We start from the raw sequence: 87,564 nt of genomic DNA on the forward strand, positions 1-87,564 counted from the left end.
TTCGGCCCGCAGCGTAATCATGCCGGTGCCGGTATTGACGCTCAGGCCGCTGAATTTCAGCTTTCCCTGATTCGGATAAACACTGCCGTCTTCCAGTACCAGCTTGACCGGCGCTTCGTCGCGGCCGACCGCTTTGATATTGCCGCTGGCAAGTTCGCGCCGCATGCGCAACACATCGACGCTGGATTGTGTCACGTCGACATAGATCGGATCTATCTTTTGTATGGTCGTCAGCGCTACGCTTTGCTGTGCTACCACTAATGCGCCTGGCGTGACCGTCGAGGTTTCGATACGGCCGGAGATCGGTGCCGCAATGCGGGTAAAGCCGAGGTTGATCGCAGCTGTCTTCAGTGCAGCCCGTGCGACTTCCAGCGCCGCCTGGTTTTCACTCAGCACGCTTTGCGCATCGTCATTATCCTGCTTGCTGACCGCATCTATCTTGTTCAGCTCGATATAACGTTCCGCCTTCAACTTCGAGGCGCGCAACGTCGCTTCCGTTTTCGACACCGACGCCTTGGCGCTATCGTAGGCAGCCTGATAGGTGGCAGGGTCGATCTGGTACAAGGCTTGCCCTTGCTTGACATTCGCGCCTTCTGTAAACAACCGGCGCTGGATGATGCCGCTGATCTGCGGTCGGATATCCGCCGTCAGATAAGCGACAGTACGTCCAGGCAATTCCGTCGATACCGACTGCGGTTCCGGCTTCACGGTCACGGTACCGACCTCAGCAGGCGCTTTTGGTGCGGGTACATCGTCTGATCTTGAGCAAGCGCCCAGAACGAACGTGACCAACAGCGGAATCAGCATCAGTCTTGGCAAGGATTTTCTTTGTAGCATGGCGGGAGTCGCAGCCGCCTCTCAACTTGCGCGAGGGTATGGCTACGATCTTGAAATTTATCGAGCCTGCATGATAAAAACAAAATGTGGAGGAATATTGAGGGAGCGCATAATCCTGAAAATCTTCCCAAGATCCGACTTCCTTGCTACCCTACACCGCAGATCGACTCGCCTCCAAGGACCTTCCCGTGCGCCTCACCTTGCCCGGAACCAGCATCAGATTGAAGCTTTTCTATGCCATGCTAACCACGGCAGTAGCGGTGATTCTCGCCATGAGTGTGGTTGCGCGCGTCAGTTTTACCCATGATTTCCTCGGCTACCTGAATGAGCAGGCGCAAGGACGAATGGAAGAACTTATGCCACGTCTGGAGCAATCCTATCGCGAACACGGCAGCTGGGAATTCATAAAAGAAAATCCCGGCATCTGGTATTCCCTGTTACGCAGCACCCGCCCCGAGCTCGATCCGGACACGCCGTCATCCAAGTCTTCGCCGTCAGGCTCCGACCTGACCGGCGCTCACCTGCGCTTTACCCTGCTTGATGCCGACCGTAAATACGTGATCGGCTTCCGCGACATGCAGGCGGATGCCTTACCGCGCCCGATAATGCGCGACGGCACCATCATCGGCTGGGTGGCGCTGACGCCTTTCGAAAGCGTGATCACAGCGATCGACCAGCGTTTTCAGCACAAGCAGTGGCTGGCCCACTTGCTGATCGGCCTGGTGTCGATTCTGTTTACCGGTTTCATCGCCATCAAGATCGCCAACGTCTTGCTGTCGCCGCTGACCCGCCTGGCCAAGGCTACCCACCGGCTAGCCGGCGGCGACTATACAACCCGGGTCGAGGTGGCGACGCAAGATGAAGTTGGCCGCCTGTCCGCCGATTTCAATCAGCTGGCATTGACACTGGAACGTAACGAACGGATGCGGCGCAATTTCATGGCTGATGTGTCACATGAACTGCGCACTCCTTTGGGAATATTGAACGGCCAGCTGGAGGCGATAGAAGACGGTTTGCTGGAACCCAGCATGGATACCGTCAAATCCTTGCAATCGGAGGTTGCCACGCTGAACAAACTGGTCAACGATTTGTATGACTTGTCGCTGGCCGATGTCGGCGCGCTGACTTACCGCAAGGCTGATATCGATATCGGCTCGTTGCTACGCACCAGCTTGCAATCCTATGAGGAAACCTATCGCGAAAACGGCCTGGCGGTGACCCTCGATCTGCCGCAGCAAGCAATGCTGGTACATGCCGACGCCGGCCGCCTGCAGCAATTGTTCAAGAATATCCTGGAAAACACCTTGCGCTACACCGACAGCGGCGGGCGCCTGCAAGTCGCTTGCCGCCGCGAACAGCATCACTGGCTCCTGCAGTTCGACGACAGCACCCCGGGCACCACCCCGGAAGCGCTGCCACGTCTGTTCGAGCGCTTCTTCCGTGCCGACGCGTCACGCAACAGGGCCAACGGCGGCGCTGGTCTCGGACTGGCGATTTGCCAGCACATCGTCGAAGCGCATGAAGGCAGCATCAGCGCCGACGCTTCCGCTCTTGGCGGCCTGCGCCTGAGCATATGGCTGCCTGCCAGTCTCGCCTGAGTTGAATATTTACTATGCCGACAGATACATTCCACTTCTCCGCCCCCGTCACCGCCGACATACTGATTGTCGAGGACGAGCCGAAAATGGCCGAATTGCTCAAAACATACCTGACCGCCGCGGGATATGCATCGCGCTGGATCAGCGACGGCCGCGAAGCCTTGCCGCAGGTACGTAGCCGGATGCCGGATCTGATTTTGCTCGACATCATGCTGCCAGGCTGCGACGGCTGGCAGATTTGCCGCGAACTCCGGGAATTCAGCGACGTCCCTATCCTGATGCTGAGCGCCAGGATAGGCGAGGAAGACCGTCTGCAAGGTTTGGAGCTGGGCGCGGACGACTACATCTGCAAGACGCCGTTCAGCCCGCGCGAAATCGTGGCACGGGTAAAAGCGATGCTGCGCCGCCAGCGTTCCTTCAGTGCATTGCCGTCAGCGTTGAGTATCGATGAAGACTTGCATTGCGCTAGCGTCGACGGCGTGACGCTTAACCTGACGCCGCAGGAATACCGGTTGCTGAAAGCGCTGGCTGCGACGCCAGGCCGGGTATTCTCGCGCGATCAGCTGCTGGATAAATTGCATGACGATTACCGCCCTGTTACCGATCGCGCGGTCGACAGCCATATCAAGAATCTGCGGCGCAAGCTTGAACCGTTCTTTGACGGTCGCAATGTGATCCACGCCATTTACGGTGTCGGCTACAAGTTTGAAATCGTCGAACTGTAGTTTTCATCTTACCGACCTTACCGGCTGGAACGCGTGCTGACGTCAACCCACACAGCCAGCATCAGGATGCTGCCCTTGACGATCATTTGCCAGTAAGTGTCGACATCCAGCATCGACATGCCGTTGTCCAGGCTGGCCATCACCAATGCCCCGATCAGTGCGCCATAGACCGTGCCAGAACCGCCGCGCATGGAAGTACCGCCGATGAAACACGCTGCAATTGCATCCAGTTCGCCCATGTTGCCGGCAGATGGCGAACCTGCAGCCAGGCGCGCAGTATTGACCAGGCCTGCCAGTGCGCACATCACGCCCATGATGCCGAAGATCCACAGTTTCACTGCTTGCACGTTGACGCCGGATAAACGGGTGGCCTCCATATTGCTGCCAACCGAATAGATCCTGCGGCCGAACACAGTCTGCGTGGTGATGTAGCTGAACAGACCCAGCAAAGCCAGCAGCAACAACACCGGCACCGGAATACCATCGTAAGTATTAAGGGTTGACACGAATGCCAGCAAGATCAAGCCGATCAGTAGCACGCGCAACGCATCGCGCCACAACGGCGGCACCGGTAACGCATGCAACACGCGGTTGCGGCGCTGACGCCAGGTCAGCACCAGCGCCAGCCCGAACAAACCGAACCCTAGCACGATACCGAGTTGCGGCGCCAGATAACCTTGGCCCAGATATACCAGGTCGCTGGAGACCGGGGCAATCGTCAGGCCGCCGGTGACTCCCAGCAGAATCCCGCGAAACGCCAGCATGCCGCCGAGGCCGACGATGAATGACGGAATCCGCATGTAGGCCGTCAGGTAGCCGTTGAACAGGCCCAGCGCCAAACCCAGCAGTAACACCAGAAAAAGGTTCAGCGGCAGCGGCAAGTGATGGGTGACGTTAAGCACCGCGGCGACACCGCCCAGCAAGCCGAGCATGGAGCCGACCGAGAGATCGATTTCGCCGCCGATAATCACCAGCACCATACCGCAGGCCAGGATGCCGGTAATCGACATTTGGCGCAGCAGATTGGAGAGATTGCGCGGCGTGACGAATCCGCCTTCGGTTTTCCAGCTGAAGAATGCCCAGATGATGGCAATCGCAATCAGCAGGGCCATGATCTTGTATTGCCGGAACAGCTGCTTGATATTGATTGAACTCGTATTGATAGAACGCACAGTCGAATTCATATTCGAACTCATATTAATTCCCCGATGGTTTCAGATGCCGCTGTGGCGAGCTGCTGTGAAGCCTGATATTGCGACGACTGGTCGATGGCGGCCGCCAACACGGTTTCCTGGGTCAGGCCGCGATTGATGAAATTGCCGCGCAGCTTGCCTTCGCCGATAACCAGCACGCGGTCGGACACGCCCAGCACTTCTGCCAGCTCTGAAGACACCATGATGATCGCCACGCCCTGCCGCGCCAGGTCCGCCATCAACCTGTAGATTTCAGCCTTGGCGCCGACATCGACGCCACGGGTCGGTTCGTCCAGAATCAGGACCTTGGGTCGCGCCAGCAGCATTTTTGCCAGCACCGCCTTTTGCTGGTTGCCGCCGGACAGAGAGGTGATGGGCAAAAACGGACTGGAAGTCTTGAGCTGGAGCCGGCTAATTTCAGCTTGCACGGTTTTCAGCTCGGCCTCGGCATCGATGCGGGTACGCCGTGAAAAATCCTTCAGTACCGTCAAGGTGATGTTCTGACCGACGTTGAGATCCGGCACGATGCCGTGCTGCTTGCGATCTTCCGGCACCATGCACAATCCTAGCCGGATCGCTTTCAGCGGCGTGCTGGTATCGACCTTGACACCCTCCAGCCAGACTTCAGCCTGGCTGCGTCCGGGATAGGCGCCAAACAAAGCCGACACCAGCTCAGTGCGGCCGGCGCCGACCAAACCGGCGATGCCAAGGATTTCGCCGCGCCGTAATGAAAAGGAAATATCGTCGACGCGCTTGCGTTGCGGGTTATCCGCATCATGGCAAGTGACGTGCCGCGCCTCAAACATCACCTCGCCGATCTCGTGCTCCTGATCCGGATACATGGCGCTGATTTCGCGGCCTACCATCTGCGTGATGATCTGGTCGACGTTCATGTCACGCATAGGTGTTGTGGCTATGTGCTTGCCATCGCGGATCACGGCCACCGTGTCGCACAAGGCCGCCACTTCATCCAGCTTGTGCGAAATGTATACGCAAGCGACACCTTTGGCTTTCAGGTCGCGGATAATATCCAGCAGTACCGCGATCTCAGACGCCGTCAGCGACGACGAAGGCTCATCCAGAATCAGCAGCTTGGCTTGTTTGTTGAGCGCCTTGGCAATTTCCACCAGCTGCTGATGGCCTCCACCGTAATTCATCACCGGCAGCGCGACATTAATATCCGGCATTTTCAGCTCGCGCATAAGTTCAGCCGCGCGCCGGTACATCGCAGGATAATTCATGCGCCCGCCCGGTAGCGTCAGTTCGTGTCCCATGAAGATATTCTCGGCCACCGACAACTCCTGCACCAGCATCAGCTCCTGATGGATGATGATGATGCCGGCGGCTTCGGTGTCGCGCATGGATTGCGATTTCAGCGGCTGTCCTTGCCACAGGATTTCACCCTGCCAGGTGCCGCGCGGATAAACGCCGGACAGCACTTTCATCAGAGTCGATTTGCCCGCGCCGTTTTCGCCGCACAGGCCGAGGAATTCGCCAGTCTTGATCTTGATATCTATGCCGTCGAGTGCACGGACAGCGCCGAATTCCTTGACGATGCCCTGCATTTCCAACAAATAGTCGGACATGTTTGCCCTCGCAATAGTTGAATGGATAACGGCGCACCGGCGGACGGATTTAATTCCGCGCCGCCGGCAGCCGTTTCAGTTCATGCGGCCGGGCTTATTTGGCGCCGATCTGGGCCGACGTATAGAAGCCGTCAGCGACCAGGATGTTGACGTTGGCGCTGGTCAGCGGCGTCGGCTTGAGCAATATGGTGTCGACCTTCTTGACGCCATTTTCATACTGCGCGTTGTAGCTTGGCTTTTCGTTGCGCGCGAGCTGCACTGACAGCTTGGCCGCCTCGGATGCGATCAGCTTGAGCGGCTTGTAGACTGTCATGGACTGGGTGCCGGCGATTACGCGCTTGACCGCAGCCAGGTCCGCGTCCTGCCCGGACACAGGCACCTTGCCCGCCATCTTTTGCGACGCCAGCGCCTGGATCGCACCGCCTGCAGTGCCGTCGTTGGAGGCGACGATGGCGTCGATCTTGTTATTGTTCGCAGTCAGCGCATTTTCCATAATGGACAACGCTTCGGTGGCGCTCCAGTCTTTTACCCATTGCTGACCGACGATCTTGATATCGCCCTTGTCGATCGACGGCTGCAATATTTTCAACTGGCCTTCGCGCAGCATCTTGGCGTTGTTGTCGGTAGGCGACCCGCCCAGCAGATAGTAATTACCTTTAGGTTGCGCCTTGAGCACGCCTTCGGCTTGCATCTCGCCGACCTTTTCATTGTCGAATGAAATATAGGCATCGATATCGGCGTTCAGGATCAGGCGGTCGTAGGAGACTACCTTGATGCCTGCTTTCTTGGCTTCCTTGACGGTGTTGGTCAGCACGGTGGCGTTGAACGGCACGATGACGATGACGTCGACCCCACGCGAAATCAGGTTCTCGATCTGTGCGATCTGCCGCTGCTCGCTGGCGTCGGCTGATTGCACAAATACCTTGGCGCCCAGCTTATCGGCTGCAGCAACAAAAAAATCTCGGTCCCTGGCCCAACGCTCTACCCGCAGATCGTCAATCGAAAAACCGATCTTGGGATTCTTGGAATCGGCCATGGCTGCTGTACTGCTCAATGCAAATACAGCTACCGACATTACCGCCAATATGCTCTTTCTCATGATCTTGTTCATTGCTGCGTCTCCTGTCATTGGTTTTGATTTAACTGCTTGTGGTTTAACCGTATTCGACTACGACAACTCGCTGCATCAACCGCGCATCAGCCATAAACGGCGCGGTTGACCAGGTTCTCCAACATTTCCTGGCGGCCGCTGACAGCCTGAGGATTCAACTGTTTGGCGAAAGCATGTTCGGCGATGTCGCTCAGGCTGAGCTTGCCGGCCAATACTTCCTTTCCAAAAGCGCTATCCCATCCGGCATAGCGCTCAGCCTTGAAATTCGCCAGCAAATCGTTTTCGATCATGCCCGCGGCGCGTTCCAGCGAAAGCGCCAGTACGTCCATGGCGCCAACGTGACCATGAAACAGATCGACTTCATCCAGGCTCTGGCGCCTTACCTTGGAATCGAAGTTATAGCCGCCAGTGGTGAAACCGCCGGCTTTCAGGATTTCGTAGGTAGCCAGCGTCATTTCCTCGACGCTATTGGGAAACTGGTCGGTATCCCAGCCATTTTGCGGATCACCGCGATTGGCGTCGATGCTACCCAGGATGCCGAGTGAGGCGGCGGTAGCAATCTCATGGTGAAAACTATGCCCGGCCAAGGTCGCGTGGTTGGCTTCGATATTCACCTTGATCTCGTGCTCCAGTCCGTATTGCTTGAGAAATCCGTGGACCGTGGCGCTGTCGTAATCGTATTGATGTTTGGTCGGCTCCTGCGGTTTCGGTTCGATCAGCAGCGTGCCCTTGAAGCCGATCTTGTGTTTATGCTCCACCACCAGGCGCATGAAACGGCCCAGTTGTTCACGCTCCCGTTTGAGATCGGTATTGAGCAGGGTTTCGTAACCTTCGCGGCCGCCCCACAATACATAGTTGGCGCCGCCCAGGCGCTGGGTGGCATTCATGGCGGTGCAGACCTGTGCGGCGGCATAGGCGAACAGTTCCGGATTGGGATTGCTGGCGGCGCCGGAGGCAAAACGCGGATTGCTGAAGCAATTGGCGGTGCCCCACAACAAACGTACGCCGGTTTGCTCTTGCTTGCGCTCCAGCACATCCAGCATCTGTGCGAAGTTGTTGCGGTACTCGGCCAGGCTGGCGCCTTCCGGTGCTACGTCGGTATCGTGGAAGGTGTAATAGTCGACACCCAGCTTGCTGAAGAATTCGAAAGCGGCGTCGGCCTTTTTATGCGCCAGCTCCATGGCGTCGCCGCCTTCCTGCCATGGTCGGCGGAAGGTACCTGCACCGAATACATCGGAACCGGGCCAGACGAAGGTGTGCCAGTAGCAGGCCGCCATGCGCAGGTGTTCGCGCATGGGCTTGCCCAACACCAGCTTGTCCGCCTCGTAATGACGGAACGCCAGCGGCGATTGCGCCTGCTTGCCCTCGAAGCGGATCGGTGTAACGGAAGGGAAATAACTCATTGCTGCTCTCCTGTCTGGTGGTGGCGGCCGTAATATGGACGATTGGTGCAGGCCATTGATGTGGGCCATACTAGCAACGGCAGCTGGCGCTTCACAATTACGAAATCCACCAAGCGCACTAGCGATTCTTTCTATTGCAGGTGCACAAAACGGTATTTGGCCTGACGCTGGCGCTTCGGTTCGCTACAATCGTTGCGAACGGACTGGAACCGGTCTGTGGCAGTAGACAAATTGACAAATGATGACCCGGCAAGCTGCGCGGCGCTCAGGAGACTGCAGGATGACAAAGATACCGGCCGTGCACCGCATCGCCCTTCTGTTCAACGGCAACAAGATTTTCGATCGTGACATCATCGCCGGTATAGGCGAATACCTGAGCAGCACACGTGCTTCGTGGGATTTGTTCCTGGAAGAGGATTTCCGCTGCCGCCTGCAAGGTATCGAGCGCTGGCAAGGCCACGGCATCATTGCCGATTTCGACGATCCGGCCGCCTGCGAAGCGCTGTCGCGGGTCAGCCTGCCGGTGGTGGCGGTGGGCGGCTCGTATGCCGATGACAACGACTATCCTCGGGACACGCCCTATGTCGCGACCGATAATTTCAAGCTGGTCAAGCTGGCCTACGATCATCTGATTGAAGCCGGCCTGCAGCGCTTTGCCTGTTTCAGCCTGCCCCAAGCCGCAGTGAATCGCTGGGCCCAGGAGCGCGAAAAGGCGTTTGAAACATTGATGCAGCGCGACGGCATGGAGGGTGAAATCTACCGCGGCGTCGGCACCAGCGCGCCGTCCTGGGACACTACAGTGGAACAACAGATTGCCTGGCTGCATACCCTGCCCAAACCGATCGGCATCATCGCTGTCAGCGATGCGCGGGCGCGTCAGTTACTGCAAGCTTGCCTGTGTGCCGGCATTGCAGTGCCGGAGCAAGTGGCGCTGATCGGCATCGACAACGATCCATTGGCGCGTATCCTGACCCGGGTGCCGCTCAGCTCGGTGATCCAGGGCACGCGTGAAATGGGCCGCACCGCTGCCCATTTGCTGCATCAGATGCTGCATGGCGGGCGCCTCGCCGGCACCCGCATCCTGGTGCCGCCGGCCGGCATCAACGTGCTGGCGTCGAGTCGCCACGAAGCGCCGAGCCATCCGCATGTGATGCAGGCGATGCACTTCATCCGCCAATATGCCTGCCAAGGTATCAAGACTGAACAGGTGGCTGATTATGTCGGCGTGTCGCGCTCTTCGCTGGAATGGTACTTCCGCCGGGAACTGGGGCGCAGCGTGCATGACGAAATCCTGCGCTTCAAGCTGGACGTGGCGAAGGACATGCTGCAAAACAAAGAACATATGCAACGCAGCATCGCCGAGATCGCCGTCAGTTGCGGCTTCACTTCGGTGCAATACATGCACGCGGTGTTCAAGCGCGAGCTCGGTTGCACGCCGCGCGAATATCAAGATCGTCAAGATCGGCCGGTTCAGAACGAACCGGCACAACAAACACTCAACTAACAAAACAGCGTCAGACCACGATGACCCAGATCCCTATCTCCAGCACCTCCGCCGAACACGGCGTCACTCTGTACACGCTGCGCAATGCGCATGACATGCGCGTCCTGATCAGCGACCGCGGCGCCACCTTGATCTCATGGTGGTCCGCTGACCGCTATGGCCGGGTGGCGGATATCCTGCTCGGTTATCCGGACAGCGACGGCTATCAGAAAAACTCGCCATACTTTGGCGGCCTGGTAGGACGTTGGGGTAACCGCATCGCTAAAGGCCGCTTTGCCGTGGACGGCGCCGAGTTTCTGGTCGACCGCAACGATGGCGACAATCACCTGCATGGCGGTGATGCCGGGTTTCATCTGGCGCAATGGCGGGCAGAACCAGGCACCGACGGATTACGGCTGACACTGGAATCGCCGGACGGCGACGGCGGATTTCCCGGCAACGTGCAAGTCTCGGTCTTGTATAGCCTGGACGATGACGGCCGCCTGAGCATAGACTACAGCGCCACCAGCGATGCCCCGACCCCGATCAACCTGACCTCGCACGGTTATTTCAACCTGAACGGCGGCAGCAGCGACATTTACGATCACATCCTCTCGATTGCCGCCGACCAGTATCTGCAAATCGACAGCCAGTTGATCCCGACAGGCGTCGCCAATGTCGCCGGCAGCGCCTTCGATTTCCGCCAGCCCGCCCCCATCGGCCCGCGCCTGGCATGGCCCGATACCCAGCTCAAACTGGCAGGCGGTTTCGATCACTGCTACTGTCTGCAGCCGCAAAGCCAGGAAATCAATGCCCACGGCCAGAGCCGCAAAGCGCAAGCATTGAGAGAAGTGGCGACAGTCTACGATCCCGGCTCCGGCCGCCAGCTATCAGTCTCGACCACCGAGAACGGCCTGCAGTTCTACAGCGGGAATTTCCTGGCCGGCATTCACGGCCGCGCCACCAGACCCTACGAGATCCACGACGGCTTTTGCCTGGAAGCCCAAGCCTATCCGAACCAGGTCAACGGTCCCGACGCCGAAGCCGTAATCCTGCGCCCCGGCCAGGTCTACCGCCAAACCACAACCTACCAACTATCACTACGCTAACAAATCAAAGCAGAAATAGCTAAGCGGGGTCGGAGTCAACTTTCGCAGGCTTTACCGCGAAACTTGACTCCGACCCCGCTTAGCGGACGACGGAGTACATCCGTCCGCATTCAAGACGCTGCCACATCAATGACAACGTTGAATTGATTGCCGCCTCAGGTAGCAGCCATAGCCGGATCACTTACCCCGTGCGCCCCCGTCTCCATGCGCCCCGCAAACCGCCGGCTAAATCCCCCCACCGCCACCGTAGCCGTAAGGTCATACCAGTTACCCTGCGCCCCAACCGGCCAATGCTGATCCCGCTGCATCCCCGCCGGTAAATGGAAAGTCCAAGGCCCCGCCTTACGGTAAGCATTAGCCGTGACAACTACATCGCAAGGCTTTTCCCCACGATTCGCCATCGTCAGGCGAATCTGCTTGCTGATAATATCGTAGCTGACCCGCACTTCCGGCTCGGCAGTATCCGCAACAGCCAGCATCGCCAGATTGCCCTGGAACGCACGATGAAAACCATTCGGCCCCAACACCCACAAATCGTAAGCACCGCGATCCGCATTCAAATCCCAGCTGTCTTGCCATTCCTTGCCTGCTTCCAGCGCATAACGACGTGGCACACGGTCCAGATGCAAGCGATCATAAACATGAAATACCGCTGCAGCGCGGCCAGTATTGCTGAAGCTCAGCTTGATCTGGAAATTCCTGACATCGACACGGGCGCTGGCATGCAGCTCGTACGGCAATGCGCGCGAAGGCCGGATGCCGGCAGCCTGCATTGGAAACACCTGCGTGCCCTCGGCCGGCAAGGCGACCTGCTGCAATTTCTCTTGCTGGGCGCGCACTGCGTCGGCTTCTGCCCGCGTACGTTTCGGCAGCGTCGGCAAGACTTCGTGATTCGGATTGACGAAGTTGAAGGCTGACATCAGGTCGCCGCAGACAGCGCGGCGATATGGCGTGATGTTCTCTTCCTTGACGTGAAAGCGTGCTTCAAGAAAACGCAACACCGAGGTGTGATCGAATACTTGTGAATTGACCCAACCGCCGCGGCTCCAAGGCGACACCACGTACATCGGTACACGCGGACCTGGACCGTAAGGATGTTTTTCATAAGTGGCAGAGGCCGCTTTTGAAAAATACTCACCGTCGGTAGCGATACTGGAATAGCCTGCCAGCTGGCCGCCATCAAAAGCCGGGGCGCAAGGAGGCGGCACGTGATCGAAGAAGCCGTCGTTCTCATCGAAATTAATCAGCAACACCGTCTTGCTCCACACCTCGGGGTTGGCAGTCAAGGCATTCAACACTTCCTGGATATACCAGGCGCCCTGCACCGGACTGGATGGTCCAGGATGTTCGCTGTAGTTTGCCGGCGCCACGATCCACGAGACCTGCGGCAATGTGCCGGCGCCGATATCCTCACGCAGTGCTGTCAGGAAGCCACCATCCGGCATGGTGTTGCCGACACCCTTGAAGAGCGGATTGACGGCGTCGTCGCTAGGCTGGTAGGGCGGGAAAGGAGAGCCGTTGACAGCATTGCCACGCTTTTCGTTAGACTGGCGATAGGCCACGAAGCCCGCCAGTGGATTATCGGTGAAGTTGTCCGGCATGTTCTGATACATCTTCCAGGACACGCCTTCTTTTTGCAGACGTTCCGGATAGGTTTTCCAGTTATAGCCGGTGGCGCTGGTGGATGGCTGCAGATGATCCTGGCTGTTGTCGAGGACCGGTCCGCCAAGTTTGCCGTCAGGGTCATTGCTGCCAGTCCAGTGGAATACCCGGTTAGGATTGGTGCCGCCGTGGAACGAGCAATGGTAGGCATCGCACACCGTGAAGGCATTCGCCAGCGCGAACTGGAAATCCAGCTCAGCGGAGGTGTAATACCCCATGGATTGCGTCTGCTTGTAGGTCGGCCAGTTGTTCATCCGTCCCAGGTCCCAGGCGTCCTGCGCGTTATCGTAAAAATGGCTGGTGCCGTTGACGCGCTGAGCGTTGCCGATCTTGCTGTCGAGATGGTAAGGCAGGATGACGCGCGACAGCTTGGTTTTCTTGTCGGTGTAAGTCTGTTGCATCACGTTGCGCTTGCCTGCCAGCGGAATCGGGAAGCGATCGCCAAAGCCGCGCACGCCGTTGAGCGTACCGAAATAATGATCGAAGGAGCGGTTTTCCTGCATCAGGATCACCACGTGCTCGACATCGCGGATGGTACCTGTCTTGTTATTGGCGGGAATCGCCAGCGCCCTGCGGATTGCCTCCGGCAAAGCTGCATTTGCAGTGGCTGTATAAGCTGTAGCCGCGAGCGCGGTGCCGGCAGTGCGCAAGAAATGGCGTCGGTTTTTCTTGGTCATGATGATCCTGTTTTCCTTATGAGAGTAGGCGTGATTTCGGGAGGGGATTTACGTCAGAGAGCGGAACGAGATTGAATGGCTGAAAACGGCACCGCCGGTGCCTGGATTTCGTTTGATTTCAGCCATGAGATTGCTACCGCGCATCTTTTTAATGTAGCGAAGTATTGCGGTGAAATATTTCAGGGGTATGAAGATTCCGTGACCGTTTTGTAACGATGAAGATGGCAGGACCCTATGGGATTTGGCTGGGCGGTGCATCGACCTGGGCCGGGGATGGTTCTGAATCCCGTGACAAAATTTCAGACTTCTCAGGATTCAATACTTCGGATACCGAATAAAAGGATTTTTTGTCGTCTTATACAAGGACCTCCTTATCTATAGCATGCATATCTCCCGGATCGGCTATGGCGTGCCGATGCCGGAATCCCCCAAGCCGGTTCCTTATTTCCATTAAAACAATTAAAAGACGTTATCCATGACACCTCCAATCATGCCGATCAATATCGGCAATACCGCATTCATGCTGCTGTGCTCCAGCCTGGTGATGCTGATGACCCCCGGACTCGCATTCTTCTATGGCGGCCTGGTCGGACGCAAGAATGTGCTGGCCATCATGATGCAGAGTTTCATTTCTTTGGGATGGACCACCGTGCTGTGGTTCGCCTTCGGTTACTCGATGTGTTTCGGCCCGTCCTGGCACGGCATCATCGGCGATCCGACCTACTATGCTTTCCTGCATGGCATCACGCTGGAGAGCATGTACACCGGCAACGATGCCGGCATTCCACTGATCGTGCACGTGGCGTATCAGATGATGTTCGCCATCATCACGCCGGCGCTGATTACCGGCGCCTTTGCCAACCGGGTGACATTCAAGGCGTATTTCCTGTTTCTGACCGGCTGGCTGGTCTTTGTTTATTTCCCGTTTGTGCACATGGTGTGGAGTCCCGACGGCCTGTTTGCCAAATGGGGCGTGCTCGATTATGCCGGCGGGATTGTGGTGCATAACACTGCCGGCTTTGCCGCGCTGGCTTCGGTGTTATATGTTGGCCGGCGTCAGAAGGTAGAGCTCAAACCGCATAACGTGCCACTGATAGCGCTGGGTTCCGGCTTGCTGTGGTTCGGCTGGTATGGCTTTAATGCCGGCTCTGAATTCCGTGTCGATGCAGTCACCGCTTCTGCATTCCTGAATACCGACGTCGCCGCATCGTTCGGCGCCATTACCTGGCTGTTCATCGAGTGGTTCTATCACAAGAAACCGAAATTCATCGGCTTGTTGACCGGCGGTGTGGCTGGCCTGGCGACTATCACGCCTGCCGCCGGTTATGTCTCCCTCAGCACAGCGGCAATCATCGGCATTTGTGCCGGCTTGATTTGCTTCTACGCCGTAGCGCTTAAAAACCGGCTAGGCTGGGATGATGCGCTTGATGTCTGGGGCGTCCACGGCGTCGGCGGCATGGCCGGTACCATCTTGCTCGGTGTATTTGCCTCGAAAGCATGGAATGCCAATGGCGCTGACGGCCTGTTGCTGGGAAATACCTCTTTCTTTTTCGCCCAATGCGGCGCGGTAATCTTGTCCGGCATCTGGGCGTTCACCTTTACCTACGGCATGCTGTGGCTGATCAATCTGTTCACTCCGGTCAAGGTCGGTGCGGAGACACAAGATCGCATGGACGAAGATTTACATGGTGAAGACGCTTACCTGCACGCGTAATATACCTCCCGCTAACGTCAGTACGGCATCCGGAATTCTCTGGATGCCGGTAGCGTTTAAGAGTGAAACTCCCCCTGCCGTCATCTCTTTCCCCGAATTGCACAGGGCATAATGCCAGGCGACTGCAACTCTACGGCCGTCTGGTTTAGAATGTTCATCAATACATACGCATCGTCATCAGGAATAACCGCTTGATTTGCGTCTTCACCTCATCCTCAATTGTCAAACCGTGAAAATTTCATTGCTCTCAGATTTGCATTTGTCGGTGCACCCGATGGCGCCGCCTCAAACCGATGCCGACGTTGTAGTGCTGGCCGGCGATATCTGGCGGCCGACGGAAGCCATACAGTGGGCGCGGCAATTCGACGTGCCGACGATTTTTGTTCCGGGCAATCATGAGTTTTACGGGAACGATCTGGTCAGCACCATGCGAGAACTCAGAAGCGCAGCGCAGGACAGCCACGTGCATATCCTGCAGAAACAGGTGTTGCTGCTCAATGGCGTGCGCTTTATAGGCTGTACGTTGTGGACCGATTTCCGCTTTTTTGAAAGTGCCGAACAACGCGACCAGGGCTTGAAGCAGGCAACCGAACTGGTCAGGGATTTTTCACGGATACGGGTGTCGCCGGATTTTCCCGAGACGTTTACACCGGCCTTGTCGCAAATGTTGTTCGACGATACGGTGGGCTGGCTGGAGCAACAATTCGCACAGCGCCATGATGGCCCCACCGTGGTGATCAGCCATCACGCCCCCAACTATCGCAGCGTGCATGAACGCTTTGCCGGATCGGCGCTGAACGCGTGTTTCGTGTCCGAGCTGGAACAACGCATCCTGGCATGGCAGCCCGCATTCTGGCTGCATGGCCATATGCATGACAGCTCCGATTACAAGATCGGCGCAACCCGTGTGTTGTGCAATCCCCGTGGCTATGCGCGAGGCGGCAACGCGGAAAATGCCAGCTTCGACCCGCAGCTGACATTCACTGTTTGAGCCACGCTCTTGAGCCACGCTCTTGAGCAGACACCCTACTGCCCCAACACCCCGAACTGCCAGGCAAAAAAAACCGCTAGTCCGACCATGATGGTCAGCAATTGCTTGCGCGTTCCGGCGCACACCAGGACTGCCGCGGTGGCGGCAATCAATTGCGGATTGCGCCAGCTGAATTCCATGCCTTGACCATGTGGCGCCAGTATCATCGGCACGATAATCGCCGTTAACACGGTAACCGGCACAAAGGCCAGCGCTTCTTTCAACCAGATGGGAAAAGTTGCGCGCTCGCCGAGCATGAAAATCGCCGCCTTGATAAATACAGTGATCAGCGCCATGCCGGCAATCATCAGGGTGTACATCATGATTTTTTCCTTGTAGAGCGATGCAGCGCTTGCCAGTGCGACAGCGCCAGGCCGACACCTACACCAGCCATGATCGCTGCCAGCAGCCCCAGCTTGTAGGGCAGGTCCCGCAAGAACCAGGCAAACAATCCGGCGGCTATCGCGGCAGCCAGTTGCGGCAGGCGAAACAGCTGCGGCACCACAATCGCAATGAAAGTCGCCACCATCGCAAAATCCAGTCCCAGCGTTTGCAATTGCGGAAATACCGTACCAAACAGCAAACCGACCAGCGTCCAGAATTGCCAGTTGCCATACATGGATAAACCTGATCCCAGAAAATACCAGTGTCCTTGCGGTTCATGGCCGTGCTTCAGGTAGTAGGCGTTCATCACGGCGAAGGTTTCGTCTGTCAGCAGGAAGCCAAGCAGGAAGCGCCAGCGTGCCGGTAAATGGCTGATATGCGGCAGCAAAGTCGCCGCGTACAACATATGGCGCAGGTTAACGATGAAGGTGGCCATCCAGATCACCAGCAGGCCCACCTGCCCTGCCGCCAGGCCGACCGCGATGAATTGACTGGAGCCGGCAAACACGCCCAGCGACATCAGTTGCCCTTGCCACGGCGCCAACGGGCCAGCCGCCGCCAGGGCGCCGAAAATCACGCCGAACGGTGCGGCGCCAATCAACATCGGCAAGGTATCTCGGGTGCCAGCGGCAAAACTGGACAGGGAGGTGGGATGCGGCATAAGCTATTCCTTTGTGATGCCGGAATAGTAATGTCAAGTACGGCTTTGCGCTAGTATGTTCTTGCTCTGTGCATACTAGAACCTTGACCACCAGGGAGTCTGTTTGAAGATCATCGGCCTTATCGGCGGCATGAGCTGGGAGTCGACCGTTCCCTACTATCGCCAAATCAACGAAACGGTCAAGCAACGGCTAGGCGGCTTGCACTCAGCCAAAATTATTCTTTACAGCGTCGACTTCCACGAAATAGAACGCCTGCAGCACGCTGGCGACTGGGATGCCGCTGGCGCTAAAATGGCTGAAGCGGCGCAGGCATTGGAACGCGCCGGCGCCGACTTCCTGGTCTTGTGCACCAACACCATGCACAAGGTTGCTGCCGCGCTCGAAGGTGCGGTTGACATACCTTTGTTCCATATTGCCGACCCTACCGCTGACGAAATCAAGAAGGCCGGCTTGTCGACCATAGGGTTGCTGGGGACTCGCTTTACCATGGAACAGGCGTTCTACAAAGATCGCTTGCGTGACCGTCATGGCTTGCAGATATTGACGCCGAAACAGGAGGATCGCGAACTGGTTCACCGCATCATCTATGAAGAACTTTGTCTGGGAAAAGTGAACGAAACGTCGCGTGCCGATTACCGCCGTGTGATAGCGGGCCTGATCGCGCAAGGTGCGCAAGCGATCATTCTTGGCTGCACCGAAATTTCACTATTGATAGACGCCGAAGATTCACCGGTACCGTTGTTCGACACCACCGCCATCCATGCGCGCAGCGCCGCCGAGCTGGCGCTTGCAACGGCATGATACCTACCGCTTGATCTGCTGCCGCCAACGTACGGCCGCGCGGCCGACGTTGGGGACATACGCAGGTTGAATTTTATTTATTTAGGTATCGGATCGGTTGCCATCGCCTTGTTGCGGACATCGGTCGATTCCTGTTTCTCTTCTTTCAAATCGGATTTCGCCTCCGCTTTCTCTACCTTCATATTTGCTTTTGCGGTTTTCTTTTTAGCCTTGTAATCCGCCTTGGCATCGCTGTCGGATTGCCGTTTTTGCACCAGCGGATCGGTAGAGACAGTCGCTTTGGCGCCAACGCTGACGCCCGCTGCACCGGCAGCACCAACAGCATCATCGGTAGAAACGGTGGTTTGTGCCTGGGCCAGATTCATACATAGCAGTGCCGAGACAGCCAGCATAAGAGTGCGAATATTTTTCATGATAGATCCTCCGTAAAAGAAATTGAAGTCATCGCGAGCGGCCCGAAATTCAATGCAACCGTAGTTCGCTTACAGGTCGCTCCAGGCGCCACAAGTAACTTTCGTAGCATTACGTGATTAAGGTTAAATGCAATTACGGATCGGTTTTGTGCGCTAACGAACTTAGCGTGTCACCCTGAAAAATTGCCGCCTTTGCTTGCTGCATGCGGCTTTGCGGCCGATAACAAGTTGCCGGACAGGATTTTTCCCAAGCAAAAATACAGATTGAAACTTTACATTCTCGTTTTTTTGCACAAAGATATAAACGTCAGCAACTCTTTTTCAATTTCTTTGATGGTGGCGGTTTGACATGCTGCTGCCGTCTCAATGGAGAGAATATGTTAATTAAACAAACATTTATCGTTGCAGCAATTGCCATGATCGCGCTCAGCGGATGTAAAAAAGCGGATGATCAAAGTGCTTCCCCGATGGCAACTCCTCCCGCAACACAACAAGCTGCGCCGCCGGCTACTCCTCCAGCTCCTCCTGCGTCGTCGGCCCCTGACGCCGCACCGGCTGCGGCATCTCCCAGCGCCTCTACCGGAAGCTAGGATACGAGACGCGGTTGGCGCCAGAGCAGCCACCGCGTTATTTTTCAGTGCCGCGCCATGCCGGCGCCAGCGATGAAATTCTTGCAAAATTATCCAGCTAGTCAATATTTCGACTAGCCAGTCCTCTATGCGTGTCAGTGCATTCCTACAGAAGAAGAGGACATGCGCTGATGTCGAAAACCTTGTACCGATGCAATGATCAATACATGGAAGTACAACCACATCCTCAAAGGAGATGGCGATGACTCAGGTATTGAACAATTGCAGCGGCTTGAAAAAGAGCCCGAAAAATAATGCAGCGATGCTGTCCATCCGGCGCGGGGCAAATGCCGGCAATTTAATTCAGCCGGGAACGCAGAACCTCACCTCGCTTCGCATTGCCGGACTGTATGGCCACAATCCCCTGCAAAATCAGCTGCTGGCTGCGTTGCCGGCAGAAGATTTCAGGCGCTTGCAGCCACATCTGGAATTTGTCGCGATGCCATTCGACATGACGGTATGCGAGGCAGATGGAGAGATGCGTCATATCTATTTTCTAACCAGCAGCATTGTCTCCTTGCTGCACGACATGAAGGATGGCGGCTCGGTCGAAACAGCGGTTATCGGTAATGAGGGCGTGCTGGGCATCAACCTGTTCATGGGCGGTGGCAAGTGCCTGAACCGGGCTACAGTGAAAAGCGCGGGTTACGGCTTTCGCCTGAAGGCTGGTATTCTGACTGAAGAATTTACCCGTGGCGGCGCGTTACAGAGATTGTTGCTGCGCTATACGCAGACACTGCTTGCGCAAATGTCCCAGACCGCTGTGTGCAACCGGCACCACAGCGTTCCGCAGCAATTATGCCGCTCCCTGCTGCTGACACTTGATCGCTTGCCAGGCAATGAAATCAGCGTCACACAAAGTTCAATGGCCGCGATGCTGGGCGTGCGGCGGGAATCGATTGCCGAAGCGGCAGGGAAACTGCAGGACGAAGGCTTGATCCAATACACGCGTGGACATATGACGGTGCTGAATCGGCTGGGTCTGGAAGCAAGGGCTTGCGAATGCTATCAGGATTTGAGGCAGGAAGATCACGTCATGTTCGGCGAGGAAAAAGTATCGTGAAGGTATCGTGATACCCGCTCCGTCTTCAGTCGTCGACATACCTGCATTTTTTTCAAACGCCGCGGCACCGCAGCGATGATTTTTTTTGTTACTCTAACGTTTTTTAAAAGCAACTATGCTATCTTGCACTTCTAGCATGTAACTTACTGTATCACATGTCTGCATAGCCGTATTACCAGTTGTACCAACAGACTGTCGTACTCCAACTTTAGAGACAAAGAAAATACGCCATGAAAACATTCTTCATCTGTGCCCTGCTTCTGCCGTTTCTGTCCGCTTGCGCAACGACTGCGGCGGACCAGAGCATCTCGTCCAACGTACAACAGGAATCCGTCTATACCACGGGCAGTAACATGCCATCCAAGAAAACTACATCTCGCACTGACACGCTCTCGCCTGACCAGGCTAGCGGGTTGTTTGGCTCTGGCACCACACACGCGCCTAAAAACTAAGTACACGCTGTTTACCGCTTAGCCGGCGACAGTTAACGAAAAACGTCTCATCGAAAGATGAGACGTTTTCTATTCGACTTCGCAATGCGTGAGCTCAACTACGTACGCCCAACTACATCCGCTCAGTTGACAGGATGATTTACCTGCATCGTCCAGAGGTGCGCCAGATCGGCGACGCCATCGGTACCCTGCACCGATTTGAAAGCCTGGATCGCCTTGTCTTTCTGCCCCGCCAACTGATATGCAATGCCCAGATGCAGTTTGGCATCTTCGCTGCGTTTGACACTCTTCTTCAAGCCCTCTTCCATCAATCCCAGGCCTTTGTCAAACTGCCCTGCGGTGACCAATGCATAACCAAGATTGATCTGGCCGGTGCCCTCTTTCGCGCTGGATACCGACGCTTCGCTTTGCGCCATGGTTTTCAGGTCGTCGGTTGCAGCCTTGTTGGCCTGGTCCCGCAAACGCTTTTGCTTGGCCGCGTCCGCACCGCTTCCCAGCAACCCCGCCTGGTAGCCCTGATCCAGGACTTGCTTGGCTTCCGCAGGGAATCCCGCCAACAACGCCAGCTGCGCCATGTCTGTATATTCGACACTGGTTTGCAGCTTGATAGTGGCTGCTTTCAAGCGGTAGACATCCAGTATCAGGCGGTCGGAAAATCCTGGCTTGCCCTGGACGCGGTTGATTAAATCAGCCCAGTATTCTTTCTTCGGATAGTAAGTGGTGAGTTTTTCCAACGCAGTCAGGTACGCCGCTTTGTCATTGGTCTTGAGCGCGCAGCTGATCAGCAACTTCAGGTTCATCTCGCTCGGCGCCCGACCGGCGCTTTCATCTGCGGCGATGTCTTTCTGCAGCTCGCTGGTGGTGCGTGGAATGTCGTTACTCAGATAGTAAGACTGAATCAGCAAGGTCCGTGTTTGCGGATCGTTGCCGTTTTCTTTCAACGAACGCGATAACCATTCGATGGCTTTAGGATAGTTTTGAGCTTCGTAATACAGGCTACCCAAAGCCTTGACAATCTTGGCCTGCTCAGCTGGCTCCAGACGCCCGGAAGCAACCACGGCTTCAAACGAAGTTCCCGCCAGCTTGGTATCGCCAGCGCGCGCTGCGGTAGCGCCGCGCAGACGATCGATGGAATAAATTTCGTAGGGTGTCTTGTTTGCGACAGCGTCGGTTTCTGCGATCTTGGCCAGCGCCTCTTTATATTTTTCTTCTTTGATGAGCGCCTGCGCTGCTTGCAACGGTACCCCTATTTCCGGACGCACTGTCTCGGCTTTAGCGCTGTCATCCGCGGCGTAGGCCAGCGGAGCAATACCAGCCATAGGAAGTGCAGTGGTCAGGCCCACTGCGGCCAGCAACATGAAAATTGGTGCGAATCGTAATTTGGACATAACTATTCTTTCAATCGAAAACGAAAATAGGCAGGTGTGACCTGCCTATTTTCTGACGCGGAAAACAAATGCTAATACTAATACTAATACTAATACTAATATTATTTACTATCCATGAACTGCTCGTTACCGACGATACCGATCTTGGTGACGCCCAGCCGTTGCGCCGATGCCATCACGGCAGCGACTGACTTGTACTCCACCAGCTTGTTCGGACGCAGATGCACTTCATCGATATTGCCGCCTGCTACCACCGTCTTCAACCGATCTTCCAGTTCAGTACGACTGGCCATCGGCGTACCGTTCCACATCACTGTGCCAGTCGGATCGATATCCACTGTATCCACTACCGGCAAGGCCAGTGGCGGTGGTGGATTACCGGTTGGCATGTTCAGCTTGATGGCGTGATTCTGGATCGGAATCGTGATGATCAGCATGATGATCAATACCAGCATGACGTCGATCAACGGCGTCATGTTCATTTCCATCATCGGTTCCGGATCATTGGCGCTGCCGCCGGAAGAACCTACATTCATACCCATTTGATGCTCCTAATGTTTCAAACCGCCTGCTTGCTCAACTGTCCGGTGCACGCGTGGGCAAAACTGCTTGCCTACCCTACGTCCATTTTGCGCAGTTGTAGGGTGGGCACGCGTGCCCACGCGTTATCTGGTTAGTTGCGCGCAGGCGGTTCAGTAATGAACCCGATCTTGGCGATCCCGGCCCGCTGTGCAGTCAGGATCACCTTGCCGATGTATTCATACTTGGTTTGCTGATCGCCACGGATATGCAGTTCCGGTTGTGGCACGATAACCGCCACTTCCTTCAACTTCGACAGCAACGTCGCCGTGTTCGGCACCAGCTGCTCGTTCCAGAACATGTCGCCTTGCTTATTCACCGCCAGGTTGATGTTTTCTGGCTTGGTTTTATAAGGTTCGTCGATTTCATGTGGCAACTTCACCGGAATCGTATGCGTCACCACCGGAATCGTGATCAGGAAGATGATCAGCAACACCAACATGACGTCGACCAGCGGCGTCGTGTTGATCGTGCCGATCACTTCGTCTTCATCCCCATCGGATGAACCGAGTGACATTCCCATGATTAGCCAACCTTTTTATTGATATGGGCAACCTGGACCGCCGAGCTCGAGGACATTACGCCGCTCAACAGAACCGAGTGCAGGTCAGCACTGAACGAACGGATTTCTTCCATGGCGCTCTTGTTGCGGCGAACCAGCCAGTTGTAACCCAACACAGCAGGCACAGCCACTGCCAGACCGATTGCAGTCATGATCAGCGCTTCACCGACCGGACCGGCAACTTTGTCGATCGAAGCCTGACCGGCGATACCGATCGCTGTCAGCGCGTGGTAAATACCCCAGACGGTACCGAACAGACCGACGAACGGTGCAGTCGAACCAACCGTTGCCAGGAAGGCCAGGCCATCTTGCAGGCGGCTTTGGACTTTTTCTACCGAACGCTGGATCGACATCGTCACCCAGGTGTTCAGGTCGATTTGTTCCAACAAGGCGCCATCGTGGTGATGCGTCGAGTTCACGCCGTTTTCAGCGATGAAGCGGTAAGCGCTGTTTGGCTTCAGGCCGGTAACGCCGGCTTCAACCGTAGCGGCTTTCCAGAAAGTCTTTTGTGCGTTTTTAGCCTGGCCCATCAATTTCACTTGCTCGATGAGCTTGGTGATGATGATGTACCAGCTACCCATCGACATCAGCACCAGGATGATCAGGGTGCCGCGGGCAACGAAGTCGCCGCCTTTCCACAGGGCGTCGAGGCCGTATGGGTTATCGACGGTTTCCTTGGCTGCAGGCAGCGGTGGTGGAGTCGGGGTATCGGCCAGCGATGCTGCTGCGGTTTCGGCAGCTTTAGGAGCATCGGCGGCAGCCGGTGCGGAAGCAGCAGTAGCAGATGCTGCAGCAGGAGTTTGGGCGATAGCGGCCAGCGGCGAGATCGTCATGGCAGAGATCATCAGGGCGGCAGCCAGGGCGGATAAGCGATTACGAGTGGTAGACATACTAATACTCCAAATTTTATAAATTAGATTGCTAGGATAACGGACAAGGTAGTGGTTCTACACTTTGATTATTCCAGCTTCCAGACATACTGCATTTTTGTCGTAGATTGAACAGCTTTACCGTCAGCCATTGCAGGAGTGAAATGGCACAAGCTCCACGCTTTGGTTGTGGCTCTGTCCAGATCTTTGAAACCGCTGCTCTTTTCAACAGTGGAATCGACCACATTACCGTCGGCGCCAATAGTCAGCTTGACAGTAACGGTACCCTCTTCTTCATTACGCAAAGAAGTTCTTGGATACTCCGGCTTGTCGCAATTGCCAGCAATTTTTGCACTGGTATGCGAAGGTCCTGCTTCGCCGGTAGCCGATGGCTGCGCTACAGAAGTAGGCAAGTCATTGGTCGGTGGTTTGACGTTGGTTACAGCTGCAATCACGTTCTCTTGTGGCGGCGGCGTTACTTTTACCTCTGGTGGAGGTACGAACGGTGGCGGTGGCGCAACCGATTTTGGCGGTGGCGGAACCGGCTTGTCCGGTGGTGGTGGCGGTGGCGGCGGCTTGATCTCCTCGATGATCTTGGTTTCGACCGGTTGCTGAATCACTTCGACAACTTTACGGGCTAGCCCTGTAATCAACGCATAAACTAGAGCTACATGCAGAAGAACAACCACGCTGATGCCAACTATATTCTTGGAAGGGTTTCTCCCATCCTGCGTGAAATCCATGCCTCTTTCCTCCGATACTACATTATTCAATTGCTAAAACCACATGCAATCTGATGAGTGAACAACTAACCAATCTACGGTAACGCAAAAATTGTACCAATCGACCCGCGCCCGCTATGCAAAACGATTCGATACAAGGTTAAATTATCAAACACCATTTTGTTATCAAGCCAACAAAAAAGTATCAGATCACTCTCCCCTAATTAGTGCGCGTCCGCAAATACTACATCAATGCCTAATAAAACAGCAGAATGATCGCTCTAAGTTTACGCATTCTGAAAAGCCAAAACCACCTGGAAAACTTCCCAGGTGGTCTGCTTACAAAAAGAACTTAAGTCAATCGCTTCTCGCTATCAGAAGAATTGATAGTTGGCACGAACGAAGAACGCACGGCCAACGATGTCGCCGTATCGTGGATCGTAGCCGATCTGGAAGTTATCGATCTGGTTACTGGCAGGCGGTTTCTTATTAAGAATATTCTTAATACCACCTGTCAGCGTCAGATTCTTGATACCAGTGTAGGTCAACGAAGTGTTGTAACGGGTATATGAACCAACGTTATGCGTATCGTAAGGAGCCGACACAGAGTTGTTTGCATCTACGTAACCAGTGCTGAAGGTTTGCTGGAACGTTGCGCTCCATGGACCATTCTTCCAGTTAACCGCTGCAGTATGGCGCCACCGGAAAACCACACCTGGTGTGGAGCCGACACCACCAGCATAAACAGCCAGATTGTTCAGGTAAGCTCCACCCTTTTCGCTCTGGTAGTCGTACTGCGTAACGTAAGTGCCGTCAATGGAGAATGCAAAGTCGCCAAAGCCGGTCTTAGGCAAACGCCATCCGAGACCCAAGTCGAAACCTTGGGTATGAACGTTACCCATGTTTTGGTTGGTTTGGACGATGTAGTCCAGCGAGCCATCTGGCTTGCGAACGTACAGATTTGCATACTTCGCAGGATCAGCAAAAATATCTGCTTCGGAAATCACGCCGATCTGGTTTTTGATCTTGATATTCCAGTAGTCGATCGAAACAGTTACGTCCTTGACAGGTTCGAAAACCGTACCCAGGGTGAACGAAGTCGATTTCTCTGGTTGCAGAGACTTGTTACCACCGGTTTGTGTGAAGAATTGCGTATTGCAATCGCGCACGTCAACGCCGCCTGGAGCTACATTACCGCCTGGGCACAGTTTCGGATCGTTATAGGAGCCGGAAGTGTAGGTGGTCGAGGCAGGCTGGTTCAGTTCGTACAAGCTTGGTGCCCGGAAGCCAGTGCTGTATGAACTGCGGATCATCAAGTTCTGGGCTGGCTGCCAACGCAGGCCGATCTTTGGATTGATGGTGCTGCCAACGTCGCTGTAGTCATCGTAACGCACGGCTAATTGCGCTTCCAGATCCTTGACGATCGGGATGCTCAACTCAGAAAATACGGCGCCAACATTACGCTTGCCCGATTGCGACTTGGAAGTCGACGAGCCTGTACTTTCGGACAGGTCGGCAACCGAGTGGATGATGTCGTATTCCGCTGTTTCATGACGGTATTCGCCGCCGATAGCAAAACCGAGAGGACCAGCCGGCAATTGCGCGATCTCACGGCTTGCAGTGAAATCGATCGACGAGATGGTGGTTTTAGCATCCAGGTATTTACCGGAGTTTTTAACCGCGTCGTACACGCCTGGATCAGATGCGCCGAATGGATTCAGAGTGCCGTTCAACAGCGCTGCTCTTACGGAATCATTGTTCAGATAGCCGCTTACCAGTGTTTCCTGCGCCTTGCTGACTGCATAGCTCAGGCCAGTCTTGTAATCCCAGCCCCACATCGTGCCGTCAAGAGCCAACAGCAAACGGTCTGCGGTGTTTTTAGCTTCGCTTACGCGGCCGCCAAATCCTGCAGAACGGAAGTTGACCGACAAAGGATCGCCGCTCAAACCAGCGACAGCAGGAGTAATGCCGTTGCCTGGGTAATACTTGCTGGAGCTAGGCAGCAGATAGTCGCTACCGTTACCGGCAAACACGTCGCCTGCGACGGTTTGCGTCACTTTACTTTCGGAATGCAGGTATTCAATCGATGCCTTGTTGTCGGCATTCAATTTCAACGTGCCCTTGCCGATCACGGCAAGTTCAGAAGTCTCAGGCACTACATCGATGGTTGAGGAATAGTCGTAGCGGCAAGAAGTGCCCTTGGCGTTTGGCTTCAGATGCGCTGCGTTACAGCCGGTTGCCAGCAAAGGATTGCCAGAGACGCCGTTACCAGTGTCGACAAAGTTGGCTGGGAAGGTATTACCGCTGGTTTGGCTCAAGCCCAGGCTTGGAACATAGCCGGTAATGCCGCGCTGTGAGGCAGTTATCTTGCTTTGTTTATGGTAGTCGACTACGCCAAAAACGTTGTAGCCGTCTTTATCCAGATCGCCGAAGCCGCCGGATACATTGATACGTCCTTCCTGACCGCCGCTTTGCGAAGGAATGATGCCTTCGCCGGAAACGTTCAGGCCGGTATACGATCTTTTGGTGATGAAGTTGATCACGCCGCCGATCGCGTCGGTACCGTAAATCGCAGAAGCACCGTCGCGCAGGATTTCAACGCGGTCCAGGGCTGCGATAGGGATGACGTTCAAATCGACAGTGGAGCCGTCAAATGCGCTATTGGCAAGACGGCGGCCATTCAGCAACACCAGGGTTTTGTTCGAGCCCAGACTACGCAAGTCGGCCGATGCACCAACGGTGCCGCCCTTACCAACGTTAGTTGAAGTCGTAAATTGCGATTGATTCGCAGAGATGGTACCTAACGCTTCCGAGGCAGTGGTGATACCTGCTTTGGCAAAATCGTCAGCCTTGATAATCGTGATAGGCGAAACACCTTCGTTCGCTACCCGTTTAATCGACGAACCAGTAACTTCGATCCGTTGCATTTGCGGAGCATCGTCCGTCTTCGTCTCCTGCGCCTGCACTGAATGGGCCAACAGTCCTAGCCCAACAGCTACGCCGCCTGAAAACATCAGTCGCAGCGAACGTGGCAATCCCCGTTCCTTCATCATAACCAAACTCCCTATGGGTAAAAGTTAGAGTTGAAATTTAAATTTTTGTAATAAAGCAAACACGATTTGTTAATCGCCTTCTGAGCGATGCGTCAAAAATCTTTGTACAACAACGACCAAAAAGCAGATTTTATTTCGCGTGTAAAACAGTACTGCACGGTTACTTTTCGGGTCCCAATTTGTGATTGTTTGCCAGAAACTTTCCCGTCGACACCTACAAGCAAAAAACATGCCACACAATGTAATGCAGCTAAAATAGTGTATCCTAAAAAAAATAAAAACAGCATTAAATTTGGGAACGCCTGCGATACTGTTGCTTATATACGCCAAATAACAAATACGCATACGGGTATAAGCAAAAACGAATAGGGCAGTTTAACGGCGTAAATAAGCCATTTCCGCTTGGCAAATAGAATATTTCGATACTTAAAAGACAAGGAAAAAGAATTTAGACCATGTGGAACTTAAGGCAACTCAAGCAATCGTGCATTGCACCAATAATGCTATTTGGCTGCATCGCAGGTGCAACATTTACGGTGCAAGCGGGCAATAATCCAGCAGATCCGTCCAAAGTGGTGCACGCAGCCTTCGAGGCAGCGGACGATGGCATTGATCCCGTTCGTACCGTCAACGCCTATACCAGCTGGCTATCTGAAGCGATTTTTGAGCGCCTCTTAACTTATGACTATCTGGCACGCCCTGCCAAGCTGATACCCGGGACGGCAGAGGCCATGCCAGAGGTGAGCGACGGCGGCAAAACCTATGTCTTCCATATCAAGAAGGGAATTTACTTTGCGCCAGACCCCGCCTTCAAAGGGACTCGCCGCGAACTGACTGCCCAAGACTACGCCTATACTTTCAAGCGTTTTCTCGACCCCAAGAACCGTTCGCCATCTGCCAACGTCTTGCAAGGAAAAATCGCCGGCATGGATGAGTTGATCGCCAAAGCGCAAAAAACCGGCCGTTTCGACTACGACGCGCCAGTAAGCGGCCTGCAAACCCCTGATCGCTACACGCTTCAGATCACACTTACTGCACCCGACTACAATTTCCTGTACATCATGGGATTCGTCGCCTTTGGCGCGCAAGCACGCGAAGTAGTCGACGCCTACGGCGACCAGACCGGGGCTCACCCGGTTGGCACCGGCCCTTATATGCTGCAGGAATACGTCCCCCGCAGCAAAATCGTGTTGGTCGCCAATCCTGATTACCGCGGCTACACCTGGGATTTCAAATCGACCGGCACCGCCTGGGACGACCAGCTGGTGAACGACATGAAGGGCAAGAAAATGCCGCAGGTTGGCCGTGTCGAGGTCAGCATCATCGAGGAAGAGCAATCACGCTGGCTGGCTTTTCAAGGCAAGCAAATCGATCTTGACTACCTGCCCCAGGCAGCAGCGCCAACGGTACTGGATGGGAAAAAGCTGAAACCATCCTTCGTTGATCAGGGCATCCGCCTGGACACCGTAGTCGAGCCAGGTGTGGTCTACACGTTTTTGAACTACAAGGACCCTGTCATCGGCGGCAGCAGCCTGGAGAAAAACGCCCTGCGACGTGCGATCGCAATGTCTTACAGCATCCAGGATGAAATATCCCAGGTCCGCCTCGGGCTGGCAGTAAAAGCAGAAATGGCGATCCCAGCCGGAGTCGTCGGCCACGATCCCAATTACCGTAACAGCATTGCCTACGATCCGGTGCTGGCAAACAAATTGCTTGATCACTTCGGCTACAAGCGTGGCGCCGACGGTTACCGCACCCTCCCCGACGGCAAGCCGCTGATTTTGAAAATAGCCACTGAAGCACAGGCAATCAATGTGGTTCTCTCGGAAATATGGAAGCGCGGACTCGACAAAATCGGTATTCGCGCCGATTTTCGGGTAAGCAATTTTGCCGACAATCTGAAGGCAGCGACGGAATGTAAATTAATGATGTGGAATGGTTCCTGGATTGCAGACTACCCGGAAGGCGATAATTTCATGCAGCTGCTATATGGCCCGAACGTAGGTCAAGGCAACAACGGCTGCTATAGCTCGCCGGCCTTCGATGCGCTCTACGTCAAGGCCAAGGCGTTGCCGCCGGGCCCGGAACGAAATCAGCTGTATATCGAGATGAGCCGCCAGATGGAAGCCGATACTGCCTGGGTGCTTAGTGTGTCGCGCCTGCGCAACTGGCTGATCCGACCATGGATCAAGGGCTTCAAGCGCAACCCTATCCTGCAGGCAGACTGGATGTATCTCGATGTTGAAAAACACTAAACGCTAATTTATCTGCTCATCTATCTTTTTGCGCGGGATTCTGTAGTATGCCGCCTTAACCTGGAATAAACGGCTGTCATCAGCCGCAAAATTACACTCAACAGGAGACAAACCACATGCTAGGTTTCACTTAGACAGAATAAGCGTATAGATTCGTATATTATTTATTTACCAAGTAAAAAAGGTTTTGATTGCGCGTTCACCTACCGGTGAATTAGCGCGATGTCATCGGAGATGACGCTATTTTGTGCCAAAGATAAGCAATCTTAAGTACATATAGAAAATAACCACTTGCTCAAAAGGCAAAAAGAAAATGCTTCGAAAAATGTCGAAATCAGTCAGATTCAAAAAGATCTTGCTAGCGCAAATGCTGGCCTTTACAGCCTTCGCGGGCAGCGCCGTCGGCGCCCATGCCGGGACCAATCCGGCCGACCCGTCGAAAGTTATACGGATGGGGTTCGAAGCTGCCGACGATGGCTTCGATATGATCCGCACCGCCAATTTTTACTCCGGCTGGGTAAGCGAGGTCATCTACGAAACCTTGCTTACCTATGACTATCTGGCGCGACCAGCCAAGTTGGTACCGGCTACAGCAGAATCGATGCCGGAAATCAGCGAGGATGGCAAGACCTACACCTTCCATATCAAAAAAGGCATTTATTTTTCTCCCGACCCCGCCTTCAAGGGCGTACGAAGAGAACTGACCGCCCAAGACTATATATACACAATCAAGCGCGTTCTCGATCCGCAAAGCCGCTCGGTACATGCGAGTTTCATTGCGGGCAAGATCGTAGGCCTTGACGACCTGGCTGCCCAGGCGCAAAAGAGCGGCCACTTCAACTACGATGCGCCAGTAGCAGGCTTACAGGCGCCAGACCGCTACACTTTGCGCGTCACACTGAATGCCAAGGACTACAACTTCCTTAACGTCATGGCGTATGCCGCCTTCGGCGCGGTAGCACAAGAAGTCATCAGCGCCTACGGTCAGCAAAGTGGACAGCATCCGGTCGGAACCGGTCCGTACATGCTGCAAACCTATGTCCCCCGCAGCAAAATCGTATTGGTCGCCAATCCCGAATATCGCGGCTTTACCTGGGACTTCAAACCCTCTTCCGACCCCATCGACAAACAAATCGTCAAAGACATGCAGGGCAAGAGAATGCCTCAGGTCGGCCGGGTTGAAATCAACATCATCGAAGAAGAACAATCACGCTGGCTGGCATTCCAGGGCAAGCAGATCGACTTCGACAAAATGCCGCAACTGGCTGCCCCTACAGTATTGGATGGCGAAAAGCTGAAGCCCGAGTACTCTGAACAAGGCATCCAGCTGCAACGTGTGCTTGATGCCGGCATCACCTACACCGTCATGAACTACAAGGATCCGACGATAGGCGGCAACAGCCTGGACAGGATTGCTCTGCGGCGCGCAATCGCCATGGCTTACGACAATAAGCAGGAAGTATCCATATTACGTAACGGCCAGGCCGCCAAACTGGAAATGTTCATCCCGCCAGGCGTCACCGGCTACGATCCAGCCTACCGCAATAGTATTGCCTACGATCCGGCGCTGGCAAACAAGTTGCTGGATCATTTCGGCTACAAACGTGGCGCCGATGGCTACCGCGCCATGCCGGACGGCAAACCGCTGCTATTGAAATTCACCCGTGAACAGGCCGTGTTCTACCAGGAAATGTCAGAACTGTGGAAGCGCGGTCTGGACAAGATTGGCATCCGCTCAGAATTCATCATCAATAATTTTGCCGACAACCTGAAAGCCGCAACCCAATGCAAACTCATGCTGTGGGGCGCCGCCTGGATGGCCGATTATCCGGAAGGGCAGAATTTCATGCAATTGCTGTACGGGTCCAACGTCGGTCAAGGTAATCACGGCTGCTATCAATCTCCAGCCTACGATGCCCTCTATGTCAAAGCCATGGCATTACCGCCCGGTCCCGAGCGCAATCAGCTTTACCTGGACATGAATCGACAGATCGAAGCAGACACAGCCGTGGTTGTGAATACCACCAGAATCCGCAGCTGGCTGGTACGACCATGGGTCAAGGGTTTCAAAAAACACCCGATCCTGCACGCTGAATGGCAGTACATCGATGTCGACAAACACTGATTCGCCCCCTATACGGAAATAGAACCCTGCTCCGGCAAGCGTGATCCGCCTGCCGCAGTTCCAATTTAGCTAGAGATATTTGAAGGAGACAAATGGTATGAACTCGCTTTGGTTACGCGGGATATTGGTTGCCTGTTTAGCGTGCGCGCTGCCGATGAAAGCATCGGTTGCAGCCGCAGCGCCAATTTCCCCGGCAGATCCCGACAAAGTACTGCGCTTTGTATTCGTGGCGCCTGAAACCGGTTTCGATCCGGCCGTTACGCGCGATTTGTATTCGCAGCTGGTCAATCAGTCGGTATTTGAAACACTGTTCGCCTATGAATACCTGGCGCGGCCGGCCAAGCTGATGCCATCCGCGGCCGCGGCGCTGCCGGAAGTCAGCGCCGATGGCATGACCTATACCATCCGCCTGAAAAAAGGCATTTATTTTGCCGATGATGCGGCGTTCAACGGCAAGAAGCGCGAGCTGACCATGGCCGATTTCGTCTATTCATGGAAACGCCTGTTCGATCCGCAACTGGCCTCGCCGCAAACCTGGCTGCTGGAAGGCAAAGTGGTCGGCCTCGACGAAGTGGCGGCGCAAGCCAAGAAAACCGGTCATTTCGATTACGACACCAACGTTCCCGGCTTCGAGCTGCTGGACCGCTATACCTTGCGGATCCACCTGAAACAACCTGACTTCAACCTCGGCATGATCCTGGCGCATCAACCAACCAGCGCCGTCGCCCGCGAAGTGATCGAAAAATATCGCGATGCGCAAGGCACCGTGATGGGACATCCGGTCGGCACCGGCCCCTACATATTGACCCAATGGATACGCGGCTCGCGCATGGTGCTGACTGCCAATCCGGATTACCGCGGCTATACATGGGATTTCCAACCCAGCACCGACCCGGGCGATGCCGCTATCGTCGCCAAGATGAAGGGCAAGCGCATGCCGCAAATCGGCCGCGTGGAAATCAGCGTCATGGTGGAAGATCAGTCGCGTTTGCTGGCGTTCGAAGGTGACGAAGTCGATATCACCGAATTGCAGGGTCCGCTGGCGCCGCAAGTCATGGCAGGCGGCAAACTGAAGCCGGAATTCGTTAAAAAAGGCGTGCAATTGTCGCGCATCGTCGACCCTGAAATCAGCTACTTCTACTGGAATATGCAAGATCCGGTACTAGGCGGCATGAGCAAGGAAAAAATCGCCCTGCGCCGTGCTATCGCCATGGCGCATAACGTGCGCGAAGAAATCAAGGTGGTCTGGAACGACGAAGCGATCCCGCTTGAATATCCGATTCCGCCAGGTGTCGTCGGCTACGATCCGGATTACAAAAGCAGCATCCAGTACGAACCGGAAGTCGCCAACGCCCTGCTCGACAAGTTCGGCTACAAGATCGGCAAGGATGGCTATCGTACCCTGCCGGACGGCAAGCCGCTGACAGTGCGCTATTCCGCCCGCGCCGACTCCAACGGCCAGCAGCAATCGGAAATGTGGAAGAAAACCTACGACACTATCCATATCCGCATGGTTGGGGATCTGAAAACTTTCCCCGATCTGCTCAAGGCAGAAAAAGAGTGCCAGCTGCAGACCCGTACTGCACCTTGGATTGCCGACTATCCGGACGGCGACAACTTCATGCAATTGTTCTACGGCCCGAACGTCGGCCAGAACAATAACGGCTGCTCCAAGATCCCCGAATACGATGTGCTCTACGCTGCCTCGCAGAAATTGCCAGCCGGGCCGGAACGCGACCTGCTGTATCACAAGATGGCGCGCATCCTGGAAGTGGATGCGCCGGCGCGTATCGGTTATGCCCGCTATCGCAACATGATCGCGCAACCGCGTGTGATCGGTTACAAGAAGCATCCGGTCATGCCTACCGAATGGATGTATTTCGATATCGAAAAACGTAAATAAAAACACTACGGAGCGGAATCGCCCAGCGCCTTCCGCTCCCCGGGTTTCCCGGTCCCTACTAACCATCAACTATTACTAAGCCCTATTTGAGGAAATGCATGAAACCATCATCATTTTTCTTGCCGGTCACAACAGCGTTATTCACGCTGATGCTGAACCAGGCAGCCGCCCAAGATACGCAACGCCCGCTGATTCCCTTGTTGAAAGCTGACGACGTTCCAACTCTTTGCAAGGACACTCTGACCAGCCTGCGCAAGCGCGTATCCATGTTAGAGAAATTACCGGCGGCCCATGCCAGAGACAGCAAGAAAGTGCTGACCGAATGGAACGATCTGCAGATCGCCCTGGAAGACCTGCAAGGTCCGGTCGATATCCTCAACAATGTTTCACCGGACGCAAAAGTACGCAGCACCACCGAAGCCTGCCTGATTGAAACCAACAAATTCGCTACCGATCTGCTGCAAAGCGAAAAACTGTACGCCCGCTTCAAAGCCATCCAGCCTAGCGACCCGATAGAGAAGAAATTGCGTCAGGACGTCCTGTACAGCTTCGATGACACCGGTGTCTCGCTGCCCCCGGAAAAGCGGGCCAGGATGAAAGAGATCCTCGACAAGCTGGGTGAGCTGAGCCAGGAATTCGCGCGTAATATTCGCGACAATAATCAGAAGCTGACATTCACTCCGGCAGAACTGCAAGGCATGCCGGCAGCCTATCTGGCCCGCGCCAAGCGCGATGACAAAGGCAATTACCTGCTCGGCTTCGAATACCCGGACTACAAACCGTTCATGGAGTCGGCGGATAACAGCGATGCACGCCGCCGCTATCAGATCGCGTTCACCAATCACGGTACGCCAAAGAATCTGGAGATCCTGAAAGAAGCCATGGACCTGCGCCATGAAATGGCGGCATTGTTCGGCCTGCCAAGCTATGCCGACCTGGTAACCCGTCGCCGCATGGTGAAAAATCCGCAAACCGTCGACAAATTCCTAACTGAAGTGAAAACCGCAGTTACCCAGCTGGAAATCAAGGAAATCGAAGAACTGCGCGTATTCAAATCGGAAACCCTGAAAACGCCACTGGCCGATACCAAGCTGGAACGCTGGGATGCCGAGTACTGGCAGCAGAAGATCAAACAGGCGCGTTACAACGTCGACCAGGAAGCCCTGCGCAAGTACTTCCCTACCGATGCCGCAGTGCCATGGATCCTGCATGTTTCCAGCACGCTGTATGGCGTCGAATTCAAACGGGTGGAAGTACCGGTCTGGGATCCTGAAGTCCAGTACTACGACGTTATCGACAGCACAAGCAAAAAACGTATCGCCGGCATCTATCTGGATCTGTTCCCGCGCGAAGGCAAGTACGGCCATGCCGCCGCCTGGGGTACCCGAGGCGTCAGCACACTGGCCCGCCGCACGCCGATTTCAACGCTGGTGACCAACTTCGATCGCAACGGTTTGAACAGTGACGAACTGGAAACCCTGGTGCATGAATTCGGCCACGTCTTGCATGGCGTGCTGTCGAACACCAAGTATGTCGCCCAGGCCGGCACCAACGTCGAGCTCGATTTTGTCGAAGCACCATCGCAGATGTATGAAGAGTGGGCGCGCCGTAAAGAGTCGCTGACGCTGCTGGCCGGTTTCTGCAAGACTGCTTGCCCAACCATCGACGACGCTTTGCTGCAACGCCTGACAGCGGCCCATAACTATGGCCGCGGCATACGCTATGCACGCCAGTTGCTGTACGCGAGCTATGACATGACCATCCATAACGACAAGGCCGGTCAGGAACAACCGCTGGCAGTCTGGCAACAAATGGAAGGCGCCACACCACTGGGTTACGTGCCCGGCACCGAATTCCCGGGCCAGTTCGGCCATTTGATGGGCGGCTATGCAGCCGGTTATTATGGTTACATGTGGTCGGAAGTTCTGGCGCTGGACATGCTGTCGCGTTATAACGGCAAATTGATGAACCCGGAGGTCGGCCATCTGTATCGCCAGGACATCCTGTCGCGCGGCGCTGAAAAGCCAGCCGGCGAGATGGTCAGTGCCTTCCTCGGCCGCGAGCCTGACAGCAAGGCATTCTTTGCCGAAATTTCGGGCCAACGCCTGCATTGAGCCAGATTAAGGAACCATCATGACCGCTTATATCCTGCGACGCCTCTGGCAAATGCTGCCGACCATGCTCGGCGTCATCGTACTTGTATTTTTCCTGTTCAACTGGGTCGGTGGCGACCCGGCCTATATCCTGGCCGGGAAGATGTCGAATCCGCAACAGATCGCCAACATCCGTACCCAGCTCGGCATCGACCAGCCGTACTACATCCAGCTCTGGATCTTCATCAAGCAAATCGTTACCTTCAACTTCGGCACCAGCTGGAGTACCGGTGAATCGGTGGCCAACGTCATCCTGACCCGCCTCGGGCCATCCATGACCGTGCTGATTCCACTGACCATACTGGAAACCCTGATCGCCGTAGCGCTGGCGCTGGCCGTGGCTTTTGTGCGTGGCTCCAAGACCGACCGCGCGGTGATGGTGGCTTGTACCGTCGGCATGTCGATCAGTATCCTGGTCTACATCATCCTGTTCCAATACTGGTTCGCCTACAAACTGAGCCTGTTCCCGGTGCAAGGCTGGGGTAACAATATTTGGGAAAACCTGTTCCACTACTCGGCCCTGCCGATCCTGATCATGCTGGCGGTGAGTATCGCCCCCAGCCTGCGCCTGTACCGCACCTTCGTGCTGGATGAAGTCAACCAGGACTATGTCCGCACCGCGCGCGCCAAGGGTGTCAAGGAACGCCGCATCCTGTGGGTGCACGTGTTGCGCAACGCCGCGATTCCTATCATCACCAACGTCATGTCGAACCTGCCGGCGCTGTTGATCGGCGCATTCCTGATCGAGCGCTTCTTCTCGATTCCAGGCATCGGCCGTGAAGTCATCCTGGCGGTTGAGCGTAGCGATTTCCCGGTGATCAAGGCGATCACGATTTATGTCGCCGCCGCCACCATGATATTCAACCTGTTGACTGACTTGCTGTACCAAGCCGTCGACCCACGCGTTCAACTGAAGTAGGAGCCGCCATGACTCAAAGTATCCACCAGGCCCCTACCCAAGCGGCGCCTGCAGCAACCACCGTAACCCTGGCTACCGGTCCCGGCGCCACGCATTCTCCTGGCCTTTGGGCCCTGGCCTGGCGCCGCCTGCGCGCCGATCACGTCGCCATGCTCGCACTTGCCGTGGTCGGCCTGTACCTGGTCATGCTGGCGCTCTCGGCCAGCGGCATGATCGCCAGCGACTGGTCGAAGGAAGTCGGCGTCAACTACGCGCCGCCTACCTTCATGGGCGCGCAAACCGAAGCCGAACGCGGCTTCAGCGACAACGATGCCGTAGTTGAAGCGCCACCGCCGGAAAATCCGGTCGATCCGCTGCGCGACATCCTGCGCGATTTGCGCAAGAGCGGCACGGCGGCAGCTACGCCGCCGGTAGTTGCCAACGACTATGGCATAGTCGATCCTCTAGCGGCAGAGATGGCTGAAATCCGCGCCGACCTGGCTAAAAAGGGTGGCAGCGAGACGCTGATCCGCAAACCGACGCTGCCGTTCGGCGCCGACAAATGGGGTCACGACATCATCAAGAAAACCATCAAGGGTGCTGAAACCTCGATCATCGTCGGTCTGGTTGCTGCGCTGCTGGCGGTTGCCCTGGGCACCATCTTCGGTGCGGTCTCCGGCTACTTCGGCGGCTGGGTCGATGATGCCTTCAACTGGTTCTACAGCATCTTCACTTCCATCCCTTACCTGTTGCTGATCCTGGCGGTCGCCGCGGTACTCCAGCAAAAGGGCGTAACGGCGATCGTGCTGATTCTCGGCCTTACCGGCTGGACCGGCACCTACCGCCTGATCCGCGCCGAATACATGAAGCACAAAACCCGTGAATACGTGATGGCGGCAGATGCTATCGGCGCCAGCCACTGGAGCAAGATGTTCGGCCATATCTTCCCTAACGTCAGCCACGTGTCGCTGGTGCAACTGTCGATCTCGGTAGTCGGCTTCATCAAGTCGGAAGTGATCTTGAGCTTCCTCGGTTTCGGCGTGCCGGTCGGCGTCGTATCCTGGGGCAGCATGCTGAACGAAGCACAAAACGAATTAATTCTGGGTAAGTGGTGGCAGCTGGCAGCTGCAAGTATCGCCATGGCGATCCTGGTAACGGCGTTCTCGCTGTTCACCGATGCGCTGCGCGACGCCCTTGATCCGAAGCTGAAATAGGAGACATCATGGATTCGACTAACCACAACCATCCAGCGAACAACGGCGAACAACCGTTGTTGCGCGTACGCGATCTGCGCGTCAGTTTTCGCACCGATAAAAAAACCATGGTGGAAACCGTCAAAGGGATTTCCTTTGATATTCCACGCAACACCACTGTCGCCCTGGTCGGCGAATCAGGCAGCGGCAAATCGGTCAGTTCGCTGGCCGTGATGGGCTTGCTGCCCAAGGAAAATTCCAGTATTGCCGCCACCAGCGTGATCGAGTTTGAAGGCCGTAACCTGCTGACCATGTCGCCTGACGAACGACGCGACATGTGCGGCAAGGAAATCTCCATGATTTTCCAAGAGCCGATGACATCGCTCAACCCGGTATTCACCGTCGGCTTCCAGATCGGCGAAGTACTGCAGCTGCACATGGGCATGAACGCCAAGCAGGCCCGCGCACGCGCAATTGCATTGCTGGAGGAAGTCGGGATTCCATCGCCGGCAACCAAGGTCGATGCCTACCCGAGTCAGATGTCAGGCGGCCAGCAACAGCGCGTGATGATTGCCATGGCGATCGCCTGCGAACCGAAATTGCTGATTGCCGATGAACCGACTACCGCGCTCGACGTCACGATCCAGAAACAGATCATCGACCTGATCGAAGCCTTACGCAAACGTCACAAGATGTCGGTATTGTTCATCACCCATGACCTGGCGCTGGTCGGCGAAATCGCTGACCAGGTGATCGTCATGCGCCACGGTGAAGTACGCGAAAACGGCGACGTCCGGCAAATCTTTGAAGCGCCGCAAGACCCGTACACCAAAGCCTTGCTGATGTGCCGCCCTTCACTCGATACCCGCCCCTGGCGCTTGCCGGTCATTAGCGACTACATGAACGGCCACAACGGCGCAGACCTGGATTTACGGGAACGCACCCGCGGTTGCAGCGGACAGGAAGACATCTTGCTGGACGTACGCAATCTGGGCAAGAGCTTCTATTTCCGCGAAGGCTTGTTTGGCCGCAAGGAATTCAAAGCGGTGCAAGATGTGTCGTTCAAGCTGGCGCGTGGCAAGACCTTGGGTGTGGTGGGTGAATCCGGCTCCGGCAAGACCACCGTCGGCCTGACTCTGATGCGCCTGCATCAGGCCACTGCCGGACAGGCGCTGTTCGAAGGCAAGGACATCATCGGCATGTCCAACCGTGATTTCATGTCTTACAAACGGCGCATCCAGATCATTTTCCAGAACCCCTACGCTTCGCTCAACCCGCGCTTCACCATCGGCCAGATCCTGCTGGAGCCGATGCGCATCCACCAGATCGGCAGCGACGACAACGAGCGCACCGAGATGGCCATGCAACTGCTGCAAAAAGTGGGACTGCCACAGCAGGCCTACCACCGCTATCCGCATGAATTCTCTGGCGGCCAGCGGCAGCGGATTGCGATTGCCCGCTGCCTGACCTTGCGCCCTGAAATCCTGGTGTGCGATGAATCGGTGTCGGCATTGGACGTGTCCGTGCAGGCGCAGGTCTTGAACCTGCTGCAAGACTTGCAGGAAGAGTTCGGCATGAGCTACATCTTCATCTCGCATGATCTGTCGGTAGTCAAATACCTGGCCGATCAGGTGATGGTGATGCATCAGGGTAAAGTGGTGGAACTGGCCAATTCGGACGAGCTGTATCACAACCCGACGCATGCCTACACGCGCCAGTTGCTGAGTGCGATTCCACGCGGTTTGCAGAACTAAAAGCCGGCGAACACTGCGGACAACTGCCTGCAGTGTTCGCAATTTAGCGATGGAGCACACAACGGAGTACAGCGAGCGCCGCAAGCGCGACCTGTACTCCGTTCTCGTTTACGTCATGTAGCGAGTCTTTACCAAAGGCGACGCTCAGACAAACAGCATCAACGCTCTTGCTTGCTATCGACCTTGCGCACCACCGTATCTGCCGGCCCCAGCAGTTGCCCCTCGCGCGAACGCAGCTCGATTTTCTGCACGGGCTTGCCGCTGGCGCTTTCTAGCATCCGGGAAAAGGCCTCGCCTTTACTGAACAGGTATTTTTCACCCCACTGCCGCAAGCCAACCACAACGGTAAACAAACCCTCGCCTTTGGCGCTAAGCAGATATTCCTGGTAAGCGGTGCCGTCAGAGGCTGGGGCAACTTCAAGAATGCCTTCCGCGACCAGAGTCTGCAAACGGTCGGCCAGGATATTGCGCGCCACCCCCAGGCTCTTCTGGAACTCACCGAAACGACGCATGCCGTCGAATGCATCGCGGATGATCAGCAGCGACCAGCGATCGCCGATGACATCCAGCGAACGGGCTACCGGACAGCTATCGCTTTTCAAACTCTTTCTCTTGGCCATGCTCTTCCTTAATCAGGCTATTCCATGCATTCTAGTTGCATTTTAAAACCAGAAAACCTAAAATTCAATTGGTTTTAATTTGAAACCAGTTTTAAAAAGGAACTACTTCATGGCAAATCATCAACATTGCCGAATTTCGTGCCCGCAGGCCGGACCAGAATTCAATATGGCGGAAAGCCAGGTTATCGACCAATCAGCGACTATCTCGCCGTTTCTCAGCAAGGGACTAGTGCTGTTGTTCGCAGTCGCCTGCGCCTTGAGTGTGGCCAACGTCTACTATGCGCAACCGCTGTTGGATGCTTTGGCTGCGGACTTCGGTTTTAGCCAGGCGTCGATCGGCATCGTCATCACAGCTACCCAGATTGGCTGTGCGCTAGCCTTGTTGTTCGTGGTGCCCTTAGGCGACCTGATGAATCGGCGACTCCTGACCATGGCGCAATTGTGCTTGCTGTGCGCTGCATTAATTGCAGTTGGCATGGCATCGTCTCCGGCAGTTCTGCTGCTTGGCATGCTGAGCGTGGGCCTGCTCGGCACAGCCATGACACAGGGCTTGATTGCCTATGCTGCTAGTGCCGCCGCACCCGCCGAACGCGGCCGCGTGGTCGGCGTGGCGCAAGGCGGCGTGGTAATCGGGCTGCTGCTGGCGCGTACCATGGCGGGATGGGTGGCGGATCTGTCCGGCTGGCGCGCTGTCTATTTCGTATCAGCTGCGATGGCGCTGCTGATGCTGGTTGTTTTGTCGCGCATGCTGCCGGCACAAGCGCAGCAGACCGAGCGCATCTCATATTTGAAACTGTCGGGTTCGATGTTCACCATGCTGGCAAACGAACGGATGCTGCAAATCCGAGGAGTGATTGCAATGCTGATGTTTGCCGCTTTCAGCATCTTCTGGACTGCGTTGGTGCTGCCCTTGAGCGCTCCGCCCTACTCCTTCTCGCATACCCTGATCGGCTCGTTCGGACTGGTTGGCGTACTCGGCGCACTAGCCGCAGCCCGCGCCGGCCACTGGGCCGATCATGGCCATGGCCAACGCACCACCGGTGTGGCGCTGATGCTACTGCTGCTGTCGTGGCTGGCGCTGGCGATAATGCCGTACAGTTTGTGGGCGCTGGTGCTTGGCATCGTATTGCTGGATCTGGGCGGGCAAGCGATACACGTCACCAACCAGAGCATGATTTTCAAAACCCAGGCTGCAGCGCACAGCCGATTGGTCGCTTGCTATATGATTTTTTATACGGTTGGCAGTGGCCTGGGTGCAATCGCTTCGACAGCTCTCTATGCCGCCGCCGGATGGAGCGGTGTTTGCCTGCTCGGCGCCGGAGTCAGCTTGCTGGCGTTGGTATTCTGGGGACTAAGTTTACGCCATATGCCGCAGGCGCCTGTCGACGAATCAGAAAGCAGTAGCGCATAGGAATGCCACGGACTAATATTGCAGTCGGAACAAAGATCGGATATAGGATCAGGCATGACATCGCAAGAAAACCAAGCCGTCTATGCCCGGCGCATGCACCGGGTGCTTGAATATATCGACCTGCATCTCGACCAGGTGCTTGAGCTGAATACCCTGGCGGAAGTCGCCCATTTTTCTGCGTTTCATTTTCACCGTCTGTTCTCGGCCTGGATGGGCGAAACTTTTGGCGATTATCTGCGCCGGCGTCGGCTGGAAATCGCGGCGTTGCGGCTGGTCACCCAGCCCGCAATACCAGTGCTGGAGATCGCCCTGTCGGTAGGCTTCGGCTCGGCCGAAGCGTTTGCGCGCGCCTTCAAGACCAGGTTCGGCTGCACCGCCACCGAGTGGCGCCAAGGGCAGGCGGATCGCTGGGCTTCCCGGCTTGAAGCAAGTAATAACAAGCCATCAGGCCAAGACAGCAAGCCTGGTCAGTTGCATGGCAAGCAGGATCAGGAAACCGACCAGCGTCTCGAGCATCATGGAAACTCCCGACCAGCCACCAAGGAGATTCCCATGAAAGTCAAAGTCATCGAGCGGCAGCCAGCCAAAATCGCCTACCTGCGCTACATCGGCCTATACGGCCCGCCCATCTCCGAATTCTGGATCGACACCGTCAGCCCCTGGATGGAAACCAACAATCTGTTCGGCCGTCCGCGCTACGGCATCAGCCACAACGATCCAGCCATCACCAGTTCAGAACAATGCCGCTACGATGCGGGCGTTGAAGTGCCATCGGATTTTGTCGCCAGCGGCCAGTCATTTATCACCACCGTCCCCGGCGGCAGTTATGCGGTGACCCGCTACGTTGGCAACGGTCGCGATATCGGCGACTCCTGGACCCGCCTGCTACGCGACTGGCTGCCAGCCAGCGGCATGCAGCTCGATGCCCGGCCATTCTTCGAGTACTACCCGACAGACGCCGCCTGCGATCCGCAAACCGGCACATTCGAGTGCGATCTTTGTATCCCGGTGGTGCCGCTTTAAAAGATGGCGATTGGGGCGGATTGCGTCATGCAGCAGCAATTCGCCGGATGGTTTCCTGCACCGCCTGTAGCAGCAACTCCTCCAGACGATTCACCGCCGGCCCCGCCGTCGTTTGCGCACGATACAAAGACAAGCCGATCAGCGGCAGCGCCGGCAAGCCGGTCTCTTGCGGATTGATGATACGCAAGCTGGCCGGCAAGCCGATCGGCGTGCGCACAGTCAAGCCGAGTCCCGCTGCCGAGGCCGCCCACAATGCTGACAGGCTAGCGCTGGTGAAGGCGTGACGCCAGGCGATTCCGGCAGAGTCCAGCGCACTTTCAGCGAGATCCCGCAGCAAGCAAGGCGCATCCAGCAAAACCAGTGACAACGGCGAAGCGGCCGGCCCGGCTGCATCCTGCGCCGGGCCGATCCAGCATAGAGGCAGATCGGCGACTCTCTCGCCATTCAATGCCGGTGTGCCGCCTTCCCATATCAACGCCAGATCGATGCGTCCCAACGTCGCGCGCTCGCGCAACTCCGTGCTGCGCGCGACACAAACTTCGACCCGTACTTTCGGATGCGCCCGCATGAAACGGCCAAGCACATCCGACAACAGCGCTTCGCCGAAGTCTTCCTGCAAACCCAGCTTCACCTCCCCTTCCAGCTCGACGCCACGCACCGCGCTGGCGGTTTCATCGTTGAGGTCGAGCAAGCGGCGCGCGTAACCCAGCAACGTCTGGCCAGCCTCGGTCAGCGCCAGGCCGCGCCCGGCTTTACGAAAAATCGGCGCACCGGCCTGCTCTTCGAGTTTTTTTAGCTGTGCGCTCACAGCTGACGTGGATCGGCCCAGGCGATCGGCGGCCTTGGCGTAACTGCCGAGGTCGATGCCGGTGGTAAAGGTGCGCAATACGTCGATGTCAAAGCTGATTTGTCGCATGACAACCATCCTGTTTTTCAAAACAATCAATTCGAAACTATCTGATATTCAAAAGTATCACGCAAAGCGATACTCACTGCAAGGGCTTAAAACAAGGCTTGCGATTGCAGCTCTTGTTGGTTCGCCAGCCATATCGTCATAGGGGAATTTGAATGTCTCAATCTGCTGCTTTTACCGATAACCGTCGCCACCGCTGGAAAGTCCTGGGCGTTGGCGTAGCGGCCAACGCCAGTTTTTCGGCAGCTTTCAGTGGCATTCCGACAACCGCGCTCTTGATACGCTCTGGTTATCATCTGGGCAACGCCGAACTCGGCCTGGTGCTGGGCCTGATGGGTCTCGGCATCGCGATAAGCGAATTGCCATGGGGCCTGCTGACCGATCGCTGGGGCGACCGTCCAGTATTGTTGTCCGGCCTCGCCACCACTGCCGTCGCACTGGCGCTGATGGCCATGTTCGTGGCACCGACTCCCGGCTACGTGCCTGGCCTGCCGCTGCTCGGCGCCGGTTTGTTGCTGGTCGGCCTGCTTGGCGGCAGCGTCAACGGCTCCAGCGGCCGCGCGGTGATGACCTGGTTCGGTGAAGGTGAACGCGGAATGGCGATGAGCATACGTCAAACAGCAGTGCCTCTGGGCGGCGCTACCGGCGCGCTGATCTTGCCATCGCTGGCGACCCATTTCGGCTTTGCCTCAGAGTACGGCGTACTCGCCTTGTTCTGCGGCGTGACGCTGTTTTTCACCTGGCTCTGGCTATATGAACCCGCCGCAACCGCTTCAGATAAAGCGCAGGTCAGCCACACCACATTGTCACCATCGCCTTCACCACTAAAGGATCGCCAGTTGTGGCGCATCGTCGCCGCGATCGGCATCCTGTGCGCGCCGCAGTTTGCAATACTGTCCTTCGGCACGGTGTTCCTGCACGATTTCAGCCATGCCGGCATCGCTGCCATCACGGCCTCCATGGCCGCACTGCAATGTGGCGCCATGGTCATGCGCGTATGGAGCGGCCGCTGGACCGACCGCAATCGCAACCGACGCGAATTCCTGCGTTTCTGCACCATCGCCAGCGCGATTGCCTTTGCCGTACTGGCCGCACTGGTGACGCTGGCCGGTCAGTTGCCGGCAATCAGCCCGGCCATGGCAGCACTGCTGATCGTCATGCTGGTGCTGACCGGTATCAGCGTCTCGGCCTGGCACGGAGTCGCCTATACCGAACTGGCGACGATCGCCGGTGCGCACAACGCCGGTACCGCCCTCGGCATGGCGAATACCAGTGTGTTCGTGATGTGCTTCCTGACACCGCTGGCGATTCCGCACATCCTCACACGCGGCAACTGGGCGGCCGTGTGGCTGGTGGGAAGTGTTTGTGCGGTGATTGCGTTGCAGTTTTTTCCCAAGCCTGTGCGAGTGGCGATTGTGTGCACGCGAGAAGCCTTTTAGCCGCCTCGTAGGGTGGGCACTTATGCCCACGCGTTACCGCGTTATCCGGAGCGCTGGCTCACGCGACACAAAAGTAGACATCTACGCGAAGTGAGTTCACGCGTGGGCACGATGTGCCCACCCTACGACACTGGTTCAAGTACCGGAGCAATGCAATGCGCACTCAACGCAGCGAACATCGAACGCGCCGTTATTTCACATATTCGTATAAGGGTTTGTCTTTATCAACGACATGAACGGTAAAGAGTTTGAGCGACTTGTTTCCGACAACCTTGAAACCGCCATGAGGGACATCCCGAAGATTCATAATAGGTGTTCCGGTTTCCAGCATCACAGGTTCCTTTCCGGGGGATTGAATCATTGCCCCCTGAAGAACGTAACCCGATTCGACGCCATGATGCGAATGTCTCGCAGATTCGGCACCAGGCTTGATTTCGATAATGGAGCTGATTACCTCCATGCCAGGCGCGCCGGTCAGATCCGTTCGCTTCAGTTCTGTTCGCGTTGTTGAGTCTTGGGCATACACATCCGCGCCAAACTGTACCGCGAGCAGGCTAGCCGCAAGTACCAATGCCTGTCGAATTGCACTCATCATATATCTCCTCTGTGGATGGGTCATCGATTATCTCGAGCATCGGGCTTCTGTGTCGCACCTGCCCCTACTCTGCTGCACCGGCTTGCTTTACTTTCGCGCAATCGTCGAAAAGACGGCTCGCCTGGAGCGCTTGCTTTGCTAGTTATGACAAGGTAGGTGATTGCGTCCGCAAGTCAAGGATCAGGATCATTTTGTCACCATGAGCTCGGCCAGCAACGCTTGCATGCTCCGCCAGTGCGTCCCTTCCCAAAACACACGTTGGCAGAGATCGCAGGTACTGAATCGCTCGAAATGCGCGCGTACCTTCGGCGGCAAGCGTTCTTCCACCAATGTTTTATCGATGCTCCGTAAAGGCGCATTGCACTGCAAGCATAACGTGAAGGGCCGTGCGCTGCGTGCCAGGTCCAGGCGGTCGAAGATTTCCTTCAACTGCTGTGTCGACTTGAGTGCATGCACATAGCAGCCATGCGTGATGATGCGGCGCTTGAGGAGCTCACGGTCGCGGGTGAGCACGATCCGCGCCTCCTTTTCCGCGATGGAGGCGATCGCGCTGTCGACGAAATTATTGTCGTAGAGCGTGTCGAAGCCAGCCATCCGCAGCAGATGAGCCAGGCCACCCAGATGCGCGTCGGCGATGAAGCGGTTCGTGCGCAGCGGATGGTCGCGCACGCGCAATAATGGGATGATATCGAGTGTCTCGAACTTGGGGTAAACGGAAACGCGGTCGCCGTCCCGCAGCAGCCGGTCGAAACCGACAGTCTCGCCATTGACCAGCACCAGTTCGACCTCGGTGTGCGGCACCCCAAGCACCTCGATCATGTGCTTGGTAGTAGCCGTACGCGCGCACACTGCATCGAACGCACGCTTGCGCCGTTCGCCGGGCAGGAACGTATTTAATTCCTCGTAGAAACGAAATGTTGCGGTAACCATGTTGCGCTGCCATTCATACCCACGATCATAAATGAATTCGCAGACAAGTCACGGCGGCGTACATATTACCAACGGCGTTCAGGAGGTGTAGCATAGGTGTTACACGATCAAATTCGCTTTGTGGCTGTATCAAATTCAACGAATCCTTTTTACCACGAGGCGCTCCATATGAGGAGCGCGAATTGAGAAAGGAGAAGTGCGATGAAACATGCCATCACTTTCGCTGCTATCAGTATCCTGTCGCTCGTCGTAACAACTGGAGCCGCCGCGGCAAGCGGCCCTGGCAGAGCCGTCCCGCACGCTGGTACGACATCTGCAGCGACGACGAGCGCTGCAAAGCCGGTTTCCACAGGGACCAGGCAGACGGGACAACCTAATCAATCATGCGGCAGCGCTGCAGCCCCCAATACCCCAGGCAACGCAGCGACGGCGCCGGGGTCTGCTTTCAACCCTGACGGGCAGGCTGGAACGGTTTACGCCGGGCAACAACCGCAGAATTCGCGTAATACCACAAGTGTCTCGCAGTACGACGTCGCGTGCTCTAAACAACCCTCGAGATAAGTTTAATGCCGAGACGGGAAGAGCCTGCGCCTGGCGCGGGCTCTTTGATTATCAGGCTTCGCTTGGAAAATCGAGGTGAGTGCTTGAATTTATTCAATATTTCAATAATAATTGAAATATTGAATAATAAGGGCCACCCATGGAAACCAAAAACATGATCACCGCGCTTGCCGCACTAGCGCAAGAATCCCGCCTGGCGGTTTTCCGTCTGCTGGTCCAGGTCGGCCCCGACGGTATGGCGGCCAGCAAAATCGCCGAGCAGCTATCCATCTCCCCCTCGTCCCTGTCCTTCCATCTGAAAGAGCTTTCGCATGCGCAATTGGTGAGCTCTCGCCATGAAGGACGCTTCGTCATTTACTCGGCCAATTTCGACACCATGAATGGCCTGATCGGCTTCCTGACTGAAAACTGCTGCGGCGGCAATGCCGTCTGTGCACCAGCCGCGGTTTGCTGCCCTCAGACAGCTTGAAATCAACACAGAGAATTTACCCATGTCAGCCCAAACCAAAGTCATCGGCCAGCGCGCCGAAACTGTCTCACTAAGCATCTTTGAACGCTACCTGACGATCTGGGTAGCCTTGTGCATCGTGGTCGGCGTATTGCTGGGGCAAGCATTTCCACATGCCGTAAAAGCAATCGGCAGCCTGGAGATCGCCAAGGTGAATCTGCCGGTTGGCTTGCTGATCTGGGTCATGATCATTCCGATGCTGCTCAAGATCGACTTCGCGGCGTGGCGCCAGGTGAAGGGGCATGCGCGCGGCATCGGCGTTACCTTGTTCATCAACTGGGCGGTCAAGCCATTCTCGATGGCCCTGCTCGGCTGGCTATTCATACGCCACTGGTTCGCGCCTTATCTGCCGGCCGCGCAACTCGATTCCTACGTGGCCGGACTGATCCTGCTGGCCGCTGCGCCGTGCACCGCAATGGTTTTCGTGTGGAGCCGGCTGACCGGCGGCGATCCTTATTTCACCCTGTCGCAAGTGGCCATCAACGACCTGATCATGATCTTCGCTTTCGCGCCGCTGGTGGCGCTGCTGCTGGGCGTATCGAGCATCGTGGTGCCGTGGGCGACGCTGCTGACTTCGGTGGTGTTGTATATCGTGGTTCCCGTCATTATCGCCCAGCTATGGCGTAAAGCATTGCTGCGCCGGGGCCAGGCGGCATTTGACGCCGCGATGCACAGCATCCAGCCGTGGTCCATCGCGGCGCTGCTGCTGACTTTGATTTTGTTGTTTGCGTTCCAGGGCGACGCCATCGTCGAGCAGCCATTGATCATCGCCCTGCTGGCGGTTCCGATCCTGATACAAGTGTTCTTCAACTCGGCGCTGGCTTACTGGCTCAACAGAGTGGCTGGTGAAAAACATTCGATCGCCGGTCCATCGGCATTGATAGGCGCATCCAATTTTTTCGAGTTGGCGGTGGCAGCAGCGATCAGTTTGTTCGGCTTCAAATCCGGCGCCGCACTGGCCACTGTGGTTGGCGTGCTGATCGAAGTTCCGGCCATGTTGCTGGTGGTCGGCATCGTGAACCGCAGCCGCGGTTGGTACGAAGCCAAGCACTGACAACCACTTCCCTGATTACAAGGAATACCATCATGACCATCACGATTTATCACAACCCGGCCTGCGGCACATCACGCAATACCCTGGCCCTGATCCGGAACTCCGGCGACGAGCCGGAAGTTATCGAATATCTGCAGCATCCGCCTTCGCGCAACACGCTGCAACAACTGATTCTCGATGCTGGTCTTACTGTGCGCGCAGCGATACGCGAGAAAGGGACTCCTTATGCCGAACTGGGCCTGGACGATCAGGGCTTGAGCGACGAACAGTTATTGGATGCGATGCTGGCGCATCCAATCCTGCTCAATCGTCCCTTTGTCGTGACAGCCATAGGCACGCGCCTTTGCCGGCCATCTGAACTGGTGCTGGAGATTCTGCCGCATGCGCAACGCGGTGCGTTCACCAAAGAAGACGGTGAAGTCGTGATCAATGCGGAGGGACAACGTGTCACACCATCTGCTTGATTTACCGAACCTCGACGCCGAATTATTTCATCCGCCACTGGCGACCGATTTTTCCAGCGTCGCAAGTGCCACGCATGCCCCGCGCTTCCTGCTGCTGTATGGCTCGCTACGTGAAAAATCCTATAGCCGCTTTTTGACAATGGAAGCTGCCCGCCTGCTGCAAGCGATGGGTGGCGAAGTCAGGATTTTCGATCCGCGAGGATTGCCGTTGCCGGATAGTGAACCCGATACCCATCCCAAAGTGCAGGAGCTGCGCGAGCTGGCCGCATGGGCTGAAGGTATGGTTTGGACTTCGCCCGAACGGCATGGCGCCATGACCGGCATCATGAAAGCGCAAATCGACTGGATCCCGTTATCGGTAGGCGCGGTACGGCCAACCCAAGGCAAAACGCTGGCCGTCATGGAAGTCTCCGGCGGCTCGCAATCCTTCAATGCCATTAACCAGATGCGCATACTGGGACGCTGGATGCGGATGATCACGATCCCGAATCAATCTTCTGTCGCCAAGGCATTCCTGGAATTTGACGACAGCGGCCGCATGAAGCCTTCGTCTTACTACGAACGAGTGGTAGACGTGATGGAAGAGCTGTATAAATTTACCTTGCTGACGCGTGATGTATCCGGATTCCTGACGGACCGTTACAGCGAACGCAAGGAAAGTGCGGAGCAGTTAAGCAAGCGGGTAAATCAAAAGTCGATCTAGAGACCAGGCGCCGAATTTCGCAGCGGCGCCTGCTTCGATGCAACGTTACGATGCAACGGCTGCAGCGACATATTTCTCGATATTCTTCATCTGCGCTTCCCAGCCGCTGCTGTTCATGCGAAACGCTTCCTGGCGCCGCTCTGCCGGGATATTGTCAAAGCCGGATTCAACCACACGCAGCAAGGTGCCTTCCTCGACAGCCGTCAGTTCGAAGGCGACTAGCGTGGCCGGCTCTTGCGAATAATCGACGGCGGTGTCAATTGCATAGGGATGCCAGCGGAAGGATAGCAACTCCTCCGGAACCATGCGTTCTATCACGACTTCCCAGACCAGATGCTCGTAACCGGCATGGGAGATTTGTCCTCGTACTGTTTGTCCGGCGGTGAAGGTTTTTCCCTTCAGCGTCACGCCGAACCAGTCGCCGAATTCTTCCGCATGCGATATCGCGCACCAGACCCGCGAACGTGCGGCTTTAAGCACAACCTCTGTTTCAATCCGATCAGTAGATTTATTCTTATCCATGTGTCGCCTCCTGGCTGCATATTAGCGCAAGGAAAATGTAGCCGGGCAAAAAAAAACCCGCCTGACCTTGCGGTAGCGGGTTGAATCCAAACCTTAGGAGGTGTTGGAGGAGACAGGTGTAACTATATGGCAGTGCAACATGCGTGTCTGCTTTATTATTCGCATAACAGTTATAGATAAAACACATATCTTCCAGGAAAATCAGATCGGCCCGCGATCGATACGCTTGCTGAGAATGATCGAAGTCGAGGTATGCCTTACCCCTTCCATCGCGCCGATCTGGTCCAGCAAACGGTCTAGCTCATCGGTGGACTGGCAACGCAAGGTCAGCATATAGTCGATCACGCCGCTCACCGCACACAGGGTTTCCACCTGCGACATCGTTTGCAGCTGCTGCACCAACAGCGGTGCATTGCGGGAATCTATGGAGATACCGACGTAAGCGCGCACTGCCGGCTGGTACAACTCCAGGTCGAGGCGCACGCCGTAACCGGCGATCACGCCCTTCTTTTCCATTGCCGCCAGACGTGCTATCGCCGTGGTCCTGGCGATGCCTACCCGCTTGGCAATAGTCGCCATGGAAAGCCTGGCATCATCCATCAGCAAGGCTAGTATTTTGTGGTCGACTTCGTCGAGCTTATCTCTCATTTTTCTCTCACCTTGCTTAAATCACGACATTTAATATCCAATATTCGTCAAAACGTATCGTTATTATACATATTGACGACTATTTACACTCTATTATCTGACTTCGCTTGAATTTACAATTGTTTCAGCAGAACTGCAGCATTGACTAAAACAACAACGTGAGCGACGACATGACTACCAAACTGATACTTTTAGGCGCCGGCAAAATCGGCGATGCCATACTTAACCTGTTGTCCCACACCGGCGATTACATCCTGACCGTGGCTGACCGCGATCCGCAACGGCTGGAATATGTAAAGCAAGCCGGCTTTCCTAACGTCACCACGATTCTGGCGGATATTTCGCACGCGCCGACGGTGACCAAGCTGATCAGCGGTCATGATGTGACGCTATCGGCCTGCCCATATTTCCTGACGCCGGTTATCGCCGCCGCGGCAAAAGCAGCGAAGTCGCATTATTTCGATTTGACTGAGGATGTCGAAAGCACCCGCTTCGTCAAATCGCTGGCGCTCGATTCGAGCACCGCCTTTGTGCCGCAATGCGGCCTCGCGCCTGGCTTCATTTCGATTGTGGCAAACGATGTGGCAAGCCGCTTCGAGCAATTGCACGATGTGAAGATGCGCGTCGGCGCGTTGCCGACCTATCCTAGCAATGCGCTCAAATACAATCTGACCTGGAGCACCGACGGTCTGATCAACGAGTACTGCAATCCTTGCGAAGCGATTGTCGATGGCGTCCTGCGTGAAACTTCGCCGCTGGAAGAGCTGGAACATTTCTCGCTCGACGGCGTCGATTACGAGGCATTCAACACTTCGGGTGGTCTGGGTACTTTGTGCGAAAGCCTGCGTGACCGGGTGCAGAACCTGGATTACAAAACCGTGCGTTATCCCGGCCATCGCGACATCATCAAGATCCTGGTGCGCGACCTGCAACTGGGCAAACTGGAACGCCGTCCGATCCTGAAGGAAGTGCTGGAAACCTCGATCCCGATCACCAAGCAGGATGTGGTGCTGACCTTCGTCAGCGTCAGCGGCATGCGCGATGGTCGTCTTGAGCAAGAAACCTACGCCAAGAAAATCTATAGCCAGCACGTCAACGGCCAGTTGCTGTCGGCGATCCAGCTGACTACCGCAGCCGGCATCTGCGCCATGGTTGATCTGGTGGTGACCGGCGTCTTGCCGCAAAGCGGTTTTGTGCGGCAAGAGCAAGCCACGCTGACAAATTTCCTGGCCAACCGCTTCGGCCAGTTCTACGCCAGCCACGCACCTGCCCATGGCGGTTTCGCACCGGCCAGCAATACCGATTTCAATCAACTGAAAGCGGTTGCCTAAGCTGTAATCTGTAGAAAACTCCGTTTCATTGCAAAACGGCCTGTATAACTCTTGCGAGCTATACAGGCCGAGACCGTTTGTTTAAACGCATCGCGATCATCGCTGATCACCATCGAGGCAGACTCATCAAAACGCTTTGCGCATGCCTGCCGAGAATACGTTGTTGACCAGCCCACCCTTGCCAAACTGGGCGTCGTAATTGGCGTACCAGCTCCAATTCTTCGCCAGCGCACTCGAGATACCAATGCCAGCCCAGCCGCTATTGCGCGGCAGGCCGATACCTTGCACCGTAAAGCCGGCTGCCGGCGCTCCCACGAAAGCGGCATTGAAATCCAGCTTGCCGTCATTGAAGCCATGCTGCCAGGCAGCGTAGGCTTGCAAGTTGCTGACGCCACCCAGCCAGTCAAGTTTGGCGTCGCCACGCAAACCCAGCACGCTCGCAGTCTGCTGATATGCGCTGCTGCCGGCGGTCAGACCGAACGGGCTGCCGGCTTCGGTAAAACCGCCGCGCCTGAGGCGGTCGTAGCTGATGCCGGCAAACGGCGTCAACGTCGATGTTACCGACAGATTGCGCACGTATCCGGTTTCGGCATAGGCCGATATCATGCTGTCGGTATGGTTGCCGGACAGGCTGTCCACTTCCGTGCCGAGGATTGCAGTGCGATTGATTTTGCTGGTAATGCTGGCAACGCCGGCGCGACCGGAAATATAGATACCGTCATTGCTGAGCGCGTAGCGGCCATACATGGACAAGCCGGTATTCTGGCTGTTTGCGGAGCCGACGTTTCGATCGAAGCTGGCCTTGCTTTCCGAATAGGACAGCGCCACGCCGACAATCGCCTTGTCATTCAAATGAGTGTCAAAACCGAATTGTCCGCCCCAGGTAGAAGTGTCGGCAGACGCATATCCCGATTCACCCAGCTTGCCGGTAGCGCCGATCACGCTGGCCCACAAGCCGGCTTTGGTATTACCGGACACCGGGCTGGCCAACAGCGACAAGCGGTTCGACAAGTCGCGGTTGATGGCTTGCGACTGCTGAAAAGTCAGCGCCTGCGACGAGGCATAAATCTGCCCCGACAAACTGTCCAGCACTTGTGCCGCGGCAGCGATATCCGGAGTGCGTTGCAGCGCCGCGGCGCTGGTAAGGAAAGCATTGTTGTTGCTGCCAGTGTTGCCGCTGGCGACCATGGCATCGGCTGCCTTCAGTCCTTGCTCGACATTGGCGGCACTATTGGTACGGGTAGGATCGGCTGCAAACGATTGCGCGGCAACCGCGTTGACATCATTACGCGCGATAGTCAGGTCGACCTCGTTGGCAGTGTAAGCAAGCGACGCGCTCAAGAAGGTACCCGGATTAAAAGCCGTGCCGTCATGCTCGAACGAGACATTCTGGAACTGGCCGGATACGCCGTTGGCGGCAGTCAGCACCTTGCCTTTGACGCCCACTTGCTGCGCCACATAGCCCGACGGATCGCTGCTGCCAACCGGCGTGGTAGCGACCAGATGCGAATTACCCAGGGTAGCATTACCGCCTACAGTCAAGGTTGAATTGAATTGATTAGCCAGCACCGAGCTGGCCGACGCCGTGTAGTTGCCGGCAATCGTCATGCCATTGCCGGTATTGCTGAGACGGCCGTAGTTGGACACGCTGCCACCGATGCGGCCGCCGTCGCCGGACAAGATACCGGCACTGTCGATGGTGACCGAAGTGGCAACCGATCCGGTCACATTGAGCGTACCTTTCAGTACTTCACTTGCGCCGCTGTAAGTGTTATTGCCAGCCAGGGTCAAAGTGCCGCTGCCATCTTTCAGCAAGCCGGAATTGCCGCCGATATCGTTGCCAAAGGTAGAACTGACAGAGTCGAACTTGGCGACGAAGTTGCCGCCCAGCGTCAGCCGCGTATCAAACAAGGCCGGGCCGTTGGCCGCCTTGCTGGCATTCAGCAAACCCCAGCCATAAGTGGCGGTATCGCCCATGCTGGTCGCTGTCGACAAGATGGTTTGCCGGATCTGGTCGGCGCTCATCCACGGAAAGACTTGCTGCACCAGCGCAGCCGCACCGGTGACCGCGGGCGTGGCGAACGAGGTGCCGTAGACGCGGCCACCGGCCACGTTCGAGACAAAATCGCCCGGAGCTGCCAGGCACCAGTTGGCAGCCTCGCCGCAGCGGTTCGAATAGCTGGAAAGCACGCCCGGCGTAGTGTCGCTGCTGGAGTATCCTTGCGCGCCGCCGGCGGCGTTCACCGCCACCACTGTGATCCAGCCTTTTTGCAGATCCGGATACAAGGCCGGCAAACCCGCAGTCAGGCTGGGATGGGCGCTGGCATCGTTGCCGGCGGCCCAGATGAACAAACTGCCTTGCGCCACGAACGGTTGATAAATGTTGTAGAAAGTCGGGCCGCTGTTACCTGGCGTCGCAATCGAACCGAAGGCGTTCGACTGGTTAAAGATGCGTGCACCCTTGTTGAACAGATCCTGATAGGTCGAGCTGTTGAAAGAAACGTTGTCACCGCCGGTGCCGACCGCGGCGCCCAGCATGCTGACCTGCGGCGCCACACCGTAGCTGGTTCCGCCAAGCGCTTCCGCCACTTCGCTGCCGTGCAGATTGCCGGCGCCGCCGCTGTTGTACACGGTTTTGCTCAGGCGTCCGGCAAATTCCGGATCGGCAACGTTAAAGTCCGTATCGACCAGTGCCACCAACACGCCGGCGCCGACGATGCCGCGCGCGTGGGCGCCGGCGGCGTTGCTGGGGTCGGCAGGATTAAGGACCGGCGTGGCGCTTTGCGGTGAGGTGACGGTAGGATTGGGGGTAGTGGTCGGCACCGGCTGCTGGGTATTGTCGCCGGGGCTGGAAGCACCACCGCCTCCGCCGCCGCACGCCGCTAGCATGCTCAATACCGCTATGGAAACAACTGATAAGGGAAAACGACCCGCATGTTTGCGATTCATACTTTTACTCGGTATTAACTTGCAGCAAACACTTATCCAGGACAATTCCGCCCCCGGTGTTTTACGTCAAATTACTTAGTTGAAAATTGCTTGCAACCTTACCGTTGGCACTTGGCCGATACAATACAAACCTGTCATTAAATACTAAAAAAAGGCGTAGATGTTGCTAAACAGCATCACGAAAATCGATTATCTTAGCGTTATATAACGACTAGTTAGCATTAAATAACTACAAACTAACAACAAATTGATTTTCCACAAATATTTCCACAAGGATTGTTTTTACGACTTTCCGCAGCAGATTCCAGAATAAAGAAAGCCCGCCATATAGCGGGCTTTCCGATGAAACAAATCCCCTAAACTACGGACCTGAGTCAGATCCCCAAGACCGCTTTCCAAGCCTCCGCCTGACCAAAGAAACGGCCAGTATCCAGCATCTCGATTTGCGTTCCGCGCTGCAACGCAAAGGTAGGAAAGCCCTGTCCACCGACACGCGCCAGCAATGCGCGGCTGGCGGCAATGTGGGCCTGGGTAGCTGTGCCGGCAAGCTCGGCAAACTTGCTATCGAAAAGCGCCGGCTCCAGACCGATTTCTGCCGCCAGGACGCGCAATACCGCAGCCTCGGCAACCCGCAATCCCTGCACGTAGTGCGCAGTCTGTATCCGCGCCAGCATTGCCAGGCCGTGCCCCGCGATGGCTTCGGCAGCCAGGATGGCAGTAGTCGGCGGCTCGGAGTCCAGTATCGCCGTGGTATCCAGCAACAGGCCGTTAAAATAATCCTCGCCGAATGGCTGGCCGGTCATCGCCGCAATCCTATGATCATGCTGCATCACGTAGTTGCGCAATTGCGTGCTGACCTGTCTGCGATTGCTGCCGGTCATCATGCCACCGCCGTGCAACTCAATCCGCAGGCCTTCGACCTCGCGGGCGGCCTGCAACAAAGGCGCCGCGCCGTAACACCAGCCGCACATCGGATCGTAAATGTAATGCAGCACTGTACCCTTCGCGGCAACTGTGGTCGAATCCGCTGCATCCTTTACGGCCACGCCGGGAAGCGGACAATTGCTGTCGCCGCAATCATTGTTCTTTACCATTTCATTTCACCTTTACTCACTTTGGCGCCGAGTTCCAGCGAAGACAGACCATCCAGATTTGGATACTGCTTTTTCATCGCTTCGATCAAGGCGGCGGAATCCTTGGCTTTGACGGTTTCTGCTTCATAGGTCTTCAGGTAGTTTTTGGTAAAACGCACCGATTCGATGTTTTGCGGTGCGCCCGCGCTGAAATGTCCTGGCACCACTACCTTCGGATGTAAAGCAGCAATCTTGTCCAGCATTTTGATCCATTGCTGGCGCGAAGCCAGGGTCTGGGTATCGGCAGTCCACACATGTTCGTTGCCCACTACCAGCACGCCGCCAACTACCGCTTTCAACGATGGAATCCAGACGAAAGTGCGGTCAGGGCTGGCGCCGTCGAGGCCGATCACTTCCAGCTTGCGACCTTCCAGCGTCAGCGTATTGCCTTGCAACGGCTCCGGCACAATCAACTGCTTTGGCGCATTGGCGCCCAGCTTAGGTCCCCAGAATGCCAGTTTGTCCTGCATGGTGGCCTTGATGTGCGCGATCACAGGCGCCGGCGCCAGGATCCTGGCGTCCGGATAGGCTTCCTTCAACACTTCCAACCCGAAGTAATAGTCGGGATCGCCGTGGCTGATGTAGATAGTGGTCAGTTTCTTGCCGCTGTCCTGGATCTTTTTCAGCAATTGGCCGGCATTGGCGCGATCGAACTGCGCATCGATCACGATGGCGTCGGTACTGCCGGTAATCAGCTCGGAAGACACCGGGAAAATGCCGTTTGCGCCAGGATTATAGACTTCCAGTTTCAACTGTTGCGGCGCTGCTGCTACCGAGCCGGCGATCATCAAGCCCGCGGTGCTCGCCAGCAGCGAGCGGAATAATTTACGTGTAAACATCGATATCTCCAGAGGAGGTGAAAGAACCACCATCATAGTTGCCAAAAATGATGCAAAAAACCCCATAATGGCGATTAGTTTGTTGCATAAATCGAGCAAATTCGTCGAGCAAATGCGTCGATCAAATAAGTGGGCAAATCATGGATAGACTGATCGCAATGCAAGTATTTGTCGAGGTAGCGGATCGGGGCAGCCTGACCGCCGCCGCCGACAAACTCGACATGTCGCGCGCCATGGTGTCGCGTTATCTGGCGGAACTGGAAGCGTGGGTAGGCGCCCGCCTGCTCCATCGCACCACCCGCAAATTGAGCCTGACATCGGCCGGCAGCGATACCCTGCCGCGCTGCCGTCAGATGCTTGGCATGGCCAGCGATATCCAGGCATCCGCAACGACACCCGAAAATACCCCGCGCGGCACGCTCAGGCTGACTTGCAGCACGTCCCTCGGACAAGCCTACCTGGCGCCGGTGTTGACGCGTTTCCTGAAACGCTACCCCGGCACTGCAGTAGATATGCTGATGGTCGACCGGACTGTGAATCTGATTGAAGAACGGGTAGATCTGGCGATCCGTATCACCAATGCACTCGATCCCAATCTGATCGCGCGCAAACTGGCGGCATGCCGCTCGGTGGTATGCGCATCGTCGGCCTACCTGAAAGAGCATGGCACACCGAAAACGGCAGAAGACCTGACCTTGCATAACTGCCTGACTTATTCCTACTTCGGCAAAAGCCTGTGGGAATTCGAGAAAGACGGCGTGCCGGTCGCGGTACCGGTGGGCGGCAACATGAGCGCCAACGAATCGTCGGTGCTGCTGGAAGCTGCGGTCCATGGCGCCGGAATCACTCTGCAACCGGTGTATGCGGCCACGGAATTGCTGCGTAGTGGTAAACTACGCGCGCTGCTCGGAGAATACCAACCGCGCGAAATGAGTATTTACGGCGTCTACGCTTCGCGCCGCCAAATGCCTGCCATCCTGCGCGCCATGCTCGATTTTCTGGTCGAGGAATTCAGCGCAGATACCGACTGGGCGACACCGGTCGTTTGAATTACGTAAGTTATTCACGCAACTTATTCGCGCAACTTATTTGCGCAAATTTATCAAGCAAATTAATTAAGCAAGTTCGTCCGTGACACCCGCAGGGTATCCAATGCCCCCGCGTTAGCCAATGCCGCAATTGTCACCGCTTCATCCAGTAAAAACAAAAAAATGCAAAAAATCTCCACGCTTACCCGTAATACCCTGATGTTCCCGCTAGCTCTGGTTTTGTTTGAGTTTTCGGTGTACATCGCCAACGACATGATTCAGCCCGGCATGCTGACAGTCACCCGGGAATTCGGCGCCAGCGCCGCCTGGATGGCGTCGGCCATGACCGCATTCCTGGTGGGTGGCGCCATCTTCCAATGGCTCTTCGGGCCGCTCTCGGACCGCATTGGACGCCGCCCCGTGATGTTGGGCGGCACCATCTTCTTCATCCTGGCCTGCCTGGCGACGCTCTTCTCCCAAAGCATCGAGAGTTTCATCGTCTTGCGTGTATTGCAGGGCATGGGCTTGTGCTTTATTTCTTCTGTCGGCTACGCTGTGGTACAAGAAGCGTTTGAAGAAAAGGCCGCGATCCGGGTCACTGCGCTGATGGCCAATGTGGCGTTGATTGCGCCGCTGATCGGGCCGGTGGCGGGGGCTTTCATGATTGAAGTCCTGCCGTGGCGCATGGTGTTTGTGTTCATCGCCGCGATTGCCTTTATCGCCTTGATCGGCCTGGCGCGGCATATGCCGGAAACCGTCAAGCAGCGTAAAGAGAAATTGCCGCTGATGCAGATCTGGCACGACTACCGCGCAGTGGTCGGCAACCGCCATTTCCTGAAAGCCGCCATGTGCATGCCGTTACTGGCGATTCCACTGATCGGCTGGATCGCCATGTCGCCCGAAATCCTGGTAGCCGACGGCCATCTGAGCGTGATCGAATACGGTTACTGGCAAATCCCGGTGTTCGCCTGTTTGATTGCCGGTAACCTGGTGCTGGCGCGGCAAGTCGACCGCTGGCGCCTGGGTAGCTCGATCAAGCTGGCCATGTATCCGATCGCCGTGGGTATCCTGATCATGCTGTTGGGCGCGACGTTCCTCGACAAACCCTACTTCCTTGTGGCGGCGATCAGCGTGATCGCCTTTGGCGAAGGTTTGTCGGCAGCCGTCATGATCCGTTTCACTCTGACCGAAAGCGCGGTCTCGAAAGCCACCGTCGCTGCCACCATGGGCATGATCAACATGACTTTGTACGGCGTCGGCATCGAGCTGTACCAGGTGTTTTACCTATACTCTGGCATGCTGGGTTTTGCGTTGTTTTCGCTTGCGGTGATTGCGCTGTACTGGTATCTGTCGCGCAGCGTGGTGGAGCGCGCCATGCTGGCCCGGGTTACCGGACGTGAAGAGAAAGACGATTCCGGACCGCTGATCTGAATACTGCAAGAATGTGCCCCGACGTCAGCCGGAGCACCGTAACTAAAGAACCAACAAGCGCGATTTACCCGTTGCGCTTTTGGCTGATGATGCTCATGAACTCGCGCCGCGTCGACGGATCGTCGCGGAACGCGCCCAGCATGCGGCTGGTCACCAGGCTCGTGCCCGGCTTGTGAATACCACGCGTCGTCATGCAGCCGTGCGATGCCTCGATCACTACTGCCACACCTTTCGGCAACAATACTTGCTGCAAGGTATCAGCAATCTGCACCGTCATTTTTTCCTGGATCTGCAAACGCTTGGCGAAAATATCGACCAGCCGCGCCAGTTTGGAAATGCCGACCACACGACGATCCGGCAGATAAGCAACGTGCGCCTTGCCGATGATGGGCGCCATGTGATGTTCGCAATGGCTCTCGAAACGGATATCGGTCAATACCACCATCTCGTCGTAACCTTCAACTTCTGAAAACGTGGTCGACAGAATTTCCACCGGGTCCTTGCTGTAACCGGCAAAAAATTCTTCATAAGCCCGCGCCACGCGCGCCGGCGTATCCAGCAAACCTTCGCGGTCCGGATCATCCCCGGCCCAGCGCAACAAGGTACGAATCGCCGATTCCGCCTCGGCACGGCTTGGACGTTCTGACAAGGCGTTAACCGCCACCGCCGGCACTGGATCTTTTGAGGCCATCTGTTTACCTTTTTCTAAAAAAATTTTCGCTAGCCATTGTGCAGTTGCACACGGCGGCTGATGCCGACAGTGTAATTCAGCTACCGCATTACTGCATTGCATTCATTAAAGCCGGGGAAATTGCGCAGCGCAGCATCGAAACCTGCGCTGGTAATAACTGGCTATTACCAGACAAATATTTACAGTCCCATACTCGACTTCTCCGCCCCACCAACCTCACCGAAAGATCCATCATGAGCGCAAAGAAAATCCTGATTCTCGCTGGCGATTACGTTGAAGATTATGAATTGATGGTACCGTTCCAGGCCCTGCAGATGGTCGGCCACCAGGTCGACGTGGTGTGCCCCGACAAAGCCGCCGGCGCGCAGATCCGCACCGCCATCCATGACTTCGAGGGCGACCAGACCTATAGTGAAAAACCCGGCCACAACTTTACCCTGAATGCCGCATTCAGCGATGTCGATGTCAGCCGCTACGACGCCTTGCTGATCCCGGGCGGGCGCGCGCCGGAATACCTGCGCCTGAATCCGCGCGTGATCGAAATCGTCCAGCAATTCCATGCGGCCGACAAGCCGATTGCCGCCGTCTGCCACGGCCCGCAATTACTGGCGGCTGCTGGCGTGCTGGAAGGAAAAACCTGCTCCGCCTATCCGGCCTGTGCGCCGGAAGTAAAACTGGCGGGCGGCAAATACGCAGAAATCGATGTGACAGCTGCCCATCGCGACGGCAATCTGGTCACTGCACCGGCGTGGCCGGCACACCCGGCCTGGCTGGCGCTGTTCCTGGCTGCATTGGGGACACGCATAGAGTTATGATGGACGTTGTGCGGCCGGCCGCAAGACCGGTCGTACAATGTGCTTATGTGCGTGCTTATGTGCGTGCTTATGTGCGTGCTTATGTACGTGTTTATGCGCATGTTGTTCAAGGAATATTCAAGAAGCGAGGTGTTCGATGTGTCAGATTTATGCCCAGGCCGATCCCATACTGTATGAATCGCGCGCCCGTTCGGTGCGCATCATGGGCGTCATCACGACCATCAAGCTGGAAAACCTGTTTTGGCAAACCCTGGCTGAACTGGCCGCAGATAACGATTTGACCACCAACCAGCTGATCGCAAAACTACACGAAGAAGTCACCACACATTTCGGCGAGGCCAGTAATTTCGCTTCGTTCCTGCGCGTCACCTGCCTGCGTTACCAGGCCCTGAAAACCCATGCAGGATTCGAAACAAAAATAGTCAGTTCACCGAATAAAATCAACGCTGCCGCCTAAGCAGGTTTCAGCTTGCTGTTGACAACTTCAAACCGATCAAACCCAGCACGATCAGGCTGACGCTGGCGATGCGCGCCACGCTGACCGTCTCGCCCAGCAGCAAGATACCGGCAATAAACGAACCGACGGCGCCGATGCCAGTCCATACCGCATAGGCAGTGCCGAGTGGTAAGGTACGCATCGCCAGCGCCAGTAGCCAGATGCTGATGGCCATGCCGACGCACGTAATTACCGACGGCCATGTACGTGTAAAACCTTCGGAATATTTCAGGCCGACAGCCCAGACGATTTCGGCTAAGCCGGCAAGAAAGAGAATGATCCAGGCCATACGAGCTCCAGAAAAGATGGGGTCGTCCCCGGATAGGATGCAGCGCCGGGTCGTCCCGGTGCTGGGGTAACGCTAGAGTAATGACAACATTATATTGGTTCTTGCTGCTACCCTACTCTTCCCTGTTTCTTTTACACCATGTCATGACAAAAACCCTTGGCCTGTTCCTGCTGACCGCCATCGCCGAGCTGCTCGGCTGCTACCTGCCGATGTTATGGTTGAACAACAAGGGCTCGGCATGGCTATTGCTTCCGGCGGCAGTCAGCTTGATGGTCTTCGTGTGGCTGTTGACGCTGCATCCAGCTGCCAGCGGCCGCGTGTATGCCGCTTATGGCGCGGTGTACATCGCCACCGCGATTTTCTGGCTATGGGGCGTCGACGGTGTCAGCCCGAGGTGGACCGATCTGCTGGGCGCGGGGCTGGCGTTGACAGGCGCGGCTGTAATCGCCTTGGGTGCGCGCACCTGACAACGGCTTCGTCAAAGGCAATCAATGCACGCCGATGAATCCCAGCCCGACAGCAAATAGCAAATACAACAAGCCGAAGATAGCCAGACGGCCAGCGGTCAACATGCCCTTGCGCAGCAGGAAATACAAACCGAACATCGACATCATCGTCACGGCCGCGGCCCAGATCAATGGCGGGCCAAGCATCCACGGCGTAAAGATCAATACCAATGCGGTCGGGATAGTCGCCTGGATCATCATGGCGCCGCTGATATTGCTCAGAGCCAGGTTTTGCTTGCCCTGCCTCACCCAGATCACCGCGTTCAGGATCTCCGGCAACTCGGTGGCGATCGGGCTGAGCAAGAGTGCAGCCAGTTGCGGTGAAATACCCAGCCAAGGCGCGATGTCGCCCAGCTGATGCACGAACAACTGGGAACTCAGGAAAATCACCACCAGCGCCACCAAGGTTTGCAGCAAGGCCCAGCCGATTCCCGGTTGCGGATCGTGCGGCCGGAATTTCAAAGGTTCCAGGTCATGCACTTCGGCATCGGCATCTTCTTCCTTGCGCATTTCGCCCCAGATATACACGCCATAGGCCAGCAGGAAAAACACACCCAGCCAAGGCTTGATGGCAAACGCCACCAGGCCGAGGCCGACCTTGACCACAAAAATTCCGATGAACCAGGCCTGGTCCCGGCTCAACCGCTGTGCGGCACTGGCCGACAGCAGGATGGTGCCGAGTTTTTTTCGATTCAGGATGAACATCAGGCCGACCACCGCATAGGCGATTGTCGCCAACACCAGCGGCCCGCCCAGCGCAGCACCGACGCCGATTTCCCGGTGCGCCGCATCGCGCCCGAACACCACGGCGACAAAAGTCACCACGCTTTCCGGCAACGCCGTACCAAACGCCGCCAGCACCGTGCCCACGGCACTTTGCGCAATGCCCAGCCGGCGTCCGACCCATTCGATGCTATTGACGAAATACTCGCAAGACAGATAAATCACTACGGCTGAACCGAGCAGCAGAGCAACGCTGAGCATCATGCGCGTACTCCTGCCGGACAGATCAGGGATGCATATGAAGCAAATGAAGCAGGTGAAGAAGATGATGAGACGAGGGGTAGCTTAGCGAAGCTGGCTGTAGCAGAACATTGACGCTGCCATTGGCGGTAAATAAGCATGAGGAAATCCTGAGGGCCGGGCACTGACGAATGGCGCAACACCTTCGCCCGGCCGGGTAAAGGGAAGCACCATAGGTCTTGCCAAACCGTGCGGTCGCGCATGCCATGGCGTAAATTTGGTACAGCGCCAAGTATGTTGACATGCGCTCTTCGAAAGAAACGAAGGCGGCTACTCCCCTAAGGAAGCGCAATATTAACATTGAAATATTACATGAGGCAATGTTGGCAATACGCTTCCGCGGCATTCCCCGCAGCAACCATCCAGATTAACAAACGCCGCAAGATCACGGTTACAAGTCACAAAAAGGATAAAATGGCGGTTGACTTGATTTTAGTTGGCAATATCCCATTCTTTTTCTTCACCATATGACGCGCGCCAGGCACGTGCCTGCAACGCAACGGTGACCAGCCATTTTTTGAAACGGAGCACATTTTTATGAAATGGGCAGTAGTCAGTATTTTTATACTATCGGTGTTGTACGTGCACTTTCGCGGCAAGGCGCGCCTGCCTTTTTTCCGGCAGATATTCGACCATTCGTCGATCATGGCGCCGCTCAACATCTTCATGTACATGTTTTCCAAGGTGCCTACCAATACGCCTTACCTGCCGACCAGCACCTTTGCCGATCTCAAGATCCTGGAAGACAATTGGGAAACCATCCGCGACGAAGCACAGGGCCTGATCGGCCTGGAAAAAATCCGCGCAGCGGAAAAAAATGACGACGCCGGCTTCAACTCATTCTTCAAAGCCGGCTGGAAACGCTTCTACCTGAAATGGTATGACGCCAGCCATCCCTCGGCCGAACAGTTCTGCCCCAAGACCGTAGCCCTGCTGCGCCGCACGCCCAGCGTCAAGGCGGCGATGTTCGCCGAACTGGCTCCCGGCGGCACGCTGAATCCGCACCGCGATCCTTTTGCCGGTTCGCTGCGCTATCACCTCGGCCTGGTCACACCTAACGACGATCGCTGTTTCATCGAGGTCAACCAGGAACGCTACAGCTGGCGCGACGGCCAGGGTGTGGTGTTCGACGAAACCTTTATCCACTGGGCGCAAAACGGTTGCGACAGCAATCGCATCATCATTTTCTGCGACATCGAACGCCCCATGCGTTACCGCTGGGCGCAAGCCATCAACCGCTGGCTCGGCCGCCACATGATGAGCGCGGCGGCATCGCCCAACGAAACCGGCGATGAAACCGGCGGCATCAACAAGCTGTTCCGTTTTGTCTGGGCTGCCGGCCAATATCGGCGCGCCCTGAAGAAATTCAGCAAGCCGCTGTATATGTGCATCAAGTTCGGCCTGATTATCGGCGTTGTGCTGGCCATCATTTATCTTTGAGCTGCCAGTCCTGATGCATGTGATTTAGCCGCCTTCTGGCGGCTTTTTTATGTCTGGTATATAAGGAGCCAATATTGCATTGCAGTAACAATAAACGACTTTCACAGGTAGACTATCGTTTCTACTTTCCATGAGGAAAACCCATGATGACTCGCTCGCTTATTGCCACAGCCGCTCTATCGCTTGCTGCCTGCGCCACCGGTCCGTCGATCGCACAGGACCGCGGCAGCGACGCGCTGGCTGAATCGAATGCGCAGAACCGCCCGGTCAAGGTGATGATCATTACCATGTTCGGCCCCGAAGGCCAGGCGTGGCTGGATCGCCTCGGCCCCTGGAAAGCCGTTTCGGTGCCGGGCCTGTCGCCGGACTATCCCAACGTCAACTGCAACAAACAAGATGTCTGCGTAGTCACGACCGGCATGGGCTATGCCAATGCATCGGCGTCGATCATGGCGCTGACGTTCTCGTCGCGCTTCGATCTGCGTCATACCTACTTCCTGATCTCCGGCATTGCCGGCATCGATCCTGCGCGCGGTACCGTCGGTTCGGCGGCGTGGGCCAGGTATCTGGTCGATTTCGGCATCCAGTGGGAACTGGATGCACGCGAGATTCCGGCCGGCTGGAAAACCGGCTATCTCGGCATCAACACCAAGAGCCCGAGCGAGAAACCACCACTTGATTATCGCAACGAAGTATTCCAGCTGAATCCGAAACTGGCCGACGCCGCATTTGCACTCTCGCGCAACGTTGTGCTGGCCGATAGCGCGCAGGCGCAGATAGCCCGCTCGAAGTTCAGTTACGCGCCGGCGAATCAGTCGCCGTCGGTGGTTCAGTGCGATATCGCTTCCGGCAATACCTGGTGGTCAGGCACGCTGCTGGGTGAACGTGCCCGCGAATGGACCAGGATCCTGACCGACAACAAGGGGGTGTATTGCATGACGGCGCAGGAAGACAATGCGACCTTCGAAGCATTGAAGCGTGCATCGAGCATCAAGCGGGTTGACCTGAACCGCGTGGCGGCGTTGCGCACCGGGTCGGATTTCGATCGACCATATCAAGGGCAGACCAGCACCGACAATCTGCTCAACTACGCAGACCAGGGCGGCTTCGTACCGGCGACGGAGAATCTGTATCGTGCTGGGAATCCGCTAGTGCAGGATATCGTGACGCATTGGGGCGAATGGCGCGATGGCGTGCCACGTCGATAAGTCTCTGAGAGGATGATGCCGCGCCACGGTTTGCTGCCGAACCGGCGGCGCAGGTTTGCACTTACTTAGTTCTAAGCCGCCCGGGGCGGCTTTTTTACATCCTGTTGTCCCGCGCATGCACGGAAATATGTAGTGCGACGTGCAACTCACCATGGACAAAACCACACACAACCACACAATATATTAGAAAAATTGTGTAGTTGTGTGTAAAATACCATGAACAGCACAGACATTATCAAGCGGCTAAAAGCTGCCGGCTGGAAGCATATCTCCACCCGCGGCAGTCATCACAAATATCGCCACCCTGTTACCGGTAAATCTGTGATTGTTCCACACCCGAAGAAAGACCTGCCAGTCGGAACAGCCGAGAGCATCTTGAAACAGGCGGAATTGAAACGAGGACGAAAATGTTATATCCACTTTATGTTTGGAAGGACAGCAATAGCGCTTACGGCGCCAGCTTTCCGGATCTTCCTGGCGTCTTTACAGCTGCAGACGAACTGAATGATCTCCCGGCAAAGGCCCAGGAAGCAGCAGAAACCATGTACGAGGGTGAGGCGCATATCCCTGAAGCATCATCCATCGAAAAATGGAAAGACACGGCAGACTATGCTGATGGCTACTGGATGCTGGTCAATATTGATCGGTCAAAAATCAATACCAAGCCTGTACGCCTCAATATCTCATTGCCGGAAAGTCTGTTGCGTGACATCGATGCCTTCGCCAAGTCGCATCAGATGACGCGCTCCGGCTTTCTGGCTCAGGCTGCGTTGAAAGCAATGGCTCAATAGGCAGTAAGGATAGCTCGGCGATCTTGTCGAATCGGTTCCACCATGAGTAATCCGCCTGGAATTGCTCATAGTGTATTACCCTATTTTCTATCAACCCCGCGCCGGCAATACCTTACCGCTGACCACACCAAACCCGACGCGATAACCATCGCCCTGGCACCAGCCCGTCATCCCCACCTCATCGCCGTCCTGGATAAAACTACGCTGACTGCCATCTGCCAGCGTCAGCGGATTCTTGCCGTTCCAGGTTAGCTCCAGCAAGCTGCCGAATGCATCCGGCGTGCTGCCGCTGATGGTCCCCGAGCCCATCAGGTCGCCGATGCGGGTGTTGCAGCCGGATATGGTGTGATGCGCCAATTGCTGCACCATGGTCCAGTACATGGCTTTGAAATTAGTGCGGCAGATGGTTTGCGCTGCGGCGTTCTCGCCAGGCGTGAGCGATACTTCCAGTGTGATGTCGTAGCCATTCTTGCCGCTCTGCTGCAGGTACGGCAGCGGCTCCGGTTGCTGCACCGGGCTGGCGACACGGAACGGCTCCAGCGCGTCCATGGTGATCACCCACGGCGAAATCGAAGTGGCGAAGGATTTGCTGTTGAACGGTCCCAGCGGCACATATTCCCACTGCTGCAGATCGCGTGCGCTCCAGTCGTTGAGCAGTACCATGCCGAAAATATGCTGTTCCGCATTGGCGATGTCGATCGGTTCGCCCAGCGCGTTCGGCTGGCCGATGATGAAGCCGGTTTCCAGTTCGAAATCGAGCTTGCGGCAGGCGCCAAAAATGGGCGCCTCGGCGTCCGGTAATTTCAACTGTCCTTTAGGACGCTGCACCGGCGTGCCGCTGACCACGATGGAACTGGCGCGGCCGTTGTAACCGATCGGGATATGCAACCAGTTCGGCAGCAAGGCATTGGCGGGATCGCGGAACATGGAGCCGACATTGGTGGCATGTTCTTTCGACGAATAGAAATCGGTATAACCGGGGATCTCCAGCGGCAGATGCATGCTGGCCTGATCCTGGGCGACGAATACCTTGGCGCGCAAGGCCTGGTTATCGCGCAGTTGCAGGTTGTCATCACGCAGCAATGCGCTGATAGCGGCGCGGGTGCTGCGCCAGGTCGTACGGCCTAGTGCGATGAAGGAATTCAAACTGGCCTGGCGAAATACTCCGGGGCTGACGCTGAGCAAACCAGCTTCTGCCACCGCAGCCAGATCCAGTATTTGATCACCGATGGCGACGCCGACACGCGGCGCCGGATCGGCGGCGTTGCTGAATACGCCGAACGGCAAATTCTGGATCGGAAAATGCGACTCCGCCGGAGTCGGGATGAATGATTTCAGTGTTGGATCGTTAGCTTGCATCATGTCTATTTCTCTCTTGTCTTGTTGCATCATGGTTGACCGTTGAAATTCTTTTTCAAACCGTGCCAGCATTGCAGATAGTCCTTCTGCAAATGCGGTGTCGCCAGTGCATAAGGCGTGGGATGAATCACGTAACGGCTTTCAAACATGAAGGCCATTGTATTGTCGATGCGGTGTGGCGCCAATGTTGCATTGGAAGCTTTGTCGAACGTTGCGGCATCGGGGCCGTGGCCGCTCATGCAATTGTGCAGGCTGCCGCCACCGGGTGTGAAGCCGTCGGCCTTGGCGTCGTAGGCGCCATGGATCAGGCCCATGTATTCGCTCATGACGTTGCGGTGGAACCATGGCGGCCGGAAGGTGTGCTCGGCCACCATCCAGCGCGGTGGGAAAATCACGAAATCGACATTGGCGGTGCCGGCCGTATCCGAGGGCGAAGTCAGCACCGTGAAGATGGATGGATCGGGATGATCGTAGCTGACTGTGTTGATGGTATTGAACAAGCTCAGGTCGTATTTGTATGGTGCGTAATTGCCGTGCCAGGCCACCACGTCCAACGGCGAATGATCGATGCGTGCCGCCCACAGCTGACCGCCGAACTTGGCCAGTAACTGGAACTCGCCTTCGCGATCTTCATAGGCAGCCACCGGCGCCTGGAAATCGCGCGCATTGGCCAGGCCGTTGGCGCCGATCGGGCCGAGTTCCGGCAATTGGAAAGCGGCGCCGTAGTTTTCGCAGATATAACCGCGCGAACTGCCGTCCGGCAGTTCGATGCGAAATCGCATGCCGCGCGGAATCACTACGATTTCGCCAGGTTTGACTTCCAGCACACCCAGCTCGGTCCTGGCCAGCAAACGTCCTTCTTGGGGCACGATCAGCAATTCGCCGTCGGCATCGTAAAAAAAGCGGTCATGCATGGAGCGATTTGCCACGTACAGATGAATCGCAATGCCGACCTGCGCTGCGGCGTCGCCGTTGCCGGCAAAGGTGACGATGCCATCGATAAAATCGGTGGGCTGATCGTCGCCCGGAAGCGGCAGCGGATTCCAGCGCAGCTGGTCGGGTGGCGTATCGATCTGGGTGAACGGGCCGCTGGTCAACAAAGGCAGCGGAGATTTTTCAAATGCGTGGTGCATTGCGCCCGGCCGGATACGGTACAGCCAGGAGCGGCGGTTGTGCGCACGTGGAGCCGTAAATGCGGTGCCGGACAATTGTTCAGCATACAAGCCGTAAGGCGCTTTCTGCGGTGAATTCTGGGCCGCTGGTAAAGCGCCGGGCAAGGCTTCGCTGGCGAAGTCATTGCAAAATCCGGACTGGTAACGGAGCGTGTTGATGTTTTCCATGGGTTTTATCCTTGGTTCAGGTTCTTATCTATCCTAATGCGCAATGACCGCATTCGCTGCCTTACGTTGCGAAGTCTCTTGCATCAACATCAGCATCACGGCCGACACCAGCGCCGGCACGGCCAACAAGATGAAGATGCTGCTGTTCGGCCAGTTCAGGCGGATCAACTCACCGCCCAGCACCGGTCCGACGATGGACCCGATGCGGCCTATGCCCAGGCTCCAGCCGATGCCGGTGGAGCGCAATGTGGTCGGATAATAAGTACCGGCAAGCGCATTCACCGCAGGCTGGCCGCCGACGATGCAGAAGCCGGCAACGAAGATGCTGGCAAACAGGAACAGCAACGAGATTTCCGGACGGCCGATCAATGCCACCGCTACACCGGCGATCAGGAATACGGGAATCAGCACACGGCGGAAACTGGAGCGGTCAATCAGCTGTCCCATGATCAACGTGCCCAGCGTGCCGCCGATCTGCAAGGTGGTGCCGGCCATCACCGCGGTGGCGGTAGACAGGCCAGCATCCTTGGCAATCGTCGGCAACCAGTTCGACAGGAAATACAGATTCACCAGGTTCATGAAATTGATGATCCACAACAGGATCGTGACCTTGGCCCTGCCCTCCTGGAACAACTGCAGCATCGGCGCACCCTTGCCGGCTTTTTCGTTGACGACGTAGCGCGTGTCCTGATTGATCACGACCGCAGGATCGATGCGGCGCAGCCACTTGCCGACTTGGTCCAGCCGCTTGCCGCGCAACACCAGGAACTGCATCGACTCCGGCAGCATGAAGATCATCAGCACGCCGATCACCAGCGGCACGATGCCACCTACATGGAATACCGATTGCCAGCCGAAACGCGGAATCAATGCCGCCGACAACAAACCGCCTAGCACTGCCCCCAGTGTGAAGCCACAGGAAACCAGCATCATCAAGGTGACCCGCTTGCGCACAGGGCTGTATTCGCCGGCCAGCGCCATCGCATTCGGCATGATCGCACCCAGCCCGAGGCCGGTCACGAAGCGCAGTACGATGAGTTGCCCGACGGTACCGGCCATGGGCGTCAACAACATGCAGGCGGCGAAGAACAAAGTGGCGGCAATCAACACCGGGCGGCGGCCGATGCGGTCGGCCAGGATGCTGAAACAGAGCGAGCCCACCAGCATGCCGAATAAGCCGGCGCCGAACACCGGCCCCAGATTGGCCTTGGCGATGCCCCACTCCTGGATGATGGCAGGCGCCACATAACCCATGGCCTGGACATCGAAACCGTCGATGATCAAACAGATGGCGCACAGGGTCAGCATGACGATCTGGAAGCCGCCGATGCGGCTGCGGTCGATCAGGGCGGGAATGTCTATCGGGCTGCTGTTCGTATTTTTCGTCGCAATGGCCATGCGTGTCTCCAGGTGAGTGTTGGCGTCGTATCAATACGATCTGGTTTTGGGCATTATCATCCTTTTTAATATTCAGAAAAATAGGCAATAATTAAAATCATTTTTTAATTAATCTAAATAATATAAAATCGTCATCATGGACAGGCTGGATTCGTTACGAGTATTTTGCCAGGTGGTAGAACTGAACAGCTTCAGCCGCGCGGCTGAACAGCTGGAGATGTCGAACGCCACCATCACCAATCACATTGCCGCCCTGGAGCGGCATTTCGGCGTGCGCCTGCTGAACCGCACCACCCGCAAGATTTCCCTTACCGACGATGGCCATAGCTGCTATCAACGCGCGCAACGCTTGCTGGGCGACATGACCGAACTGGAAGATGCATTGCAGGGCCGGCGCGTGACGCCGCAGGGTATCTTGCGCGTCGACGTGCCCACCGTAATCGCCCGCATTTACCTGGCGCCGGCGCTGGAGCGCTTTACCGCGCTGTATCCCGATCTGTCGATCAGGCTGAATGTCGGCGACCGCATGGTCGATATGGTGGAGGGGCGCGGCGATGTCTGGATACGGATCGGCGAGCTGAAGGATTCCAGCATGGTGGCGCGCCGCATCTATCAAACCCGCAACCTGTGCTGTGCATCGCCGGAGTTCCTGGCGCGCTATGGAACTCCGCAGACGCCGCAGGAACTAAGCAGTTTCCGTTGCCTGGCTTTCGTTCACCCCAACAGTGGCCAGAACGTTCCCTGGACCTTTAGCAAGGGCAAGCAGGAATTTAGTTGGGCGCCACCTGGCAATATCGCCATCAATCACGCTGAAACGCTGATCCATGCTGCCAGCAGCGGCGCCGGCATCGTCCAGCTGCTGACGCTCTCGCTCAATCCACAGATTCGCGATGGCCTCCTGACACCGGTTCTGGCAGACTGGGCGACGCCCGGGCCGCCGGTATCGGTGGTGTATCACCAGAGCCATCAGTTGTCCGCCAAAGTGCGGGTATTCGTCGATTTCGTTACGGAGCTGTTTGCGGCTATCGATTAGCGTCTCAGAGTTGTGTATTTTCAGAATTTGGCTTTATCTACGTTTTATTTATCTATGTTTTATTTTTAGCCGGGAGAAGTCATGCATTGGGTCTATCTATTGATCGCCATCGTTGCCGAAGTGATTGCCACCAGTGCCTTGAAAGCCAGCGCCGAATTCACCCGGCTGGTGCCGTCGATTGCGGTGGTGACGGGCTACCTGACAGCCTTCTACTTCCTGTCGCTCACATTGCGCACGTTGCCGGTGGCGATCGTCTATGCGATGTGGTCGGGCATCGGCATTGCGCTGATCGCCCTGGTCGGCTGGCTGTTCCTGAAGCAAAGCCTGGATGCAGCGGCACTGATCGGCATCGGCTTGATTGTTTCCGGCGTGCTGGTGTTGAACGTGTTCTCCAAATCGGTAGCGCACTAAATCTTTGCTGCGGCCTTCATGCCTGCCATAACGGCGGCTCATCCATCAGCGCGATCTGTTCGCGCAGTTCCAACACGCGATCCTGCCAATAGCGCTGAGTATTGAACCACGGGAAGGCCACGGCGAAAGCCGGGTCATCCCAGCGCCGCGCTATCCAGGCTGCATAGTGGATCAGACGCAGCGTGCGCAGGGCTTCGATCAGATACAACTCGCGCGTGTCGAAATCGCAGAAGTCTTCATAGCCAGCCAGCAAGCTACCCATCTGCTGCACCATGTCCCTGCGTTCGCCGGACAATAGCATCCACAAATCCTGCACCGCCGGTCCCATGCGGCTATCGTCGAAATCGACAAAATGCGGCCCGGCATCGGTCCACAACACATTACTGCCATGGCAATCGCCGTGCAGGCGCAAGGCGCCAACGCTGCCGGCACGTTCGAAACAGCGGCGCACGCCCAGCAAGGCCTGGGTCACGGTGCTGCGATAGGCCTCCAGCAAATCTTCCGGTACAAAATTGTTGGCTAGTAAAAAAGCACTAGGCTCTTCGCCGAAACTGACGATATCCAATGTCGGCCGATGTTGATAATTGCTGAGTGCGCCGACTGCGTGGATGCGGCCGAGGAAACGGCCCAGCCATTCCAGCGTGGCGCTATCTTCCAGCTCAGGCGCGCGGCCGCCGTGGCGCGGAAACACCGCAAAACGAAAACCGTCGAACTGATGCAAGGTGCGACCATCTTCTGCCGCCCATGCAGCCACTACCGGAATTTCGCGCTCGACCAGTTCTTGCACGAAGCCGTGTTCCTCCAGGATCGCGGCATCGCTCCAGCGTTGCGGCCGATAAAATTTCGCCACCAGCGGCGGCCCTTGTTCCATGCCGATCTGGTATACGCGGTTTTCATAGCTGTTCAGCGCCAGCAGGCGGCCATCGCCGTGCAGGCCGATGCTGTCGAGCGCGTCCAGTACGGTATCGGGGGTCAGGGTCGAAAATGATGCGGGAGGCGATGTATTCATTCCGCATTGTAAACGCCGGCGGCTTACTTTTTTGGAAGGTTAGGTAGTAATGACATTGTTGCTTGCCAATGTCCGATGTAAATTTCAAAAACGACAACAATACATCAGGCAATCGTCATGACAATGTTCTCACCAGGCTCGATCAAAAAAACATTCTGCAGCGTCATCCATGCGCTGGGCCTGGTGGTAGCGATGCTGGTGACATTAGCGCCGCTTGCAGCGGCGAACAACACCCCGCCAGCGTTAATGCTTGCCAACAGCTACCGTCCCGGCATCAATCTTGCGGACTATTGGGTGAGCGAAAAAATGGATGGCGCGCGCGGCTATTGGGATGGCGAAAAATTGCTGACACGCCGCGGCCAGCCAATATTTGCACCGGCCTGGTTCACCGCAAACTGGCCGAAAATCGCTCTGGACGGCGAATTGTGGGCCGGCCGCGAGCAATTCACTCATGCGGTCTCCACCATACGCCGCGAGACGCCGGACGATGCGGCCTGGCGCAAGATGCGTTTCATGGTGTTCGATCTGCCCGCACATGGCGGCACTTTCGACCAGCGTCTCATTGCATTGCAAAGCGTGACCGCCAAGCTTGCCGTGCCATGGGTGGTTGCAGTCGAACAAATCAAGGTCGACGATCATGCGGCCTTGCAAAGCATGCTGGAACGCATCGTCAAACAAGGCGGAGAAGGGTTGATGTTGCACAGAGCTGATTCGCTCTACCGCGGATATCGCAGCAATGACCTGCTCAAAGTTAAAATCCACGATGATGCGGAAGCCAAGGTCATCGCCCATATTCCCGGCAAGGGAAAATACCAGGGCATGCTAGGCGCTTTACAGGTGGAAACACCAGAGGGCCTGCGCTTCAGGCTTGGCAGCGGCTTCACCGATGCACAGCGGCGCCAGCCGCCAGCGTTGGGGAGCCAGGTAACTTACCGCTACCGCGGCGTTACTCCCGGTGGCATACCGCGGTTCGCCAGTTTCATGCGGATGTATGAGCAGTAGGTGCCCTGATTTTCATATAAGATAATTCAATCTGGTTTATTGGTTTACTAAAGAGCCTGTCGAAGGCTATATCGGTATTCCGCCGTAGCTTCATGTAGAATTTCCCAGAACAAATGATTGCCCGTGGACAAGCACCTCGAATATTTTACGGCTCAAGCGCATTTCAATCGTAAAATCCGTATCCTCATTTTTTAAGCGGCTATCTCCATGAATCTCGACGAACCCCTCTCAGACAAAGAATTTGACGAACTGGACGATTTCCTATTGTCCGATCGTTGCGCTGAAGACAGCATGACCATGGATACCCTGCACGGCTATCTGACGGCGCTGGTGATCGGCCCGGAGCAGGTTTTGCTGGGTGAATGGCTGCCACATGTGTGGGGACCGTCGTTGAAAGACGCGCCGAAATTCAAATCCGACAAGGAATACGAAAAGATCGTCGGCCTGATTGCGCGCTATATGAACGAAATCGCTGTCACACTGGAAGTGGCGCCGAAAGAGTACGAACCGCTGTTTTGCGAACATGAGCACGAAGGTAAGAACCTGCTCGACGGCGAAGCCTGGACCTGGGGTTTCTGGGAAGGCATCAACCTGCGCGCCAAAGCGTGGGAACCGATCTGGCACTCCAACCTGGCGACGGTAGTACGCCCTATCTACTTGCTAGGCGCGGAAGAGCTGGAAGAAGAAGAAATGGCGTTGCGCGAAGATCCGGTGCAGCGCCACAAGCTGGCCGTGGAAGTAGAAGCAGCAATTCCGGAAATCTACCGTTACTGGCTGCCGCACCGTAAATCGGCTGTCACCACCATCCAGCGCGACAGACCGAAGGTCGGCCGCAATGATGAGTGCATCTGCGGCAGCGGCAAGAAATACAAGAAATGCTGCGGTATCGATTCCAGCGAAGATTAAGCATGCGGAACGGTGGATAGCGCTAAACGGTATCCACCCTGCCACACTGACGCGGCATTACTCCTTGATGAAATGCTCGCGGTAGTAGCGCAGCTCTTCAATCGATTCGATGATGTCTGCCAGCGCGGTATGCTTTTGATGTTTCTTGAAGCCACTGGCCAGTTCCGGCTTCCAGCGGCGGCACAGTTCTTTCAGAGTGGATACATCCAGGTTGCGGTAGTGGAAAAACGCTTCCAGCTTAGGCATCCCGCGCGCCATGAAACGGCGATCCTGGCAAATCGTGTTGCCGCACATAGGTGATTTGCCGTTCGGCACGTATTTCTTCAGGAACGCGATCAGCGCCAATTCAGCCTCGCTTTCAGTCACGGTCGAAGCTTTCACCTTTTCGATCAAACCTGAACGGCCATGAGTGCCCTTGTTCCAGGCATCCATGCCATCCATGATCTCGTCGGCCTGATGAATCGCAAACACCGGCCCTTCGGCCAGGATATTCAATTGCGGATCGGTCACCACTACCGCCACTTCAATGATGCGGTCGGTATCCGGATTGAGCCCGGTCATTTCCATATCGACCCAGATCAGGTTGAATTCGTTGGGCCGCACCGGCGCCGCGGGAACTGGTGGAGCTTCAGGTGTAGCGGATATATCGTCGGCTTGTGACATAATTGTTCTCTTGGTAGTTTAGCTAAGACATACTCAGCTCCGGCAGCATAGCCGGTGTTTGGGTAGGCCTGGAAAGATCAGCGATTTCATTGCATTTAGCCTGAAACCGGCAATAGCTAGTATTTTCTCACATAGGGACGGCATGTCTTCATTTGCATTTTCAGTTTTGTTTGTAGTTTTCCTGGCGATCACCCTGGTGGTGCGCTTCTGGCTGAGTTCGCGCCAGATTCGCCATGTACTTGCCCACCGTAGCGCAGTACCGGCCGAATTCGCCGAAAAGATACCGTTAACGGCGCACCAGCGCGCTGCCGACTACACCGTCGCCAAGACCAAATTCGGCCTGTTTTCGATGCTGGTGAGCGCCGCCGTCCTGATCGGCTTCACACTGTTGGGCGGTTTACAGTTGCTTTCCAGCATCATATTCAACTGGGCCGGCCCCGGTATGGTCTATCAACTGGGCTTGCTGGTGGCGTTCGGCGCCATTTCCGGCCTGATCGACTTGCCATTGGACTATTACAAACAATTCGTACTGGAGGCCCGTTTCGGCTTTAACAAGATGACGGTCCGGCTGTTCTTTACCGACATGTTGAAAAATACCTTGATCGGCGCCGCCATCGGCTTGCCGCTGATCTGGGTGGTGTTGCAGCTGATGGCAAAATCGGGCGATCTCTGGTGGTTTTACGCCTGGCTGGTATTCAGCGCTTTCCAGCTGTTGATGCTGGTACTCTACCCTACCGTGATTGCGCCGCTGTTCAATAAATTCACGCCACTCAACGACGACAGCTTGCGTGACCGCATCGAAGGTTTGATGAAACGGGTCGGTTTCGCCTCCAAGGGCTTGTTCGTGATGGACGGCTCCAAGCGCAGCGCCCACGGCAACGCCTATTTCTCCGGCTTCGGCGCCGGCAAGCGGATCGTTTTTTTCGACACCCTGCTGGCACGCCTGGCGCCGCATGAAATTGAAGCGGTGCTGGCGCATGAGCTGGGCCACTTCAAGCTCAAGCACATTACCAAGCGCATCGTGGTGATGTTCGCGATTTCGCTGGCTTTCCTGGCATTGCTCGGCTACCTGAAGCAGCAACTCTGGTTCTACACCGGCCTCGGCGTCAATCCGCTGCTGCTGGCCGATCTCAGCAACAACGATGCGATGGCGCTGATCCTGTTCATGCTGGCGCTACCGATCTTTACCTTCCTGCTGTCGCCGCTGTCGTCGATCAGCTCACGCAAACACGAATTCGAAGCCGACGCATTTGCCGCCCAGCACACCGACGCCAACGACCTGGTGGCCGCGCTGGTCAAGCTGTACGAAGACAATGCCTCGACCCTGACCCCGGATCCGCTGCACTCTGCGTTCTACGACTCGCACCCGCCGGCCTCGGTGCGCATCAAAAAATTGACGGATAAATTGTCAGATAAGTTAAGCAACAAATTGGGCGACAAGCCGATGGCAACACATGGTTGATCACAGCAAGCAAAGCCCGCACAAACAACACAGCAACCAGGCCGGCAGCGGCCTGGTGATTGCCGCCCACGGCCGGCACTATCTGGTGCAAGGAAAAATTGGCGAAGAATCGCTTAAATTGCAATGCGTCACGCGCGGCAAGAAAAGCGATGTCGCCGTCGGCGACCGGGTTCAGTTGAAATTGACGTCACCCAACCAGGGCGTGATCGAAGCCATCGATGAGCGCCACAGCCTGCTGTATCGCTCCGACCAGTACAAATCAAAGCTGCTGGCCGCCAACGTCACCCAGCTGTTCATTGTGGTAGCCACCGAACCGGGTTTTGCCGACGATCTGATTTCACGCGCGCTGGTGGCCGCCGAAGCGGCCGGTGTCACCGCGCATATCGTGCTGAACAAGACCGATATCGTCGAATCGCTGGCCAAGACGCGGCAACGGCTGCAACTGTATGCCGGCCTCGGCTATCCGGTGCATGAAGTGTCGGCACGCGCATTTCCGGAACAAACCTGCGCCACGCTTGCGCCATTGCTGGCGGGACAATCGACCATCCTCATCGGCCAGTCCGGCATGGGAAAATCGTCGCTGATCAACCTGATCATGCCGGGCGCCGATATTGCCGTGCGCGAAATTTCCGCCGCCCTCGATACCGGCAAGCACACCACTACCTTCACCCGCTTGTATGAAATGGATGTGGCTGACACGAGCCTGGGAGGCAATCCCGCCAACATCATCGATTCGCCGGGATTCCAGGAATTCGGCTTGTACCAGCTGAGCGAAGGCATGCTGGAGCGTGCCTTCACCGAATTCTCGCCCTACCTTGGCAAATGCAAGTTTTACAACTGCCATCACCTTACCGAACCGAGCTGCGCCGTACTGGAAGCGGTCAAGGAAAACAAAATATCGCCGATGCGGCATCAGTTGTACGTGCAGTTGTTGCATGAATCGTCGCAGAAGCTGTATTGATTGCCAAAACGACCACTCTTCGACGGGTATCTTTTCTACTGAAATCCCTTATAATTGAAGCACTTATTTCATTTCTAAGCCAATCTCAGGTAGTCGGGAAGCGGGCGGTGCAGCAGCTGGTGTAGCAATTGATGCCGCAATTGAGCAGTTGTTTTAAAAATGGAATTCCAACTATCGGCGGCAGTCGCCACAGCGGCCGCCGTTTTCATTTATGGCAATCAAACACTACCTGCAGTTTTCTGATTTTTCGCTGGACGAATACGAGTACGTGATTGAACGTAGCCGTCTCATCAAACGCAAATTCAAGAATTACGAACCGCATTACACGCTGCTCGACCGCACGCTGGTGATGGTATTCGAGAAAAACTCGACCCGCACCCGCCTGTCGTTCGAAGCCGGCATGCATCAGCTCGGCGGCGCCGCCATCTATCTCAACACGCGCGACAGCCAGCTCGGCCGCGGCGAGCCGGTGGAAGATGCGGCGCAGGTAATGTCGCGCATGTGCGACGTCATCATGATCCGTACTTTCGGCCAGGACATCATCGAGCGCTTTGCCGCCCATTCGCGAGTGCCGGTGATCAACGGCCTGACCAATGAGCAGCATCCTTGCCAGGTTCTGGCCGATGTGTTCACCTACATCGAGCATCGCGGCTCCATCGCCGGCAAGACGGTGGCCTGGATCGGCGACGCCAACAACATGTTGTATTCGTGGCTGCAAGCGGCGCAGGTATTCGGTTTCCACGTCAATGTCTCGACCCCGAAGGGCTACGATATCGACCCGGCTCAAGTAGCCGCCGACAATCAGCGCTACACGTTTTTCGCCAACCCGTCCGATGCCTGCGAAGGGGTCGACCTGGTCACCACCGATGTCTGGACCAGCATGGGTTATGAAGACGAAAACGCGGCGCGCCTGAAAGCTTTCGACGGCTGGATCGTCGACCAGGCCAAGATGCAGCGCGCCCAGCCGGATGCCTTGTTCATGCACTGCCTGCCGGCGCATCGCGGCGAAGAAGTTTCGGCCGAAGTGATCGACGGCCCGCAATCGGTAGTCTGGGACGAAGCTGAAAACCGTTTGCATGTGCAAAAAGCTTTGCTCGAATATCTGGTGCTCGGAAAAGTCGAATAGCGTACAACTTCGATACAAAGTCGGTACAACCACAGTTACAACAACCCACATAGAAATATCATGTCCAATATCCTGCAATCCGTTCCGGTTAACGAAAAAGTCGGCATCGCCTTTTCAGGCGGCCTTGATACCAGCGCTGCGCTGCACTGGATGCGCCAAAAGGGCGCCATTCCGTACGCCTATACCGCCAACCTGGGCCAGCCTGATGAGCCGGACTACGACGCCATTCCTAAAAAAGCCAAGGCCTACGGTGCTGAACTGGCGCGCCTGGTCGATTGCCGCGAACAACTGGTGGCCGAAGGTATCGCCGCCCTGCAGAGCGGCGCTTTCCACATCTCCACGGCTGGCGTCACCTACTTCAACACCACACCGCTCGGACGTGCCGTCACCGGCACCATGCTGGTGGCTGCAATGCGCGAAGACAAGGTTGATATCTGGGGCGACGGCAGCACCTTCAAGGGTAACGATATCGAGCGTTTCTATCGCTACGGCTTGCTGGTCAATCCGAACCTGCGCATCTACAAGCCTTGGCTCGACGACAAGTTCATCGAGGAATTGGGCGGCCGCAAGGAAATGTCGGAATTCATGATCAAATCGGGCTTCGATTACAAGATGTCGGTGGAAAAAGCCTATTCGACAGATTCCAACATGCTCGGCGCCACCCATGAAGCGAAAGACCTCGAGTTCCTGAACTCCGGCATGCAGATCGTCGAACCGATCATGGGCGTCGCCTTCTGGCGCGACGACGTCGAAGTCAAGCGCGAGACAGTCACCGTGCGCTTTGAAGAAGGCCGTCCGGTCGCACTCAACGGCGTCGTGTTTGCCAGCCAGGTCGACCTGATGATGGAAGCCAACCGCATCGGCGGACGTCACGGCCTGGGTATGAGCGACCAGATCGAAAACCGCATCATCGAAGCCAAGAGCCGCGGCATCTATGAAGCGCCGGGCCTGGCCCTGCTGTTCATCGCCTACGAACGCCTGGTCACCGGCATCCATAACGAAGATACCATCGAACAATATCGCGAAAGCGGCCGCCGTCTGGGCCGCCTGCTGTACCAAGGCCGCTGGTTCGATTCGCAAGCGATCATGCTGCGCGAGTCTGCACAACGCTGGGTGGCGCGCGCTGTAACCGGTGAGGTCACAATCGAGCTGCGTCGCGGCAACGATTATTCGATCCTCAACACTGAATCGGCCAACCTGACCTATCATCCGGACCGCCTGACCATGGAAAAGGGCGAAGGCGCATTCTCGCCGCAAGACCGTATCGGCCAACTGACCATGCGCAACCTCGACATCAGCGATACCCGCCAGAAACTGGCGATCTATCAAAGCACCGGCCTGCTTGCATCCAGCAACGCCGTGTCGCTGCCGCTGCTCGATAAAGACGCAGAATAAAATCCACGCCTACTGAAAAATTCAAAAAGAAATCAACATGACTACACAATTCGACAACGTCACTGTCCTCAAGCAAGGCAATGTCTATTTCGATGGCAAATGTGTTTCCCATACCGTCGTTTTCGCGGATGGCAGCAAGAAGACGCTTGGCGTCATCTTGCCTTCATCGCTGAACTTCGGTACCGGCGTTGCAGAAATAATGGAAATTACCAGCGGCGTCTGCCGTGTGCGTCAGAAAGACCAGCAAGCCTGGGTCCAGTACGGCGGCGGCGAGCGTTTTGAAATCCCGGCAAATTCGAGTTTCGATATCGAGACGCTGGAAACGGTGAACTACGTTTGCCATTACGCCTGAAGCATAAGAAAAGCGCAAAAAAAAAGCCCGTGATGCAGTTGCATGACGGGCTAAGTCCATTACTTTAGGGAGTGTTGGATATGAGACATAACGGAGTTTAAAGCCGTTATGTGACCTAATAATGACACATTGAGATGCAAGCCGCTTGCGCCCTCAAATAAAGATCGGTTCCGGCTCCAGCGTTACGCCAAATTTGACCATCACATCGGCCTGCACTGCTTGCGCCAGGCGCACCACATCCTGGCCGCTAGCACCACCGCGGTTCACCAACACCAGCGCCTGCTTTTCATAAACGCCCGCTGCACCCAGGTTTTTCCCCTTCCAGCCGCACTGATCGATCAGCCAGCCGGCAGCCAGTTTGTAACTGCCGTTCGGCTGCTGGTAATTCACCAGTTGCGGATGTTGTTCCAGCAGCGCATTCCGTTGCACAGCAGTCACTATCGGATTCTTGAAAAAACTACCGGCATTGCCGATCACCGCAGGGTCCGGCAGCTTGCGGGTGCGGATGGCAATCACCGCATCGCTGATATCGCGCGCGGTTGGCTGCATCAATTTGCGCGCGTCCAGTTCTTGCGCAACATCGGCATAACGCAAAGCAGGCTGCCAGCGCTTCGGCAAGGCGAAGGTGACATCAAGCACCACTGCCCTGTCGCGCAAGCGGTGCTTGAACACGCTGTCGCGATAGTCGAAGGCACAGGCGCTGCGATCGAGGGTCAGGATTTCGCCGCTCTCCATATCGATTGCGGTCAGCGCGTGGAAGCGCTCTTGCAGCTCGACGCCGTAAGCGCCTATGTTCTGGATCGGCGCAGCGCCGACATTGCCGGGTATCAGCGACAGGTTCTCCAGCCCGGCCAACCCTTGCTCCAATGTCCATAACACCAACTCATGCCAGTTTTCGCCGGCTGCTGCCCGTACATAGACGGCATCATCGTCTGCGCCGACAATTTCCCGTCCGCGATTACACATATGCAACACCAGCCCGGGAAAATCCTGGGTCAGGACCAGATTGCTGCCGCCGCCCAGCACCAGCCGCTGTAAACGGGCGGCGTCAGGATCTGACCTGAGAACCAGCAGCATTTCCAGCGAAGTGACCGGCAGATAGGCGTGTGCGCTGGCATCGATACCAAAGGTATTATGCCGACGCAGCGAAAAATCGAATTGATACGGAAGCTTGGAGATAGTCATAGCATCGGGATTATAAGCGTAAGCAGCCAAGGTCAGCCGTTAACCCGGGCGCCTAATGTAAGCTTCCATATAAGAAATAGACCCGCCAGACCGACATCTCGGGTTTCTTGTCCGTTAAAATGCGCATAGCTCTACGGCGGCGCCACTTATTGCGCCTGCCGGCTTTGTTTGAACATACTGAAGGAATATCACCATGCCATCATTCGATACCGTATCGGAAGCCAATCTGGTCGAAGTAAAAAATGCCAACGATCAAGCCAACAAGGAAATCTCGACCCGCTTCGACTTCAAGGGCAGCGACGCCCGCATCGAGCTGAAAGAACGCGATCTGACTGCGTATGCCGACTCTGAATTCCAACTGGCCCAGGTCCGTGACGTCCTGACCTCGAAACTGGTCAAGCGCAACGTCGACGTGCGCTTTCTCGACATCGGCAAGATCGAAAAAATCGGTGGCGACAAGGTCAAGCAAGTGATCAAGATCAAAAATGGCATCGAATCCGAAGCTGCCAAGAAGATCGTCCGCATCGTCAAGGACAGCAAGATGAAAGTCCAGGCCAGCATCCAGGGCGACGCAGTCCGCATCACCGGCGCCAAGCGCGACGATTTGCAGGCAGCCATGGCGATGTTGCGCAAGGAAGTGGCCGATTTGCCACTGGAATTCAATAATTTCCGCGACTAAATTGTAGCTTGGCAACTTATAGGGTTATCATCCACCTGCTGTTGCCAGCTGTTCAAGATATCGGCACTACGGCGCTACCTTAACCTCTTGCCAGGAAAGTCGGACAACAATGCGCCCGCTTGCTCTAGTCAACCGCCTGTTTTTACTTGCTTCGATTTCCTGTATTTCCGGTGTTTCCTGTCTTGCACAAGCTTCCGATATTGGCGTAGTCGGCCTGTTTCCGGGAAAAGCGGTGCTGGTGATTGACGGCTCCGGACCGAAAACGTTCTCGGTTGGCAGCAAAGTCACAGACGATGTGAAGCTGGTGGAAGCCAACGGCTCTACCGCTACGCTGGAAGTGAAAGGTAAGCGCCAGGTCATCGGCATCGGCGAATACGTCAGCCGCAGCGCGCCTGGCGCCACTTCAAGCGTTACCCTGAAAGTCAATCCGCAAGGCCATTTTGTAGCGCAGGGACAGATCAACGGCGCCATGATGACCATGCTGGTCGATACCGGCGCCACGATGATCGCACTGCCTGCATCGGATGCAGTACGGCTCGGCATTGACTACAAGAAGGGTCAGATGGGAATCGTAAATACCGCCAACGGCCCGGCGCCGGTGTACAGAGTGAAACTGAACACCGTCAAGATCGGCGATATTGAAATGAATCAGGTCGACGCCCTGGTGCAAGAAACCGGGCTGCCGTTCGCACTACTCGGCATGTCGTTCCTGAACCGCACCGAGATGCGGCGCGAAGGCGAGATGATGGTGTTGACCAAGCGCTTCTGACGGCGCTTGATCTGCCTGCGGGCGGATAACATATCCGCCCTGTGTTACCTACCGGCTCAGGCCGGGCTGCTATTGAGCAAACGGCGTTGTTTTACCGCTGCCGCCAAACCTTCCAGCACTGCCACGCTTTCTTCCCAGTTGATGCAGCCATCGGTGACCGATTGGCCGTACACCAGTTCTTTACCTGGCACCAGGTCCTGGCGGCCGGCGATCAGGTGCGATTCCACCATGACGCCTACGATACGGTCGTCGCCAGCGGCGATCTGGTTGCCGATATCGGCACATACCGGGATTTGATTTTCCGGTTTCTTCGAGCTGTTGGCGTGCGATGCATCGATCATCAGGCGCGACGCCAGGCCGCTGTTGGCGATATCCTTGCAAGCCGCTTCGACACTGGCAGCATCATAGTTCGGCGCCTTGCCACCGCGCAGAATGATATGGCAATCTTCATTACCATTGGTTGACACAATCGCCGAGTGGCCGCCCTTGGTGACCGACAAGAAATGATGCGGCTGCGAAGCGGCCTTGATGGCATCCACTGCAATCTTGATATTGCCGTCGGTCCCGTTCTTGAAACCGACCGGGCATGACAAGCCGGAAGCCAGTTCGCGATGCACCTGCGATTCGGTAGTACGGGCGCCGATTGCGCCCCAGCTGATCAGGTCGGCAATGTATTGCGGGCTGATCACGTCCAGGAATTCGGTGCCTGCCGGCAGGCCCAGCTGGTTAATGTTCAACAGCAGCTCGCGCGCCATGCGCAGGCCGTCGTTGATACGGAAGCTGTTGTCCATGTACGGATCGTTGATCAAGCCTTTCCAGCCGACCGTGGTGCGCGGCTTTTCGAAGTAGACCCGCATCACGATTTCCAGCTCGCCCTTGAAACGTTCGCGCTCCCCCACCAGACGGCCCGCATACTCCATCGCCGCCTTGGTATCGTGGATCGAGCACGGTCCGATCACCACCATCAGGCGGTCATCCTGGCCATGCAAAATGCGATGCAACGCAATCCGCGAATTGGCGGCAGTGTCCGCCACTTTCTCGGAGCAGCCGAATTCGCGAATCAAATGGGATGGTGGAACTAGTTCTTTCATTTCGCGTATGCGCAGATCGTCGGTGCGTAGCATGTTTTTCTCCTGGCTCAAAAGTGACTGGGTATAAAAAAACCGCCATCGCTGGCGGTTTTTTAGAAATTTCGGTTTGCTCTTTACTTACGAACGCTTACCGCTTTTCACCGCCGTGGGGCTGGAATAGCTAAAGTAAAAAAAGAAATAAGCGCGTGCGAAAGACATGTTTTTCAGTAAAGGATTATTAAAATCAAGACCAATAGTGCAGGATTTCCAGCGGTTTGGCAAGGCCCGTATTACCACGTTATTTATATGCAACAAGAAGGTGCCGCCCCGCCAAAGCCAGAAACCCTGCCATCAATGCATGGCAACCGCATGTCCGGAGCCGACGATGGGTGCAATCCCATCCCGCCGATCCAGGCGCCCTGCCAATGTGGTCAGGCCCAGTGCAACCAGCACAACAATAGCGCCGATCCAAGGCGTCGCCATCAACCCGAAATGGCTGACGATCAGGCCGCCACCCCATGCACCCAACGCGATACCGACATTAAACGCCGCGATGTTCAAGCCGGAAGCCACATCTACTGCTTGCGGAGCATGGCGCTCAGCCTGTTGCACCACATACACCTGCAAACCCGGCACATTACCGAAGGCGAAAGCGCCCCATGCCAACACGGTCAAGACGGCCAGCCAAGGGTTAGCGGCAGTAAACGTCAGCACAAACAAGACTACCGCCAGCAAGGCAAACACAATCTGCAACGCGTGTACCGGACCCTTTTTATCTGCCAGCTTACCGCCCCAGATATTGCCGAAGGCCACCGAAACACCATACACCAGCATCACCAGACTGACGGTGGAAGCAGAAAAACCTGACACCTCCTGCAGAATCGGCGCCAGGTATGTAAAGGCGATAAAAGTACCGCCATAACCCAGCGCGGTGATCGCATACACCAGCAACAGCCGCGGTTTCTTCAAGACTGCTGCCTGAGTCAGCAAGGAAGCCGGTTTGCTGTTGGCAATATTGTTTGGCACCAGGATCCAGCTACCGACAAACGCGATCACCCCAAGCAGCGACACCGCCAGGAAAGTCGACTGCCAGCCGAACGTCTGACCGATGAAAGTACCGAGCGGCACGCCCGTGACCAGCGCGACAGTCAATCCGGTGAACATGAGGGCAATTGCACTAGCGGCCTTTTCTTTCGGCACCAGGCTAGTAGCAATGGTCGATCCGATCGAGAAGAACACGCCGTGCGCCAGCCCGGTCAACACCCGCGCCGCCATCAGCGCTTCATAGCTCGGCGCCATCCATGCAACCAGGTTGCCGATAGTGAACAAAGCCATCAAGCCCAGCAAAAGCTGCTTACGCGGCACGCGGCCGGTCAAGGCGGTCAGTACTGGTGCGCCTACAGCAACCCCCAGTGCATAGAGACTGACCAGCAGGCCGGCCGATGGAACGGAAATGCCGAGGCTGCCGGCAATAGTTGGAATCAGGCCAACGATAACGAATTCCGTCGTACCGATGGCAAAAGCGCTAAGTGTGAGCGCCCAAAGTGCGAGTGGCATGATGTTTTTCCTGTTTGAAGTTTGACACCAGGCAGTTTGATGGCTGGTGAGGCAAAGAAAAACAGCTGTGACCACAATACATATTTGACTGAAAATCAAATATTCTCTGAATTTTATGCAAATTGTGCACGAAACCTATCGCGTGCTCAGGTGCGTACTCCGAGGTCCGTTAATTAGGATCAGAGTCAAATTTTGCGATAAAGCCTGCAAAAATTGACTCTGACCCTAATGCCGTTAAGTTAGCGGCTTTCTTAGCCGACGTTCGGGGTAGCGCTGCGGCTTGGCCTTGGTGACCCGGTCGAATTTTCGGCCGGGTCGGTAGACATTCAGTTCGAGGATCATCCTCTCGCGCATGCGTTTGAGTAAGCCTGGTAGATTTCCTTGAGCGTTGAGGGCTGCGGCGTGCATCATTTCGAACTGGAAGGCGTGCAAGGCCAGGACAAAGCTGATTTCAGTTGGCATGCATTTCACCTGTTCTGCGGTGCGCGCCATTTCAAGCCGGACGAGGTTGTATGCGATCAGCACGCCCCAGATTTCTTG

At 56.1% G+C, this 87,564-nt stretch carries 81 protein-coding genes, 1 pseudogene and 1 riboswitch (1 of these 83 running past the window's edge); of the genes and pseudogenes, 46 read left to right on the plus strand and 36 right to left on the minus strand.

Features of this window, described 5'->3' with window-relative positions:
• Positions 1-819, minus strand: partial view of an efflux RND transporter periplasmic adaptor subunit gene (locus tag BM029_RS09330; RefSeq protein WP_244544978.1) — the 5' portion only. Its footprint begins 348 nt before the window's first position; the window shows 819 of its 1,167 coding nt (coding positions 1-819); its start codon is at positions 817-819; the stop codon falls past the left edge of the window.
• A 239-nt stretch (positions 820-1,058) separates the two neighbouring features.
• Between BM029_RS09330 and BM029_RS09335 the strand changes: the two genes are divergently transcribed.
• Both BM029_RS09335 and BM029_RS09340 read left to right on the plus strand, forming a co-directional pair.
• Positions 1,059-2,435 carry an ATP-binding protein gene (locus BM029_RS09335; protein ID WP_244544979.1) on the plus strand — a complete coding sequence of 459 codons (1,377 nt, stop codon included), beginning with the start codon at positions 1,059-1,061 and terminating at the stop codon, positions 2,433-2,435.
• A gap of 14 nt (positions 2,436-2,449) precedes the next feature.
• Positions 2,450-3,160, plus strand: a complete 711-nt coding sequence (locus BM029_RS09340; protein WP_092435080.1) for a response regulator — start codon at positions 2,450-2,452, stop codon at positions 3,158-3,160.
• Between the two features lie 17 nt (positions 3,161-3,177).
• Here BM029_RS09340 and BM029_RS09345 read toward each other — a convergent pair whose 3' ends face one another.
• From BM029_RS09345 to xylF, 3 genes are all read right to left on the minus strand, one after another.
• Complete coding sequence (locus BM029_RS09345; RefSeq protein ID WP_170851030.1) at positions 3,178-4,356, minus strand: sugar ABC transporter permease; 1,179 nt, start codon at positions 4,354-4,356, stop codon at positions 3,178-3,180.
• A complete protein-coding gene (xylG, locus tag BM029_RS09350) occupies positions 4,353-5,939 on the minus strand; it encodes a D-xylose ABC transporter ATP-binding protein (protein WP_092435086.1) in 1,587 nt (528 codons plus the stop codon). The genes BM029_RS09345 and xylG overlap by 4 nt, the downstream gene beginning before the upstream one ends.
• A 94-nt stretch (positions 5,940-6,033) precedes the next feature.
• Entirely contained in the window at positions 6,034-7,014 is a 981-nt protein-coding gene (gene xylF / locus BM029_RS09355) for a D-xylose ABC transporter substrate-binding protein (RefSeq protein ID WP_371329107.1), read from the minus strand.
• Here xylF and BM029_RS25875 point away from each other — a divergent pair.
• Positions 6,974-7,159 carry a hypothetical protein gene (locus BM029_RS25875; RefSeq protein ID WP_170851026.1) on the plus strand — a complete coding sequence of 62 codons (186 nt, stop codon included), beginning with the start codon at positions 6,974-6,976 and terminating at the stop codon, positions 7,157-7,159. The two genes, xylF and BM029_RS25875, sit on opposite strands and share 41 nt — an antisense overlap.
• Here BM029_RS25875 and xylA read toward each other — a convergent pair.
• Positions 7,137-8,453 carry a xylose isomerase gene (gene xylA, locus BM029_RS09360; protein ID WP_092435092.1) on the minus strand — a complete coding sequence of 439 codons (1,317 nt, stop codon included), beginning with the start codon at positions 8,451-8,453 and terminating at the stop codon, positions 7,137-7,139. The genes BM029_RS25875 and xylA overlap by 23 nt on opposite strands.
• Positions 8,454-8,733: 280 nt before the next feature.
• Between xylA and BM029_RS09365 the strand changes: the two genes are divergently transcribed.
• Positions 8,734-9,957, plus strand: a complete 1,224-nt coding sequence (locus BM029_RS09365) for a XylR family transcriptional regulator (protein ID WP_092435095.1) — start codon at positions 8,734-8,736, stop codon at positions 9,955-9,957.
• Between the two features lie 20 nt (positions 9,958-9,977).
• Positions 9,978-11,045: an aldose epimerase family protein gene (locus tag BM029_RS09370; RefSeq protein WP_092435098.1), complete on the plus strand. Its 1,068-nt coding sequence runs from the start codon at positions 9,978-9,980 to the stop codon at positions 11,043-11,045.
• 155 nt (positions 11,046-11,200) lie between these two features.
• Here BM029_RS09370 and BM029_RS09375 read toward each other — a convergent pair whose 3' ends face one another.
• A complete protein-coding gene (locus tag BM029_RS09375) occupies positions 11,201-13,384 on the minus strand; it encodes a phosphocholine-specific phospholipase C (RefSeq protein ID WP_092435101.1) in 2,184 nt (727 codons plus the stop codon).
• Between the two features lie 75 nt (positions 13,385-13,459).
• On the opposite strand from BM029_RS09375, the gene BM029_RS25880 reads away from it, so the two are divergent.
• From BM029_RS25880 to BM029_RS09385, 3 genes are all read left to right on the plus strand, one after another.
• Positions 13,460-13,597, plus strand: a complete 138-nt coding sequence (locus BM029_RS25880; RefSeq protein ID WP_170851031.1) for a hypothetical protein — start codon at positions 13,460-13,462, stop codon at positions 13,595-13,597.
• 262 nt (positions 13,598-13,859) lie between these two features.
• Entirely contained in the window at positions 13,860-15,098 is a 1,239-nt protein-coding gene (locus tag BM029_RS09380) for an ammonium transporter (protein WP_211482457.1), read from the plus strand.
• Between the two features lie 229 nt (positions 15,099-15,327).
• Positions 15,328-16,089, plus strand: coding sequence for a metallophosphoesterase (locus tag BM029_RS09385; protein ID WP_092435107.1), 762 nt, complete (start codon positions 15,328-15,330; stop codon positions 16,087-16,089).
• Positions 16,090-16,124: 35 nt separating this feature from the next.
• On the opposite strand, the gene BM029_RS09390 is transcribed toward BM029_RS09385, so the two are convergent.
• Together BM029_RS09390 and BM029_RS09395 are read right to left on the minus strand one after the other, a co-directional pair.
• The gene (locus BM029_RS09390) at positions 16,125-16,451 is read right to left on the minus strand and encodes an AzlD domain-containing protein (protein WP_092415674.1); all 327 of its coding nucleotides are present in this window, start codon (positions 16,449-16,451) and stop codon (positions 16,125-16,127) included.
• Entirely contained in the window at positions 16,448-17,173 is a 726-nt protein-coding gene (locus BM029_RS09395; RefSeq protein ID WP_092435110.1) for an AzlC family ABC transporter permease, read from the minus strand. The genes BM029_RS09390 and BM029_RS09395 overlap by 4 nt, the downstream gene beginning before the upstream one ends.
• Before the next feature lie 103 nt (positions 17,174-17,276).
• Here BM029_RS09395 and BM029_RS09400 point away from each other — a divergent pair, with 103 nt between their 5' ends.
• Positions 17,277-17,975 carry an aspartate/glutamate racemase family protein gene (locus BM029_RS09400; protein WP_092435113.1) on the plus strand — a complete coding sequence of 233 codons (699 nt, stop codon included), beginning with the start codon at positions 17,277-17,279 and terminating at the stop codon, positions 17,973-17,975.
• A 77-nt stretch (positions 17,976-18,052) separates the two neighbouring features.
• Here the strand turns inward: BM029_RS09400 and BM029_RS09405 are convergent, their stop codons facing one another.
• Positions 18,053-18,388, minus strand: coding sequence for a hypothetical protein (locus BM029_RS09405; RefSeq protein WP_244544980.1), 336 nt, complete (start codon positions 18,386-18,388; stop codon positions 18,053-18,055).
• A gap of 377 nt (positions 18,389-18,765) precedes the next feature.
• On the opposite strand from BM029_RS09405, the gene BM029_RS25580 reads away from it, so the two are divergent.
• Positions 18,766-18,978 (plus strand): hypothetical protein, encoded by a 213-nt coding sequence (locus BM029_RS25580; RefSeq protein ID WP_139217213.1) that lies wholly within the window; start codon positions 18,766-18,768, stop codon positions 18,976-18,978.
• A gap of 235 nt (positions 18,979-19,213) precedes the next feature.
• Entirely contained in the window at positions 19,214-20,080 is an 867-nt protein-coding gene (locus BM029_RS09410; protein WP_092435115.1) for a Crp/Fnr family transcriptional regulator, read from the plus strand.
• Between the two features lie 574 nt (positions 20,081-20,654).
• On the opposite strand, the gene BM029_RS09415 is transcribed toward BM029_RS09410, so the two are convergent.
• The 6 genes from BM029_RS09415 to BM029_RS09440 form a co-directional block, all read right to left on the minus strand.
• The gene (locus BM029_RS09415) at positions 20,655-21,920 is read right to left on the minus strand and encodes a tetratricopeptide repeat protein (RefSeq protein ID WP_092435118.1); all 1,266 of its coding nucleotides are present in this window, start codon (positions 21,918-21,920) and stop codon (positions 20,655-20,657) included.
• 101 nt (positions 21,921-22,021) lie between these two features.
• The gene (locus BM029_RS09420) at positions 22,022-22,462 is read right to left on the minus strand and encodes an ExbD/TolR family protein (protein ID WP_170851032.1); all 441 of its coding nucleotides are present in this window, start codon (positions 22,460-22,462) and stop codon (positions 22,022-22,024) included.
• Between the two features lie 131 nt (positions 22,463-22,593).
• The gene (locus BM029_RS09425) at positions 22,594-23,022 is read right to left on the minus strand and encodes an ExbD/TolR family protein (protein WP_092416490.1); all 429 of its coding nucleotides are present in this window, start codon (positions 23,020-23,022) and stop codon (positions 22,594-22,596) included.
• 2 nt (positions 23,023-23,024) lie between these two features.
• Positions 23,025-23,951, minus strand: coding sequence for a MotA/TolQ/ExbB proton channel family protein (locus BM029_RS09430; RefSeq protein ID WP_092435120.1), 927 nt, complete (start codon positions 23,949-23,951; stop codon positions 23,025-23,027).
• Between the two features lie 68 nt (positions 23,952-24,019).
• Entirely contained in the window at positions 24,020-24,673 is a 654-nt protein-coding gene (locus BM029_RS09435) for an energy transducer TonB (protein ID WP_092416488.1), read from the minus strand.
• A gap of 353 nt (positions 24,674-25,026) precedes the next feature.
• Complete coding sequence (locus BM029_RS09440) at positions 25,027-27,705, minus strand: TonB-dependent receptor (protein ID WP_092435123.1); 2,679 nt, start codon at positions 27,703-27,705, stop codon at positions 25,027-25,029.
• A 500-nt stretch (positions 27,706-28,205) separates the two neighbouring features.
• Between BM029_RS09440 and BM029_RS09445 the strand changes: the two genes are divergently transcribed.
• The 7 genes from BM029_RS09445 (at position 28,206) to BM029_RS09475 (ending at position 39,986) form a co-directional block, all read left to right on the plus strand.
• The gene (locus BM029_RS09445) at positions 28,206-29,960 is read left to right on the plus strand and encodes an ABC transporter substrate-binding protein (RefSeq protein WP_244544981.1); all 1,755 of its coding nucleotides are present in this window, start codon (positions 28,206-28,208) and stop codon (positions 29,958-29,960) included.
• Positions 29,961-30,285: 325 nt separating this feature from the next.
• A complete protein-coding gene (locus BM029_RS09450) occupies positions 30,286-32,085 on the plus strand; it encodes an ABC transporter substrate-binding protein (RefSeq protein ID WP_244544982.1) in 1,800 nt (599 codons plus the stop codon).
• Between the two features lie 97 nt (positions 32,086-32,182).
• A complete protein-coding gene (locus BM029_RS09455) occupies positions 32,183-33,988 on the plus strand; it encodes an ABC transporter substrate-binding protein (RefSeq protein ID WP_092435132.1) in 1,806 nt (601 codons plus the stop codon).
• A 98-nt stretch (positions 33,989-34,086) separates the two neighbouring features.
• Positions 34,087-36,102 (plus strand): M3 family metallopeptidase, encoded by a 2,016-nt coding sequence (locus BM029_RS09460; RefSeq protein ID WP_170851033.1) that lies wholly within the window; start codon positions 34,087-34,089, stop codon positions 36,100-36,102.
• A gap of 19 nt (positions 36,103-36,121) precedes the next feature.
• Positions 36,122-37,060 carry an ABC transporter permease gene (locus BM029_RS09465; protein WP_092416482.1) on the plus strand — a complete coding sequence of 313 codons (939 nt, stop codon included), beginning with the start codon at positions 36,122-36,124 and terminating at the stop codon, positions 37,058-37,060.
• 8 nt (positions 37,061-37,068) lie between these two features.
• Complete coding sequence (locus tag BM029_RS09470) at positions 37,069-38,253, plus strand: ABC transporter permease (protein WP_092435137.1); 1,185 nt, start codon at positions 37,069-37,071, stop codon at positions 38,251-38,253.
• An 8-nt stretch (positions 38,254-38,261) separates the two neighbouring features.
• Positions 38,262-39,986 (plus strand): ABC transporter ATP-binding protein, encoded by a 1,725-nt coding sequence (locus BM029_RS09475; RefSeq protein ID WP_092435140.1) that lies wholly within the window; start codon positions 38,262-38,264, stop codon positions 39,984-39,986.
• A gap of 158 nt (positions 39,987-40,144) precedes the next feature.
• Here BM029_RS09475 and BM029_RS09480 read toward each other — a convergent pair whose 3' ends face one another.
• On the minus strand, positions 40,145-40,606 hold the full coding sequence (locus BM029_RS09480) for a winged helix-turn-helix transcriptional regulator (RefSeq protein ID WP_092435143.1): 462 nt from the start codon (positions 40,604-40,606) through the stop codon (positions 40,145-40,147).
• Between the two features lie 166 nt (positions 40,607-40,772).
• Between BM029_RS09480 and BM029_RS09485 the strand changes: the two genes are divergently transcribed.
• Together BM029_RS09485 and BM029_RS09490 are read left to right on the plus strand one after the other, a co-directional pair.
• Positions 40,773-42,017, plus strand: a complete 1,245-nt coding sequence (locus BM029_RS09485) for an MFS transporter (protein WP_092435265.1) — start codon at positions 40,773-40,775, stop codon at positions 42,015-42,017.
• A gap of 54 nt (positions 42,018-42,071) precedes the next feature.
• Positions 42,072-43,040, plus strand: a complete 969-nt coding sequence (locus tag BM029_RS09490; RefSeq protein ID WP_092435147.1) for an AraC family transcriptional regulator — start codon at positions 42,072-42,074, stop codon at positions 43,038-43,040.
• A gap of 25 nt (positions 43,041-43,065) precedes the next feature.
• Here the strand turns inward: BM029_RS09490 and BM029_RS09495 are convergent, their stop codons facing one another.
• On the minus strand, positions 43,066-43,956 hold the full coding sequence (locus BM029_RS09495) for a LysR substrate-binding domain-containing protein (protein WP_092435268.1): 891 nt from the start codon (positions 43,954-43,956) through the stop codon (positions 43,066-43,068).
• Between the two features lie 152 nt (positions 43,957-44,108).
• On the opposite strand from BM029_RS09495, the gene BM029_RS09500 reads away from it, so the two are divergent.
• Positions 44,109-45,392, plus strand: coding sequence for an MFS transporter (locus tag BM029_RS09500; RefSeq protein ID WP_092435150.1), 1,284 nt, complete (start codon positions 44,109-44,111; stop codon positions 45,390-45,392).
• A gap of 190 nt (positions 45,393-45,582) precedes the next feature.
• Here BM029_RS09500 and BM029_RS09505 read toward each other — a convergent pair whose 3' ends face one another.
• Positions 45,583-45,987: a cupin domain-containing protein gene (locus tag BM029_RS09505; protein WP_244544983.1), complete on the minus strand. Its 405-nt coding sequence runs from the start codon at positions 45,985-45,987 to the stop codon at positions 45,583-45,585.
• Between the two features lie 186 nt (positions 45,988-46,173).
• The gene (locus BM029_RS09510) at positions 46,174-46,917 is read right to left on the minus strand and encodes a Mut7-C RNAse domain-containing protein (protein ID WP_092435155.1); all 744 of its coding nucleotides are present in this window, start codon (positions 46,915-46,917) and stop codon (positions 46,174-46,176) included.
• Positions 46,918-47,617: 700 nt separating this feature from the next.
• Here BM029_RS09510 and BM029_RS09515 point away from each other — a divergent pair.
• Genes BM029_RS09515 through arsH form a run of 4 tightly spaced genes read left to right on the plus strand, consistent with a single transcriptional unit; the run spans position 47,618 to position 50,207 of the window.
• Positions 47,618-47,947 carry an ArsR/SmtB family transcription factor gene (locus BM029_RS09515; protein ID WP_092435158.1) on the plus strand — a complete coding sequence of 110 codons (330 nt, stop codon included), beginning with the start codon at positions 47,618-47,620 and terminating at the stop codon, positions 47,945-47,947.
• 22 nt (positions 47,948-47,969) lie between these two features.
• Positions 47,970-49,040 (plus strand): ACR3 family arsenite efflux transporter, encoded by a 1,071-nt coding sequence (gene arsB, locus BM029_RS09520; RefSeq protein ID WP_092435160.1) that lies wholly within the window; start codon positions 47,970-47,972, stop codon positions 49,038-49,040.
• A gap of 32 nt (positions 49,041-49,072) precedes the next feature.
• Positions 49,073-49,504, plus strand: a complete 432-nt coding sequence (gene arsC, locus BM029_RS09525) for an arsenate reductase (glutaredoxin) (protein ID WP_092435163.1) — start codon at positions 49,073-49,075, stop codon at positions 49,502-49,504.
• Positions 49,470-50,207 (plus strand): arsenical resistance protein ArsH, encoded by a 738-nt coding sequence (gene arsH, locus BM029_RS09530; protein ID WP_139217214.1) that lies wholly within the window; start codon positions 49,470-49,472, stop codon positions 50,205-50,207. The genes arsC and arsH overlap by 35 nt, the downstream gene beginning before the upstream one ends.
• A 45-nt stretch (positions 50,208-50,252) precedes the next feature.
• Here arsH and BM029_RS09535 read toward each other — a convergent pair whose 3' ends face one another.
• Both BM029_RS09535 and BM029_RS09540 read right to left on the minus strand, forming a co-directional pair.
• Positions 50,253-50,729, minus strand: a complete 477-nt coding sequence (locus BM029_RS09535) for an SRPBCC family protein (RefSeq protein WP_092435168.1) — start codon at positions 50,727-50,729, stop codon at positions 50,253-50,255.
• A gap of 201 nt (positions 50,730-50,930) precedes the next feature.
• The gene (locus BM029_RS09540; RefSeq protein ID WP_092416462.1) at positions 50,931-51,377 is read right to left on the minus strand and encodes an Lrp/AsnC family transcriptional regulator; all 447 of its coding nucleotides are present in this window, start codon (positions 51,375-51,377) and stop codon (positions 50,931-50,933) included.
• 170 nt (positions 51,378-51,547) lie between these two features.
• Between BM029_RS09540 and BM029_RS09545 the strand changes: the two genes are divergently transcribed.
• Positions 51,548-52,708 (plus strand): saccharopine dehydrogenase family protein, encoded by a 1,161-nt coding sequence (locus BM029_RS09545; RefSeq protein ID WP_092435274.1) that lies wholly within the window; start codon positions 51,548-51,550, stop codon positions 52,706-52,708.
• Positions 52,709-52,834: 126 nt separating this feature from the next.
• Here the strand turns inward: BM029_RS09545 and BM029_RS09550 are convergent, their stop codons facing one another.
• From BM029_RS09550 to BM029_RS09560, 3 genes are all read right to left on the minus strand, one after another.
• Complete coding sequence (locus tag BM029_RS09550) at positions 52,835-55,657, minus strand: autotransporter serine protease (protein ID WP_092435170.1); 2,823 nt, start codon at positions 55,655-55,657, stop codon at positions 52,835-52,837.
• A 374-nt stretch (positions 55,658-56,031) separates the two neighbouring features.
• Positions 56,032-56,628, minus strand: coding sequence for a DsbA family protein (locus BM029_RS09555; protein WP_092435276.1), 597 nt, complete (start codon positions 56,626-56,628; stop codon positions 56,032-56,034).
• Between the two features lie 116 nt (positions 56,629-56,744).
• The gene (locus BM029_RS09560) at positions 56,745-57,629 is read right to left on the minus strand and encodes an MBL fold metallo-hydrolase (RefSeq protein ID WP_092435173.1); all 885 of its coding nucleotides are present in this window, start codon (positions 57,627-57,629) and stop codon (positions 56,745-56,747) included.
• 140 nt (positions 57,630-57,769) lie between these two features.
• On the opposite strand from BM029_RS09560, the gene BM029_RS09565 reads away from it, so the two are divergent.
• Positions 57,770-58,678 (plus strand): LysR family transcriptional regulator, encoded by a 909-nt coding sequence (locus tag BM029_RS09565; protein WP_092435176.1) that lies wholly within the window; start codon positions 57,770-57,772, stop codon positions 58,676-58,678.
• Positions 58,679-58,840: 162 nt separating this feature from the next.
• Complete coding sequence (locus BM029_RS09570; protein ID WP_092435179.1) at positions 58,841-60,088, plus strand: MFS transporter; 1,248 nt, start codon at positions 58,841-58,843, stop codon at positions 60,086-60,088.
• 64 nt (positions 60,089-60,152) lie between these two features.
• Here BM029_RS09570 and folE read toward each other — a convergent pair whose 3' ends face one another.
• Positions 60,153-60,779 carry a GTP cyclohydrolase I FolE gene (gene folE, locus BM029_RS09575; protein WP_092416455.1) on the minus strand — a complete coding sequence of 209 codons (627 nt, stop codon included), beginning with the start codon at positions 60,777-60,779 and terminating at the stop codon, positions 60,153-60,155.
• Positions 60,780-61,012: 233 nt separating this feature from the next.
• On the opposite strand from folE, the gene BM029_RS09580 reads away from it, so the two are divergent.
• A complete protein-coding gene (locus tag BM029_RS09580) occupies positions 61,013-61,594 on the plus strand; it encodes a DJ-1/PfpI family protein (RefSeq protein WP_092416454.1) in 582 nt (193 codons plus the stop codon).
• Between the two features lie 136 nt (positions 61,595-61,730).
• Complete coding sequence (locus BM029_RS09585) at positions 61,731-62,051, plus strand: ribbon-helix-helix domain-containing protein (RefSeq protein WP_092416453.1); 321 nt, start codon at positions 61,731-61,733, stop codon at positions 62,049-62,051.
• A gap of 7 nt (positions 62,052-62,058) precedes the next feature.
• Here the strand turns inward: BM029_RS09585 and sugE are convergent, their stop codons facing one another.
• Complete coding sequence (sugE, locus tag BM029_RS09590) at positions 62,059-62,379, minus strand: quaternary ammonium compound efflux SMR transporter SugE (protein ID WP_092435182.1); 321 nt, start codon at positions 62,377-62,379, stop codon at positions 62,059-62,061.
• Between the two features lie 143 nt (positions 62,380-62,522).
• Between sugE and BM029_RS09595 the strand changes: the two genes are divergently transcribed.
• The gene (locus tag BM029_RS09595; protein ID WP_092435184.1) at positions 62,523-62,846 is read left to right on the plus strand and encodes a YnfA family protein; all 324 of its coding nucleotides are present in this window, start codon (positions 62,523-62,525) and stop codon (positions 62,844-62,846) included.
• Positions 62,847-62,867: 21 nt separating this feature from the next.
• Here the strand turns inward: BM029_RS09595 and BM029_RS09600 are convergent, their stop codons facing one another.
• On the minus strand, positions 62,868-63,872 hold the full coding sequence (locus BM029_RS09600; protein WP_092435187.1) for a sodium:calcium antiporter: 1,005 nt from the start codon (positions 63,870-63,872) through the stop codon (positions 62,868-62,870).
• 143 nt (positions 63,873-64,015) lie between these two features.
• A riboswitch (yybP-ykoY riboswitch) is annotated at positions 64,016-64,192 on the minus strand.
• A gap of 253 nt (positions 64,193-64,445) precedes the next feature.
• Here BM029_RS09600 and lpxO point away from each other — a divergent pair.
• The 4 genes from lpxO to BM029_RS09620 all read left to right on the plus strand — a co-directional run bounded on the left by lpxO (position 64,446) and on the right by BM029_RS09620 (position 67,347).
• Entirely contained in the window at positions 64,446-65,348 is a 903-nt protein-coding gene (gene lpxO / locus BM029_RS09605; RefSeq protein WP_092416449.1) for a lipid A hydroxylase LpxO, read from the plus strand.
• A 143-nt stretch (positions 65,349-65,491) separates the two neighbouring features.
• Positions 65,492-66,556, plus strand: coding sequence for a purine-nucleoside phosphorylase (locus BM029_RS09610; RefSeq protein ID WP_092435190.1), 1,065 nt, complete (start codon positions 65,492-65,494; stop codon positions 66,554-66,556).
• Positions 66,557-66,772: 216 nt separating this feature from the next.
• Positions 66,773-67,060: a type II toxin-antitoxin system HicA family toxin gene (locus tag BM029_RS26575; RefSeq protein ID WP_092435193.1), complete on the plus strand. Its 288-nt coding sequence runs from the start codon at positions 66,773-66,775 to the stop codon at positions 67,058-67,060.
• Entirely contained in the window at positions 66,964-67,347 is a 384-nt protein-coding gene (locus BM029_RS09620) for a type II toxin-antitoxin system HicB family antitoxin (RefSeq protein WP_092435198.1), read from the plus strand. Before BM029_RS26575 ends, BM029_RS09620 begins: the two co-directional genes overlap by 97 nt.
• Positions 67,348-67,437: 90 nt before the next feature.
• On the opposite strand, the gene fahA is transcribed toward BM029_RS09620, so the two are convergent.
• From fahA to BM029_RS09635, 3 genes are read right to left on the minus strand one after another with little or no spacing between them, the layout of a single operon-like run.
• The gene (fahA, locus tag BM029_RS09625; RefSeq protein ID WP_371329108.1) at positions 67,438-68,736 is read right to left on the minus strand and encodes a fumarylacetoacetase; all 1,299 of its coding nucleotides are present in this window, start codon (positions 68,734-68,736) and stop codon (positions 67,438-67,440) included.
• A complete protein-coding gene (gene hmgA / locus BM029_RS09630; RefSeq protein ID WP_092435203.1) occupies positions 68,736-70,046 on the minus strand; it encodes a homogentisate 1,2-dioxygenase in 1,311 nt (436 codons plus the stop codon). The genes fahA and hmgA overlap by 1 nt, the downstream gene beginning before the upstream one ends.
• A 33-nt stretch (positions 70,047-70,079) precedes the next feature.
• Positions 70,080-71,444: an MFS transporter gene (locus BM029_RS09635; RefSeq protein WP_092435206.1), complete on the minus strand. Its 1,365-nt coding sequence runs from the start codon at positions 71,442-71,444 to the stop codon at positions 70,080-70,082.
• A 136-nt stretch (positions 71,445-71,580) separates the two neighbouring features.
• Here BM029_RS09635 and BM029_RS09640 point away from each other — a divergent pair, with 136 nt between their 5' ends.
• Both BM029_RS09640 and BM029_RS09645 read left to right on the plus strand, forming a co-directional pair.
• Positions 71,581-72,477, plus strand: a complete 897-nt coding sequence (locus BM029_RS09640; RefSeq protein WP_092435208.1) for a LysR family transcriptional regulator — start codon at positions 71,581-71,583, stop codon at positions 72,475-72,477.
• Between the two features lie 81 nt (positions 72,478-72,558).
• The gene (locus BM029_RS09645) at positions 72,559-72,888 is read left to right on the plus strand and encodes a DMT family transporter (RefSeq protein ID WP_092435211.1); all 330 of its coding nucleotides are present in this window, start codon (positions 72,559-72,561) and stop codon (positions 72,886-72,888) included.
• Between the two features lie 16 nt (positions 72,889-72,904).
• Here BM029_RS09645 and BM029_RS09650 read toward each other — a convergent pair whose 3' ends face one another.
• Positions 72,905-73,897 carry a serine/threonine protein kinase gene (locus BM029_RS09650; protein WP_092435214.1) on the minus strand — a complete coding sequence of 331 codons (993 nt, stop codon included), beginning with the start codon at positions 73,895-73,897 and terminating at the stop codon, positions 72,905-72,907.
• Between the two features lie 123 nt (positions 73,898-74,020).
• On the opposite strand from BM029_RS09650, the gene BM029_RS09655 reads away from it, so the two are divergent.
• Positions 74,021-74,899 carry a DNA ligase gene (locus tag BM029_RS09655; protein WP_092435279.1) on the plus strand — a complete coding sequence of 293 codons (879 nt, stop codon included), beginning with the start codon at positions 74,021-74,023 and terminating at the stop codon, positions 74,897-74,899.
• Between the two features lie 207 nt (positions 74,900-75,106).
• On the plus strand, positions 75,107-75,805 hold the full coding sequence (locus BM029_RS09660) for a UPF0149 family protein (protein ID WP_092435217.1): 699 nt from the start codon (positions 75,107-75,109) through the stop codon (positions 75,803-75,805).
• Positions 75,806-75,862: 57 nt separating this feature from the next.
• Here the strand turns inward: BM029_RS09660 and orn are convergent, their stop codons facing one another.
• The gene (orn, locus tag BM029_RS09665; RefSeq protein WP_092435220.1) at positions 75,863-76,468 is read right to left on the minus strand and encodes an oligoribonuclease; all 606 of its coding nucleotides are present in this window, start codon (positions 76,466-76,468) and stop codon (positions 75,863-75,865) included.
• A gap of 142 nt (positions 76,469-76,610) precedes the next feature.
• On the opposite strand from orn, the gene BM029_RS09670 reads away from it, so the two are divergent.
• From BM029_RS09670 to BM029_RS09690, 5 genes are all read left to right on the plus strand, one after another.
• Entirely contained in the window at positions 76,611-77,930 is a 1,320-nt protein-coding gene (locus BM029_RS09670) for a M48 family metallopeptidase (RefSeq protein WP_092435222.1), read from the plus strand.
• Positions 77,923-78,891 carry a ribosome small subunit-dependent GTPase A gene (gene rsgA, locus BM029_RS09675; protein ID WP_092435225.1) on the plus strand — a complete coding sequence of 323 codons (969 nt, stop codon included), beginning with the start codon at positions 77,923-77,925 and terminating at the stop codon, positions 78,889-78,891. The genes BM029_RS09670 and rsgA overlap by 8 nt, the downstream gene beginning before the upstream one ends.
• 211 nt (positions 78,892-79,102) lie before the next feature.
• Positions 79,103-80,017, plus strand: a complete 915-nt coding sequence (gene argF, locus BM029_RS09680; RefSeq protein ID WP_092416435.1) for an ornithine carbamoyltransferase — start codon at positions 79,103-79,105, stop codon at positions 80,015-80,017.
• 60 nt (positions 80,018-80,077) lie between these two features.
• The gene (gene argG / locus BM029_RS09685) at positions 80,078-81,412 is read left to right on the plus strand and encodes an argininosuccinate synthase (RefSeq protein WP_092435228.1); all 1,335 of its coding nucleotides are present in this window, start codon (positions 80,078-80,080) and stop codon (positions 81,410-81,412) included.
• Positions 81,413-81,449: 37 nt separating this feature from the next.
• On the plus strand, positions 81,450-81,764 hold the full coding sequence (locus tag BM029_RS09690; RefSeq protein ID WP_092435230.1) for a pyrimidine/purine nucleoside phosphorylase: 315 nt from the start codon (positions 81,450-81,452) through the stop codon (positions 81,762-81,764).
• A gap of 153 nt (positions 81,765-81,917) precedes the next feature.
• Here the strand turns inward: BM029_RS09690 and murB are convergent, their stop codons facing one another.
• Complete coding sequence (gene murB, locus BM029_RS09695; RefSeq protein ID WP_170851034.1) at positions 81,918-82,949, minus strand: UDP-N-acetylmuramate dehydrogenase; 1,032 nt, start codon at positions 82,947-82,949, stop codon at positions 81,918-81,920.
• 193 nt (positions 82,950-83,142) lie between these two features.
• On the opposite strand from murB, the gene BM029_RS09700 reads away from it, so the two are divergent.
• Together BM029_RS09700 and BM029_RS09705 are read left to right on the plus strand one after the other, a co-directional pair.
• Positions 83,143-83,628, plus strand: coding sequence for a YajQ family cyclic di-GMP-binding protein (locus BM029_RS09700; RefSeq protein WP_092358925.1), 486 nt, complete (start codon positions 83,143-83,145; stop codon positions 83,626-83,628).
• A 109-nt stretch (positions 83,629-83,737) separates the two neighbouring features.
• Positions 83,738-84,397, plus strand: a complete 660-nt coding sequence (locus BM029_RS09705; RefSeq protein ID WP_092435233.1) for a retropepsin-like aspartic protease family protein — start codon at positions 83,738-83,740, stop codon at positions 84,395-84,397.
• A 56-nt stretch (positions 84,398-84,453) separates the two neighbouring features.
• Here the strand turns inward: BM029_RS09705 and aroG are convergent, their stop codons facing one another.
• From aroG to BM029_RS09720, 3 genes and pseudogenes are all read right to left on the minus strand, one after another.
• Positions 84,454-85,521 carry a 3-deoxy-7-phosphoheptulonate synthase AroG gene (gene aroG, locus BM029_RS09710; protein WP_092416431.1) on the minus strand — a complete coding sequence of 356 codons (1,068 nt, stop codon included), beginning with the start codon at positions 85,519-85,521 and terminating at the stop codon, positions 84,454-84,456.
• A 297-nt stretch (positions 85,522-85,818) separates the two neighbouring features.
• Positions 85,819-87,024 carry an MFS transporter gene (locus BM029_RS09715; protein WP_092435236.1) on the minus strand — a complete coding sequence of 402 codons (1,206 nt, stop codon included), beginning with the start codon at positions 87,022-87,024 and terminating at the stop codon, positions 85,819-85,821.
• Positions 87,025-87,258: 234 nt separating this feature from the next.
• Positions 87,259-87,564 (minus strand): annotated as a pseudogene (locus BM029_RS09720) (DDE transposase); the annotation flags it as partial.

The organism is Collimonas sp. OK607 (assembly GCF_900111995.1).
Taxonomy (GTDB): domain Bacteria; phylum Pseudomonadota; class Gammaproteobacteria; order Burkholderiales; family Burkholderiaceae_D; genus Collimonas.

Excerpts from the sequence above, each read along its gene's own strand:
- arsB (WP_092435160.1), top strand. The coding sequence starts at position 47,970 with ATGTCAGCCCAAACCAAAGTCATCGGCCAGCGCGCCGAAACTGTCTCA.
- BM029_RS26575 (WP_092435193.1), top strand. The coding sequence starts at position 66,773 with ATGAACAGCACAGACATTATCAAGCGGCTAAAAGCTGCCGGCTGGAAG.
- BM029_RS09655 (WP_092435279.1), top strand. The coding sequence starts at position 74,021 with ATGTTCTCACCAGGCTCGATCAAAAAAACATTCTGCAGCGTCATCCAT.
- BM029_RS09565 (WP_092435176.1), top strand. The coding sequence starts at position 57,770 with ATGGATAGACTGATCGCAATGCAAGTATTTGTCGAGGTAGCGGATCGG.
- BM029_RS09610 (WP_092435190.1), top strand. The coding sequence starts at position 65,492 with ATGATGACTCGCTCGCTTATTGCCACAGCCGCTCTATCGCTTGCTGCC.
- BM029_RS09440 (WP_092435123.1), bottom strand. The coding sequence starts at position 27,705 with ATGATGAAGGAACGGGGATTGCCACGTTCGCTGCGACTGATGTTTTCA.
- hmgA (WP_092435203.1), bottom strand. The coding sequence starts at position 70,046 with ATGGAAAACATCAACACGCTCCGTTACCAGTCCGGATTTTGCAATGAC.
- BM029_RS09410 (WP_092435115.1), top strand. The coding sequence starts at position 19,214 with ATGGCGATGACTCAGGTATTGAACAATTGCAGCGGCTTGAAAAAGAGC.
- BM029_RS09670 (WP_092435222.1), top strand. The coding sequence starts at position 76,611 with ATGTCTTCATTTGCATTTTCAGTTTTGTTTGTAGTTTTCCTGGCGATC.
- BM029_RS09690 (WP_092435230.1), top strand. The coding sequence starts at position 81,450 with ATGACTACACAATTCGACAACGTCACTGTCCTCAAGCAAGGCAATGTC.
- BM029_RS09555 (WP_092435276.1), bottom strand. The coding sequence starts at position 56,628 with ATGTGCGGCTGGTGTTACGGCGCGGCGCCTTTGTTGCAGGCCGCCCGC.
- BM029_RS09380 (WP_211482457.1), top strand. The coding sequence starts at position 13,860 with ATGACACCTCCAATCATGCCGATCAATATCGGCAATACCGCATTCATG.
- BM029_RS09570 (WP_092435179.1), top strand. The coding sequence starts at position 58,841 with ATGCAAAAAATCTCCACGCTTACCCGTAATACCCTGATGTTCCCGCTA.
- BM029_RS25880 (WP_170851031.1), top strand. The coding sequence starts at position 13,460 with ATGGCTGAAAACGGCACCGCCGGTGCCTGGATTTCGTTTGATTTCAGC.
- BM029_RS09500 (WP_092435150.1), top strand. The coding sequence starts at position 44,109 with ATGTCTCAATCTGCTGCTTTTACCGATAACCGTCGCCACCGCTGGAAA.
- folE (WP_092416455.1), bottom strand. The coding sequence starts at position 60,779 with ATGGCCTCAAAAGATCCAGTGCCGGCGGTGGCGGTTAACGCCTTGTCA.
- BM029_RS09345 (WP_170851030.1), bottom strand. The coding sequence starts at position 4,356 with ATGAGTTCGAATATGAATTCGACTGTGCGTTCTATCAATACGAGTTCA.
- BM029_RS09705 (WP_092435233.1), top strand. The coding sequence starts at position 83,738 with ATGCGCCCGCTTGCTCTAGTCAACCGCCTGTTTTTACTTGCTTCGATT.
- orn (WP_092435220.1), bottom strand. The coding sequence starts at position 76,468 with ATGTCACAAGCCGACGATATATCCGCTACACCTGAAGCTCCACCAGTT.
- BM029_RS09490 (WP_092435147.1), top strand. The coding sequence starts at position 42,072 with ATGACATCGCAAGAAAACCAAGCCGTCTATGCCCGGCGCATGCACCGG.
- BM029_RS09515 (WP_092435158.1), top strand. The coding sequence starts at position 47,618 with ATGGAAACCAAAAACATGATCACCGCGCTTGCCGCACTAGCGCAAGAA.
- arsH (WP_139217214.1), top strand. The coding sequence starts at position 49,470 with ATGCGGAGGGACAACGTGTCACACCATCTGCTTGATTTACCGAACCTC.
- BM029_RS09445 (WP_244544981.1), top strand. The coding sequence starts at position 28,206 with ATGCTATTTGGCTGCATCGCAGGTGCAACATTTACGGTGCAAGCGGGC.
- BM029_RS09595 (WP_092435184.1), top strand. The coding sequence starts at position 62,523 with ATGACAAAAACCCTTGGCCTGTTCCTGCTGACCGCCATCGCCGAGCTG.
- BM029_RS09395 (WP_092435110.1), bottom strand. The coding sequence starts at position 17,173 with ATGCCGCATCCCACCTCCCTGTCCAGTTTTGCCGCTGGCACCCGAGAT.
- BM029_RS09480 (WP_092435143.1), bottom strand. The coding sequence starts at position 40,606 with ATGGCCAAGAGAAAGAGTTTGAAAAGCGATAGCTGTCCGGTAGCCCGT.
- lpxO (WP_092416449.1), top strand. The coding sequence starts at position 64,446 with ATGAAATGGGCAGTAGTCAGTATTTTTATACTATCGGTGTTGTACGTG.
- BM029_RS09650 (WP_092435214.1), bottom strand. The coding sequence starts at position 73,897 with ATGAATACATCGCCTCCCGCATCATTTTCGACCCTGACCCCCGATACC.
- BM029_RS09640 (WP_092435208.1), top strand. The coding sequence starts at position 71,581 with ATGGACAGGCTGGATTCGTTACGAGTATTTTGCCAGGTGGTAGAACTG.
- BM029_RS25875 (WP_170851026.1), top strand. The coding sequence starts at position 6,974 with ATGGCTGCTGTACTGCTCAATGCAAATACAGCTACCGACATTACCGCC.
- BM029_RS09580 (WP_092416454.1), top strand. The coding sequence starts at position 61,013 with ATGAGCGCAAAGAAAATCCTGATTCTCGCTGGCGATTACGTTGAAGAT.
- sugE (WP_092435182.1), bottom strand. The coding sequence starts at position 62,379 with ATGGCCTGGATCATTCTCTTTCTTGCCGGCTTAGCCGAAATCGTCTGG.
- BM029_RS09510 (WP_092435155.1), bottom strand. The coding sequence starts at position 46,917 with ATGGTTACCGCAACATTTCGTTTCTACGAGGAATTAAATACGTTCCTG.
- fahA (WP_371329108.1), bottom strand. The coding sequence starts at position 68,736 with ATGCAACAAGACAAGAGAGAAATAGACATGATGCAAGCTAACGATCCA.
- BM029_RS09340 (WP_092435080.1), top strand. The coding sequence starts at position 2,450 with ATGCCGACAGATACATTCCACTTCTCCGCCCCCGTCACCGCCGACATA.
- BM029_RS09375 (WP_092435101.1), bottom strand. The coding sequence starts at position 13,384 with ATGACCAAGAAAAACCGACGCCATTTCTTGCGCACTGCCGGCACCGCG.
- BM029_RS09460 (WP_170851033.1), top strand. The coding sequence starts at position 34,087 with ATGAAACCATCATCATTTTTCTTGCCGGTCACAACAGCGTTATTCACG.
- xylA (WP_092435092.1), bottom strand. The coding sequence starts at position 8,453 with ATGAGTTATTTCCCTTCCGTTACACCGATCCGCTTCGAGGGCAAGCAG.
- argG (WP_092435228.1), top strand. The coding sequence starts at position 80,078 with ATGTCCAATATCCTGCAATCCGTTCCGGTTAACGAAAAAGTCGGCATC.
- BM029_RS09545 (WP_092435274.1), top strand. The coding sequence starts at position 51,548 with ATGACTACCAAACTGATACTTTTAGGCGCCGGCAAAATCGGCGATGCC.
- BM029_RS25580 (WP_139217213.1), top strand. The coding sequence starts at position 18,766 with ATGTTAATTAAACAAACATTTATCGTTGCAGCAATTGCCATGATCGCG.
- BM029_RS09550 (WP_092435170.1), bottom strand. The coding sequence starts at position 55,657 with ATGAATCGCAAACATGCGGGTCGTTTTCCCTTATCAGTTGTTTCCATA.
- BM029_RS09600 (WP_092435187.1), bottom strand. The coding sequence starts at position 63,872 with ATGATGCTCAGCGTTGCTCTGCTGCTCGGTTCAGCCGTAGTGATTTAT.
- murB (WP_170851034.1), bottom strand. The coding sequence starts at position 82,949 with ATGACTATCTCCAAGCTTCCGTATCAATTCGATTTTTCGCTGCGTCGG.
- BM029_RS09585 (WP_092416453.1), top strand. The coding sequence starts at position 61,731 with ATGTGTCAGATTTATGCCCAGGCCGATCCCATACTGTATGAATCGCGC.
- BM029_RS09450 (WP_244544982.1), top strand. The coding sequence starts at position 30,286 with ATGTCGAAATCAGTCAGATTCAAAAAGATCTTGCTAGCGCAAATGCTG.
- BM029_RS09485 (WP_092435265.1), top strand. The coding sequence starts at position 40,773 with ATGGCGGAAAGCCAGGTTATCGACCAATCAGCGACTATCTCGCCGTTT.
- BM029_RS09455 (WP_092435132.1), top strand. The coding sequence starts at position 32,183 with ATGAACTCGCTTTGGTTACGCGGGATATTGGTTGCCTGTTTAGCGTGC.
- BM029_RS09620 (WP_092435198.1), top strand. The coding sequence starts at position 66,964 with ATGTTATATCCACTTTATGTTTGGAAGGACAGCAATAGCGCTTACGGC.
- BM029_RS09465 (WP_092416482.1), top strand. The coding sequence starts at position 36,122 with ATGACCGCTTATATCCTGCGACGCCTCTGGCAAATGCTGCCGACCATG.
- BM029_RS09365 (WP_092435095.1), top strand. The coding sequence starts at position 8,734 with ATGACAAAGATACCGGCCGTGCACCGCATCGCCCTTCTGTTCAACGGC.
- BM029_RS09495 (WP_092435268.1), bottom strand. The coding sequence starts at position 43,956 with ATGCGACAAATCAGCTTTGACATCGACGTATTGCGCACCTTTACCACC.
- BM029_RS09635 (WP_092435206.1), bottom strand. The coding sequence starts at position 71,444 with ATGGCCATTGCGACGAAAAATACGAACAGCAGCCCGATAGACATTCCC.
- xylF (WP_371329107.1), bottom strand. The coding sequence starts at position 7,014 with ATGTCGGTAGCTGTATTTGCATTGAGCAGTACAGCAGCCATGGCCGAT.
- BM029_RS09700 (WP_092358925.1), top strand. The coding sequence starts at position 83,143 with ATGCCATCATTCGATACCGTATCGGAAGCCAATCTGGTCGAAGTAAAA.
- BM029_RS09505 (WP_244544983.1), bottom strand. The coding sequence starts at position 45,987 with ATGATGAGTGCAATTCGACAGGCATTGGTACTTGCGGCTAGCCTGCTC.
- BM029_RS09415 (WP_092435118.1), bottom strand. The coding sequence starts at position 21,920 with ATGTCCAAATTACGATTCGCACCAATTTTCATGTTGCTGGCCGCAGTG.
- arsC (WP_092435163.1), top strand. The coding sequence starts at position 49,073 with ATGACCATCACGATTTATCACAACCCGGCCTGCGGCACATCACGCAAT.
- BM029_RS09475 (WP_092435140.1), top strand. The coding sequence starts at position 38,262 with ATGGATTCGACTAACCACAACCATCCAGCGAACAACGGCGAACAACCG.
- BM029_RS09645 (WP_092435211.1), top strand. The coding sequence starts at position 72,559 with ATGCATTGGGTCTATCTATTGATCGCCATCGTTGCCGAAGTGATTGCC.
- BM029_RS09660 (WP_092435217.1), top strand. The coding sequence starts at position 75,107 with ATGAATCTCGACGAACCCCTCTCAGACAAAGAATTTGACGAACTGGAC.
- BM029_RS09420 (WP_170851032.1), bottom strand. The coding sequence starts at position 22,462 with ATGGGTATGAATGTAGGTTCTTCCGGCGGCAGCGCCAATGATCCGGAA.
- BM029_RS09560 (WP_092435173.1), bottom strand. The coding sequence starts at position 57,629 with ATGTTTACACGTAAATTATTCCGCTCGCTGCTGGCGAGCACCGCGGGC.
- BM029_RS09430 (WP_092435120.1), bottom strand. The coding sequence starts at position 23,951 with ATGTCTACCACTCGTAATCGCTTATCCGCCCTGGCTGCCGCCCTGATG.
- argF (WP_092416435.1), top strand. The coding sequence starts at position 79,103 with ATGGCAATCAAACACTACCTGCAGTTTTCTGATTTTTCGCTGGACGAA.
- rsgA (WP_092435225.1), top strand. The coding sequence starts at position 77,923 with ATGGTTGATCACAGCAAGCAAAGCCCGCACAAACAACACAGCAACCAG.
- BM029_RS09390 (WP_092415674.1), bottom strand. The coding sequence starts at position 16,451 with ATGATGTACACCCTGATGATTGCCGGCATGGCGCTGATCACTGTATTT.
- BM029_RS09405 (WP_244544980.1), bottom strand. The coding sequence starts at position 18,388 with ATGAAAAATATTCGCACTCTTATGCTGGCTGTCTCGGCACTGCTATGT.
- BM029_RS09715 (WP_092435236.1), bottom strand. The coding sequence starts at position 87,024 with ATGCCACTCGCACTTTGGGCGCTCACACTTAGCGCTTTTGCCATCGGT.
- xylG (WP_092435086.1), bottom strand. The coding sequence starts at position 5,939 with ATGTCCGACTATTTGTTGGAAATGCAGGGCATCGTCAAGGAATTCGGC.
- BM029_RS09435 (WP_092416488.1), bottom strand. The coding sequence starts at position 24,673 with ATGGATTTCACGCAGGATGGGAGAAACCCTTCCAAGAATATAGTTGGC.
- BM029_RS09370 (WP_092435098.1), top strand. The coding sequence starts at position 9,978 with ATGACCCAGATCCCTATCTCCAGCACCTCCGCCGAACACGGCGTCACT.
- BM029_RS09425 (WP_092416490.1), bottom strand. The coding sequence starts at position 23,022 with ATGGGAATGTCACTCGGTTCATCCGATGGGGATGAAGACGAAGTGATC.
- aroG (WP_092416431.1), bottom strand. The coding sequence starts at position 85,521 with ATGCTACGCACCGACGATCTGCGCATACGCGAAATGAAAGAACTAGTT.
- BM029_RS09470 (WP_092435137.1), top strand. The coding sequence starts at position 37,069 with ATGACTCAAAGTATCCACCAGGCCCCTACCCAAGCGGCGCCTGCAGCA.
- BM029_RS09540 (WP_092416462.1), bottom strand. The coding sequence starts at position 51,377 with ATGAGAGATAAGCTCGACGAAGTCGACCACAAAATACTAGCCTTGCTG.
- BM029_RS09535 (WP_092435168.1), bottom strand. The coding sequence starts at position 50,729 with ATGGATAAGAATAAATCTACTGATCGGATTGAAACAGAGGTTGTGCTT.